The sequence below is a fragment of the Planctomycetota bacterium genome, assembly GCA_039819165.1.
Taxonomy (GTDB): Bacteria; Planctomycetota; Phycisphaerae; order Phycisphaerales; family UBA1924; genus JAHCJI01.
Genome location: JBCBSM010000001.1, coordinates 807,402 through 921,981 on the forward strand (window position 1 = coordinate 807,402; position 114,580 = coordinate 921,981).

A 114,580-nucleotide genomic window follows, 5' to 3' on the forward strand; every position below is an offset into this window, starting at 1 on the left:
GTGCTCGGGGACGGGGTGGGCCTCCACCATGTCGGCCACGCGATCGATCTCGTCGGCCGTCAGCACGGCGTCGAGGTGGACGTGCGCCTTCTCTCCGGCCCGCCGCACGATCTCGGCCTCCTCGTCCAGGCTCGGGTAGGCGATGTGGATCTGGAACATGAACCGGTCGAGCTGGGCCTCGGGCAGCGGGTAGGTGCCCTCCTGCTCGATGGGATTCTGCGTCGCGAGCACGAAGAAGGGCTTGGGCAGGTCGTGCAGCACGCCGCCGATGGTCACGTGCCGCTCCTGCATCGCCTCCAGGAGCGCCGCCTGCGTCTTGGGGGGCGTGCGGTTGATCTCGTCGGCCAGGACAACGTTCGCGAACACCGGCCCCTTGACGAAGCGCAGCTCGCGGTGGCCCGTCGTGCGGTTCTCCTCGATGACCTCGGTGCCGGTGATGTCGCTGGGCATCAGGTCGGGCGTGAACTGGATGCGGCTGAACTCCAGGTTCAGCGTCCGCGCGATGGTCGAGATCAGCAGCGTCTTGGCCAGCCCCGGCACACCGACCACCAGCGCGTGCCCCCGGCTGAACACCGCCAGCAGCATCTGGTCGACCACCTCGTCCTGACCCACGATGACCTTGTGGATCTCGGCCTTGAGGCGGTCGTAGGCGTCGCGGGCGAAGGCGGTGTCGGCGTCGCTGGCTGGCATATCGCGGCCCTCCGTGGGCCCGATCATACCGGCGGGGCCGCGCCGATGGCCGCACTCCGATGGCCGATGAGGTGCTTGGGCAAACGGCCGGTTTCCCGTATCATGCCACCGAGGCTCCAGGCACGCGCCACCCGAGCGGCCACGCAAGAGAGAAAGAGGGACATCCATGCCCACGCGTTCCGCACGCGCCGCCGCTCTGGCCGCCGCCATCCTCCCGGTGCTCGCCAGCGCCGCCCTCGCGCAGCCGTCGTGCCCGGCCGACCTCGATGGCGACGGCGAGCTGACCGCCCTGGACTTCCTCGCCTTCCAGACGCTCTTCGACGCCGAAGACCCCGCCGCCGACTTCGACGGAGACGGCCGCTTGCTCATCCTCGACTTCCTGGCCTACCTCAACGCCTTCAACGCGGGCTGTCCGGGCGAGCCGATCGCCACCCAGCTCGCCGGCGTCGCGCTGGATGCCTATCCCCACTTCCAGTACGTCCGCGCCTTCAATGCGGGCGACGTCGTTCGCGTGTCGATCGATCCCGATCGATTCCCGGCGATCCGCGGAGTCACCGCGGACATCTACCTCGTCGCCGCGAGGTCGGCCGACGAATGGGCGAGCGATCCAACGCTGGCCGACGTGCGGCCGAGCGGGCCGCAGGAACATGCGTTCCTTGCGGCCTCGGTGGAGGACGCCGCGGTTGCGCTCGCCGCATCCGAGCTGCTCGCCGCGGGCACGGGGCTGGCGATCTCCGGCGGCTACGACGTCGTGATCGACGCCGATCGCGACGGCCTGCTCGGCGCGGGCGACTTCATCGACGGCCTCGGCAGCGACGATCAACCCCCCGAACGAGGCTTCAGCGTCTACACCGACCTGACCCAGCCCGGCCCGCTCACCCCGACCACGGTGGACACCTCGACCATCCGCGGCGACCTGCGGCTGACCTACCCCGCCGAGATCGCGTCGGCCGGCCCGCTGCCGCTGGTGGTGATCGCCCACGGCGGCGGCCACGACTTCCGCTGGTATGACTACCTCCAGGACCACCTGTCGAGCTGGGGCTGGATCACCGTCAGCACGCGGAACTTCAGCGCGGGCACCGGCCTGAGCATGCTGCTGCAGACCGAGACCGTCATCGAGACGCAGGCGACCCTCGCCGGCGGCGTGCTCGACGGCTTCCTCGACGACTCGCGCATCGCCTGGATCGGCCACAGCGCCGGCGGCCGGGAGGCCGTCATCGGCGCCGAGCGGCTGCACACCGGCGACTTCGTGCCCCGCAGCTACGGCACGGGAGACATCGTGCTGCTGAGCGCCATCGCCGCCAACAGCGTCGGCGACTTCGCCCGCATCGACGGCGATCCCGGCCCCATCACCTTCCACATGATGTGGGGCGCCGCCGACGGCGACATCACCGGCCGGCCCGCCGAGCAGACCGTGCCCTTCCGCCACTACGACCGCGCGCGGGGCGTCAAGCACTCCACCTACATCCACGGCGCCGACCACAACGACTTCAATTGCTGCGGATTCGACGACTTCGCCGGCCCGCCCGCCACCGAGATCGGCCGCGCCGAGAGCCAGCGGATCGCCCAAGCGATCTACCTCGCGCTGCTCAAGCACCACGCCGAGGGCGACGCCGACGCGATCGACTATCTCACCCGCCCCTGGGAGCAGTTCCGCCCGGCATCGGTCAGCCCCGGCACCACGGTCGTGCACATGCACCGGTCCGATCCCGTCGCCGCCGCCAGCGGGATCATCGACGACTTCCAGCGCAACCCATCCACAACGACCAGCAGCTCGGGCGGAGCCGTCTCGATCGGCGTGGACAACCTCGTCGAGACCAAGCTCAGCGACACCGATGGCTCCTTCACCTGGTCGCCCACTAGTCCGGCCAACGGCATGACCTACGCCTTTACGCAATTCGACCGATCGCGGGGCGCCATCTTCGACTTCGACGGCGCCGGCTTCCTCGAGTTCGCGATCACGCCGGACCTCGCCGACGCCACCGGCTACGACCACCTCAGCTTCCGGGCGTGCCAGGGCACGCGGCACCCACTCACCACGGCCGACCTGGGAGACGTTGACCTGACCGTGTCGATCATCGACGGCGACCGCCGCAGCGGCTCGATCCGGATCAGCGCCTACGGCGGCGGCATCGAGGAGCCCTACCAGCGCACCGGTGCCGGCGACGGCACGGGCTGGCAGAACGAGTTCGAGACCGTCCGCATCCGCCTCACCGACTTCCTGGCCGGTGGCACCCAGGTCGATCTCTCCAATCTGGCCGTGGTTCGATTCGACTTCGGCCCGGACTCGGGCGCCGCCCGCGGACGGCTCGGTCTGGACGACATCGAGTTCGTCGCCGACCGCTGAGCACGGCGCGGCATCTGGCCGGCCACCTTCCCCCGCCTATGACCACACCGCGGATCTCGTCATCCGCAGTCGTAGCTGTCTCGGATAGAAGGGGAGTTCGAGCATGAAGTGCATACTCGTCGTGGTCCTGCTGCAGATGGTCATGCTCCTGCCCGCATGCGGATCCCCCAGAGCGATGGGCGACGCATCCCAGCACCCCATGGCCGCCGCCCGGATGGACCACGCGTGCCTGGTGACCCGGGACGACGAGCGGCTCATCGCCTGGTACCGCGACGTGCTGGGATTCGTCGTCGAGGTGCACTGGGAAGCCCCCGACGTCGTCCCCGGCGCCCGCCTGTCCTACCTCGTGCATCCCTCGGGATTCCGCCTCGAGATCGTCGGCGATCCGAACGCGGCGCCGCAGGCCCCGGCGCAGACCGTGCCGGCGGACTTCGCCGCCGCCGGCTACCGGCACCTCTGCTTCGCCGTGGACGACGTGGACGCCGCCCGCCGCGAGATGATCGCGCGTGGCGCCATCGCGATGGGCGAGCCCTTCGACTACCCGCTGCTCAGCCGGCGGCTGGCCTTCCTGCAGGACCCCGATGGCAACGTCATCGAGATCGTCCAGCCCATGGCGGGCGCGGGCGTCCTTCCGGGCCACCTGCTCCAAGCGGCGCACGGCATCGAGGGCCACGTCACCGTCATCACCACGATGCAGTCCCGCGCCGGCACCGAGCGCGATCTCGAGCACCGGCTGGCAGCCATCGATCGGGCGGGCGCCGTCCGCTGGCAGGCACTCCGCAACCCGGAGGTCGCCGGTCGCTACGCGATCGTCCAGACATGGGAAAACACCGACGCCCTCGAACGCCACGCCTCGAGCAACCAGGGGCAATTCGAGACGATCACGGACCTGCTGCACGGTCCGCCGCTTGCGCAGCTGCTCAGATCCAGCGAGCAGCCGGATGCTCCGCGGCGAGCGCTGCCCGACCAGCAAGAAACGCCGCTGCTCGATGCACTCCGGACGCGTGTCCGCGCCGCCGCGAGCCTGGACGAGCCGTTCGTGCTCGTCGTGCGGCTCCCAATGACCGTCGACGGCGATGCCACGACCGATGCGGCGGCATGGGCCCACTCGATCGCCCGTGCGACCCGCGCCGAGCCGCGGAACGGCGACTACGCGTTCTTCCGAGAGGCCGACGACCATCGCGCCTGGGTGCTGCTCGAGCGATGGCCCGAGTTCGCCGCCATGGAGGAGCACGTCACCCTGCCGCACTTCGGCGACCTGATGCGGCTGCTCGCCGCGTACGGCGGCGACCGTCGCCGCGCCGAACTGTACGTGCCGCTTGTCGCTCCGTAGGAACGCCGAGCATCACCATGCGGCCTATCCGCGGCCGCCCTTCATCGCGCTCACGCCGCGTGTAGTTCACCCCCAAACGGACCGCCGGGCCTGGATCCTGCCCGATCCAAGGCCCGGCGTAGGGGAGGTCACGGCGACGCGGAGCCCGGCGGGTCAGGCGCCGGGGCGTCCGCGGCCGCGTGAGTTCGGTATCCTGCTTCTTCCGATCCGGAGGGCCGGAGTTGCACGGCGAGTGCAAAAATTCCGCCCTGGATCGCTCGCAGGACCCGCTAGCGGCCACCGCCCGAACGGCCGCGGGCGCGATCACGCTCCAGCGACTGCTCCAGGCGATGCATCAGCCTCTCGACCATGGCCTCCATGCGGTCCTCGAAGCGCTCGATGGCGTCCTCGAAGCGATCCTCGAAGTCCTCCAGGCGATCCTCGAGGGCCTCGAGGCGGTCCTCCATCGACTCGGAGTCGAAGCCCTGCCACTCCTGGGGCGGCAGCCGGAAGGTGAAGCCCTGGCCCGGCTGGTGCTCGGCCCAGAAGCGGGCGCCATCGCCCTCGAGCTCGCGGAGCCGCGCCAGCGCGTCGTTCTGCATGCCGCGGAGTTCCTCGGCGTCGAAGGTGAACGCCTGCTGCTGGTTCTTCCGCAGCGCCTCGATGGCCCGCCGCATCGCGTGCTGGGCGTGCTCGTGGGCCTCGTGGGCCTCGTGGGCGGCCTCGCCCTGCAGCCGCGCGATCATCTCGGCGGCCTGCTTCAGCGCGGCTTCGGCCTGCTCGGCGTGATCCATGGCCCGGCCTTGGCCCTGGCCCTGCGCGCCCCGCCACGGGTTGGCGTCCTGCGCACGCGGCGCCGCCGGGGGTGCGGGCGGACGCGCGCCGACGCCCCCGCCGGCGGTCGGAGCACGGCCCAGCGCGGTCGCGTCGAAGGCCTCCAGCTTCACGTCAAAGGTCTTGGCCTGCCCCTTGCGGATGACCTTGACCTTGACCTTCTTGCCCGGTTCGGCCTTCCGGAGCACCACGCGGATGTCGTCGGCCGAGCGCGGCTCGGCGTGGTCGCCGAAGCCCACGATGATGTCCTTGGCTTTCAGCCCGGCCTTGGCGGCGGGCAGCCCGTCGATCACCCGCTCCAGCAGCACGGCCCTGTCGCCGTCCAGCCCCAGGTGCTCCAGCAGCACGTTGTCGGGCTCGCCCATCACGACGCCAAACATCACGCGGGGCTGGTCAGTGGCGTCCTGGACCTGCGCGACGCCGACGCGGACGGCCGGCGCGGGCCGTGCAAGCTGCACGATCTCCAGCTCGGGAGCCACGCCACCCAGCAGCGTCACGGGGGCCGAGGGCGCCCGCGGCACGCGGAAGGTCACCGCGCGGCCGGTGTCGTCGAGAACCACGATGGTGTCGCCCTTCCGCTCGATGCGGCTGGCGTCGACCTTCTTGCCGTTGATCTCCGCCGTCAGCTTGCCGTTGCGCTCCCGCACGGTCACGGCGTGGCCGTCCTGCGAGCGGGTCATCACGATCTCGCGGACCGACTGGGTCGGGGCGGTCTCGGCGACCACCTCGTAGCGGTCCGCGGTCGGGGCGGCGTCCTGCGGGGTGAGCGCGATCGCCGCCGCCGGCAGACCGGCGATGGCGGCAAGAGTGAGAGCGGTGCGCGAGAATGCCCTGGTACGAAAACGAGTCATGGATCGGTCCTCCTGCGGTCAGAATCCGATTGGCCGGTGCATCCCAAAGCGAATGCGTGGATGCGGGCCGGTGCATGATGGACACGCGGCGCGGGCAGCTCGTCGCGCACGTGGAATGCGGACGCATCGCCCGCCCGTTGGCTACTGGAACGCTCCCGGCAGACGGCCGAGAAGCGGTATCGCGATGTGGCACCCCCGCGCCACATCGCCTACATCGGCCCCGACGTCGGCCGGCTGAGCCGCATGGGCACCGGCCGCGGCGTGTTGGTGTCGTCGGGCTTCACCTGATACAGGTCGGCCTCGTCGATCACAGTCCGCTCGACGAATCGCCTGAGGTAGACCAGTTCGACGCGGCCATCGGGCAGCCGGCGGGCCTGCAGCAGCATCCGCTCGGGCAGTTCGCTGGACTCGCCGGCGCTCGCCAGCATGAACGGCTCGCCGGGCGAGACCATGCCGGGGCGGGACCCGCCCGCGTCGCCGGCCATCTCGCGACGCAACTCGGCGGCCGCCTGCGCCCGGCGCTGCTCGAGTCCCTCCCGCACCAGCGTCGTCGGCACCTGCTCGAGGGGACCGACGAAGTAGTCCGTTTCGTCGAAGGACGGCGCTCGGGCGATGTCGATCGACTCCTCACCAACCAGCTGCCCCGCTGACGCTTGCTGGCCAACCCAATCCGCGGGAGCCTGCGGCGGAGCGACCGGCGGCGGATCGGCCGGCGGTGGATCGGCCGCGACCATCGTGCCCTCGCGATCGGGCGCACCGCCCAGGCCGAAGGCCTGCGGCAGCATCCACGCGGCGACGACCGCCGCCGCCGCCCAGCCGACCCAGCCCGCCGCACGAACGACCGCGACCGGCCGCAGCCGGCCCGCGGGCAGCTGGTCGAGGGGCACCTCCACGCCGTCGGCCACCGAGATGGCATCGCCGACGATACGGGCGAGTTCCGCCTGGGCGTGCTGCGCCTCGAACAGCTCCCGCCACAGAGATGGATCGTCCTCGGCCATCGCACGCAGCAGGGCCCAGTCCTGGGCGCTCGCCGCGTCATCGACGACCCGTGTGATGAGCAGGTCGCGATCGGGCGGGCTGGGGCTATCGCTTCGGGGCTCCGTGTTGCTCATGGGTCCATTCCTCGCCAGCGATCGGCTGGTGTGCCGATCCGCTCGGCTTCGCGCTCGCGGGCGCTCGCGATCCGTTCCCGCAGCATGCGGCGGCCGCGTGCGATCCGCGTCTCGATCGTCGTCTCCGGCAGGCCCGTCAGCTCGCTGATGGCCTTGTAGTTCATGCCCCGCACGCAGCGGAGCACCAGGGGCTCGCGGTAGCCCTCGGGCAGATCGGCGATCAGGCCCAGCAGCCACCGCGCTTCGTCGCTCCGCTCGGGCGCCGCGGGCGTCTCGTCGGGCGCTTGCTCGCCCGCGAAACGGCCCGGGTCGCTCGCCGCCTGCGCGTCCAGCGCTCTGCGGCGGCGGGTCTTCTTGCGTCCGGCGGCGCGGGCGGCGTTGATGGCGACCGTTCGCAGCCAGGGCCGAAGCGCCGCGGACGTGCGCAGCTCGCCAACGCTGCGCACAAAGGTCGCGGCGATGTCCTGCAACATGTCGTCGAGCTCGCCATCTCGTGGCATGTGGGCGAGCACGATGGCGGCGACCCACCGGCGGTGCGATTGCCACAGACGCTGTATGGACTCGCCGTCCCCGGCCATGGCCCGCTCGACGAGCCGCGGATCGACCTGCCGGCGAGCGGCGGCCGCGGATGCTTCGGCTGGACTCACGATCGCCTCCGGTTGCAACCCACTCGGACTCCATCCCGCAACGGGCTCCGCACTTGGCCCGGATGCGCCCTGCGGGTTCCCCCGGCGTGCGGACCCAAGAAATTGCGGACGGCGGGCATGCCCTCCGCTATCGTCGCGTTCCGATATCGGGTTCGCGCCTTGCACCGATCCCGGCCGGATGCGGGGGATGCCGGGGAGGCCGACGCGCAGGACGGCGTATGTTGGGTTCTCGTTCGCATGACTCCTCGCCCCGCGACGCCTCCATGCCGCTGGGCGACCACCTCGACGACCTCCGCCGCCGGCTGATCCTCGCGGGCCTCGGCCTGCTGCCCATCGTCGTGCTCGCCTTCGTCTTCGGGACGTGGCTGATCGACACGATGTTCCAGCCGCTGTACGCGGCGCAGAAGGCCCGCGGCTATCCGCCCGGCGCCCAGGCCACCGGGCCGCTGGAGAGCTTCGGCACCTACCTGCGGGTGGCCTTCGCGGTCGCCATCGTGCTCGGGCTGCCCTGGCTGCTCTACCAGGCCTGGAAGTTCGTCGCCCCGGGGCTCTACGCCGCCGAGCGGCGCTTCGTGTACGTCCTGGCGCCGCTCAGCGTGCTGCTGACCATCCTCTCGGTGCTCTTCCTCTACTTCGTGATGCTGCCGGTGGTGCTGGCGTTCTTCCTGGGCTTCGGTAAGGCGCTGGGCGAGCTGGACCCCGGCGAGGCCAGCCCTCCCGCTGGGATCGCCTATCCGAGCGTGCCGGTGCTCGATGGCGATCCGCCGTCGCCCGAGCTCGGCAGCATGTGGGCCAACACGAGGCTCCAGCAGCTCCGCATCGCCGTACCGGCGCGCACGGCGGTCGTGGACGAGTCGTCGGAGTCCGCAGCCTTGGCGGCCCCCGCGGTGCGCGTGCTCGGCGTGCCGCTGGGCGAAACGGCGGGCCTGAGCCAGCAGTACCGCATGACCGAGTACGTGCGGTTGATGTTCCAGCTCGCGATGGCGCTGTCGGTCGGCTTCCAGACACCCGTGGTCGTGCTGCTGCTGGGGTGGGCGGGCCTGATCGTGCCCGAAGAGATGGGTCGCTATCGCCGCTACGCCGTGCTCGCAGCGGTCGTCGTGGGCGCGGTGCTGACGCCGGCCGACCCGGTGTCGATGGTCGTGCTCGCGGCGCCGCTGTACCTGCTCTACGAGTTCGGCCTGCTGCTGTGCCGGGTGCTGCCGGCCGAGCGCGTCGCCGGGGCGCGCCGCGAGGGCGACGTTGACGACGAGGGCGCCTGACGTGCTCGGGAGGCTCTTCCGCGGCCGGACCGAGCCAGGCCGGGGCGCCGTGCCGCAGCCCGCGAGCCCGGACGCCGCCACCGACGCCGACGCGGACGCCATGGCCCGCGCCCTCGAGCTCGCCCGGGAGGCGGCGGACGCCGGTGAAGTGCCCGTCGGCGCCGTGGTGTACGAGACCGCGACCGGTCGGACCATCGCCGAGGATCGCAACCGCCGCGAGCACTCGAGCGATCCCTGCGGCCATGCGGAGTTGCTCGCCGTGCGGGCGGCCGCATCGGCGCTGGGCGACTGGCGGCTCACCGGATGCACGGTGGTGGTCACGCTGGAGCCGTGCCCGATGTGCGCCGGGATGCTCGTGCAGGCGCGCGCGGCCCGGGTGGTCTTCGGGGCCTTCGACCCCAAGGCCGGCGCCGCGGGCAGCCTGATGAACCTGCTGGCCGACGACCGGTTGAACCACCGGCCCGAAGTCGTCGGCGGCGTGCAAGCGGACGCGTGCGGTGCGCTGCTCCGCGACTTCTTCCGCGCGCGACGACGCGGCTAGTCCGGAGCCTCGTCGACGCCGAGCTGCGACTCGAGGTGGTCCAGTTCCGCGGAGAGCGCGCGGTCGGTCGCCCGCAGCGAGGTGATCTTGTTGGCGCCGTGCATGATGGTCGTGTGGTCGCGGCCGCCGAGGTAGCCACCGATCTCCTCGAGCGAGTGGCGGGTGTGCCGCCGGGCGAGGTACATGAGCACCTGCCGCGGACGGGCGATCGAGCGGGTCTTCTTCTTGCTCTGTAGGTCGCTGAGCTTGACGGCGTAGTAGTCGACGATGAGGTCGATCACCCGCTGCATCGTCGCCGCGACGTGTGGCTTGGTCTCCGCCGGCGGCTCGATGGTGGCACGGGCCAGGTCGAGATCGATCGGCCGTTCATCGACCTTGGCGCGGACCTGCAGATTGACGATCGCGCCCTCGAGTTCGCGGATGTTGGAGTCGATGGCCGCCGCGATGTGCTCGGCCACGCCCTGGCCCAGATCCACGCCGCGGAGCCGGGCCTTGGTCTGGACGATGGCGATCCGCGTTTCGTAGTCGGGCTGCTCGACGCCGGTGACCAGCCCCCACTTGAACCGGCTGACGAGCCGCTCCTCGAGATCGGGGATGTCCTCGGGAGGTGCGTCGGAGCTGAGCACGATCTGCTTGTTGCTCTGGTAGAGCACGTTGAAGGTGTGGAAGAATTCCTCCTGGGTGCGATCCCGCTTGGCGAGGAAGTGGACGTCGTCGATCACGAGCATGTCGATGTCGCGGAACTCGTGGCGAAACTCGGACATGCGTCCCGCTTGCACGGCCTCCATGAACTCGCTGGTGAATTCCTCGCACGAGACGTACTCGACCACCCAGTCGGGATTCTGGTCGGCGATGCTGAGGTAGATCGCCTGGAGCAGGTGGGTCTTGCCCAGCCCAACGCCGCCGTGGATGAACAGCGGGTTGTACCGCCGTCCGGGCTCCTCGGCCACGGCGGACGCCGCCGCGTGCGCCAGCCGGTTGCCCGGTCCCATGACGAAGTTGCGGAATGTGTTGTCGGGGTTGATGGCCAGGCGGAGCGCCCCGCGGGCCCGCCTCTCGGCGGTGCGCTGGCCCATGCCGCCGCCGATCACAACGGCCCGGTCGGAGCCGTTCTGGTCCGCGGCGCTGCCGGCCGCCGCGTCGCCGGCGTGGGGTGCGGACTGGGCGTCGTCCTCGCCCGGCGCAACGAAGCGGATGTTGAGCAGGTGCCCCGACACGATGCGAAGGGCGTCGGCAAATACGCCCCGATACTCGGCGTGCAGGTGGTCCCGCTCGACGCCGCTCTGGGTGCGGACCAGAAGCACGCCGTTGCGGATCTCCAGCGGATGCAGCGCGTCGAAGCGGGCCCGGCTCTCGGCGGGGTTGTTGGCCCGGAGGTAGTTGAGCGTCTCGCTCCAGAGCGCCGCGGCCTCTCCGCCGCTCCCGTGTTGCTCCGCCCGCCGCGCCGGTTGTGCCATCTGGTTCTGCCCCGCACCCAACCCACGAACGCCAACCCCGCAGCGGGTCGGTTCATGCCGCCTCCGCGACGTGGCGCAGCAATACCCACAGCACGGACCATGGGGCGGTCCAGGCTGTCGCGCGCCTGCGCGGAGCGTCTCGTCGGCGGCTTGGAATCTGACCCGGCTCACAAGGTAACGCGACGCTCGCCGAGAGTCAACACGGCTCTTTCCGCATCGCGGGCGACGGCCCCCCAAGGGGCGTGGAAACGCCTATGCGCTGCCGCTTGCGACCGCCTCGGCGGACCGGGCCTCGGCTTCCTGCCGTTCGTAGGCCTGGCGGTTGTGGCGGTGGTCCATCAGCACGCGGATGCGGGCGGCCTGTTCGTCGCCCAGACGCTCCTGCAGCACGCGGCGGGCGTCGTTGACGTGCGTCCGGCGGGAGATGTGGCCGACCACGAACGTCTCGCAGGCCAGCAGCGGCATCCACTCGGCTAGGTCGTCCACGTGCATGTGCATGCCGATGCGGGACCGCTTGCGGTGGCCGGGCTCGAAGAACGTGCACTCGCTGATGACGACGCGCGCGCTGCGGATGTCCTCGCGCAGCAGGTGGGAGCCGGGCAAGGTATCCCCGGTATAGGCGATCAGCGGCACCTCGAAGCTGCGGGTGATTTCCTGGCCTCGCTTCTTGAGTTCGACGAGCTTCTCCTGCGGCAGCCCGACGTATTCGTCGCGGAGCTTGGTGCGTTTCTCGGCGATCACGAAGCCCACCGACGGGGCGGTGTGCTCGGTGTGGAACGCCCGGATGACGTGATTGGGCTTGATCTGCCAGGCCTGGTCGGCCTCGAGCGGCACGATCTCGTAGGGCGTCCGCTGCCGCTCGAGCGCGACGTAGCCCTCGAGCATGGACCGCAGGTCGTGCTCGATGCGGGCGTCGCAGACGACGGTGCCCGTGCCCATGCCCTGGAACTGTCGCTGCGACAGGTAATACGCCAGCCCGCCGATGTGGTCCATGTGGCCGTGGCTGAGCGCGCAGATCGGGCTGGCGAGCATCGCCCGCGGGCATGCACCCATGTCGAAGCACACGTCCAATTCGGGGATCTGGATGGCGGTGGCCTCCCCCGCGATCGAGACGCCCTGGATGCGGAAGGGCGGCGCGTAGATAAAGCCCAGCGAGGGATCACGCGGCGGCGGCTTGGGGATCATGGTGGCTCCGGCCCCGGACGGGGAGGAAGGCGGTGCGACGGCCGCTAGGCCGGCGAACGCGTGCAACGGGCCATCCGATCGTCCGCGGGGCTGGCCCGTATCGCCCCCGCATTCGCCAACGATAGGACGCGTTCGCCGGCCGGCTCCGGGCGTACGCTGGTGCCATGAGCAAGGACGCGGCACCGCCGCCGCAGGAAGATCCAGGGCTGGGTGCCGCCGGGGCCGTGGACGCGGATGCCGCGGCGAAGGCCAGCAAGGCCGCCGACCGGCTGTTCACCCTCGGGCTGTCCCTGTACCTGGGAGTCATCGGGCTGGGGCTGCTGCTGCGGTCGCTCCCCGAAGCGCTGGCCGGCTGGCTTGTCGACAATCTGTACGCCAGCGAGCAGCGGCTGCTGCCCGTCGCCATCGCGGCGCTCGGGGCGATCCTGCTCGCGTTCGGCATCACGCTCTCGATCGGGCACACGCGGCTCATGGCGGGCGTTCGGCTGCTCCGCGAACTCGGCCCCGCTGGCGTGCTCGGGCTGCTCTGGACCGCCATGCCGCCGGTCTCCGGCACGCTGCTGGTGGTCTACATCGGGGACATCTCGGCCTTCCTCGAGCGGCAGGGACCCGCGGGCCTGGTGCTCTACGTCGTGATCTTCATCCTGAGCGCCGGGCTGGGCTGCCTGCCCACGTACGCGCAGGCCATCCTCGGCGGCTGGGCCTTTGGCACCACCGTGGGTTTCCTGGCGGCTTGGGTCGGCTTCCTGGGCGGGTCGCTGATCGGCTTCCACGTCGCCCGCACGGTGTCCAAGCAGCGAGTGCAGCGGGTCATCGCGAGGAACGCCAAGGCGCAGGCCATCCGCGATGCGCTCATCGGCCACGGGCTTGCGAGGACGACGCTGATCGTTGCGCTGCTGCGGCTGCCGCCCAACTCGCCCTTTGCGCTCACGAACCTGGCGATGGCATCCTCGGGCGTGCGGGCGTTGCCCTTTGCTGTGGGTACCGCGATGGGCATGGCGCCGCGGACGTTCATCGCGGTGCTGCTCGCCGCCGAGGCCGCCAAGCGGGGCGACGACATCGGCGAGGTGCTGGGCCGCGACCCGATCATGGTCGTTGCGGGGCTGGGCGTCGCCTTCGTCGCGCTGGGCATCATTGGCATGATCGCCAAGCGGGCGCTGGCGCGGGTGACCGCGGCGAGCGAAGCGCCCGCTGCGGGTCCCGCCTAGCGCGATCGATCCGAGTTCATCCGGGATTGCACGACACGACCGCTCACTCGGGCGGATCGCCCCGTGGAGCCAGGAGCCCCGCCACGGCTCCGAGCGCCGTCGTGCCCATGGCGGTCACGACCTGGCTGGGCTCGGTGCCGTTCTCGGCGAGGCCCGCGAACAGCAGGGCGATGATCACCACCGCCAAGAGGCCTATTACGACGAGCCGGTAGAACACCTTGTCGTTCGAGTAGGCCGGCGCCGTGATCGCGCGGAGAGCCGACTCCGGATCGTTCTGGATCCTGCGAACGAGATCGGGGTTGCGTGCGAGTTCATCGGCGAGCGCCGACGTGCTCCGGAATCGCTTGCTCATCATCCACCCTCCCGGCACCGGGAGGGCGCCGCGTGGTCATTGCGACTTGATCGGACCCGTCACGCGTACTCGGGTGGGGACGCCGTTGATCTCGGGCGGGATGCGATCCCGGGCTCGCGGATCGCCCAGGAGGACGACGATCGTGGCCGCCCCCCCGCTCTCTTCGATCATGCATCCCTCGACGCCGTCGATCGCGAGCAACCGATCGCCGTGCTCGGCGAGCACGGCGTCGGCGTGCGTTGCGCCACCCGTGGCATCATCGCGCTCGGGGTCGTACGAGACTGCACCGGACTCCATGGCCGCTCCTTCGCGGCCGGAATGCGCTGCGCCGCCCGCTGCTTCAAGTATATAGCTGCACGCCCAGGCCACTCAGCACCCGCCGGATCTTGTTGCCGAACGTGATGCCGCCTCCTCCGGCGAAGAGCAGCCCAACGGGGTTGCGACGGCGGTCCCAGTTCCAGATCAGCGAGCCCGAATCACCGCCCTGGCTGAACGGCTTGCGGCCGATGCCCCGGACGGCCATCTGGTCGGTGAACACCGCGACTCGACCGCCCCCGAAGTTCACGCGGATGGTGGCGTTGGTGCTCAGCACGCGTCCGCAGGTCAGCTGCGTGGTGCGGCCCGTCTTTCCGACCACCCGGCCAACGCGTGGATCCGCCGGTCGCGACGACACGCGGAAGAACCTGCGGCGGCCCTTGTACACGTAGATCAGCTCTCGCCGCACCAGCCGGGGGCTGGTCCATCCCAGTGCACAGTCGACGTAGTTCTTCTTCCCGGAAAAATCGATGGTGACCCACTTGTGGAGACGAGCGATGCAATCCCGTGGATTGCGGCCGCCGTCGTAGGGTCCGGGCTGCAGGATGGGATCGCCCACGCGGGCGTTGTTGCTGTTGGCCAGCACGTGGTTGTTGCTCAGGATGTAGAGACGGCGGCGATCCCGCACGAGGCAGCCCAGGGTGCCCGCGCTGATGCGGACGTGCCCGACCGAGACGCCACCGGGCGCCGGGCGTATCCGGAACCGATGCGCCTCGGCATCGATCTCGCCGGTCTTGATGGGCACGATCGGAAAGCCGTCGTCCGACGCGGCTTGCACGTCCATGGCGTCGTGCAGCGTGCGCCGGATGGACTCTTCGTCGGCGTCCTCGACCGTGAAGACGCCCAGCGCACCCTCGCCCGGTGGCACGATCTCGTCCTCGAGCGGCATGGGCAGCGCCGCGGCGCCCACGACGTTGCCCGGCCCTTCGATGTCGTCGAGGGTTTGCACGCCGGCGGACGCCGACCGCTGCAAGCTTGCGGTGATGCTCTCCATCGCTCGGCGGACGGGCTCGCTGCCCGCCTCGGCTTCGGCGGACGCCTCGTCGTCGGCGTCGGAGTCGGCACCGAAGTCTTCGGGGTCGCCGCCGAGATCGGGCTCCTCGAATCCGTCTCCGCCGTCCTCTCCCGGCAGATCCTCGGGCAGTTCGAATGCGCCCCCGTCTTCTGGTATGTCCGTCATGGCCGTGGTTCTCCCTTCTTCGTCCTGCGCGTCGCGAGCGTCGCGGCGCAGCGAGAACCTAACGGACGACGAGCCATTCGATCAATCCCCTAATCTGGTGGATGCCGGCAGAATCTCGATGGGTCGATGCCGCCGGGGCTGCATCCCGTGCAGCTGCGTCCGCAGCGGGCGCCCACGGCCCCTACCCGCCGGCCCGGTGCACGCCCGTGGCTCGGATCGTCAGCACATCTTGGGACGGCCGGGCCCCGACCGTGCCGGTGACGATCACCTCCTGGAGGGGCTCGAGCCCGGCCGCGATCACGTCGTCGCCGACCGGAGCGCCGCTCGCATCGACGATCTGCACCGTGGCGGCGTGCCGCATGAGTTCCTCGGGGGGGTTGCAGCAGTAGTCCCACGGCGTGGGGCAGTGGTCGTCGTCGCCGACGCACGGATTCTCGAGCGAAGCATCGATGATCTGGAACACCGGGCTTTCGGGGCTGAGGGCCTCTACCCGGCCGCCGATGATGCCCCGCACGGTGATGGTGTCTCCCTCCGTGGCCTCCGCCTTGGCCGAGATCACCGACCTTGCGTCGCCTGGCGCTGTCGCGAGCATCCACGGGACATCGGTGGAGCGCGTCGCCGAGCTCGATTCGGTAGTCGATTCGCTGCATCCGACCAGGAACAAGAACGGGATGGCGCACAACGTGATTCTCTGCATGATCATGGCAACTCCTCTCGCGATTCAGCTTGCTCTGAGGGCCTCGGCGATCGGCAGACGCAGGCATCGAATGGCCGGTGGGATCGCACCGACAAACCCGAGGACCAGTCCGCCACCGACGCCCGCCAGCAGCACGGGTGGATCTAGCACAAGGGCGAACGCGCCCATCGAGAAACGAACGGCGATGCCGTCGAGCAGGGCGAGCCCGATGGCGACGGCCAGCAGTGCGCCGCACGCCGACGCGAAGATCGATTCTTCGACCAGGCTGACGACGATCGCTCCGCGCGTGTAGCCGAGCGCCTGCAGCATGCCGACCTCCCGCACCCGCGACGCGAACGCGGCGTACATGGTGTTGAGCCCGCCGAAGATGCCACCCAGGGCGATTAGCGCGGCGGTCACGAGCACCATGATCCGGATCGGCGCATAGAACGAAGCGATCGACGCGTAGTACGCGGCCTCACGGATCGCCGTGATCTCGAGGTCGAGCCTGCTCTTGGCAAAGAGATCGACGTCCGCAAAGCCCGCGTCATCGAGCGTGACGACGACGCACGAGATCGTGCTCTCGCGCCGCGTGGCGATCTGCAGGTCCGTCAGCGGGACCCAGATCTCGGCGTCCATCACCGTGTGCGGCGCCGAAAACTGTCCGACGATGGTCCACGGGCGGTCGTCGAACCACAGCGCTTGGCCGATGGCGACCCGCTCGGCGGGCACGCCCAGGCGGGTGGCGGCGAGCGAGCCCACCATCAACTCGTCCGCACCAGAGCGGGGCATGCGACCCGCCGTGATCTCCACTTCGGGGTGCACAAGCAACGCGACCGGCCGGACGCCACGCAGCACGGCGGGGAGGTCGGCTTCGTCCTCCGCCTCCAGCCGGAGTGGCAGGGCCGCGTGGATCTCGGACGACGCATAAACGACGCCCGCTCGCTGCTTGAGCCCACGGATGCTGGCCGCGGCGATGCCCTCGACGGCCGCATCGATCTGCGAGCGCTCCACGCCCTCCTCGGACCCGGTGCCGAGGATCATGACGTTGGCGTGCAGCGGCTCGCGCTGGGTGAGCGTGTGCTGCATTCCACGCACGAAGCCACCGGAGGCCAGCACCAGCAGGACGACCAGCGTGGACCCGACCAGCGACGCGATCAGTCGCACCCGACCCCGACCGAGGTTGCGGAACGCGTAATGGAAGGGCAGCCGACTCATGGCGCACATCATGCTGTCCGTAGGCAGGCCGCGATCTGCCTCGAAGAAGCCTGCCACGCCGGCACGAGCCCGGCCAGAACGGCGAGGGCCGCGCACACCAGCAGTCCGACCAGCAGGAGCGAGGCGTCGGCCGAGATGGGGATCGAGACGCCCTCGACCGAGAGCGCGAGGCTGCCATAGCTCGCGGCCCCGACCGCCACAAGGGCACCGAGAGATCCCCCGATGACGGCGAGCACCAGGCCCTCCAGCACGATGAGCGCGGCGAGCAGCCGGCCGGAGTATCCCAGGGTCTGGAGCACCGCGTGCTCGCTCACGCGGCTCTGCACGCCCAGCACGACGGAGTTGGCAACCAGCGCCAGCACCGCCGCCAGGCACCCAAGTCCCAGCCAGCGGGCGAAACCGACCAGCTCGATGATGTCGTCGGCGACGCGACCGATGAAGGCCTTCTCCGTGAACGTGGCCGTGGGTTCTTGCGCGACGGCGAATTCGGCGTCGATGGCGGCCGCAATGTCCTCCAGCATCGAGGGATCCTCGACCCTGACGTTGAACTGGGTGACGATGCCGAGCTCGTCGCGGCCCGCGAGTTGCACGAACTCGATCGCCGTGTACGCGACGTTCTGGTCCTGTGGACTATCCGAGCGGATGATCCCCGCGACGTAGGCGGTGATGCCCGCCGCATCGAAGGTCATGCCCGGCGAGAGCCCCCTGCGGGTGGCCAGGGTCTCGCCGAGGAGCGCCGCGTCCGTGCGCCGGGACCAGTCCTCGTACGAGCCGGCGACGAGCTCGATGTCGCGATTGGATCTGGCGAGGAACTGATCCTTGGGAACGCCGCGGAAGGTCACGACGTCCAGGCTCGTCCGGCAATTCGAGACGACAACCTTGACCGGGATCGCGGACTCCACGCCCTCGATGCGTTCGATGCGCGCGCGGTAGTCCTGCGGCAGCAGGCTAGTCGCCGGGCAGTAGCGGTCCTCCCGGTAGACGATGAGGGTGGTGTCCTTGGCCGTCTGCTGGGTCGCGATGGCGACGCCGCGATTCATGGCTTGCACGGCGGTGAAGAGGAACATCGCGATGCCGATGCCCAACACCGTGAGCAGCGACCGCACACGGTGCCGCCAGATCTGCTTGAGGACGTACGGCGAGCACTTCAGGAGCGTCATGCGAGCACCTCCTCCCGTGGTTCGGCGGCGGGCACGAGCCGCCCCTTGTCCAGGTGCAGCGTGCGCTTCGCGTAGGTCGTGGTGTTCGGATCATGCGTCACCATGATGACGGTGGCGTCCAGCCGCTCGTTCAGTTCTTGGAGGAGGCGCATCACCGACTCGGCGCTCCGCTTGTCGAGATCGCCGGTCGGCTCGTCCGCCACCAGGATGTCCGGCTCGGCCACGATCGCGCGCGCCACGGCCACCCGCTGCTCCTGGCCTCCCGAGAGCTGCCGCGGAAAGTGGTTGCGTCGCTCGGCGATGCCGACGCGCTCCAGGGCGGTCATGACGCGCTCGTGGCGTTCTCGCCTCGACAGACCGTGCAGCAACAGTGGGAGTTCCACGTTCTCGTACGCGGTGAGCACGGGCACAAGGTTGTACAGCTGGAATATGTACCCGACGTGCTCCGCTCTCCACGCGGCGAGCCTGCGTCGTGCCAGCTTCGAGATATCCGAGCCATCGACGACGAGCGAGCCGCTCGTCGGTGAGTCGATCCCGGCGATGAGATTGAGCAGCGTGGTCTTGCCGCTGCCGCTCGGACCCATGAGCGCGAGGAAGTCGCCCCGCGGGACGTCGAGGTCCAGATCCTCCAGCGGCCGGATGACCTCCCCGCCCCGCCGGTACTCGCGTGTCAGGTTTCGGCATTCGATGAGGCTCATTGGTCGCCCCCCTTGCCGATTCGAACGGATTGACCCGGGCGATAGCCCTGCTCCGGGTGCGCGAGCAGATCGCCCGCACGCAGCGGGCCGCTCACGAGGATCCAGCCGTCCTCCCGGCTATGGGTCTGGACGGCAACCGGTTGCAGACGCCCGCGTGAACCCCGGCGGTCGGCAACGAGCCACACGCGACCATCCTGCATGGACGACTCTGGGATGAGCACGGCCGCCGACGGATCGGAGGGATTGCCGCCGGCGTCCTCACCGGACGGCAGGAACTTCACGCGGGCGAGCATCTCGGGCCGCAGCAGCGGAGACGGCTCGAGCACGCGAACCTTGACCTGCAGCGTGTTCTTCTGCAGGTCCGCCTCGTGCGTCACGCGGAGCACCGAGCCGTGGAAGACCGTGCCGGGCAGGACATCCACGACGATCTCGCACGCCTGGCCCGGATGCACCTGCGACGCGTCGGCGAGCGGCACATCCACGCGTACCTGCAGCTTGGCTGGGTCGTACACGTGCACCAGGTGGGCTGAGTGGGCATCATCCATGCCCCGGATCGCCTTGTCCCCGGGCGCTTTCAGCCGACGGAGGACGACGCCATCCATCGGCGAGCGGATGACCATGCGATCCAACGCGAGCCGGGCGTCGTCCCGCTCGGCGCGACGCCGAACGACGTGCGCCTCGGCGCGCGCCAGGATGGCCGTCGCGGCGTCGAGCGCACGACGCTCGTCGATCCTCAGCTCGAAGTCTCGCTCCGCCGCCCTGAGTTCGGCCTGGAGCCTCTCGACGCCGGCTCCCAGCACGGGCTCGCTTGCGCGGAGGGCGGCGACCTCGGCCCGCTGCGCGGCGACGCGTTGCTCCGCGACCACGAGCTCGAGCTCCACCGTCGCGCCGCGTTGCCGGGCCGACCGCGCCCGCTTGGCCTCCTCCTCGAGGCGGACCAGCGTGGCCTCCGCCGACTCGATGAGCGTCGGCAGCCGGGCGAGCTCCGCACGCCGCTGGGCGAGCTCCGCACGCGCGACCGCTACGGCCTTCTCTCGTGCGACGGGCTGGTCCCACGCCTCCTGGGCGGCCCGAAGATCGGCCAACGCCACGGCGCGGTCCGCCTCGGCGGCGGCGAGCGCCGCCGCCGAAGAGGCGAGATCCAAGCGTGCCTCGTCATCCACAAGGGTGGCCACGAGCTGGCCGGCCCGCACGGGCTCGCCCTCGAGCACGTCGATGGTCTCGACGATCCCATCGGCGAGCGTGGTGACGGCGGTGTAGTACGGCTCGGCTTCCACCCACCCGGGCGCCTGCACCATTCGGGTCGAGGGGGTCGCCGCGGATTCCGACTCGGCCTGCGGCTCGGACTCATCCGGCACGCTGAACACGACCTGCGCGACCTGCACGGTGCGCGTCGGTCGGACGATGGGCCACGCCGACCAGCCAAGCACGGCGAGCGTTGCGAGCACGACGGCGATGGGAATCACCGTGGACGGCCACGACCGCCGCAGCGTTGCGTCGCGCGGGCTCGCCGCGCGTGCGTGTGCTTCCTGCATGTGATGGGCTCCAAGTTCTGGCGAACCACCGCGCACGGCCTGCGCGCACCTTCGGCGTTGGCGTGTGGTCAGAACTTGGGCGGATGGGCTGGGTCGTCCGCGAACGCATCACGAGGGGCTTCGGTGAGCACCATCGCAACCGGCGCGGAGGCATCGCTCCAGAGGAGGCTTCGTGGCTGCTGCGGAATGGCCGGCGTGGCTCCGCCGATCTTGCAGCACGACCGCGGGCATTCGCAGTCGCCATCCCTGGGGCACGGGAGCCGGGGCTTGTCCTCGGTCTCGTCGCATTGGGCCGGAGCAGGTGCTGCACAACACGAATTCGACGCGGCCTCGGTTGCAACCTCGGCCGCGTCGTGTGCATGCCCGCTGCAGCACCCCGAAGCGAAGATGCTTGCGAGTGCGGTCGTCGGCTGGCAGACGAGTGCCAGGACAAGGAAGATGGAGAGCACGCCCGGCATCCAACGGAATCCTATCGGCACGATCGAGTGCGGGTCGAGTGATCCGGAAAGCCTGTCGTGAAAGCACTCTCAATAGCAGCCGACCCGCCCACCGCATCCGCCACGAGCAGGGGATGCCCGCTCCGGCCCGACCTCTCGGATCCGGATCGTCCGCGCAACGCGTTGGGTTTGTGGGTTACGCCGCCGGAGCGCTTCTACCGCCGTTCGGCCAAGTGGGCGATACAGGACTTGAACCTGTGACCTCCTCGATGTCAACGAGGCGCGCTAGCCAACTGCGCCAATCGCCCAGGATGTCGCCGCCACGGCCGTGCGTCGCGGGCCGGGAGTATATCGGTCCCATCGCCCGGCGTCGCCGCTGGACGCAACTCGCGGGCGCCCGGCCCGTACACTCTTCGAGTGATCGGCTCGGGAGCCCCACCCTGGCAGCCGACGCACGGACGCCCTTGCGGGAGCCGAACATGCACAGGACGTATCGCATCAGCCTTGCGGCCTTGGTGGCCACGATCGCGGGTACACCGGCGCTCGCCCAGCAACAGCCGGCCGCACCCCGGCCGCCGTCGCTGCCCGCCGTGGAGGACCCCGCGGGGATGCCCGAGGCGGTCGACTACGAGCAGGCCGTGCGCGAGATGAACCGCCGCCGCCGCGGGCTGGAATTCGAGCTCCGCAAGCTGAAGCGGACCTACTTCCGCAACCCGCGGGCCCAGGAGCTCCGCGAAGCCGGCATCCGCAAGCTGCGGGAGTACACGGACCCGGCGATCTTCGAGAGCATGCTCGAGATCTTCGGCCGCTCGGGCGACGACGTGCGTCGCGCCATCGTCGAGCACCTCGCGCAGCTCGGCACCGACGAGGCGCTGGCCATGGTCGCGTGGACGGCCGTCTTCGACAAGGACGAGAGGCTCCGGGTCATGGCAGCCGAAACCCTCGACGACGTGCTGAGCGGCAGGGACGTGCCGCGGAGCGTGCAATCGGTCGTCGCCGAGGGGCTCCGCCGATCGGACAACACGCCCGCGTCGGCGGCCGCAGGACTGGCGGCGACGCTCCGCATCGCGGACGCCATTCCGGCCATGATCGCTTCGCAAATCGCCGGCCGACGCAACGACAGCGACGGCAACGGCGCCCTGGCGTACATCCTCGTCGGCCAGCAGCAGGCGTTCGTCAGCGATCTGACGCCCGTCGTCAGCGACAGCGCCGTGGCGTTCGACCCGGAGTTGAGCGTGGTCACCGAGGGCGTCATCCTGCGGGTCATCGACGCCGCCGTCGTGCAGTACCGCGTGGAGATCCACGACGCGCTCGTCCGCCTGACGAGCGATCTCTACGGCGAGGATACCTCGCGGCTGGGCTGGGACCAGGACGCATGGCGGCAGTGGTACGCCACCGACTTCGTGCCACACATGCAGGAGCAGCTCGCGAAAGCGGACGGCGCGGGCGACGCCGGACCGGGCTGATCGCGACGCGGCATTAGCCCTCGGCGATCGCCGAGGCCATCGCGTGCGTATCGGTGTGGCTGATCGAGAGCGTCCACCGCTTGGCGTCCAGGCGGCGCGCGTGCTCCGCGGCCAGATTGTGCAGCGCGACGCCCGGCCGTCCGGCCGCGTCCCGGGTGACCTCGACGTCCGTCCAGGCGATGCCGCCCGACCAGCCCGTGCCGAGCGCCTTGAGGACGGCCTCTTTGGCGGCGAAGCGTGCGGCGAGATGCTCGAGGCGGCGGGCGCGATCGGCCGCGTAGCGCCGCTCGTTCTCGGTGAACACACGCTCGAGGAATCGGTCGCCGAAGCGATCGATCGAGCGATGGATGCGGGCGACCTCGACGAGATCGACACCGTGGCCGACGATCATCCGGCGGGGGCCTTCTTGTCGGGCTTCTTCTCGGCGCTTGGCTTCGCCTTCTTCGCGGCGTCGGGCTTCTTCGAGGTGCCGGTGTTGTCACCGGATTTGTCGCCGGCGTTCTTGTCGCCCGTGGACTCGGGGCTGTCCGCCTTGGCCGCCTTCTTGTAGCTATCGCTGCGGTAGTCGGTCTCGTAGAAGCCCGAGCCCTTGAAGAGCACCGCCGCACCCGTGCCGATGAGGCGCTCGAGCTTCCGCTTGCCGCACTCGGGGCAGGTCTTCTTGGGCGCGTCCTTCATGGACTGGAACAGCTCGAACTCGTGCTCGCAGGCGTTGCAGCGGTAGTCGTAGGTGGGCATGTCACTCGTCCTCCGCCGGCGCGACGCCGACCTTGGCCGGCCGCAGCACCCGCTCGCCCATCGCGTAGCCCGCCTGCAGCACGAGCGCGATGCGTCCGGCTGCCACGCCCTCTGCGGGCTGCTTCATGACCGCCTCGTGCAGGTGCGGATCGAACTCGTCGCCCACGGTGGGCGCGATGGGCTGCACGCCGTGGCGGGCCATCGCCTTGCTGGCCTCGCTGCGGATGGTCTCGACGGCCTGAATCATCTGCCGGGCCGTGATCTTCTCGGGATCCTGCGCGAGCGCCATGTCCAGGCTGTCGAGTGCGCCGAGCATCGCCTCGCAGACGTCCCGCACGCCGCGGGCGCGGGCCTCGGCCTCGTTCGTCGACGCCCGCCGCTGGAAGTTCTGGAACTCCGCGAGCGTCCGCTTCCAGCGATCGTCCATGTCGGCCAGGCGATTCGACAGATCGGCGAAGAACAACCTGGCGGATTCGGCGACGAGATCGCCGTCCTCGGTCCGCTCGATGTCCCCGAACGACGCCGGCGCGGCCGCTCCCCGCTCCTCGTGGGCGGCATCGTCGATCGTCTCGTGCTCGCTGTCGGCCATCGCGTGCGTCCTTTTGGCGTCGTCCCGGTGCACCGCTGGTGCGCCACGGGTGCAAGATCAGAACAGGTCGCGGATCTTCTTGAGGAAGCCCTGGCTCTCGGGCAGGACGTCGTGGTCCTCGGTCTCGGCGAACTCGCGGAGCAGGCGCTCCTGGTCGTCGCTGAGCTTCTTGGGGATCTCGATCTGGGCGAGCAGCACCAGGTCGCCCCGGCGGCCGCTCCGCAGGTTGGGCAGCCCCTTGCCGTGCATGCGGAAGATCGCGCCGTGCTGCGTGCCGCGGGGCACGGTCGTGGTCGCCTTCTCGCCGAGCGTGGGCACGTCGATCTCCGTGCCCAGCGCCGCCTGCGTGAAGCTGAGGGGCATCTCCATCACGAGGTGGTCGCCGTCGCGCTGGAAGAACTCGTGCTCGGCGATCCGCGCGACGACGTGCAGGTCGCCCCGCACGCCCGCGCCGTTCGCGGACAGCTCCGCCGGCGGCGGCTCGCCCTCGCCCTGCACGCGGACGGCCTGCCCGTCGTGGATGCCCGGCGGGATGCGGACGCTCAGCGACCGCTTGCGGGGCACGCGACCCTTGCCCTTGCAGGCCTCGCAGTGCTCCTTGATGATGGTGCCCCTGCCCCGGCAGCTCGGGCAGGCGGTGACCATGCGGAACATGCCGCCGAGACCCTGCTGCTGCACCTTGCCCTGGCCCTCGCAGGTCGGGCAGGTCGCCGGCTCGGTGCCGGGCTTGGCGCCGCTGCCGGTGCAGGTGTCGCAGACGTCCAGCCGCGTGAACTCGACATCCCGCTCCACGCCCGTGAGCACGTCCTTGAGGCTCATCTCGACCTCGGTCTCGAGGTCGTAGCCCCGCGCGACGCGCTGGCGGCCCCGCTGCTGGCCGAACCCGCCGAATCCGCCGCCGCCGAAGATGTCGCTGAACATCGAGAAGATGTCGTCGACGTGCATGCGGCTGAAATCATGAGCCGCGCCGCCCTCGCCGCGGAGGCCCTCGTGGCCGTACTGGTCGTAGCGGGCCTTCTTGCCCTCGTCGCCCAGGACCTCGTAGGCCTCGGCCGCCTCCTTGAACCTCGCCTCGGCCTCGGCGTCGTCGGGGTTGCGATCCGGGTGGTACTTGAGCGCAAGGCGGCGGTACGCCCGCTTGATGTCGTCCCCGGACGCATCACGCTCGAGGCCGAGGATCTCGTAGTAGTCGCGGGTGGTGGGCATGCGACCTTTCTGTTGATCGACCTAGTGCGACAGAGCTGGCGCCACGCCTTATGCCACCGCCCCCGCCGCCGGCTCGGTCTCGTCCTTGAGCTCGGTCACCAGCACGTCGGTGGTGAGCATCAGGCCCGCGACGCTCGCGGCGTTGACCAGCGCGGTGCGGGCGACCAGCGCCGGGTCGATGATGCCGGCCTTGATGAGGTCGACGTAATCGCCCGTGGCGGCGTTGAAGCCCTCGTTGGCCTCGCCCTCGCGGACGTTCTCGACGACGAGATCGCCATCGAAGCCCGCGTTCTCGGCGATCTGGCGGACGCACGACTCGACGGCGCTGTGCACGATGTCGAAGCCGATCTGCTCGTCGCCCTTGGCCTTCTTGCGGCCGGCGGCGATCGCCTCCTGGGTCCGCAGCAGCGACACGCCTCCGCCGGCGACGTAGCCCTCCTTGGCCGCGGCGCGGGTGGCGTGCAGCGCATCGTCGACGAGGTCCTTGCGCTGCTTCATCTCGACCTCGCTGGCCGCGCCGACGTGGATGATGCACACGCCGCCGGTGAGCTTGGCGTGCCGCTCCATCAGCTTCTCGCGGTCGTAGTCGCTGGTCGAGGCGTCGTGCTGGGCCTTGATCTGCTCGGCCCGGGCGGTGATGTCCTTCTTCTTGCCCGCGCCCTCGATAACCGTGGTGTCGTCCTTGGTGATGACGATCTTCTTGGCCTTGCCCAGCTCGTTCAGTTCGATGGACTCGAGGCTTCGGCCGAGATCCTCGCTGAAGTACGTCCCGCCGGTGAGGATGCCGATGTCCTGGAGCATCGCCTTGCGGCGGTCGCCGAAGCCCGGCGCCTTGACGGCGGCGATCTTGAGCGAACCGCGCAGGCGGTTGACCACCAGCGTCGCGAGGGCCTCGTTCTCGACGTCCTCGGCGATCAGCAGCAGCGGCTTGCCGGCCGACACGGCCTTGTTGAGCAGCGGCAGCAGATCGGTCAGGTTGGCGATCTTCTTCTCGTGCAGCAGGATGAGGCAGTCGTCCAGCACGCACTCGGCGGTCTTGGGATCGGTCATGAAGTACGGCGAGAGGTAGCCCTTGTCGAACTGCATGCCCTCGACGAACTCCAGCTCGGTCTCGGCGCCGCGGCCCTCCTCGACCTCGACGACGCCCTCGGCGCCGACCTTCGAGATCGCATCGGCGATGAGCTGGCCGACCTCGGCGTCGTGGTTGGCCGACACCGTGGCAATCTTGCGGTAGTCGTCCTTGCCCTTGCACGGGGTCGCCGCGGCATCGATCGCGTCGGCGGCGGCCTCGGCGGCCTTGTTGATGCCCCGCTGGATCTGCACGGCGTTCGCGCCGGCGGCCACGTGCTTCAGGCCCGCGGTGAAGATGGCCTGGGCCAGCACCGTCGCCGTGGTCGTGCCGTCGCCGGCCTTGTCGGCGGTCTTCTTGGCAACCTGGTGCACCATCTTGGCGCCCATGGACTCGAAGGGATCGGGCAGCTCGACCTCGCGGGCGACCGACACGCCGTCCTTGGTGACCTTCGGGCCGCCGAAGCTCTTCTGGATCACCACGTTGCGGCCCGCGGGGCCCATGGTGCACTTGACGGCGTCGGCCAGCCGGTCCACGCCCTGCTTCATCTCGAGCAGCGCGGAGTCGTCGAACATGATCTGCTTGGTGCTCATTGGTCGTCCTTCGGGCCCGGCGTGGCGACTAGCCACTCGCCACTGGCCATTAGCGTTCTGTCAACTTCGCTTCGATGCTCCGCAGCAAGCCCGAGACAACTCTGCCGACTTGCTGCACGTCCGACATCAAATCCTCAAAGTCCACAGCTGCAACGAATCCAAGTTCACTAGAAATGAGCAGCTGCGTCTGCAATTCGTACGCCGATCCTCGGGCCACCCGGATGAACCTCGCGTAGTCGCGGGTCTGTCCTCTGCCCCAGCCTTCGGCGATGTTGCTCGGGACCGCAACGGCGCTCCTCCGCATCTGGCTCACGAGGCCGAACCGTTCATCGCTCGGGAAGGCCGCCGTCGCCCGGTACACCCTGGTGGTGAGCGACACGGAGAGCTTCCAGGCCTGAAGATCCTCGAACGACCGGATCTCGCTCATCCCGCCCCCAGCGGCTCGTGGCCAATCGCCAGTGGCCAGTGGCTTCATCAGCCCTCCACCACCCCCAGCAACTCACTCTCCCGCAAAATCAGATGCGCATCGCCCTTCACCTCGACCTCGGTGCCGGCGTACTTGCCGTAGACGACGGTGTCGCCCTTCTTGACGGTCGGCTTGGCCCGCTCGCCGTTGTCCAGCCGCCGGCCCGGGCCGACGGCCAGCACCTTGCCGGTCATGGGCTTCTCCTTGGCGGTCTCGGGCAGGAAGATGCCCGACTCGGTCATCGCCTCCTTCTCCACGGGGCGGACGACGATCCGATCATCGAGGGGTTTGACGTTCATGGCTGCTGCTCCTGCAGGTCTTGGTGCGTACTCAGATGCGATCGAGGGATGGGCGATTCGAGGCGGGACTAGAAGCCCATGCCACCCATCCCACCCATGCCCGGCATGCCGCCGCCCATGCCTCCCATTCCGCCCATACCACCCATGCCGTCCATGTCCGGGCCGCCCGCGGGGGCGTCGTCGGTGTCGGGCACCTCGGTGATCAGGCAGTCGGCGGCGAGCAGCACGCCCGCGACGCTCGCGGCGTTCTGCAGGGCCGAGCGATCGACCTTGGCGGGCGTGATCACGCCCGCGTCGATCAGGTCCTCGTAGGTGTCGGTCAGCGCGTTGTAGCCGAAGCCGCTCTCGGGCTCGTCCTCGATGTGCTCGCCGATCTTGGCGACCACGACGCTGCCCTTGACGCCGGCGTTGTCGGCGATGGTGCGGGCGGGCACGCCCAGCGCCTCGTGGACGACCTGCATGCCCGCGGCGAAGTCGTACTTCGCGTGGCCGATCTCGTCGGCCGACACGTCGTGGGCCTTGCCGAAGACGGCCTTCCATTCCTTAAGATTCTCGATCGAGGCGCGGGCGTGGATGAAGCTGGTGCCGCCGCCGGGCACGATGCCCTCGGCCACCGCGGCGCGGGTGGCGTGCAGCGCGTCCTCGACGCGGGCCTTTTTCTCCTTGAGCTCGGCCTCGGACGCCGCACCGACCTTGACCTGCGCCACGCCGCCGGCGAGCTTCGCCAGCCGCTCCTGGAGCTTCTCGCGGTCGTAGTCGCTGGTGGAGGTCTCGATCTCGCGGCGGATCTGCTCGATGCGGCCCTGGATGTCGCTGGTCTTGCCCGCGCCCTCGACGATGGTCGTGTTCTCGCCGTCGATCTCGATCTTCTTGGCCAGGCCCAGGTGGCCCAGGTCGACGTCCTCGAGGTCGATGCCCAGGTCCTTCATGATGGCCGTCGCGCCGGTGAGGGTCGCGATGTCGCCCAGCATGGCCTTGCGGCGGTCGCCGTAGCCCGGCGCCTTGACGGCCGCGACCTGCAGCGTGCCGCGGAGCTTGTTGATGACCAGGGTGGCGAGCGCCTCGCCGGTGATGTCCTCGGCGATGATGACCAGCGGCTTCTTGGCGGCCATCACCTTCTCGAGCAGCGGAACGAGCTTCTGGACGTTCTCGATCTTGTCCTCGTGCACGAGGATGAGGGCCTTGTCGAGCTCGACCTTCATCGCGTCGGGGTCGGTCACGAAGTTGGGCGACAGGTAGCCGCGGTCGAACTGCATGCCCTCGACGACGACGACCTCGGTCTCCAGGCCGCGGCCCTCCTCGACGGTGATGACGCCGTCCTTGCCGACCTTGTCGAAGGCGTCGGCCATGATCTTGCCGATCTCGCGGTCGTTGTTGGCGCTGATGGTGGCGACGTTCTGGATGTCGGCCTTGCCCTGGATGGGCGTCGCCAGCCCGTCGATCGACTCGGTGGCCGCCTCGACCGCCCGACGCATGCCGCGGACCAGCGAGTTGGCGTCCACGCCGGCAGCGACGAACTTCAGGCCCTGGCGGAAGAGCGCCTCGGCCAGCACGGTCGCGGTCGTCGTGCCGTCGCCGGCGTCATCGCTGGTCTTGCTGGCGGCCTCCTTGACCAGGCGGGCGCCCATGTCCTCGGCGGGGTCGCGGAGCTCGATCTCCTCGGCCACCGACACGCCGTCCTTGGTCACGGTCGGGCCGCCCCAGGACTTGTCGAGCACGGCGTTGCGGCCCTTGGGGCCCAGCGTGCTCTTCACGGCCCGGGCGAGCTTCTCCACCCCGGCGAGCAGGGCGTGGCGGGCGTCGACATCGAAGGTCAGCTCTTTGACGGCCATGGGCAGCGATCTCCGTTTGGTTCTGCGTCACGCGGCAGCACGCCGCCGCACGCGGCGAGCACGCTTGGCGAGGCCCAGTACAACCGGCGCGCCAGTCCGCGAAGCGATATGGGATCGCCTACGCCGGACCGCGTGACTGCCCGAGCCCCGCCACGCCCCGCACGAACCGCCAAACTGGCATCCCGGTGAGCGACCTCGGACCTCGGCGGGCGTCGCGGTGAACGCTCGTGCGGGTGGCCGACGCCTATCCTCGGCCCATGCTCGCCGGACCCACGACTCTGGGCACGACCGACCCCGCGGCCTTCTTGCCGCTGATCGTCATCATCATGGCGGTCGTCGGCTTCAGCGTGATGAACATCGTGCTGACGCGGATCCTCGGGCCGAGCCGGCAGGGCGAGACCAAGGGTGCGACCTACGAGAGCGGCATGGAGGCGGTCGGCACCGCCCGCAAGCGGTTCAACGTCCGCTTCTACCTGATCGCGATGGTCTTCCTGGTTTTTGATGTTGAGATCGTGTTCCTGTATCCATGGGCCACGACCTTCGCGAATCTCGGGCTCGACGCGGACGAGCGGCTGCTGTGGCTCGGCCGCATCCTCTTCTTCCTGCTGACCACCGTGGTCGCCTACCTGTACGGTCTCCGCAAGGGCGTCTTCCAGTTCGATTAGCAGCGGCTTCGGCCAGCCGGCTTATCGGCGACAGGGTTCCCCGTGCCACGGGCGAACCCGGGGCATTGCCTTGAGCCCCCGATCCCTCCAACCGATACAGCGCCGCGACGAGCCCCCGCCGCGGGGCTCGACGGGTTCGATCGCGGGTGCGCGGGGGGGCAAAAAGCCATGGACTGGAGGCCGATGCAGTCCAGAGAACGGGCGTTGGCTCCCTTCGGCCTGGCGACCGTCGGGCTGCTGATGCTGGTGACGGCGGCCCACGGCTGGCTCGTCGTCCGCGCAGGATCGACCACGGGCCTGCCGGTGATCGTCGAGTTCGGCCTTCTGGTGGCCCTTTCCGCCACCGCCAGCGCCCTCGCGTACCGGTGGCTGCGGAAGCGGCTTCTGGCGATGGCGGCGCTCCGCGAGGCCGTCCTCGCCTCGGTCGAACGGAAGGCGGCACCCGAAGAACTCCGGATCGGCCAGCGCTTCGGCGCCGAGGCCGCCGCCTGGAACGCGCTGCTCGAGCGGCTCGAGGCCCCCGCCGCGGAGCCCGCTTCCGCGTCGCCCGGCGTCCCCATCCCATCCAGTGGTGACGCAAGCCTCACGGGCGCCGTGTGCGCCGCGCTGTGGCAGGGCGTGCTGGTGGTCGACGCCGAGCTGCGGGTCTGCTTCGCGAACGAGGCGGCCGCCATGCTGCTCAACGCGGATCCCTCGAAGCTCGCCGGTGCGGACATCGCCGACCACCTCGAGCTCGATGGGCTGCTGGGCACGTCGGAAGGCGGGCGTCGCGAGCTGCGCCGCTCGAGCGTTGAAGTAGACCGCAGTCTAGGCGACACGCGGGCGTGCCTGCGGGTGTCGGTCCGGGCGTGCGAACTGCCGGGCCACAGCGTGCTGGTCGTCGAGGACGTCACGCAGCTGAACGCCGCCGAGGACGCCCGCGCCAACTTCGTCGCGCACGCCACGCACGAGCTGCGGACCCCGCTGACCAACATGCGGCTGTACGCCGAGACCGCGATCAGCGACGAATGCGACGAGGCGATGCTGGGCACCTGCCTCAACGTGATCAACCAGGAGGTTCGCCGGCTCGAGCGGGTCGTCTCCGACATGCTCTCGGTCAGCGAGATGGAGGCTGGCGCGCTCTCGATCCAGGAGGGCGAGGCCCGCAGCGACCAGCTGTTCGAGGAGCTCCGCGGCGAATTCGTCCCCCAGGCAACGGCCAAGAGCGTGGACCTGCGGTTCAAGCTGCCGCCGAAGCTGCCGGTGATCCGCGGCGACCGCGACAAGCTGCTGCAGGCCTGCCACAACGTGCTGGGCAACGCCATCAAGTACACGCCCGAGGGCGGCGAGGTGGACGTCGTCGTCGACAGCGGCGTCGACGGCATGACCATCGAGGTGCGCGACACCGGCGCGGGCATCTCGGCCCAGGACCGCGACCGCATCTTCGAGCGCTTCTATCGCGCCGACGACGCTCGCAGCTCGGGCACGCAAGGCACGGGGCTGGGCCTGACGCTGGCCAAGGAGATCATGCTCTGCCACGAGGGATCAATCAGCGTCGATTCGGAGGTCGGCAAGGGCAGCGTGTTCACCCTCTCCATCCCATCGGGCCGGCTCGTCGCCTAAGGGGGTCGCCGCGATGCGCATCGACGAGCAGGTTCGTGGAGCCGTCACCTTCCTGAGGCCCGACGGCGCGATCGCCCAGGCCGACTCCATCGAGTTCCGCCGGCAGCTGCTGGATCTGGCCCGCCGCTCGATGGGCCGCTGCGTCGTCGATGCGTCGGCCGTCCCCTTCATGGATAGCAAGGCGCTCGAGGCGCTGCTGGACGCCACCGACGACCTCGCCCGAGCCGGGCGGGTGCTCAAGCTCTGTGGCCTGAACGAGACGGTGCGGACCTGCCTGGACCTCACGGGCATCGCCCCGAAGTTCGACATCTACGACGACGGCGTGTCGGCCGCCAGGAGCTTCCTGTGAGCGACGCCGAACGCCCCGACCAGCCCAGCGCCGGCGATCCGCCGGCGCCTCCCGCGCCGCCCCCCGCGCGGGCGCCGGAGGGCCCGATCCGCATCGGCGATCTGCTGCTCGAGGCGGGCGCCATCACCGAGGACCAGCTCGGCGCGGCGCTGCACCGCCAGCGAACCGAGGACCGGCTGCTCGGCGAGATCCTGGTCGAGGACGGCATCATCCCGTCGTCGCAGCTCGTGCACGCGCTGGGCAAGCACCTGGGCATCCGCAGCTGCGTGCTCCGCCACGGCCTGGTGGATCCCGAGCTGCTCAAGCTGGTGCCCGCGGAGGAATCGCAGCGGCTCGCCGTCATCCCCATGTTCCGGGTACGCGACGAGCTGACGGTCGCGATGGCCGAGCCGCAGTCGCTGCCGACCATCGACCGCCTCAAGGAGCTGACGGACTGTCGCATCCGCCCGGTGCTGGCGCTGCGGCCCAACATCGAGGAGTACCTCGAGAAGTACGCCCAGAACCAGGCCGACCTCAACGCGTTCCTGTCGCAGCTCGAGGAGACCGACGTCGAAGTCTTCGACCGCGAGCAGGTCGACGAGGAGAGCTCCGAGGACGACCTGTCGCGGCTGGTCGCGGGCAGCCCGATCGTCAACCTCGTCAACATGTCGCTGCTAACGGCGATCCGGGATCGGGCCAGCGACATCCACATCGAGCCCAGCCACCGGGGCACCCGCATCCGCTACCGCATCGACGGCACGCTCCGCGACCTGATGCGGCCGCCCCAGGGCATGCACTCGGCCATCACGTCCCGCGTCAAGGTGCTGGCCAAGCTGGACATCGCCGAGAAGCGGATGCCCCAGGAGGGCCGCATCCGCATCATGGCGGAGGGACGCGAGGTGTCGCTCCGCGTGTCGTCGATGCCGACGCTGCTGGGCGAGAAGCTGGTGATCCGCATCCTGGATCGCGAGAACCTCAACGCGAGCCTGGCGGACCTGGGCATCCGGCCCGAGCTGATGTCCACGATCGCCCGCATCCTGCGGAAGCCGTACGGCCTCGTGCTCGTCACCGGCCCGACGGGCAGCGGCAAGTCGACGACGCTGTACTCGGCCCTCGAGCTGCTCAGCAGCCCCGAGCGGAACATCGTGACGGTCGAGGATCCGGTGGAGTACCAGCTCGACCTGATCAACCAGATCCAGGTGCAGGAGTCGATCGGGCTGACGTTCGGCCGCGCGCTGCGGAGCATCCTTCGCCAGGATCCGGACGTCATCATGGTCGGCGAGATCCGCGACCAGGACACGGCTCGGGTGGCGGTGCAGGCGGCGATCACCGGGCACATGGTGCTCGCAACGCTGCACACCAACGACGCGCCGGGCGCCATCGAGCGGCTGATGGACATGTCGGTCGAGCCCTACTTGCTGTCGGGCGCGATCAACGGCGTCGTCGCGCAGCGGCTGGCCCGCACGATCTGCCCCAATTGCTCGACCAGGTACTACCCCGACGATGGCGTGCTCGAGGAGGCCGGGCTCGCCGGCGAGCAGCGAACGCCGTTCCGCCGCGGGCTCGGCTGCGTGCAGTGCCACGACACCGGCTTCCAGGGCCGCACCGGCGTATACGAGGTGATGGAGGTCACGCCGGCAACCCGCCGGCTCGTGCACGCGGGCGCCTCGTCGGTGGAGCTGCGGGACGCATTCCGGCGGGGCGGCGGCAAGACGCTCCGCGAGGAGGCGGTACTCGTCGCCAAGAATGGCACCACGAGCCTCGAGGAAGCCCTCCGCGTCACGCGGGCCGACGACAACGACGAACAGGGCGACGGCCTGCGGGAGGCCGCATGAAGTTCATCTACACCGGCTTCGACGCAAACGGCAAGTCCCGCCGCGGCGTGATGGAGGCCGCCACCGAGCAGGCCGCCCGCGAGAAGCTCCGCGCCGATGGCGTGCTCGTGCTGGAGCTCGGCGAGGCCGATCGCGTGGACGACGAGCGCGTCCGCGGGCCCAAGGGCAAGCTAGGCGAGATCACCCAGTGCCTGCGGCACCTCTCGGTGCTGCTGGCATCGGGCACGCAGCTGTCCGAGGCCGTGGACAGCCTTGCGTCGCAGGCCCGCAACCCCAAGTTCGCGGCCGTGCTCGAGGACATCCGCGACCACATCGAATCGGGCAGCGCACTGTCCGAGGCGATGGCCAAGCACCCCGGCTACTTCGATCGCGTGTGCCGCGCGATGATCTCCGCCGGCGAGGACAGCGGCCGGATGAGCGAACTGCTCGACCGCGTCGCCCGCATGCTGCAGCAGCAGCTCCGCGTGCAGCGGACGCTCGTCGCCTCGATGATTTATCCCGTGCTGCTGATCGGCATCGGGCTGGTCGTCGTCGTCTCGATGCTGGTGTTCGTCTTCCCGCGGTTCGAGGAGCTGTTCGACTCGCTCGATACGCCCATCCCGCCGAGCACGCAGCTGTTCATGACCATCAGCTACGTCCTGCGGAACTACTGGTGGGCCGTGGTGCCCTCGGTGCTCGGCGTGGGCGCGCTGGGGTGGCTCGCGACGCGGCGGCCCTCGACCGGACGCCTCATCGGCGGCGCCATGCTGCGAACGCCCAAGATCGGCCCGCTGCTGCAGGCGTTCGCTAACGCCCGGGTCGCGCGGATGTTCGCCCTCCTGCTGGACAGCCACCTGCCGCTGCTTGACGTGCTCGAGCTGTCGTCGCGGTCGATGCGGAGCCCCGAGTACGTCGACCTGCTGCGGTCGGCCCGGGACGCCGCCGAATCGGGCCAGCCCATCAGCTCGGTCTTCGATGGCAGCGACCTGGTGCACCCCCTCGTGCGCGAGGGCGTGCGGACGGGCGAGCGCACGGGCTCGATCGGGCGGATGATGAACAATGTGGCCGAGTTTCTTGAGGAGGAGAACGACGCGGCCCTCAAGACGCTGACGAGCATCATCGAACCGCTGCTGCTGGTGACGCTCGGGCTGATCGTCGGCACGATCGCCATCAGCATGTTCCTGCCGCTCTTCGATCTCACGGCCACCGCGGGGGCGCCATGACGAACCTGGGGAACCTCATCTCCGCGGCACGACGGCGGCCCCGGATCGGCGTCGAGATCCTGCCGTCCGAGATCCGCATCGCCGAGGTCGTCGGCGTCGCCGGCGACTGGAGGCTCGCGTGCTCGGGCGTCATGGGCCGCCTCGACGCCGGCGACGTGCTTGACGAGACCGATGCCCGGCGGCTGGAGTCGCTGCTGTTCCGCCGCGGCGCTCGGGGCACCGAGGTGGTCGTGTCCGCTCCGGCCGAATCGCTCGTGCATGCGACGATGAACATGCCGCCCGCGTCGTCGGACGCGCCCTTCGCGAAGCTGGCTCGCGCCGAGTTGGAGCGCCTCCGCAAGCTCGAGCAGACGCCCTTCGAGTTCTCCGCCTGGAGCCTGCCGGCCACCGGCTCTCGGCACGAGATGATGGTCATCGGCTGCAAGACCGAGCCCGCCGACGCCCTCGCGGGCGTGCTGGAGCTGGCGGGCCTGCGGGTGGCCGGCATGGACGATCCGACGCGGGCCATGGCCCGCGCGGTGCACGGCGAAGCGGCCGGCGGCGATGCGTTCCGAGTGATCGTCTGCGTCGAGGCGGACGCCTGCGTGCTGGCGGTGCATCGCGGAGGCGTGCAGACCTACGCCCGGGCGCTGCCCGAGCTGCGGCTGCGGGACCACGGCCGATCGCTGTCCGTGCTGGGCACGGCAATCGCCGAAGAGGTGCGCGCCTGCGTGGGCTTCGAGAGGCATCGCTGCCGCTCGTCGGCGGACTTCGTGACGGTGCTGTGTGGCGTCGGCGGCACGCTGCCGACGCTGCGTGCGGTGGTAGGCGAAGCCCTCGCCATCGACGTGCGGCCGTTCGCGGCGCCGGACGGCGGCGAGGTGGACGCGCGCTTCGCCGGCGCGATCGGCCTCGCCCTGCTGGAGGACGCGGCATGACCCCGACGAATCTGCTGCCTCGCCATCGCGTGGCCGCACTGCGAGTGCGACGCTGGCTGGAGCACTGGTGCGTGACGACCGGCCTCGTCGCGGGCGCCGGCTTCCTAATCGTGGTCGGCCTCCGCAGCGCGGCGCCGCCGGTGGGCAGCCTGTCGGCCGACCTCGCGGTCCAGGCCGAGGCGGACCGCTCCATGCTGGCCACGCTACACAACGAGATCAACGCGCTGACCACCCGCGAGCGGGCCCAGCGGCGGGCGTCGGTCATGCCGGCCTGGGACGCGGTGCTCCTGGTCATCGCCCACAGCACGGGCGATGGCGTGGTGCTCCGCAGCATCACCGTCAAGGAGCGCGCTCCGAGCGGCCCCCCGCAGTGGCGGGTCGTCATCGATGGATTCGCCGGCAGCACGCCGCTGGCGCAGGGCATGTCGCAGCGGCTCGACTCGTTGCGGCTGTTCTCGAACACCGTGCTGGTGTACTCGCGGGTGGCGCCCCCCGGGAGCCCCGCGAGCACGAGCTTCCAGATCGAGTGCACGGTCCAGCCCGGGAGCGCCAAGCCATGAAGCCCGCCTCGCTCCAGAGCCTGGCAAGCCGCCTGACACCGGCGCACGTGCACGCGCTCGGCTCGGGCGTACTGGTGGTGCTTGCCGGACTCGTGTACCTGCTGGGCGTTGGTCCCATGCAGCACGCCCGCGAGGCGGCGCGTGCCCAGGAGGTCATCGCGGCCGCGGAGCGAGCGGCCGCCGTCCAGCGCGCCGAGGAAATGGACGCACTCCGCACGCGGATCGCTGAACTGCGGCGGACGCTGCGGCTGGACGCGCAGCAGCCCGCGGCGATCGCGGCGGGCTCGATCTTCCAGCGGCTCTCGGATGGCGCCGAAGACTGCGGCCTCGTCGTGCGCGGCGTCGACACGATGGACCGCCGGGAGGAGGACGGGCTGCTCCGCACGCGGATGCTGCTGCAGGGGGCCGGGCGGCTGGAGGGGCTCATCGAGCTGATCGGCTTGCTCGAGGACGATTTTCCGGACGTGGCGGTCGACCACGTGACCGTCTCCCGGGGTACGAGCGCCGAGCAGCCCCAGGTGTTCCAGCTCGGCCTGTCGCGCTATTCCGCGCCTTCGGCAGGGCCCGAAGCCGGGCGGGGCGGGTCGGCTCCAGGGTCCGCGCCGCCGGCTCGATGAACGCTGCATGAAGCTAAACAAGGAGCGTCGCGTCTACGTCGCGCTGCTGGGCTGCGCCGGGTTGGTCCTGGGCGTCGATCAACTGCTCAGCGCTGGGCCGCAATCGGCCCAGGCCGGCGCACCGGTGCCCATGCACGACGCGACCACCGGGGACGCAGGCGCAGGGGCGGCTGCCCGACCGCTCGACGAACGCAAGGCGATGGCCGGCTGGAACGAGGCGGCCCGGGCACTGATGGCCCAGAAGAACGAGTCGGGGGGCGTGCCCGATCCATTCGCGATGCCCGATGCAGGGGCTGGCGAGGCCGTGGCGTCCGCGGGAGGCTCGTTCGCGTCCCGCCACACGCTCAGCGCCGTGCTGGCCGCGGGGCCCGATAGCGTGGCGATCATCGACGGCAGGCCCGTGCGCATCGGCGAAAAGATTGACGGCATGACGCTGGTGGAGGTCGAGCGGCGGGCGGCGGTCTTCGAGAGCGGCGCTCGGCGGATCCGCGTCGAGCTACCGGACCAGGCCACGGCTCCCGGTCGCCGGGGCGTCTCGGTTGGCGCTCCGCGGCGCTAGCCGCACAGCCGGCACAGACCGCCCGAGCGACGCGATGAAGGCCCCGCAACGGGGATGGGTGGCTGGATACGGGCAACGAGAACGCCGATGCCATCCTCGGCGAGCCAGGATGGCCCGCCGGGATCCGAGGTGGAGGTGACGGACATGCTTGGGGTGCTGCGTCAACGCCGGTGTGGCTTTAGCTTGATCGAGCTGGTGATCGTGATCGCGATCCTCGGCATCCTGGCCGCCGTCGCGGTCCCCCGTATGAGCCGAGGCGCCGCGGGCGCGGCCTCGTCGCGGCTCAAGTCGGACCTCGCGACGCTCCGCGGGGCGCTGGAGCTCTACTACGCCGAGCACCAGAACAACTACCCGGCACTGGCCGACTTCACCAACGCCATGGTCGTGCAGTTCTCGGATGCCGAGGGCAACCTGAGCGCGACCAAGACCGGCGAGTTCATTTACGGTCCCTACCTCAAGGAGATCCCGACGATCCAGATCGGCACCGAGAAGGGCAGCAACGGCGTCGGCGCCGCGCCCGGTGCGGGCATCGCCTGGATCTACGACGACACGACCGGCAACATCTCCGCGAACACCGGTGCGCTCACCGACGACGCCGGCGTGCTGTACACCTCGTACTAGCGTCGCGACGCTCGGAGGGCTCGATGCTCCGGCGTGCCTTTAGCCTCACCGAACTCGTGATCGTGCTGGTGGTCATCTCGGTGGCCGCCGGCCTTGCACTTCCGGCCTACTCCTCCGCGACGGGCCGCTACCGGGCGCACGGCGGCGCCCAGCAGCTCGTCGCGGATCTCGACCGCGCAGCCGCGCACGCCCGTACCACCGCCACCCAGGTCGACGTCGCGTTCCTGTCCGCCCCCGACCGCGTCGAGTTCAGCGGCCTGCCCGACCGGCTCGATGCCGCCGTCGACCACGTGCTGCAGCTGGAGGGAGATCCGTTCTCGGTCCGGCTCGTGACGGCCGACTTCGGCGGCTCGGCGGCCTTTACGTTGAACGAGCTGGGCGTGCCCTCCTCGGGCGGCACCATCGAGCTCGACGGCGGCGGCCGCAAGTGGATCCTCGACGTCGACCCCACCACCGGCGAGGCGAGCATCCGATGATCGGCCGTGCGCACCATCGCGGCCTGACGCTGATCGAAGTGACGATCTCGCTGGGGATCACCTCGACGGTGATGATCGGCGCGATCGCCGCCATCGGCATCGGCGGCCAGGCCTTTCGCGCCGCCGCCGACCAGAGCCAGATGAGCGCGGGCGCCGACGGCCTGGCGCGGATGACCGCCGACCTGCGGCTGGCCCGTGAATTCCTGGAGAGCAATCCGAATTCGGTGACGTTCACGGTGCCCGATCGCACGGGCGACGGCATCGAGGACCGGCTGCGGTACGCCTGGTCGGGCACGCCGGGCGACCCGCTGACGCTCTCGATGAACGACGCGACGCCGGTCGCGATCGTCGACGCGGTGGACGGCCTGGGGATCAACTACGTCGACATCCGGGTGGCCGGCACGGATCGGTACCAGGCAATCCCCGTGGTCATCGAGGAGTTGCTCTTCGAACGCACGGACGCCAGCGGATCGGGCGGCGTGGATCGCATTCGCGCCGACGAGTGGGTCGGCGCCGTCGTGGAGCCCGATCTGCCCGCAGACGCGGTGGCCTGCGAGATCACGCGGCTGGTGTTCGAGATCGAGCAACGCGGGGCCCCGGATCAGGAGATGGTGTTCCAGGTGCGTCCGGTCGACGGCGGCGGGCTGCCCGAGACGACCGTGCTGGCCGAGGTCCGGCTATCCGAGTCAGAATTTGCCGTGGGCGACCCCGAGCCGTACGAGGTCGTGCTGCCCACGCCCGTGCGGATCGCCGCGGGCGACCACGTGGCGATCGTCATGGGCATGTACGGCGGCGGGGCGGCGGGCGCACTGGCCATCGACACGTCGTCGCCCGAGTTCCTCGCCGACGGCTGGCTGGTGACGGGCGACGAGACGAGCTTCACGATCAATGGCTCGCAGGACCTGGTGCTGGAGGTCTACGGGGTGATCGAACGATGAGCACGCGGCGAGGCACGCAAACCAGCCGGCGAAGCGGCTTCTCGATGGTCGAGGCAACGCTCGCGGTGATCCTCGTGGGCACCTCCATCGTGGCGGCCGTGGGCGTGGCTGGTGCGTCGGCAAGGGCAAATGGCAGCGCGACCAATCGCCGGCAGGCCGAGGCCCTGGCGGGCATGCTGATGAACGAGGTGCTGCAGCAGTCGGCCGCGACCGACGGCGCGACGAGCTCGATGGCCTCGCGGCTGGACAACTACGACCACGTGCTGGACTACGACGGGTTCAGCGAATCGCCGCCGCGGACGCCCGCGGGCGTCGCCTGCGCGCCGGCGGGGTGGTCCTGGGAGGTCGCGGTGGCCAGCCTGGCGAGCGACGCCGTGGCGGCCACCACCGTCGGCGGGCTGTACGAGGTCACCGTCACGGTCATCGCGCCCGACGGCACGCAAGCGATCCGAGAGGCCCTACGCGGGGACACGGACGCGGTGATGCCGCCCCCCGTGGCGAACACCGAGTTCCTGGCCCGCGTCGACGTCACGATGACGCTCTCGGACGGCACCGACCTGTTCGGCACCGCGGCCGTCGAGAGCCGGCGGCCGCCCGGCGGGCCGACGCGGACGGAGGCGCTGCGATGAGCCGAGCCCGCCACGAGAGGGGCGCGGCCTATCTGCTGGCGTTGATGGTCGCCTCGATCACGTCGGCCGCGGGGCTGGCGGCGCTGTCGATCGCCACCACCAAGGCCCGCACCTCGATCCTCGAGGACGACTTCTCGCGGGCGCAGCTCAACGCGCGGTCGGGCTCCGAGCACGCCATGCGGACGCTGGCGGCATCGATCGCGGACGGCACGGGCTGGCGGGCGAACCTCAGCGGACTGGTGCACTGGCAGGACGTGGATCGCGGCCAGTTCGCGTGGCGGTTCACCGAGTTCGACGGCAGCACCCTGCTCGACAACGGCGACGGCCCCGTTCGGCTGGCAGTCCGCGGCGTTCACAGCGAAGCCCGCTACCGCGTGGAGGCGACCTTCGTGCCCTCGGGTGACCCGCTGGACGTGCTCGAGGTCGGGCTGTACTGCGGCAACGACCTGTACTTTGGTGCTGGCGCGACGATCACGAGCGACGTGGCCATCGCCACGGGCGCGAACGCCGATGCGCCGCTCGGCAGTACCATCAACGCCGACGTCGAGGCGGTCGGCACGATCAACGGCTCGACCTACTCGGGCACGACGACGGCCGGGGCGTCCGCGCGGCGGCTGCCCGACCCGTCGCTGGTCACCTACTACAACACAAGGGGCACGGTGATCCCGCTGGCGAGCCTGCCCAACGTGCTCGGCACGCGGTACCTGCAGGACGTACTACTCAGCGACGCGTCGAATCCGTACGGCACGCCCAACGAGGAGGGCATCTACATCGTTGATTGCGCCGGCGCCAACATCGTGGTGACGCGGTGCCGCATCGTGGGGACGCTGGTGCTGATCAACCCCGGCCTCTTCAGCACCATCGGGGCCGGCGTGCTGATCCAGGGCGACAAGCCGTACATGCCGGCGCTCGTGGTGGACGGCAGCATCACGTTCGCGGGCACCACGGCGGGCCCGGACGAGGCCGCCTCGGGCATCAACTTCAATCCGGAGCACACGCCCTACCTGGGCGACGGCGACGACGACCAGGTCGACGCGTATCCCTCGGGGCTCCGCGGGCTGGTGTATGTCGACGGAGACATGACCTTCGCGTTCCCGCGGATGGACTTCGTGGGCACCGTCATCGCGACGGGCCGCAGCAGCGCGCTCGCCGGAGCGACGATCACCATCCAGCACGATCCGCAGATCCCGACTTTGCCGCCGGTGGGCGCGTTCGTGGACGAGGGCGCGGTGGCGCTCGACCCCGAGAGCTGGATCTGGACCTGGTAGCGGGCGGAGCGTTGGGAAACGTCAGGCGGCCTTGCGCTCGGCGATGCCGGGCGTCTCCTCGCTGTGCCGCAGCAGTTCGTCGAACTCGGTAAAGTCCAGGTCGAGGAAGGCGCGGGCCATCCGGGGATCGAAGTGCGAGCCCGAGCACCGCTGGATCTCGGCGATGACCTCTTCGCGGGGCAGGGCCTTGCGGTAGGCGCGATCGGAGCTGAGCGCATCGAAGACGTCCGGGACGGCCAGCAGCCGGCCGAAGAGCGAGATCTCCTCGCCCGCCGCGCCGGTGGGGTAGCCCTTGCCGTTCCACTTCTCGTGGTGGTGCAGCACGCCGGGCAGCACGTCCTCGAGGGAGGGGATGCCGCGGAGGATGTCGTAGCCGATGCGGGGGTGCTTCTTGATGAGGTCGAACTCGCCCTCGGTCAGCCGCCCCTTCTTGGTGAGCACGGCCTCGGGCACGCCGATCTTGCCGATGTCGTGCAGCAGTCCGGCCAGGTGGACGCGCTCGCAGGTGTGCTCGTCGTGCCCGAGCGCGCGGGCAAGCTCGCGGGCGCCCCAGGCGACGCGCTCGGAGTGGCCCTTGGTGTAGGCGTCCTTGGCGTCGATGGCCGCGGTGAGCGAGCCGACGACGCCCATGAACATCTGCACCTGCTGCTCGTAGCGGCGGAGGTTGTCGTGGAAGACGCCCATCAGATCGGCCACGGCATCGAGGATCTGGATGTCGACGCTATCGATGACCGGACGGCGGCCGCCCTTCTCGCCGCAGATGATCAGCGCGACGGTGCGGCCCTCGTGGGTGATGGGCTCGACGAGGATCTCGCCGTTGGCGATGGCGCCGAGCTCCTCGTCGCCCGGATCGATCACCCGCGTCCACGCGTCTGCGGGGTGGCTGGTCGCATAGGCCTCGCAGGCGGTGCGGAGGGCTCGCTCGCTAAACGGCGGGCTGCCCATGACCGCCGTGGTGCCCGAGATGCTGACGGCGGCGCCGCGGCCCTCGAGCACGACCAGCGCGAGCCAGCCGTACCTCATCGTGCGGCGGACTTCCTGGGCCACCGTCTGCAGCACGGCGTGCGGGTCGGCGACGTGGTTCATGAAGCGGCCGACGTACAGCAGCAGGCTGATGTGCTCGTAGGACTCCGAGAGCTGCTCGCTGAAGGTGTTCACTAGGTCGTCGCGGCCCGAGACCAGCTCGATCTCGCGGGAGAGCGCCCAGTCGCCGTACTGCGCGAGCCTATCGATCTCGCCGGGCGTGTGGACGGCTACACGCCGCACGGCCGACCGGAGGCCCTGGGCGGATGTGCCGGCCGCGGAGGCCATGGCATCGAGCTCGGGATGATCCAGCAGTTCTTCGGTGAACGCGACGGCCAGCTCATAGTCCCGCCTGGACGTGGGATCGCTGCCGCGGCTGAACCCCACCACCTCCACGCCGGGCATGATGGTCCGAGCGCCGTGGTCGATCCGCGTCGATCGGCAGAGCGCATCGAGCTTCTCTCGCCATTCGGGTTGCTCGAAGAGGGCCGCGAGTTCGGGCGGGCAGGGCGAGGAGGAATCGACGCCGTGCACCGGGGACCACCGGAGGATGATCGGTGCGTTGGTCGCGTCGAAGGGCTCGCTCATGCCGCATCCCCCCGGGCCGAGCGGAAGTTCTCCAGGTAGTCGCCGACGATCTGGAGAAGCTCGGTCGGGCTGAAGGGCTTGCGGAGGATGTGCTCCACGCCCGTGTTTTCGAGTTCCGAGCGGCTGATGCGGTGCTCCAGGGCCGTCAGCAGGATCACCGGGATGCGTGCGGTCTCGGGGCTCTCGGCCAGCGTGCGGACGAGGCGGATGCCGTCGATGTAGGGCATCTGGTAATCGCTGATGATGAGCGCCGGGTGGTGCTGCTGCGCGAGCGCCAGCGCGGTGCGCCCGTCCGCGGCGGTCAGGATCTGGACGTCCTGCTCCTTGAGCTTCCACTCCAGCATGAAGCGGATGTGGTGCTCGTCGTCGGCGACCAGCACGATCGGCCGGGATGGATCAAGGGGTGTGTCCACGGGTGTGCCTTCGGGGCTCTATCGGCCTTTCGGGGACGGCGGTGGACTCCGGATGCCGTGGATGGCGCGTGGTTCGGGGAAACGATGGGACCGGCCGGGGTACCCGGCGGTGGTCGCGGCTTATCGGTGCTGCGGCCACCGGAACGCGGCTCGGCAAGCCCGGAAGCCGCGTATCGTCTTATCGGCCGCGGGGGAAGCCCCCGCGGAGGCCGGTGCGGTGGCCGAGCGGCTGAAGGCGTTGGTCTTGAAAACCAATGAACCCAATTGGGTTCCGTGGGTTCGAATCCCACCCGCACCGCTTGTGATCGAGATCGGCGAGGCACCGGGCGGCCAGTCGTGGCCCGGCGAAGGCCAATCGGGGCCCGACCCGGTTTTGGGCACGATTCCCGTGATCTCCGGCTGGCGGACGGAGATGCCCGGAGAGTTCTTCGGGTACCATCTCGTTATCGTGGGCCCTGCCAGATTCCATGTGCGCCGCTTCCGTTGCGTGGGCCGGACCGGACCGTCGTCCCATCGCCGGGGCGTCACGCTGGTCGAGTCGCTGCTCGTGCTGGCCGTGCTCGGGCTGCTGCTGGGCATCCTGCTGCCGGTGCTCTCTGGATCACTCCAGGCGGCTCACTCGTTTGCCTGCCAGATGTCGCTTCGGAACACGGCGTTCGATCTCCAGATGTTCCTCGACCCGCGGCTCGTGGACGGGCTGGAGCACGATCCCTGCGATCGCCGGGGACACGTGGGCCTGGAGACGTTCCAGGAATCCCAGTACGGCATCGACGAGTTCTGGGCGTACGGCGGCGATCGATCGAGGGCGACGCTGACCAACGCCGCGGACGTACCGCTCCGCTGCGCATCGGTCCGCGGAGATCTGGAGTTGCGGCGTGACGCCCCGTGCAGCGCCGGCGGCGTCGCGAGCTGGCAGACGGTCTCGTACGGCTTCAACAGCCGGCTGCATCGAGTCGACGGGCCGGGAGGCCGATCCGTGCAGGCCTGCCTGGCCGAGCACGTGCTCGAGACCGCGGGCGACGTGCCGCTGGCGTGGGATGTCGACGGCGTGGAGGCCACGCGGCGGGGCGTGACCCCCGTGTTTTCCGCGCCTCCGATGGGCGGCGACGGGCAGTACGACGACGGCCACGCGTGGATGCCGGCCGTGCGGCACGGCGGCAAGGTAAACGTCGCGTTCATCGGCGGCCACGTGCTGTCGTCGGCCGATCCCCTCGCCGAGGCCTCGTGGCGATGGGCGTTCCAGCTCGATCCCTAGCCCGCGCTGCCGATCGGGAGCGTGGCAGCGCTGCCTGGCGGCTACGGACGCAGTCGCTGCGGCTGCGTTTCGCGCTGCTCATGAGCGCCATCTGTCTGGCCGTCGGGCTCAACGTCGCGACGACCGCGTGGGGCTTGTTCTTCCTGGAGCGGCAGTACGCCGAGCCCATGCGGGCGACCGAGACCGCTCTATCGCTTCTGAGCGCTACGAAGCGGGCGGTCGGCGAGCAGCACAACCTGCTGGGCGAGGGCCATAGCGAGGCCGCCATCGGTCCCCGTGCGGCGACGGCGGGCCGCGACGACGAGCAGCGTGCGGTGCAAATCCGGGGACTCAGCACGGCCTCCGGAGCGACGGCCGCCAGGCTCACGGCCGCCACCAACCTTGATTCGGTCCTCGGCCGCGGTGTGCCGCGATATGTTGCGCAGCGGCTGGACATGGCGGCCCGAGAGGTGGATGCTGCGCTCGAGGGTGACCTCGCGGCTCGGGGTCGGGCGCTGGCGATGCTGTTCGAGATCCACGAGCGGATCGAGGAGACCGAGGCACGGATCGTCGAGAACGCCGATCGAGCGTCGGTTCATGCCGGCCGGATGCGCAACCGCGTGCTGGTGTCGGTCGGGGTCACCCTGGCGATCACGATGCTTGCCGGCGTGCTGGCGGTGCAGCTGGTGCGACGGTGGATCCTGCGGCCGATCGAGCGTCTCCGCCTCGCCACGGAGCGGTTCGCGGCGGGCGACCTCGACTACCGCGTTTCGATACCGGGTCGGGACGAGGTTGCCAAGCTTGGCGAGGAGTTCAACGCCATGGCGTCCACGATCCTCGCCATGCAGTCCGAGCGGCTCGATCGCGAGCGGTTGGCGGCCTTCGGGGCGGTGACCAGACGAATCGTCCACAACATCAAGAGCCCGCTGGGCGGCATCCGCATGCTGTCCGAGCTGGCGCAGCAGGACGCCGCCACCAACGCGTCGCGGGAGCACCTCGCCCGCATCGCCGGCACGGTCGACCGCCTGGATTCGTGGCTGCGGCGGCTGCTCGACGTGACGAGGCCGGCGGACATCCAGCCCGTGGAACTGCCCGCCGGGCGATGGCTGGAGGGCGCGGTGGAAGCCCTGCGGCCGACGGCGGAGGGCGGCGACATCGAGCTGCGGGTGGACGCCTCGGCCGGCCCAGAGGATGCCGAGTTCGACCCTGCGCACCTTGAGCAGGCGGTCGTCGCGCTCGTCTCGAACGCCATCGAGGCCACGCCGGCGGGCGGCACCGTTCGCGTGACGGCGTGGAGCGATGGTAATGGACGCTGGGGCGTGGACGTCGCCGACGGCGGGCCCGGCGTGTCCGAAAACGCGGCCGCGGAGCTGTTCGAGCCGTACTTCACCACAAAGCCCGGTGGTTCGGGCATAGGCCTTGCTATGGCCCGGAAGGTGGCGCGGGACCACGGCGGCGACGCCTGGCTCCGCGACGCCGGAGAGGGCCGAGGGGCGGTCTTTGCGATCGAGTTGCCGTGCGTGGCGGCGGCGTCGCCGGCCACGAGTAGCCCGGCGGAGGCCTGACATGGCCGCAATCCTGCTCGTCGAGGACGATGTCGACCTGCGGTACTCGGTGCGCGCCACGCTGGAGCGCGAGGGGCACGCCGTGGCCGAGGCCGGCGACGTGCCCGAGGCGCTGCGGCTGTACGCCGACGGCGAGTACTCCCTGGTGCTGACCGACCTGCGGCTGCCCACCGATTCGGGGCTGGCGCTCATCCGCGCGGTGCGGGACGAAGACGCCGACGTCCGCATACTGGTCATGACCTCGGACGACAGCGTGCACACGGCCATCGAGGCGATGAAGCTGGGAGCCGACGAGTACCTGCTCAAGCCGTTGCGGGTGGCCGAGCTGACGCTGACGGTCGATCGGGCGCTGCGGCACCGCCGGCGGGACGCGCAGCTGCGTCTACACCGGCGGCTATCGCACGCCGACGACCACGACGAGCCCATCGGCGAGAGCGCCGCGTGGGCCGGAGTGCTGGCGCTCGCGCGCCGCCTGGCCGAGATGCCCCTGCCCGCCCCCGGCAAGGCCCGGCGGCTCGGGGGCAACGCGCAGCCAACCGTGCTGATCACCGGTGAGACCGGCGTGGGCAAGGGCGTGGTGGCCCGTGAGATCCACGCGGCCGCCAGCGACCAAGAGGCGCCGTTCGTGCACGTCAACTGCGCCGCCCTGCCGCCGGCCCTGATCGAGGCCGAGCTGTTCGGCCACGAGCGGGGTGCCTTCACCGATGCGAAGGAGGCGCGCGAGGGGCTCTTCGAGATGGCCGAGGGCGGCACGATCTTCCTCGACGAGATCGGCGAGCTGCCGCTGGACCTGCAGAGCAAGATGCTACTGGTGCTCGAGGAAGGCGTGGTGCGCCGAGTCGGGGGCACGCGGACGCGGAGCGTGTGCGCTCGGGTGGTGGCGGCGACCAACATCGATCTGCCCGCCCGCGTGCGCGAGGGCGACTTCCGCAGCGACCTCTTCTACAGGCTCAACACCTTCACCATCACCATTCCGCCGCTCCGCGAGCGCGAGGACGACGCCGTAGGGATCGCCCGCGTCGCGCTGCAGCGCTTCGCTCGGCAGTTTGGCCGCGAAGGCATGCGGCTGGGCGAGGACGCCGAGCGGGCCATCCGCGGGCACCGCTGGCCCGGCAACGTCCGCGAGCTTACCAACGTCATCCAGCACGCAGCGATGCTGTGCGATCAGCCCCTCGTCCGGGCCTCGGATCTCGCGATCACCCGCATCGGCAGCGATGAGCGTGGCTCGGATGGGCTGCGGTTCGACTTCGATGGCGGCCCGCACACCGCCGAGGACGTCGAGAGGGCGCTCGTCGAGCAGGCACTCCAGCACACGGGCGGCAACGTTACGGCGGCGGCGCGGCTCATCGGCATGCAGCGCAGCAGCCTCCGCAATCGCATCGATCGATACGGCCTGCACGAACTCGTCAAGGAGCTAACGGCATCATGAGGCGACGGCTTGCCGCTATCGCGGGGCTCGTAACCGCGGCGTGCGCGACGGACACGCTCGCGCAGCACCAGACGGTGTTCCCGGATGTCGCCGGCGACGCGGTCGCTCGGCCCACCGACCGCGGAGGCCGCGGCACGATCCACCCCGACTCGGCGTTGCCCGACCTGCTGCGCGTCACGGCGTCGGGATGGCAGCCCGCGAGGCCCGCGTTCGATCCCTACGAGGGCGTCGTGGTTCGGGGCGACGAGGCCAGCATCTTCCGCATCCAGGCGATCTTCGACGGCCTCGTGAACCCCCCAGGCACGCTGGGATTCGCGGGCCAGCCGTTCGACCCGTTCCGCTTCGGCCCTAGCCCGGTGCTCGGGTACATCGAGTTCAGTGTCGATGGTCGCAAGGACACGGGGGGCCACCTCGGATCCTCGGCGGAACAGCGGACGCTCGCGAATGCCGCCCGCTTCGGCGGACGGCCCGAGGGTTCGATCGGCGCGCGAGCCGCGACGAGCGCGCGCGACTACGACCGAGACATCTTCTCGGGTCCCCAGTTCGAGCGCAGCGGCACGGACTTCGCGCTGTCTCTGTGCGGCTGCGAGGCCGTCGTGCTCGTGCGCGAGGTCGGCGACGGCGATGGCGCGTTCGAGGCCGGCGAGTCGATGCTCGTTCGCAGTCGCTTTTTTGCCCGAGCCGAGGGCTACATCCGTCCGAGCGGCATGCGGGGCGGTTCGGTGCCGGGCGCCTACGACCCCGTGGTCAATCTGCTCTTCGTGCACGACATGGCACGGGATGAGACCGCGGTGACCTTCGTCGGTCCTTTGACGATGCTCGGCGCCGGCTTGCTCGCCGGCGCCGAGCCGGAGCCCATCGACCTGCGGGCGAACAACCAATGGTCGATCGAGGAGGGCGTGGTCGATCTGGTCGATTCGGCACCCTTCGCCGAGGGGGAGTCGCACGTCCTCATCGAAGACTGGGACGGCCGCGATCCAGAGGATTCGCTCGACCCGACCGACTGGGAGGCCATGGCGATCGTGGGCACGAGCTACGCCGAGCCCGGCGTCGACGGCCTGTTCGTCTGGAGCGACGTTGGCTTCGAGACGCGCCGCGGCGATCTGGACGGCGACGCCCTCGCCGGCCCGCTCGATCGGGCGATGCTCCGATCCTGGGTCTACGCCGTCGATGGCGGCGTGATCGACGAAGACGGCACCAAGAACGGCCGCGTGGTCCTGGCGGACGCGCCGTTCGACTTCTCGCTGTTCGATCTCGATGCCTCGGGGATCGTCGAGCACGAGGATCTTGCGGCCTACGGATCGCGTGCGGACCTCGACGGCGATGGCCGCCTGACCATCTTCGATTTCCTGGTCTTCCAGAACCTCTTTACCGCCGGAAGCCCCGTCGCGGACTTCGACCTTGATGAACAGCTGGACCTGTTCGACTTCCTCGCATTCCAGAACGCCTTCGACGGCGGCTGAGTGCATCGCTGCTGCCGCGCTGCCCCAGCTGGCTCCGAATGGCCGACCACCGGCCATCGCGGGCCCCGCGGGCCGACGCATGGCTCATCGGACTGGCCCCTGGATGCTCGTGCGTGCGTGGACCGCTTGGCACGAGTCTTGTAAAGCACCACGCAGTCGCCGGCGTCCGGAGGAGGACGCCACGACCCAGAGCGGCATGCGTGTGCCGACGACACCCAAGGCCGTCCCTCCCCACGGACGAGCATGACCAGGAGACTCGAAGATGCAGCGAACCACTTTCATCCTTGCGGCGACTGGTGCGGCGGCGATCGCCAACGCGCAGATCGGCTTTGCGCCCCGCGCGGACTTCTCGACGCCCAACCGTCCGTCCGGCATCGCGGCGGCCGACTTCACGGGCGACGGCGTGCCGGACCTGGCGGTGATCGCCGATGATCGCGATCGGGTTATCGTGCTCGCCGGCGACGGCGCCGGGGGCTTCGTCGCCGGCCCGGTCACCTTCCTGGGCTCGGGCACCGGTGCGGACGCCGTGATCCACCACGACATCGACGGCGATGGCAACCAGGATCTGGTGATCGTCTTCGACGGGCCGAACACCGCACAGGCTTGGCTCAACGATGGCGCGGGCGGTTTCGCCCCCGGGGCCAGCGCATCCACCGGCATCGAGCCGGTCTGGATCACGAAGGGCAACCTCAACGGCAACCGGGATGCCGACTTCGTGGTGGTGAACCGCGACTCGAACTCGGTCTCGATCATCCTGGATCTGGGCGTGGCGACGGCCGCGTCGCAGCTGGCGGTGGGTCTTGAGCCGCGGACGGCGGACATCGCGGACTTCGACGGCGATGGCAACGCGGATCTCGTGGTCACCAGCCACGACGATCGCACGATCCGGATCCTGGGCGGGAATGGTGCCGGCGGGTTCACGCCGGGCCAGGTGATCACCACGCCGGCCCAGCGGCCCGAGGGCGTGGTCGCGGCCGATTTCGACGGCGACCGCGACATGGACCTAGCCGCCACGGTCGACAACGCCGTGCGGCTGTACATCAACACCGGCGGCGTGTTCGCCGGCGGCGCCCTGCTGCCCGTCGGATCCGTGGACCCGTCGGCGATCTACATCGGCGATTTCGCGGCGGGCGGCCCCGGGCCGGATCTGCTGACGATCAACGACGATGGCGGCTCGATCTCGGTGTTCGAGAACTTCGGGAGCGGCGCCTTCGGCACGGCTCAGGTGTTCTCGACGGGCATCTCGCCGCAGTTCGCGGCCGTCGGCGACTTCGATCGCAGCGGCACCGACGACATCGCGGTCACGAACAGGGACAGCAATACCACCAGCGTGTTCCTCAACCGCGACACGGCCCTGCCGTGCCCGGCCGACTTCGACGGCGACGGGGAGGTCAACCTCTTCGATTTCCTGGCCTTCCAGATCGCCTTCGACCTGGGCCGCCCGGCCGCGGACATCGATGGCGATGGGATGCTGACGGTGTTCGACTTCCTCGCCTTCCAGAACCTCTTCGTGCTCGGCTGCCCGTAGCGGCGCCCGACGCGGCGCCGAGATCCGTTCGGACTCCGTCCGCATGCTCGATGGCGTGCGGACGGTGCTTGCGTGCGCTGGTGGGCGGTGCGTAGTGATACGGCGGCCCGGAAACACCCTTATACCGATCCGGGTGCTCCGCAGACCCGTGTGGGCACCAGCCGCCACCACGACGAGGAGATCGAGCCATGTTCCACGAGCCCTGGCGTGCCGCCGCCGCGATCGCGTTCGCAGCCTGTGCGGCCGTCGCCCACGCGCAATCGGATTCCACCTGCCGCGTCGACCTGGACGGCGACGGCGAGGTGACGCTGTTCGATTTCATCGAGTTCCAGAACCTGTTCGACGCGATGGACCCGATCGCCGACTTCGACGGCGATGGCCGGTTCACGGTGTTCGACTTCCTGGAGTTCCAGAACGAATTCAACCAGGGCTGCCCGGAGGACCCGATCGCGACGCAGCTGGCCGGCATCCCGCTGGGCGAATACCCGTGGTTTGAGTACACCCGCGCGTTCAACGCGGGCCAGACCGTGCAGCTGGCGATCGATCCCGATCGGTTCCCGTCGATCTTCGGCGAGACCGGCGACATCTACATCGTGGCGGCCAAGAGCGAGGCGGAGTGGGCGGGCGATCCGAGCCTCGTCGACGTGCGCGCGGGCGGCCCGCAGGAACACACCTTCGATGCGCTGGGGATCTCGTCGGCCGCGGTGCTGCTGGACGGCAGCGCCGCCCTGCCCGCCGGCGATGGCCTGGCGATCGGACGGGGCTACGACGTCGTCGTCGACGTTGACCGCGACGGCGTGCTGGGCGATGGCGACTTCATCGACGGGCTGGGCCTGGTCCGGCCGGACGAGAACGGCTTCTCCGTGTTCGTCGATCTGACGACGCCGGGTCCGCTGACGCCGACGATGATCGACACAAGCGTGTCGGCCGGCGTCATCCGGCTGAACTATCCAGCAGAGATCGCCACCGAGGGCCCCCTGCCGCTCTGCGTGATCATCCACGGCGGTGGCCACGATTACCGCTGGTACGACTACCTGCAGGACCACCTCTCGAGCTGGGGCTGGGTGAGCATCAGCGGACGCAACGACTTTAGCGGCACGGGCAACAGCCCGCTGCGGTACACCGACGCCATCATCGCGCAGCAGGGCACCGTCGCCGGCGGCGTGCTGGACGGGCTGATCGACACGTCGCGGATCTTCTGGATCGGCCACAGCCTGGGCGGCCGCGAGATCTGCATCGGCGCCGAGCGGCTGCACCGCGGTCTGTTCACGCCGGCGAACTACACGCAGGACGACATCGTGATGCTCAGCTCGATCGCGGCCAACAGCATCGGTGACTTCGGCAGCCTGGACGCCGATCCCGGGCCGCTGCCCTTCCACATGATCTGGGGCTCGGCCGACGGCGACCGCAGCGGGGCGCCCGACGTCCAGGCCGTCCCCTTCCGCCACTACGACCGCGCGACGAGCACAAAGCTATCCACGTACATCCACGGGGCCGACCACAACGACTTCAACTGCTGCGGCTTCAACAACTTCACGGGCCCGCCCGCGACGGAGATCGGCCGCGACGAGGCCCAGCGGATCGCCAAGGCCATCTGGATCGCGCTCGCCAAGATCTATGGCGAGGGCGAGACCGACGCCATCGACTACCTCACGCGGCAGTGGGAGAGCTTCCGGCCGCTGACGGTCAGCTCGGGCACCACCGTCGTCCACATGTATCGACCCGATCCGGACGCCGACGGCAGCGTCGTGATCGACGACTTCCAGACCAATCCCAGCACCGCAACCAGCAGCTCGGGTGGCACGGTTTCGCTCACGGTCTCGAATGCCGAGGAGTTGCGGCTGATGGATGGCGGCGGCGGCTTCACGTGGCAGCCGACGGATCCGGCCAACGGCATGACCTACGCGTGGCTGACGCGGGACTTCTCGCGTGGGCTGGTGTTCGACTACATGAACACCGGGCGCTCCATCGAGTTCGAGGTGCCCGCGGTGCTCCGCGACGTGTCCGCCCTCGACCACCTCTCGTTCCGCGCATGCCAGGGCACGCGGCACCCCAACACCACGGCCGAGCTCGAGGACCTGACCTTCACGGTCTCGCTCATCGACGGCTCGGGAGCGTCCAGCGCGATCCACATCGGCGCGTACGGCGGGGGCATCGAGGAGGTCTACCAGCGGAGCGGCAGCGGCACGGGCACCGGTTGGCAGAACGAGTTCGAGACCATCCGCATCCGGCTCACCGACTTCCTCGCGGAGGGTGCGGGCGTGGACCTGTCCGACGTGGCGGCCGTCCGCTTCGATTTCGGCCCGAGCTTCGGGTCGGATCTCGGGCGGCTGGGCCTCGACGAGGTGGAGTTCACCGTGGATCCGTAGAGCGAGGGAGCCAGTTCGAGCACGCCACGAGGGCGGGAATTGATCCCGCCCTCGTTTTGTTGCATCGTGTTCGTGCTCGGCACGCCCGCTTATCCGGCGGGGCAGCCCGTGTCGAATGCATTCTGATAGCACAGGAAGTCGAAGAGGTCGAGCGAGCCGCTGCGGTCGCAGTCGGCCGCCAGGTCACCCGCATCGAAGGCGTTCTGGAATGCGAGGAAATCGAACAGGTCGACCTCGTCGTCACCGGCGAACTCGGCGTAGCAGCTCTCGCGGATGCGGCCCTCGCCGCCCTCGGGGTAGTCGGCGGCGGTGATGAGGCCGGCCAGGCGGTTCTCGATCTGGTCGGCCAGGCTCTGCTGGTAGGTCACGCCGACGCTGGTGAACGGAGCGCCCCGGAACGGATATTGGTCGCCACCGCGGGCCAGGAAGTCGACGATCGCGATCGTCACGGACGGCGCGCCGCGGAGCACCACGCCATCCTCGATGAGGACCGTGCCGTCGTCCAGGGCGGCCTCGCGGACGCGCGCACCCGGCGTGAGCACCATGCCGAAGTCGTCCAGCTCCTGGGCTTGCTCGCGGAAATCGAACTCGAACGTGAAGCCGCCGACCTGGGCGAACCGGCCGCTGCTGAAGCCCTGGCGGCTCACCGCGTTCTCGAGGATCTGCTTGAACTGCACGGGCGGCACGTCGGGAACGACCGTGATGAAGTTGGTGAAGGGCAGGATGTCGAAGGTGTCCAGCTCGCTGATATCGCCCGGGCCGATGATGCTGTCGTTGCGGATGCCGCCGCCGTTGGCAAGGGCGACGTCCGGCTCGGCGACGCCGAAGACCGGTGCCAGGTCGATCGCGGTGGCCAGGAAGCTGTCAGCGATCAGGTTGCCGAGATTGGTCTCCATGTTGCGGACGCTGCTGCGGCGGCCATCGAGTTCTACCTCGGTGAAACCAATGATGTTAGCGGCCAGGGCGGCCACCGCGTCGGCCACCGGGTCGACGACGTCGGCCTGGATGGTCGGGTCGGGGTCGACCGCGTCGGGATCCACGCCCGAGACGCGCACCGGGCCGGACTCGTCGAGGATCTCGACCAGGTTCCCGTCTGCATCGAAGCCGAGAATGAGCCGGCCGACGTACTTGTACGCGCCGCTGGTGGTCACCACGGGCACGGTGTTGCCGTCGGCATCGGTGCGGGTCAGCGGGTAGCCACTCTCACCGAGCACGGTGTCGGGCGTATCGCCCGGGAGCAGCAGGTCGCCGGGGTTGGCCAGCAGCTCGTCGCCGCCGCCACCAATGACCGCGTCGATGCCGCTCAGTTCAGCGATGAGGTCCAGCTCCGTCTCGAGGCCCTGCAGGTGGCTGCTGAGCAGGATGATGTCCACGCCCGCGGCCTGGAGGTTGTCGACCTCATCCTGAACGGCCGGCAGGACGGCGTTGATGACCACGTCGCGGGGGCTGGAGATGCTGCGGAGGCTCTCGGTGGTCGCGCCGATGACGCCGATCCGCTTGGTGCCGGCGGTGCTGGTCGGCACGTCGATGATCGTGCTGGCGGCGATGCGGCCGCCATCGACGAGGGCCTGCAAGCCGGGCTCGCCGCTGAAGTCGAGGTTGGCCGAGAGGAACGGCGCAGGGTTCACCGAGAAGCCGGCGATGAAGTCCTCGAGGATGTCGGGTCCGAAGTCGAACTCGTGGTTGCCGATGACGAAGGCGTCGTAGTCGATCAGGTCGAGCGCGATGGTGTCGAAGAAGGGCACGCCCTTGTCGAGGCTGGCGTTGAACTCCGGGCCGGCCAGGAAGTTGTCGCCGCTAGTGATGAGCACCGAACCGGTCTCGGCGCCCGCCGGGAAGGCCAGCGCCTCGGCCCGCAGATTGGCGACCACGGTGGCGAATCGGGCCACGCCGCCGAAGTCCCCGAGGCCGCTGCCCGCATCGATGAGCTGGCTCTCGGCGTCATTGTTGTGCAGCACGTGCAGGTAGAAGTCGGCGGTCTGGGCGGTGGCGGTGCCGGCGAAGCCGGCCATGGTCAGCAGTATCAGCGGATGGCGCATCGTGCGGTCGCTCCCTTGCGTGCGCGTTCGCGGCCCCGACGGCCTACGTGCCGGTCGGATCTCTCGGCAGCCGCGAACGACGATCGCACGGTAAAGGCGACCCGTCCGGCACTCGCTAGGACGGCCGGAAGAGTGCGCGAAGATGTGGCTAAGCCGGCGCCGGCGATCAGCAGCCGGCGTCGAACGCGTTCTGGAACGCGAGGAAGTCGAACAGCGTGAGGCTGCCGTCGCCATCGAAGTCGGCGGCGAGGTCGCCCGCGTCGAACAGGTTCTGGAAGCCCAGGAAGTCGAAGAGCGTCAGCAGGCAATCGCCGTCGATGTCGGGACGGCAGAAGTCCAGCGTGAAGGCGTGCAATGCGCCGACGCCGGGATCGCCGGCGATGGGCGTGCCGGCATCGTCGGCGGGCGCTCCGACGAAGAGCCGAAGGCCGGTGGGTCCTTCGTACAACGAGGCCGACGAGCCGAAGCGGGCGAACGGGACCGGATCCGTCGGGCGGATGATCGCGGTCTGGATCGGGGCGGCCGGATCGGTGATGTCGAAGGTGTAGGCCGTGCCCGCCAGGCTGGTCTCGCCCGAGAGCGCGCCGGCGAGCAGCACCTCGGCCGTAAGCGAGACCGAAACACCGAAGTCGCCGGGCGTAAACGTGTCGGTCGCGGTCACGCGGGCGAGCTGGACGGGCGCGCTGCGATTGCTCACGTCGAAGAGGTAGACCGAGCCGTCGCTGCCGTCCGGGTTCGCCCCGGTCGCGGCGATGGCGGCCAGAGCAACATCGCCCTCGATGAGCAGGTCGACGGCGGCGCCGAAGTTGTCTCCCATCGCCCCGTCGTCGGGCAGGATCTTGGCGATCTCCTCGCCCGTCTCGATGTTGAAGAGGTAGGCCGAGCCCGAACTGGACCCGACGTCGTCGTTGAGCGGCGCGCCGATCAGCGCATAGGCGACCTCGCCCGCGGTCACGCCCCCGCCGTCGATGGCCACCGAGCTGCCGAAGCGATCGACGGCCGCAGCGTCGGAGGCGGTCAGCTTGAATCGCTCGACGGCGTCGGTGCCGACGACCTCGAAGACGTACACGGCTCCGGTAGCGCTCGACTTGTCTGGCGCCGCCACGACGGCGCGGTCGAAGTCGACGTCCAGGGCGTTGCCGAAGAGATCCAGCCCGCGGCCGTCGCTGGCGGTGAGCTTGTCGAGCTGCGTGCCGGTGGATCGCAGGAAGAGGTAGGCCGCGCCGGCCGCGGGGCCGAGTTCGCCGTCGAAGGGCGCCCCAACGAGTGCCAAGGCGTTGTCGGCGGCGACCTCGCTCCCGAATTGCTGGTTCGCGATGGCATCGTCCGGCAACAGCTCGAAGAGCAGCTGGGGAACGGCGGTGTTCAGCGTGTACAGGTACGCCCGACCCGCGCCGCCCCCGGCCTCGTCGCCCGCATCCGGTGCCCCCACGATGCCGAAGCCCGCGGCCGCCGCGTCGAACGAGGACCCGAAGTTGTCGCCGTCGAGCCCGGTGGTGGGCGAGACCTTGGCGTCCTCGCTGCCGCACTGGGTCTGGGCGTGCGAGGCGGCGGCGGCCACCAGGATGGCGGCGATCGACGATGCGGGCGTGCGCAGGCTGCGGCTCATTGGTTCTCTCTCCCTTCGATGCGTGAAGGCGGGGTTGTACGCGGCCAGCCCGGGCGGGACAACCCGGGCGGCGTGCCGTGCGTCTGCGTGCGCGTCGCTAGATCGCCCCCATTGCCCGCTTCGCCAGCCGGGCGGCCGATTGATCGCGGGTGACCGCATCATCCGACATATGCTGCGGTGCAGGGACGCACGATGCCGACCGCAGGGCCGCACCATGGAGGAAGGCTTGGCCGCGAAGAAGACCACGAGCACGTCGCGGGCGACCGCCGAGACCATGGCGGGCCGGCAGCGGGAGATCTCGGTCAGCGAGTTCTTCGCCAAGAACCGCCACCTGCTGGGCTTCGACAATCCCCGCAAGGCGTTGCTGACCACGGTCAAGGAGGCCGTGGACAACGCGCTGGACGCCTGCGAGGAGGCCGGCATCCTGCCCGACATCGAGGTCCGGATCGAGGAGTTGTCCGCCCCACCCTCGGCGAGCAAGCCCGGGCGATACGCCGTCACGATCACCGACAACGGCCCGGGCATCGTGCGGAAGCAGGTGGAGAACATCTTCGGCAAGCTGCTGTACGGCAGCAAGTTCCACCGCATGAAGATGAGCCGGGGCCAGCAGGGCATCGGCATCTCGGCGGCCGGCATGTATGGCCTGATGACCACGGGCAAGCCCATGGCCATCACCACCAGGCCCAAGAAGACCAGGCCGGCCCACCACCTCGAGCTGGCGATGGACACCACCAAGAACAAGCCCGAGGTGACCATCGACGTCGAGACCGACGACTTCCCGGCCACCTCCAGCGGCACGGGCACGTCGGTGCGGATCGAGCTGGAGGCCCGCTACCAGCGGGGCAAGGCCAGCGTCGAGGCCTACCTCGAGCAGACGGCCATCGCCAACCCGCACGCGCGGATCACCTTCGTGCCCCCGGACAAGGCGAGCGACGGGCCCGCGCTGGATGCCGAGGACTCCGAACTCGAGCGCACGACGGAGCTGGCCGACCGCATCATCTATCCTCGCACCGTCGAGGAACTGCCGCCCGAGACCGAGGAGATCAAGCCGCACCCCTACGGCGTGGAGCTGGGCAACTTCCTCAGGATGCTCAAGGCGACCAAGGAGAAGCAACTCGCGGGCTTCTTCAAGCACGAATTCTGCCGGGTGCCGCCCGCGATCGTCAAGGAGGTCTCGAGCAAGGCCGGCACCAAGAAGAAGACCGTCACGGGCCAGACGTGGATCAAGAACGTCGACCACGATTCGGCCGAGCGGCTGTACCGGGCGCTCCAGGACGCCAAGCTCCGCAGCCCCCCCACCGACTGCCTCGCGCCCATCGGCGTGCGACAGATGCTGTCGGGGCTGCTCAAGGGCGTGAAGGCCGAGTTCTACGCGGCGAGCACACGAGACCCGGCGGTCTACCGCGGCAATCCGTTCCAGATCGAGGCGGCGATCGCCTTCGGCGGCGACCTGCCGGGCGACGAACCCGCCCGCGTGATCCGCTTCGCCAACCGCGTGCCGCTGCTCTACCAGCAGAGCGCGTGCTGCTCGTTCAAGGCGGTCGTCGAGGCCAGCTGGAAGAACTACGGGCTGAGCCAGCCCCGCGGCGCCCTGCCCGTCGGCCCGATCGTGATCATGATCCACATGGCCAGCGTGTGGGTGCCGTTCACGTCGGAGTCGAAGGAAGCGATCGCCGACTACGACGAGATCCGCAAGGAGATGAAGCTGGCGCTCCAGGAGTGCGGCCGCAAGCTCGGTACGTACCTCCGCCGCCGCCAGAAGATGCGCCGCGAGAGCCAGCGTCGCGACATCTTCGGCCGCTACATCGCCGAGATCGCGCGCTCGACGGCGGCCCTGACGGGCGAGGATGAGGCGAAGCTCCTGGAAGCCCTCCAACGCCAGGCCCAGAAGCGGACGGCGATCGCCGACGCCGAGCTCGACGAGGACGGCAACTTCGTCAGGAAAGAGCGCAAGGAGCCGGGGCTGGACGACGGCGTGCTGATCGTGGACAACGGCGTCGCGGCCGAGCCCGCGAGCAAAGAGCACGCGGATAACGGGCACGCCAATGGCACGATCGAGGGGAAGGAAGGCCAGCCCGGCCTCTTCGTGAACGAGGGGAGCGAGCCCGTGCGCCATACCAAGAAGACCGTTCGTCGCAACACGGTGGCAAAGAAGTAGGCCATGGCCAAGAAGAAGACTACTCGAAAAAAGACCACCAAGAAGGTCCGCAAGGACGCCGCCTCCACCCCCGCGCCCGCGAGGCCCAAGTCCGAGGCGGCCGCCGCTCGGGACGAGAAGACGCAGAAGGCCCTCAAGGGGCTGGCCGGCGGCATCGCGAAGTCGGCGCTCGCGGGCCGGGAGCCGACCTTCGACGTGCCGACGCGATCGGCGTCCAACACCCGCTGGAACAAGTCGCGCGGCATCCTGCAGATGGGCAGCGCCGCCAGCACGCGGCAGATCTTCAACCTGGGCCAGGCCCGCAAGTTCATGCAGAGCCTTCGGCACGCCCACGGCATCAGCCGCCTCATCGACCAGAACAAGACGACCAGCCTCCGCGGCATGTTCTACACCGGGCTGGGCGACGTGCACGACGCCGCCGGCTCGAAGACCCGCGAGAAGACCTTCGACGACCAGACCGAGAGCGATGCGATCCTCGAGGATCTGGAGGTCACGCTGGGTGCGCTCCGAGAAGAGCTGCACATCTTCGCCAAGAAGCGCGGCGCCATGGTCGGCAACATCACGCTCAACGACAGTGGCGACACCATCGACTGCCGCAAGATGGGCAGCGGCGGCTATGCCATCCCGAGCATCTGCGAGCCCGACCGGCTGCGCTTCGAGAAGTGCGAAGCGGACTTCGTGCTGCACGTCGAGAAGGACACCGTCTGGCAGCGCTTCAACGAGGACCGCTTCTGGGATACGCACAACTGCATCCTGACCGAGGGCAGCGGCCAGCCGCCGCGGGGTGTGCGGCGGCTGCTACACCGGCTGAACAAGGAACTCGGGCTGCCGATCATCTGCCTGCTCGATTGCGACCCGTGGGGGCACTACATCTACAGCGTCATCAAGCAGGGCTCGATCAGCCTCGCCTTCGAGAGCGAGCGGCTGGCGATCCCCGACGCCAAGTTCCTGGGCATCCGCTCGGACGATTTCGAGCGCTGCAACCTGAGTGATAGCGTGCAGATCAGCCTGAACGACCGCGACATCACGCGGGCCAAGCAGATCGCCGAGTACCCGTGGTTCAAGGGTCACCGCGGCTGGCAGAAGGAGATCGCGAGGCTGCTCAAGAACGGCTTCAAGCTCGAGGTCGAGGCCCTGATCAACATCGACATCAGCTACGTCACCGAGACCTATGTGCCGGAGCGGTTGGCGGCGGAGGATTGGCTGAGCTGAGTCCGGGAGCATCCATGGCCATTGAGTACGAGCCACAGACCAAGGCCGATCTTATCGAGGCCCTGCGCGCCTACGTCCTGGACAACCTCGACCGCGACATGGGCGATCTGCAGGCCGGGACGCTCTTCGAGTTTGTCGATGGCCTGGTGGGCGCTGCGGCGTACAACCGGGGCGTCGCCGACGCACAGGCGTGGTTGACGACACGGATCTTGGACATGCCCGCCGACCTGCACGAGAGCGTCGACTACGGCTCCTGAATGGCCCGATCCCCGCGATGGCCTGCGCCTACGAACCCACCATGCCCCATGCCACGCACCGCGTCGCCGTCGTCCAGCATGCCCCAGCCGCCTTCGATCGCGACGCTACGCTGGCTATCGTCGCCGACCGCACGGCCGAAGCCGCCGCTAAGGAGGCCGAACTGGTTCTCTTTCCCGAGGCGTTCGTCCCGGCGTACCCACGGGGCCTCGGGTTCGGCATGGTCGTCGGCAGCCGCACGGACGCAGGCAGGGAACTCTGGCGGCTCTACAGCGAGCAGGCCGTCGAGGTGCCTTCGCCCGCAAGCGAGCGGCTCGGGGCGATCGCCCGCGAGCACGCGGTCCACCTCGCCATCGGCGTGGTCGAACTCGATGCCGTCACGCGCGGCACCCTGTACTGCACGCTGCTGGTCTTCGGCCCCGACGGAAGACTGCTCCACCACCACCGCAAGCTCAAGCCCACGGCGGCCGAGCGGCTGGTGTGGGGCGAGGGCGATGGCTCGAGCCTGCATTCGATCGACACCGACCTCGGCCGCGTCGGCGGGCTGATCTGCTGGGAGAACTACATGCCCCGCGCCAGGGCGGCGATCTACGAGTCGGGCTGCGAGGTGTACCTCGCGCCGACGGCGGACCACCGCGAGGCCTGGCAGCACACGATGCGGCACGTCGCGCTCGAGGGCCGGTGCTTCGTGCTGGGGTGCAACCAGGTCATGGATGCGTCCGTGTATCCGCCGCACGTGCGGGCGCTGGAGCCCGACCTCGACGAAGCCCGCGCCGTCAGCCGCGGCGGTAGCGTGATCGTGGCGCCGACGGGCGAGGTGCTGGCAGGGCCGCTCTGGGATGAGCCCGGCATGCTTGTCGCCGACCTCGACATGGATCTGCTGCGGCAGACGCGGCTCGACTTCGACGTCGCGGGGCATTACGCGCGGGCGGACGTGTTCCGCTAGTCCCGCCAGTCGAGGACGATCTTGCCGAACTGCTCGCCCGCCTCGAGGCGTTCATACGCCGCGCGGCCGTCCGCCGCCGGAAAGACCTTGTCGACGACGGCGGCCAGCTTGCCCGCTCGAAAGAGCGCGGCAACCTCGCGGAACTCGGCGGGCGTGCCCATGGTCGAACCCAGCACGCGGAGCTGGTTCCAGAAGATGCGGGCCAGGTCGGTCGTGGCGTCGGGACCCGTGGTGCAGCCCGGCGTGACGTAGGCCCCGCCGCGGGCGAGGCTCTTGATGCAGCTCAGGTGCGTGGCCTTGCCGCTGCTGTCGACGGCCATGTCGACGCCGCGCTTGCTGGTCCACGCGCGGACGTCGCGGGACCAGTCCTCGCCCGTGTCCGGCACGGCGTGCTCCGCCCCCATCGCCAGCGCTCTGTCGAGCTTCCACTGGTGGCGGCTCGTCACGCACACCCGGCAGCCGTGGTGCAGCGCGATCTGGAGGGCGCTCGTGGCGACGCCGCCGCCGATGCCGGTGATCAGCACGCTCTGGCCGCTGCTAAGTTGGCCCTTGGTGACCATCATGGACCACGCCGTCAGCGCCGTCAGGCCGAAGGCGGCGGCCCCGATGGGATCGATGTCGCTCGACGCGTCGGGACCCAGGTCCGCCAGGTGCGTCGCGGGGGCGTGGAAGAACTGGCGGTGCATGCCGTTGTGGTGCTCGCCGATGAGCTCGTAGTCGGCGGCGAGCGTCGAGGCGGGCGGATCGCCCGGCCGTTCACGGGGCGGCACCTCGACGGCGGCGTTGACGATTACGCGGCGGCCGACCCAGGCGGGATCAACGCCGTCGCCGACCTCCTCGACGACGGCGCACGCATCGCACCCACTGACCCGCGGCCACGACAGATCCACGCCCGGGATGCCCCGGCCCACCCACAGGTCCATGTGGTTGAGTGCGCTGCACAGCGTGCGGAGCTTGGCGTGGCCGGGCGGCGTGGGCCCGAGATCGGGCCAGTCGGCCTGGAAGTCGATGCCGGGCGCGACGGCCTCGCCCCGGCCGGCTTGCTTGGTGCAGACGAGTGCGTGCATGGGCGACGATATGCCAACGAAAAAGCCGCCTCCCGGCGGCTCGTACGTCGTTTGCCATGCGCGCTACTTCTGGACCGTCTTCAGCCCCTCGACGTGCTTCATGCCGCGGCGGCGGTCGCGGAGGCGGCGCTTCTTGCCCACGCGGTCCCGCAGGAAGTAGAGCTTGGCGCGGCGGGCGTCGGCGCGGCGGACGACCTCGAACTTGGCGATCAGCGGGCTGTTGAGCGGCCACGTCCGCTCGATGCCGATATCGTCCACGACGCGTCGGACGGTGATGCTCTCGTTGATGCCGCGGCCCCGCCTAGCGATCAGCACGCCGGTGTAGACCTGGATGCGCTCCCGCTCGCCCTCGACGATCCGCTGGTGCACCTGGATGGTGTCGCCGACGTCGAAGCGCGGAACCTCGTCCTTGATGTGGGACGAGGCGACCGACTCGAGGATGGCCTGCCGGCTCTTCGGGTTGTTCAGCGACATGGAACGCTCCCTGGGATGCGTGGCTCGCGAGCCGAGATGGTAGGCTCAGGGCCCCTCGGGCTCCAGCAGATCGGGCCGACGCTCGCGGGTGCGGGCGAGGCGTTGCTCCAGCCGCCAGCGGGCGACGGCGGCGTGATCCCCGCTCAGCAGCACTTCGGGGACGGCGAGCCCCTCCCACTCCCGGGGCCGGGTGTAGTGCGGGCAGTCGAGCAGGCGGGCGCCCTCGGGCACGCCGACCTCCCGCGCGAGCCGGGGGGCGATGGGCTCGCCGTTCGGATCGCGGGCCGGCGGCGGGCCGAAGCTGTCCTCGCCCGCGGAATCCTCGTGGCCCAGCACGCCGGGGATCTGGCGTATGACGGCGTCCATGAGCACGATCGCCGCGAGTTCGCCGCTGCTGAGCACGTAGTCGCCGAGGCTGATCTCCTCCGCACCGAGCCGCTCGACCACTCGCTCGTCGATGCCCTCGTAGTGGCCGCAGATGAGCAGCAGCCGGGGCAGTGTCGAGAGCCGCTCGACGTCAGCTTGTGCCAGCGGGCGGCCCTGGGGAGTGAGCAGCACTCGATGCGCGGGGCGGTCATCCGAGCCCTCGGCAGCGCGCACGGCGTCCCACACCGGCTGGCACGCCATGACCATGCCGGGGCCACCGCCGAAGGGCCGGTCGTCGGTCTTGGCGTGCTTGTTGTCGGCGTGGGCGCGGATGTCGTGGGCGTGCCACTCGACGAGGCCGGCGGTCCGGGCCCGGGCCGGGATGCTCACACCGAGGGCCGCCGGCGGATCGGCCGCGAACATCTCGGGGAACGTGGTCAGGACGTCGAGGCGCACTGGGCGTGTCCGTCGTGCGCGGGCGCGATCAGCCCTCGGCCTTCTCATCGCCCCCGGCATCGCCCGCCTCGGCGGGCTCGGAGTCGCTCGAGGCCTCGGCGGCTTCCTTGGCGGCGGCCTCCTCGTCGGCCTTCTTCTTGGCGCCGACCGCGGCCTCCACGGCCTTGCGGGCGTCGGAGAGGGCGCTCTCGGCCTTCGCCTTGGCCGCGTCGGCATCGGCGGGCTTGGCCTCCGCGACGGCCGCCTGGGCCTCCTTCACGGCCTCATTGATGGTGGTGCCAAAGCCGGCGATGTCGGCCTCGACGTCCGCCCCGCCCTCGATCGAGCCGGGCAGCTCGGCGAAGGCCGACTGCGAGTCCTCGGCCACCTTCAGGCCCACCTTGCAGCCCACGCGGTTGCGGTCGGCCTCCCGCTTGGCCTCCCACTTCTCCTTGAGCTTGGGGGTGAGCAGCTCGTTGCGGCCCAGGATGTCCATCATCGTGTCGCTGGGCTGGGCGCCGACGCTCAGCCAGTACTTGATCCGCTCGGCCTTCAGCTCGAGCTGCTTGCCGGGATCCTTCTCGATGGGGTTGTACCAGCCGAGATTCTCGAGCACCTTGCCGTCGCGCTTGACGCGCTTCTCAGCGGCGGCGATGCGATAGAAGGGACGGTGCGTGCGCCCGAGGCGCTGCATGCGGATCCGGACCACTGGACGCTCCTTCGGCTTGGGGCCGAGATGGGATGTAACGCACCCGCTGGTCGGGGGCTGCTTCCGGCATGGGCCGGGCCCGCGGGTGAGCAGAGATGATAGCCAGCCCGATCGTACGCCGGGCTAGAGCGCCATCTCGTCGCTCAGGTACAGGAGGCACTTCACCCACTGCAGGACCAGGACAGCAACGCCGAGGAGCAGCGCTGGGCCGCCGACGTACCTGGCGACGCAGGAGGCCCGCGAGTGCCGGCTGGCAACCACGGCGATCAGGAACGCCAGCGGGAGCAGCGTGATAGCCGCCTTACCGACGATCAGCCCGGGCCAGCCCGTGTAGTCGATCAAGAACGCTCCGATCGCCATGGACTCGTCGAGCGGGCCGAAGACGATGAGGTCGATGGTGAGACCAAGATCAAGCGTGCTAACCAGGAGCCAGACCAGGAGGACTGCGCCACAAGCCGGCCAGTGCGTGGCGATGTTGAACAGCGCAATCAGGCCCGCGATGCACGCGGCAACCGTCCAGAAGACGACCGGCACGGGAATGGGCTGCGTTGACGAGACGGCGGCCGTGACGAGTGCGATGCCGAGCATCGCCGCCAGGATAACGCCCAGGTGTGCGGACGACGGGTCCACAACCCGCGGATTGGAGAGCACCGCGGCGGTCATTGCGTGCGCTCGCGGATGGCAGCTGAAAGGTGCTCGAGGAACAACCGATTCGGTAGCGGTCGCTTCAACTCCCGGAGGTACAGCAAGAACAAGGCAACGATGGCAACGACGGAGTCGCCCATAAACCAGTGCAACACGAGATGCACCAGGAGATCATGGCCGCTGTGCCCCAAACCCGCGAGTTCGGTCACCAGTAGCGACGCCACCCCGAGACCCGCTCCGAGCGCGGTCGCAACGAACACTACGGCAATGCGTGTGCACAGCGCGACTTCGAACGTGCTGCCCGCCCGCTCCCAGCGTGCAAATAGGAACCACGCGGCAATCCATTGCACGGCGTTCGCGACCACGTAGGTTAGCATCGCCGCTCCGTCTCGTGCCGCCAGGCCGGCACCCAGCCCGACCGCCACGCCCATGCATAGTGCCAGCCCCGGACCACGGCGGGCGAGCGGGAGCAACATTGCGGGGTAGAACAGGGCCATCATGAAGTCGCTCGGCGCGGTATGCCGGACGAGCGCCTCGAACACGGCCAGGCCCAGACCAATTGCTCCCAGCAGCACGAAGACGAACACGGGCGCAACGTCAAACAGGCATACGCCGGCTGCCGACAGTCCCCCATCCCGGTACGCCTGCCGCACTAGTTCCGAGGATTCGTCCAGGTCTTCCCTGGCGCGCCGCAGTGTGCTGCGAACACGACGCCCCGAGACCGCTGCCGCGGCACGCGCCGGACCGTCTGCGAGACTCGCAGCATCCGCATGGTGTTCCGCATCCGCCTCGAGCGGGCGACGGCACGCTTGGCATCCACCCGCCGCGGCGCGCATGGTCTCCGCCGTGATCCGCACCGGGGCGTCACGCCCGCGATCGCCGCGACGAGGCTCGACGCCCGCCCACGATCGGGGCGCCGCGGCGCGGGCCGGACCGGCACCGTGCTGCGTTAGCGTGTCCACCGACCTCTCCATTACAGATCCTCCCGTGATCCAAGGGTCCACCGCACCACGCGACGCACGAGGCCGCCCGCCCCCTCCGACATGCTCGGCTAGCGCGGCGCGGGCCGGGCGCGGCCTATCGAACGTTCGCATCCTCGACGACACCATTCGGCGTCGACTCAGCCACTACCCGCTCGACCCCGGCATGAACCATCTGCCCAATCCGTCGTCCGTCGTCCGTCAGCCGGTAGCGTCGGCGCCCCTGCTTGTCGACACCGACGATCTCGATGACTCGCAAGCGCACGCCACGCTTGATCGCCGCGTATGTCCGGCCGCAGTAATACCAGTGCACGAGCCGCAGCCACCACTCCCGATCCACCTGACGGCTTCGCTGGGCCCAGATCTCCGGCGCCGACCAAACTCGGTTTGGGTAGAGAATCCGCGTGACGTGCCACAGCGCGTGCGAACCGTGTGGCTCGGCGCCCCTCGTCGATCTCATGACCCACCCCTGCCTCGGCGAGCTGCGGCAGCACCCCCGCCATCGGGCCGAACGCCCGCCTCGCTGGACGCGCGGGTGTGTGCGGTGTTCTCTTCACGGCGCACTCTCGCTGCGATATAGCATACTGGAACAGGCGCTCGCTAAAACGAAGCTACTGCTAAGCATGCGCTAAGAGCGATGCGTCTCGGACGGTACTAGTGCGCATTGCGGTGCACGAACCCGCGCACCGGCGTCAGCAGCAGGATCCACAGGTCGAAGAAGAACGACCAGTTGCGGACGTAGTAGAGGTCGTAGCGGAGACGGCGGCGCAGGCTGGTATCGCCGCGGAGGCCGTTGATCTGCGCCCAGCCGGTCATGCCCGCCTTCACGTGCTGGCGGAGCATGTAGCCCCGCCAATCCTCGCGGAAGCGCTCGATCAGCTCGGGCCGCTCGGGCCGGGGACCGACGAGGCTCATCTCGCCCTTGAGCACGTTGAGAAGCTGGGGCAGTTCGTCGAGGCTCGTCCGCCTGAGCCAGCGGCCGATGGGTGTGATCCGAGGGTCGTCCCGCTGCGTCCAGCCCGGCTGGCTCACGCCCGCGACGCCGCCCGCGCCGGCCTCGTGCAGCAGCTCGGCCTCCTCGCCGGCGTGCCGCATCGTGCGGAACTTGTACATCCAGAAGATCTCGCCGCCCAGGCCGACGCGCTTCTGGCGGAAGATCACCGGGCCCGGGCCGCTAAGGCGAACCAGCAGGGCGCACGCCGCCATGATCGGCAGCGCTCCGAGCACGCAGGCACCCGAGCCCGCGACGTCGAGCACCCGCTTGCACGCGCCGCCGAAGCCGCAGGTCGGCGATTCGCGATAGCTGAGCACCGGCATGCCGTCGAGCTCGTGCGCCATCATCGAGTGCGGCACGTGCCGCGGGTTGACGTCGGGCACGATGCGGACGTCGACCGGGAAGCGCTCGAGCAGCCGGAGGATGCGGCTGGTCTGCGCCGCCTCCCTCGTGGGCAGCGCCAGGTACACCGCGTCCACCTTGCAGCGGTCCAGCGTGTGCTCGAGGTCCCGCAGCCCGCCGAGCACGGGCACGCCCTCGCACTCGGCCAGGCGGTTCTCGTGGCGGTGGCTGACGAAGTAGGCCACCCGCAGCCCCGTCCAGCTATTGCGGCTGAGCGTCTGGAAGGCGATGCGACCCGTGCGGCCCACGCCGATGATCGCCACGTGCCGCAGGTTGCGGCCCCGGCTGCGGAGCCATCGCAGCGCCAGGCGGAAGCCGACGCGGTGCGTGACCATGAAGGCGGCGAGGAAGACCGCAAAGAGCGCGATCTGCACGCGGCCGGCATCGAGTTCGGTGTCGAGGACCACGAGCGGCGTCATCTCGGCCGTGCCGCCGATCAGCTCGTCGTTGCCCACGCCCCAGAGCACGACGACCATGGCCATAACGGCGATGGCCGTGGCCTTCATCAGCTGCGCGATCTCGCCCGCCAGCGAGCGATCCCGGCGGGGCCGGTAGAGCTTGAATGCCAGGAAGGTCGCCAGGCACACGGGCACGGCAAAGAGCAGCAGCGGCTGCTTGAAGTAGCTCTCCCAGCTCGCGGGCCAGAAGTCCCAGTGCCCCGTGGGCCGGCTGGGCCAAAAATCCAGGAATCCGCCCGGGCGGTAGTGCGTCGTGGGCACGACCAGAAGCTTCCGCACGACCCACGCCGCCAGCGCCGCCAGCGCGACGACCGCGGCGTCGGCCAGCGCCAGCGAGGCGATCAGGATCTGGTGCTTCTGCTTGACCACGCTCGCTCTCTCCGTAACTCCTTCACCGCACCGATGTGTGTATCGGCGCTCGGGCAGCTCGCGGCTTGACGAAGGCCGTCCGCCCCCGCACGCCGGCTACTCGGAGCGCGCCCCCCACTCCGGGGCGGTCCTCGGCGACGGGCCCAGCCCCGACAGCGTCACGAGGAGCTGCCGGGTGGCCTCGTCGATGGCCTCGGGGGGCGGCGGCACGATCTGCACCTCGGCGAACAGATCGCCGCGGCCTCCCTTGGCGTCGCTCAGGCCGCGTTCGCGGAGCCTCAGGCGACGCCCGCTGCGCGTGCCGGGCGGCACGGTCAGCATCACGCTGCCCTCGAGCGTAGGCACCTCGATTTCGCACCCGAGCGCCGCCTCGGCGTAGTCCAGCGGCAGCGCGATCACCAGGTCCAGGTAGCCCTCGCGGCGGTACAGCGGGTGCTTGCCGACGCGAACCGTGAGTAGGAGGTCCTGCTCGCCGCGACGCCCGCCAACGCGGAGCTTGGCGCCGTCCGCAATGCCCTTCGGGATCGTGACCTCGATGGCGCGGCCGCGGGACCCCACGCGGACGGTCTCGGTGCCGCCCCGGGCCATCTTTTGGAACGAGATGTCCAGCTCGGCCTCGGCAGGCCTGGGCCGCGACGCACGCTCGGCGCGGCGGTTCCTGCTTCGAGGGCTGCCCTGCTTCGGGTCGCCGCCGAAGAACGCATCGAACATGGAGCCGAGGTCGTCGAGGTCGAAGTCGCCGCCGGCGTTCGTGCCGCCGGCGTTGGTCCACGAGTACCGCGGGCCCGGGCCGCCCGCAGCGCCGCTGAATGCGGCGCGGCCGTGGCGGTCGTAGGCGGCCCGCTTCTCGGCGTTGCCCAAGACCTCGTAGGCCTGCTGCACCTCGGCGAAGCGCTCGGTCGAGCCCTCGTCCTTGGTGGCATCGGGGTGCAGCTTGCGGGCCAGCCGCCGGTACGCCGTGCGGATCTCGTCCTGCGTCGCGGTTCGCGAGACGCCCAGCACGTCGTAGTAGTCCCGGTCGGCCATGACTCGGTCGTGCGCGCGGCTGGTTAGCCGCCGCCTCCCCCGCCCTCGCCGCCTGCGTTGCCCGCATCGCCGGTCTCGCCCGCCGGCTCGTCATCGCCGTACTCGATCTGCTTGGCGTGGATCGAGTAGATGATCGTGGAGCCCGCAGGAATCGGCCCGACCGGGCGATCGCCGTAGCCCAGAGCCGGCGGGATGATGATCTTGCGACGGACATCCGGGAAGGTCGGCTGCGTGCCGCGGGTGAAGCCCGGGATCGCCCGGCCCGGGTAGAGGTACCGCAGCGCGACGCCCCGCTGGTAGGAGCTATCGAACAGCGTGCCGTTGGTGAGCCAGCCCTCGTAGTCCAGGAAGATGACGTCGCCCTCGCCGGCGGCCTCGGCACCCTCCTCGCCGGCGTTGACGGTGATCGTGATCAGGCCGTCTTCGTCCCGCTGCACCTCGCCCTGCGGCTGCGCCCGGGTCCACGTGAGCCGACCGGCGCCGGGCAGGTCGGCCTTGGGCGAACCATCGATCCCGAAGAAGGTGTCCTCCGAGATGATGCGGTCGTTGCGGATCGACAGGGCCGTGGTCATCTCGACCGCGTCGTACTCCCGCGTCGGGTAGGCGTAGGGCGTGCGGCCATCGAAGCCCGCCTGCGCCGGGTTCAGCTCGATGTCCATCGTCGCCAGCAGTTCGCTCGGCTCGACGACGCCGATGGGGAAGGCATCCGGCGCCAGCCAGAGGTTGGCCAGCACGTCGGCGCGCTCCGCGTTGCGGAACTCGTAGGTCCGCAGGCGGAGCTGGTCGCCGAAGCGGTATACGCGGAAGAAGGCCTGCCGCACGGGAGACCACGGCGTCGACTCGCGGGCGCTCTCAACGTAGAGCACGCGGCCCAGCAGGTCGGACTCCATGGGCACGATGTTCAGTCGGAGCCGGTCGGCGTCCTCGCCCTGGCCGATGGCCTCGCTGGTCCGCCAGCTGCCCTCGAGCATCGCTACCAGCCGCGACTGCTCGGCGTCGTAGGTCTGGCCCGCGAAGATCGACGCGGGCACCGCCGGCTCGGGCGCCGTCGCGGGGCCGACCTCCGGGCCGTCCTGGGCGACGGCGGCACTCGCGGCCACGAGCGAGAGTGCGAGTCCGCGGGCGGCGGACCGGAGCGTGCGGGTCGTTGCGGGCATCTCGGCTCTCCCTGGAGGTGGTTCGATTCGACGGGGCGCTCGCGGGCGGGCCCATGGGTCCGCCCGTCCGTACGAATAATAGATCCAATTCGTCGCGGGATGGGCCCGCGGACCGTCAGGCCAGCTCGGGGAACATCTTCTGGACGACGCCGACCAGGTCCTTGACGTGGCTGACCGATTCGGCGAAGAGCTTGGCCTCGTCGCCCTCGAAATCGAAGTCGACGATCTTCTCGACGCCGCCCCGGCCCAGCAGCGCGGGCACGCCCACGAAGTAGCCCTTCGCCACGCCGCCGAACTCACCGTCGCAGTAGGCGGCGCTGGGGATGATCCGCTTCTTGTCCTTGACGATGGCCTCGACCATCTGGATGGTGCCGCTCGCCGGCGCGTAGTAGGCGCTCGTGCCCATGAGCTTGACGATCTCGCCGCCGCCGACCTTGGCGCGGTCGACGCAGGCGGTGATCTTCGCCTCGCTGAGCAGGGCCGTGATCGGGATGCCGTGCACGCTCGTGAGCCGGGGCAGGGGCACCATGTCGTCGCCGTGGCCGCCCAGCAGCAGCGCCTGCACGTCCTCGACCGAGCAGCCGATCTCCATCGCCAGGAAGGTGCGGAAGCGGGCGACGTCGAGTGCCCCGGCCTGGCCCACGATGCGGCTGGTCGGAAAGCCCGTCGCCTTCCACGCGGTGTACACCATTGCGTCCAGCGGATTGGACACCAGCACCACGATCGACTCGGGCGCGTGCTGCTTGATGTTCTCGCTGACGCTCTTGACGATCTTGACGTTGGTCTCGATCAGATCGTCTCGGCTCATGCCCGGCTTGCGGGGCAGGCCGGCGGTCACCACCACCACGTCGCTGCCGGCGATGTCGGCATAGTCGGACGTGCCGACAACGCTGCTGTCGAACCGCTCGATGGGCCCGCAGCAGGCCAGGTCGAGCATCTTGCCCTTGGCGACGCCCTCCTTGTCGGGGATATCCAAGACCACGATGTCGCCCAGCTCCTTGGCGGCGGCGAAGTGGGCGCAGGTGGCGCCGACGTTGCCGGCTCCGATGATCGAGATCTTGGCTCGTCCTGTGGTCATGGGGGCCTCCGTTCGGCTGCTGCGCGGGCTCTCGAGGAAGGCCCAGCGTAGTCGCCGGAGCATCCCGCCGCAACGATCGCGGCGTGCCCGCCGCGGCCTCAGCCCGCGTGCCGCTCCTGCCAGGGCCCGGTGATCGCCAGCGTCAAGCCGGCGTGCTGGATGTTGACGAACATCGTGGTGCCGTCGGGGCTGAAGCAGGCACCGGCCATCTCGGAGTCGTTCCAGGCGTTGCGGGCGAACTTGTAGATGCGGCCCTCGGGCGTGACGCCCACGAGGAACTGCTCGCCCGAGCCATCCTCGCAGACGATCAGGTCGCCGAACGGAGCCACCGTCAGGTTGTCGGCGTTGTCGATCATGCCCTGGTCGTTGGGCTCGATGAAGAGCTCGAGCGTGCCCCCGTCGCCGCCGGACGGCGTGTACCGCCAGATCTGGCCCTTGTTGTTCCGGCCGCCGCTGGTGCACGCGAAGTACGCGCTGGCGCGCGAGTCGCCGGTCATGCTGCCCCACCACATGCCCTCGCCGCGGGCGAAGCGGGCGGCGCCCCGGGCGAAGCCGCGGCGTCTCAGGTCATCCGCGGGGGCCTCGATGTCGTCCATGTTGAGCCACTCGACTTCGAGTCGCTCGCCGATGCGCACCCGCTGATCCTCCCAGTTGCGGGTGTCCAGGCTGCGTCGGCCCCGGACAACGAGCGCCTGGAGCCGCCCGCCCTTGTGGAGCATGCCGCGCTCGTCCGGGATATAACGATACAGCAGGCCGTCGTGGCGATCCTCCGTCTGGTACACGATCCCCGTGCCGGGATCGACGCACACCGCTTCGTGGTTGAACCGACCCATGGCCGTGAGTGGGCGGGGCTCTGCCAGAGATGGCTCGGCCGTCACCGGCACCTCGAAGTTGTACCCGTGGTCCCGCTCGAACATGCGGTCCGCCGCGTCGGGGTTGCTGGCCCGCTCGACGGTTTCTTCGCATGTCACCCAGGTGCCCCAGGGCGTGACGCCTCCCGCGCAATTCCGCATCGTGCCCGTCAGGCTGAGCCACTGCTTCTCGAGCTGTTGCGTGCGGGTATCGAACACGAGCGTGGTCGTGCCGCCGAAGCAATGGAACTCCTCGAAGGACCGGTCATAGAACCGGTCGATCGGGACGCGATCCGCTCGCTGCTGGCGGCGGCCAAAGGGGCTGCCATCGGACATATTCTGGTCGAGTTCGTGGTTGCAGACGATGATCGTCTTGCCATCCGGCCCCTCGAACGTGCCCATCGCATCCGGCTTCCCGGGCACGAGCAGGCCGTCGCTCATCGTGTCTCCGATCTTGGCGATGACCCGATAGCTGAACCCCTCGGGCAGATCGAGGATGCGGCTCGGATCTGGCTTGAGCGGCCCGAAGCCGAATGCGATGGCTTCGGTGGCCGGCGTCGCGAACGCCGAACGCTCGAACAACCGGTGCAGCCCGCCGAAACCCAGGGTCACCGCGGCTGCGCTCTGGAGGAAGGCGCGACGAGTCGTGCCCCCGCCGCAATCAAGGGTGGTGCTCTTGGTGCTCATGCCCGAATCGTATCGAGAATCCACCCGCAGTGCTTCGATCATCGGCGGCTTAGCGCGAGCTTCATGAAGCCCGGTCGTGCCGCAGGAATAACTCGAGCATTCGCGCACTTACCGGCGGGCGTGCACTAGGAGGATCTCCGATGTCCGGCCGCCTCAAGCTGCTATTAGCCGCTCTCGCCATCATCCTGGCGGCCAACATCGGCGTCTACACGCACGCGCCGGGCACGCGCGCCTATCCAGGTGGCGTCGCCAGCGCTCACTGGCAGGAGGGCGAGCCCTTCCGCCGGGTGCAGCGCGAGGGCTCGGTCGACCTGCGGGCCGAGTACGACCTGGACAACCTGGCCATCCCCGAGGAGGAGATCCACACGCTGCTGCCGCGGGACGCCATCCCCGCCCTGACCGATCCGCCGACGGATCGCGCCGACGCGTCGGGCTGGCTGCGGCCCGAGTCGCGGATCATCGTCGCCGAGGTCACCGCGGAGAACGGCGTCGCCCGCTACGGCGTGCCGCTGCAGGTCCTGGATCGCCATGAGATCGTCAACACGACGCTAAGCGGCGCGCCGATCGCGATCACCTACTGCCCGCTGTGCGACTCGGCGACGGTCTTCTCTCGCACCGTCGAGCACGATGGCGGCGAGCGGGCCGAGGGTGAACCGCCCCGCACGACGGTCCTGGAGTTCGGCGTCTCGGGCGCGCTGTACAACTCCAACGTCCTGATGTACGACACGCTTTACAAGGGCCTGTGGAGCCAGCTGGCAATGACCGCCGTCAGTGGACCGATGGCGGGCGCCGAGCTCGACATGCTGCCGGTCCGCATCCTGCCCTACGAACGGGTGCTCGCGCAGCATCCCGGGATGCCCATCGTGAACCAGGACACCGGCCACGAGCGGGACTACACGCTGCCCGCCTACCAGGGCTACTTCTCGAGCGACCGGCTCCTGGTGCCCGTGCGCCAGTACGACGACGCGTTGGCCCGCAAGACGCTGGGCGCGGGCATCGTCGCGGGCGACGAGGCTTGGTTCGTCGCCGAGGCGGCCATCCCCGCGGAGGGCTACACGCTCGAGACGCCGATGGGCGCCGTCGCCATCCAACGCAGCGAAGCCGGGATCGATTTTGCGAATGCGCCCGAGGGCGTCAAGACCGCGCAGGCCTTCTTCTACTCCTGGACGGCCTTCTTCCCCGACACCGTCGTCATCGGCGAGTAGCGAGGCTGCGACGGGCGCCCGCCCGCCCCCCGCGAGCGGCGTGCAACAGGCCGGCCCACCGCCGCGTAGCGTTCGGGGGGGCCACGCTCTTCTCCAATCCTCCAGGAGGCATGGATGCACGCACGACCCCCGCTTGCGTCGGCAGTCGCGCTCTCGATCACCGCAGCCCTGGCTTGCCCGATGCCCGCCGCGGGACAGCCACGGCTGATCGAGCTGCCGCCCGACTTCGGTGGCCTCGGGTCCCGCGCGCACGCCATCAGCGCGGACGGCTCGACCCAGGTCGGCCGCAGCGACGATCCGGGCCAGAACGTCGTGCGATGGATGGGCGGCGGCGAGCCCGACCTGCTGGGCACCACCATCCTCGGCTACGCCCAGGACGTGAGCGGCGACGGCTCGGTCATCGTCGGCTACGACTACGGCGCCTTCCGCTACACGGACGCCGAGGGCCTCGTGATCCTCGACGAGCTGCCCATCCCCGGCGTCTCGCTCCAGGTCGCCAACGGCGTGAGCGCCGACGGCTCGACCATCGTGGGCTACGCGCAGACCGCTCGCCTCCGCCGCCCGTTCGTGTGGACGGCCTCGACGGGCGTCCGGGCCCTGCCGCTGGCGGGCGACGCCGACCTGGTGGAGGCCCATGCGGTGAGCGGCGACGGCGCGATCATCGCGGGCGAGAGCGGCGGCCAGGCGGCGATCTGGGACGCCGATCGGGCCATCACCGTGCTCGGCGTACCCGCGGGCGCCGCCAGCAGCCACGCCCGCGCCGTCAGCGACGACGGCTTGGTCGTCGCCGGCTTCATCCGCACGGGCATCGATCGCGGCGCGTTCCGCTGGACGGCCGCCTCCGGATTCGAGCCGCTCCCCCTGCCCGCCGGCGCGGTCGGGGCCGAGGCGGTCGGCATCAGCGGCGACGGCCGGACGATCGTTGGGTCCGTCGACGCCGCCAGCGGCCCGGACGCCGCGGCGCTGTGGTCGCCCGGCCTAGGCGTCGTGGACCTGAACGCGTACCTGCTCGACGCGGGCCTCGACCTGATCGGCTGGCGGCTGACCCGCGCGACCGATGCGTCGTTCGACGGCACCGCGATCGTCGGCGTCGGACTCCTGGACGGCCAGCAGCGCGGCTTCCTGGTCACGGGCCTGCCCGCGACCTGCCGGGCCGACCTGGACGACGACGGGCGGCTCACGCTCTTCGACTTCCTGGCCTTCCAGACGCTCTTCGATGCGGGCGACCCGGCCGCCGACTTCGACGACGACGGCCGCCTGACCTTCTTCGACTTCCTGGCCTTCCAGACGGCCTTCGATGCGGGGTGCGAGTAGCGACAGCAAGCCAGCAGGCGCCGTGCCAGCGGGCGGCAAACCCCCCGCCGGCGAGCCCGTATCGTCGGGCGTGACCCCGTCCGCACACACCCGGCGGCCGCTCGGACGCGCCCTGCTCGTTCGCGGGTGCGCGGTGCTGCTTGCGAGCGTGCTGCTGACGATCGCGTCGGCGTGGGCGCTGCAGTGGCACCACTTTCGAGCAGCCGCCGTCAATGAACGCTGGATTCCAGATTTTTCGGGACTCTACCTATTGGGTGCACACACGTATGACCATCTAGGTAACGGCGTGTTCCGAGCACGCAAAGTTGGTACCGATCCGCCTCCCGGATTGGAAGCCCACGAACGGTACGTCCTTTCGACCATGCCCTGGCTCATATACGAGCGTGGCAGCAGGAGCTATGTCAGGCGAAGCGAGTGGGACCAGTCCAACACGAGTTGGGCCAACATCTACCCTCACCTCCCGTCATCCCACTACGGCCGCAATGCGCTTCTGTATATCCAGCTTGGCCCCGCGAGCGAACGCTGGACGATCGATCGTCTCCTGACACCGCGACGCGCCCTAGAGCGAAGGGAGCACGATGCACGCTGGGAGCGGCCGGAACGCTACCTGACGTGGCGGTCTGGCTGGATTACCGCGTCGTCCTTTCGCGTGCACAGCGATGAATCGCACCACGCGCTCGACTGGCCCGTCGAACGCTGGTCCGCCCAGCGCGCCGGATAGCCCATGCACGCCATGATGGTCGAGATGTACGCCATCGGGCCGAGGCCACCGATCCGGCGGATCGAGGATCTGCCGCTGGTGAGCCTTGAGCATGGGCTCCGGGGCGGGCTCATCCTGCACCACGCGCCGCAGCACCCGGTGCTGCATCCGCTGGGGTGGTACAGCATCCCGCTCGTGCCGGTCTGGCCGGGCTTCGCCGCCAACACGCTGTGCTTCGCCGGCGTGATCGCGACGCTCTGGGCCACGCCCTGGATCATCCGGCGTGGCCTGCGGCGGCGTGGGCGGTGCCACGGCTGCGGCTACGACGCCCGCGATCTGCCGGCCTGCCCCGAGTGCGGCCGACCCAGCAACGAAGAACGCCCGCGGGTGCGGGCGTTGCAACGAATCGCTGATGAAACGAACGGGCCCCGAGCAGATTCGAGTCGGATGCCGCGTATGCGTCCCCTCAGGCCCGCCAGATTCACTCCGGCGCGGCCGTACGAGAGCGAGTGAGCGGCCGGAGGGCCGCTACGGAGCGCTCACGAGGATGCCTCTAGGCGAGGCCGCTGGAGATGCCCAGCGGGATGCCAAGTGTGCCGAAGGATCCGCCGAAGAAGCCATCGGTGCGACCCTGGTAGGCCACGACGCCCGACGACGCCTTGACGGTGAAGCCGTAGAACACGCCGGTGCCACCCCCGGATGCGGCCTCGGCCAGCCGCGTGGGGCTGATGAAGGCCCGCAGGTCGAACTCGGAGACGGTGGCGGCGGTCGCGACACGGCGGAAGGTCTCGGTGCTGCCGTCGGTGAACTGCAGCGTGATCTCGACAAGCGCGTCCTGCGTGCCGGGGTTGTAGAGGCGGAGGTACTCGTCGACCTGGCCCGCGGCGATGGGCGCGAAGCCCTCGCTGAACGCCCAGAAGGTCTGGGCCTGCGTCGCCGCGCCGCTCGCCAGCCGCTCGCCGAGACCGCGGGTCGACGACGAGACGGTGACCGGCGCCGAGCTCTCGTAGAAGACGGCGTACGGCTTGCCCTCGGGGAACAGCGGCAGCTCGGCAACCTCGACGGAGGCCGAGCTCGCACCCGAGAGCACGACGCTCTCGCGGATGGCCGACCCGTCGTCGAAGACGAAGCGGAGCTCGACCGTCGCCTGCGTCGACGAACCGTTGACGATGAAGATCGTCTCGCTGTCGCTGCTGAGGCCGAACTGGCCCTCGGCGATGGCGCCTTCGGTAGCGCCGAGTCCGGGCACGCCCAGCTCCGCGGCGCCGCCGCTGTTGTCGAAGCTGCTGGCCGCCGCCACGACCTCGTCGCCCGCGACGATGCTGACGCCGTAGTTGCCCGGCGCCAGGCCCTGCAGCACGCCGCTGGCCAGCTCGGCGTTGAGGTTCCACCCGCCGCGGCGGAGGCCCTCGAGCGTGAAGACGATCTCCGTCGCCGGCCCGCCGTTCTCGGGGAACAGGAAGGTGCTGACCTTGGTGGTCTCGCTGCTGGTGTTCTGGAAGGTGATGAAGTCGTTGGAGCCCTGGCCGATCGAGACGTTCGCGAAGCTCCACAGCTCGCTGGCGGTGGCGGTGAACGCCTCGCCGGTGGAGAAGCCGAAGTCGAAGTGGCTGATCGTCGCCGCCACCGGCACCGACGAGCGGACCTCCAGGGCGTAGGGCGTGCTCTTGCGGACGCCGTCGGCCAGGCCGGTCTCGGGGTTGAAGACGTTTGTGGCGTTGCCCATCTCGAACAGCTCGGGCGTGGTGATGGTCAGCGCATCGGGGCTGCGGGTGTTCGCCGCCACGACGCCGTCGAAGAGGACCTGGTCCCGCACGCCGGTCTCGTAGCGGGCCACCACGATGACCCGTGCGTCGGTATCCGTCGGGTTGACGATGGGCACGAAGGTGCTCGAGCGGTCGTTGGCGAAGCCCTCGGGATAGAACAGCCGGTAGGCCAGGTCGGCGATGCCGTCGGCATCGGCGGCGACGTCGGCCGGATCCAGCGTCAGCAGCCCGCTGCGCTGGTCGGTGGCGTCGGCCCGCGTGTTGTTCGCGGTGGCGTACAGGCCATTGGCGCCGGTGATGGGCTCGGCTCCGGCATCCGACAGGAACACGAAGTACCGCAGCGACACACTCTCGCCGTCGGCCAGCTGGCCCAGGTCGTAGACGAGCGCCATGGTCAGGTCGCTCGACACGCCGTCGGGATCGGCCACCGACCGCGACAGCACCGTGGCCGGATCGCGGATCTCGCCCGAGATCGTCGAGAAGAGCGCCGACGCCCGCGTGTCGGTCGCGTCCGCGCCGATCGCGATGCTCCTGCCGTTGGCGCCCGTCGCCACGGCGAGCGGCAGCCCATCGACGACGTCGTTGGTCGTGAATAGGCTGCCCGTGCCGCCGAAGTCCTGATCGGGGTTGAAGCCCTCGGCCCACAGCACGTTGCCCAGGGCCCGGCCCGCGACGTTCTGCAGCGAGACGTCGATCGCCAGGAAGCTGCCGTCCTGGGCGTAGCTGATCGTGCGGGAGACGTCGAAGCCGTCGACCACGCCGCTGACGACCACGCGGTTGTTGGCCGGCGTGGACTGGCTCGTCACATTGAAGGGCACGTCCCGCGAGGGACCCGCCCCATCGTTGATGAACGAAGACCCGCCGCTGCTGAGGCCGAAGAAGGCCGTCCGTGTCGGCTCGCCGCCCACGAGCGGCAGGAACTCGATGCCGCCGAGCGATAGGCCCAGGGCATCGAGGCCGAAGACGCCGGTGCCGGTGATGCCCGCGTCGAGGCGGCTGCCGCTGAGGCTCACGCTGGGGTCGCTGACGCCGCTCGCCAGCTCGAGCGACAGCGTGTACGCGCCGACGGTCTCGCCGTCGACGCCGGAGGCGACGGCCGTCGGGTCGTACGCGCCCGGGTCGGCCGCGCGGGCCGAGTCCGACACGCCGATGATGTAGCTGCCGCCGTCGACGAAGACGAACCCGTTGATGGCCGCGTCACGCTCGCCGCCGGGGTTGCTGGCCTGCAGCTCGTTGCCGTCGGCGTCGAACAGCCGCAGCGCCAGGTCGACGACGCCGCCCGAGGTCGCCTCGATGTTGAGCGTGGAGCCCGCGGCCGCCTCGAAGCTGAACAGGTCCACGTCCCGCACGCCGAAGCCGCCGTCGCCGATGAACGCATTCAGCGTCACGGTGGCCGACGCCGGATCGACCACGCGGGCGGTCGTCAGCGTGTCGTTGAGCTCGAAGGGGCCGAAGATGTCGTTCTGGAGGGTGAGGTCCAGCTCCCACTCCAGCAGGCTGCCCGCGTCGTTGCCCTTGGTATCGCGGATCACGATCCGCCACAGCCCGTTGGCCGCGGTGTCGTTGAAGACCGTGAGCGAATCCTGCGGCGCCCAGAGGCCGCTGAACGGGGCGTCGGCGGGCGTGGCGGCCACGATGCTCCGCGTCGCCTCGCTGTCGAAGATGGTGTTCGTGAAGTTGTCGGCGCTGCCGCCGATGCCGTTGGCCAGCGTCACGATCTGGCCCTGCGGCCCGATCAGGCTGATGTCCAGGTCGCTCACGAAGTCGTGCGCGATGTCGATGCGGACGTTCAGGTCGCTGATGACCCGCGAATCGTCGATGAAGATCGACTCGATGAGGGTGCCCTGATCGGGGATCGGCCGTCCCGGAATCGGGAACGCCGCGGTCTCGACCAGCGTGGCATCGCCCACGAGGGCGACGTCGATGGTCAGGTTGTAGCTGCCCAGCGACTGGCTGCTGCCGCTGCCGGCCACCAGCGGCCGGTAGGACTCGTTGCCGAAGCCGCTGACGCCCACGTAGTACACGCCCGCGCTGGGCAGGAAGAAGTCGATGAACGGGTCGTTGCCGAAGAACTGGTCGTTCATCGCCAGCTCGTTGCCGTTGCCGTCGAACAGCCGCAGCACGCCGTCGAGCGTCGACGGCGTCGGCAGCGTCTCGGCGAAGACCCGCGCGGTCACGAGGCCGCCACGGGGCATGTCGATGCGGTAGAGGTCGACGTCGAGGCCGGCCTGCAGGCCGTCGCCGATGGTGCGACCGGAGAACTGCACGCTGCCGTCGCCGCCGCCGGGGACGATCACGGGCGTGGCCGACTGGATGCGGTCGTTGGGCTCACCCGGGCCGGGGGCGACCACGATATCGAAGAAGTAGGTCTCGTTCTCGCCGCTGACGGCATCGCCGTTGAGGAAGTTGCCCTCGAGGTCGGTGAAGCCCGAGGCGATCAGATCCAGCCGATAGCTGTCCAGCGTGCCCAGGGCGATCGACGGGGTGATGGTCAGCACCGTGCCGGTAGCGTCGAGCGTGGCGCCCGCCAGGGGAATAACGACCTCGTCGCCGTCGCCGAAGGTGCCGTCGCCGCCCGACCGCTGCAGCGTGATCGACGAGAGCACGCCCGGGCCCAGGGGCGCGAGCCGCTCGTTGAAGGCGACCTCGAGCTGGTTGACCGGCGCGCCGGTGAGCACGCCCGGGCTGATCTGCGTGACCAGCGGGCCGTCGGTCAGGATGAACTCGAGCGCCCGGAAGGCGTTGACCCGGCCGTCCGCGACGACGAGATCCTGCAGCGCGGGGATGGGATCGCTCGAGGCGATCAGCGCGTCCTTGACCTGCGACGGCGTGAGGTCGGGCCGCACGGCCTTCATCAGGCCCACGATGCCCGCCACGATCGGGCCGGAGAACGAGGTTCCATCGATGAACGTGTACGTGTTGTTGACCGCCGTGGTCAGGATGCGCTCGCCCGGGGCCGCGACGTCGACGGTGGTCTCGCCAAAATTCGAGAAGCCCGCGAGCTCGTCGCGGTTGTCGGTCGCGGCCACGGAGATGATGCCCGGCAGGTCGTAGGCCGCCGGGAAGTTGGTGAACGCGTCGTCGTTGTCGTTCGAATCGTTGCCTGCCGACGCAACGAAGGTGCCGCCCGCGGCGATGAAGTCCTCGATCGCGGCCCGCTCGAAGTCGAAGTCCTCGAACTCGGCGAAGAAGCCCGGGGCGAAGGCGCCGTAGCTGTTGTTGGATGCGGCGATGGGCACGCCCGCCTGCAGCAGCCCGGTGAGGTAGGTGTGCGCCGCGATGATCGCGCCGCCGACGAGCGCGCCCTCCTGGTTGGCGATCTTGACCGGCAGGATCGAGACGTCCCAGTTGACGCCCGCGATGCCGATGCCGTTGTTGCCCACCGCGCCGATGGTGCCGGCAACGGCCGTGCCGTGGCCACCGCCGATGGCGTCGTCGTCGGGGTTGTTGTCGCCGCCGAAGATGCCGGTGCCGCCCTCGCCAAAGGTCGCGGTGCCGAAATCCCAGCCGTTGATGTCGTCGACGAGGCCGTTGCCGTCGTCATCGATGCCGTTGCCGGGGATCTCGCTGGGGTTCACCCAGATGTTGTCGGCCAGGTCTTCGTGGTCGATCTCGACGCCGGTGTCGACCACCGCGATAACCACGCCGCTCGAGCCCGTCGTGATCTCCCATGCCCGCTCTGCGTCGATGTCGGCGCCCGGCGTGCCGGCCAGTAGCCCGGGGATGATCTGCCCGGTGTTCTCCAGCCAGTACTCGTCGACGTAGCCCGGGTCGTTGGGCACCAAGTTGGGCGCCCGCGCCACGTTGGGCTCGATGTTGACCAGGTCGTCGTTGATGCCCCGCGCCCAGTCGATCGCCCGCTCGTTGAGCGGGTCGGGCGTCGTGAACTCGATGAAGCGATCGCCGCGGCGTATGTAGCCATCGATGGCGATGCCCAGGTCGGCGATCACGCCGCTGAACTCGGCCAGCAGCGTCTTGTTGGTCACGCCCCGCTCGAAGGTCATGATCCACGAGTCCTCAACGCGGACGACCTGGCCGTCCCGCCAGTCCACGACCTCCAGGCCCGAGGGCAGCTCCACCGCACCCGACAGCATGACCCGAGACTCGAGCGTCTCGACGATCGCCGGGGAACTCGTGCGGCCCGATTGGCGGAACAGGTCACGGATCCGGCGACGCGTGGTGGTGGATGCCGACATCTCGATTCTCCAAGAGCGTTGCGGGGCGGGCAGGTGATCGGTGCGCTCTGCGGTCGTCCGCCAGGCGGCGGACGCGGCGGGCGAGCCTGGGCGCCGGGCATGCTCATGCCGGCGTGCACAGGCACGATCCCGTCGGGGGGCTCCGACGGTCTCTCTCGTGCGGGCCTACGGCTCGCGGCACCGCAACGTTCCGTGCGGCGGCGCAAGTGTAGCCGCTCGGGCTCGCGTCAAGGGCCAGCGGAAGACCTCGTATGCACCAGCGACAGCAGCATTTCGGCATTGGCTGCGCTCGCGCCCCGGTGCTCCTCGACGCACCGCCGCGCCGCCACCCCCATCGCCTTCCGCGCGTCGTCGTCGGCCAGGAGCGCTCCTACCGCCGCCCGAACGCCATTGGCTTCTACCACCCGCAGCCCGCCCGATGCCTCGAGCTGCTGCACCACCCGGGCGAAATTGGCGTGCGCCGGGCCGATCAGCACGGGCTTGCCGAGCGCCGCCGGCTCCATCGGGTCCGAACCCTGGAGCGATCCGCCGCGGTCGCCGAAGCTCCGCCCCATGACCACCACGTCCGCCAGCTCGTAGGCGAAGCCGAGTTCGCCGAGCGAATCCAGCACGAAGCGACTCGCGCCCTGGCCGGGCGTCCTCGCCGATCGGCGGACGCTTCGCGGCAGGCTCGCCGCCACCTCGTCGAAGCGTTCGGGCCGCCGCGGGGCCACCAGAAGCAGGCCATCGCAGGCCAGGTGCAGCAGGTGCTCCTCGCCCGGCGCCGTGCTGCCGGCGACGACCAGCAGCCGGGAGCGATCGATGCCCAGCTCCGCCGCCAGCGCCTCGGCTTTGGCGGAGAGCCCTCCGGGAGCCGGGTCCCGCGCCGAATCCCACTTCAGCGAGCCGGCCACCCGCACGCGGTCCTCGGGCACGCCCAGGGCCACGAAGCGGCGGGCGAAGCCCTCGTCCTGGGCGCCCACGGCCGACAGCGCCGCGAACGACCGCCGCAGCAGCGGCCGGATCTTCATGTAGCCGCGGAACGAACGCTCGCTGATCCGCCCATTGACGATCGCGATGGGCACGCCCCGCCGTCGGCACGCCGACACGAAGTTGGGCCACAGCTCCAGCTCCGTGAGCGCCACCACGTCGGGCTCGACGGCGTCGAGGAAACGCCGCACCGCGAATGTCGCGTCGAGCGGGTACCGCACGACGCGGCAGGTCTCTCCGTACAGGTCCCGCGCCCGCGCGAGCCCGGTGTCGGTCGTCGCCGACACCACGACGCGGGCGTGCGGCGTCAGCAGCGGCACGAGCGCCCGCAGCGCCCCGGCTTCTCCCACCGAGACCGCATGCACCAGGACCACCGGGCGGTTGTCGGCGGCCCATCCGGGCGGAGGCAGGCCGATCCGGCCGAAGCGTTCGGCCCAGCCGCCGCGGGCCTTGCGGAGCCATCTGGGCGCGGTGATCGCGGCCACGAGCACGTAGATCAGATTTGTCAGGATGCCGAGCACCGCGGACGATAGGGTTAGCCTCTACCACGACCAGCGGCCTTGAGCGTGGCCGCCGGCGGGACGGACAAGAGACCAGGAGATCGAGCATGCCGTTTTCGCGTCGAACCCTCGCTTCCGTTGTGGCCCTCGCGGCCGTCGCCGCCGCGCTGCCGGCGTGCACGACCGTCAGCCGCGGCATCGGCAACCTCACGGCCAACAAGTACGCCAAGCCCCGCAGCGGCACCGAGTGGGTCATCGCCCCGCCGCAGCTCGACCCGCCGGCGTCCGATGCCAGGACGATCTACATCTCGCACCGCAACCTCAGCGACCTCCAGGACCTGGAGATCAAGCCCATCGTTGTCGCCGCCGCCCAGTCGGAGGGCTGGCAGGTCGTCAGCGATCCCGAGGCCGCGACCTTCCGCCTGCGGGGCCAGACGCGGTTCTTCGGCGAGGTCGAACCCGGCTCGGGCGGTGTCGCGCAGGCCAGGGCGCTGGGCGTCGTGACCGGCGCCGCGGTCGGCATCGGCACGGGCATCGGCGTGGCCGAGGCGACCGACAGCGGCCTCGCCGGCGCTGCCGCCGGTGGCGCCGCGGGCGGCCTGGTCGGCTTGGGCATCGCCAACGCCTCCACCCCCCGCGAGTGGGCCCTCATCGTGGATTGGGTGCTCGAGGAGCGGATGAGCGAGCCCACCGAGTTCGACGTCTACACCGACTCGTCGGCCACCGCCGCCAGCGGCATGGCGACCTCCACCACCCGCAGCAGCACCGGTGGCGGCGAGCGTGCTCGATCGGGCAGCTACGCCACCAACACCCGCACCAGCAACTACTTTCCCCACGGCGTGCGGCTGAGCGCCTGGGCCAACCAGATGAACATGCGCGAGAACGAGGCCGCCCCCAAGATCAGGGAGCGGGTCGAGCGGGTCGTCGCCAACATGTTGCCCCAATAGGGCACCGCTCCCAAGAGCACAAGGGGCGGGACCTAGACCCGCAGGCCGGCCCGCCACGCCTCCTCGTCCCGCTCGTCCTCGGCCGATCGCGGCAGCACTAGGCCGTCCCAGGCCAGCCGGATGGTGCCCGGCAGCTGCCGCTCGGTCGGCTCGTGCCGCACCTCGTGGTTCATGTGGATGAACCACGTCCGCTCGGCCTCGATCCGCTGTGCCGCCGACACCGCCTCGTCGATCGAGAAGTGCGTGGGGTGCTTGCGGTGCCGCAGTGCGCCCAGCACGAGGGTCTTAAGGCCCCTCAGCAGCGGCCACGCGTCGGGCGGGACGGCCGACACGTCGGTGCAGTAGGCCAGCGGCAGCAGGTCCCCCGCGCCCTTCCGCGAGGCCACCGTGCCCGACGCCGCATCCACGCGGAAGCCCAGCACGGGCAGCTTGCCGTGCAGCAGCGGGATGGGCGTGATCCGCAGCCCGAACAGCTCGAGGGGCACGCACGCCTCGATCCGGTGCGGGATGACCGACGCCACGAAGCTGGGCTGCACGTTCTTGTGGGCTTCGAAGACGTGCGCGTACACCCGCCGCAGGAAGGCCATCGTCTGGTCGCTGGCGTAGATGTCCACCGGCCCGTGCATCAGCTGGTTGAACCGTCGGATCTCGTCGAGCCCCCACGTGTGGTCCACGTGGTTGTGCGTGAACAGCAGCGCATCGAGGCGGTCGAGCTCCGCCCGCAACGCTTGCTGCCTGAGGTCTGGCCCCGCGTCGAACAGGAGCGTCCGTTCATCGCCGCGGTCGTCCTCGAACCGCAGCGCCGCCGAGCACCGCAGCCGCCGATCGCGGGGATCCTCCGACGTGCACGTCAGGCAGGTGCAGCCGATGACGGGCACGCCCGACGACACGCCCGTGCCCAGGAACTCGAAGGACATCCGCCGCACCAGCCAGCCTACGCCGATCCGCCCACGGGCGGTACCATCGGCCATGGCGCTGAGGCTGCACAACACGCTCACGCGGCGCATCGAGCCGTTCCGGGCCACCGATCCGGCACGAGTGACCTTCTACAGCTGCGGCCCCACCGTCTACGACGACGCCCACATCGGCAACTTTCGCAGCTTCCTGATCGCCGACCTGCTGCGACGCTGGCTCGAGAGCCCGCTGTGCGTCATCCAGGACGCCGACGGCAACGAGCACGATCCAGGGCGTGATGGCCCCCGCACCGTTCGCCACGTCATGAACATCACCGACGTCGGCCACATGACCGAGGACGACCAGGCCGACGGCGGCGGCGAGGACAAGATGCAGCTCGCCGGCCAGCGGCTGCTGGAGGCCAAGAAGGCCGGCACGCTGCCCGAGGGCACGAACGTTGACCCCCGCGATCCCTACGCCATCGCCGGCTTCTATCGCGACCGATTCCTTGAGGACGCCCGCCGGCTCGGGCTGAAGGTCGCCACCGAGGCCGAAGCCAACCCCGAGCTCATGCCCGTTGCCACCGACTACGTGGCCAACCCCGGCCGGCCCATGGACATGGTCCGCGTCATCCAGCGGCTGATAGACAACGACCGCGCCTACGTCGTCGGCGAACCCGGCGGCCGCGCGGTCTACTTCCACGTACCCGCCTTCGAGGGCTACGGCCGGCTCAGCGGGAACACGCTGGAGGCCCTCCGCAGCGGCGCAGGCGGCCGCATCGACGAGGGCAACCAGGCCGCCAAGAAGCACGCCGCCGACTTCCTGCTCTGGAAGGAGGACGCCGGCCACATCATGCAGTGGGATTCGCCCTGGGGCCGGGGCTACCCGGGCTGGCACGTCGAGTGCTCGGCCATGGCCTTCGCCACGCTCGCTACCGCCAGCGGCAGCTCGACGATTCCGGACGCCGAGCCCATCATCGACCTGCACTCGGGCGGCGAGGACAACATCTTCCCCCACCACGAGTGCGAGATCGCCCAGAGCTGCTGCGCCTTCAACGCCGACCCCTCCGGCGCCTCCTTCGCCCGCCACTGGTTCCACCCCCGCTTCCTGCTGGTCGAAGGCCAGAAGATGAGCAAGAGCAAGGGCAACTTCTACACCGCCCGCGACCTGTTCAGCAGGGGCATCGAGCCCGCGGCGCTGCGCTTGGCGCTCATCCGCACGCACTACCGCTCCAACGCCGACTTCACCGAGCAGCTGCTCAAGGACAGCCAGCGGATGATCGAGCGATGGCGGCGCTTCGCGGACGCTCGGGCGAACGGTCCCGAGCACCCAGCCGCAACAGGCGCAAGGCTCGCCTTCGCCGAGGCCATGCACGACGACCTGAACATCGCGTCCGCCATCGCCGCCGTAAACACCATGCTGGGTGCCATAGACGAGCCCACCAGTCACGATGCGTCTGCGCTGCAAGAGCTCGATGCGTCGCTCGGCGTGCTCGCCCTCGAGAAGCCGCAGTCCGAGTCGACCTCCATCGGCCTCTTCGCGCCGGGTGTCGAGCCGGACCCCGCGGTCCTCCAGAAGCTCGAGGACCGCAAGTTCGCCCGCGCACGCAAGGACTACGCCGCGTCGGACGCCATCCGCGACGAGCTGGCCGCCATGGGCTACGCGATCAAGGACGTCGCCGGTGGGAAGGTCGAGGTCAGCCGCGCCTAGGCCGTACCGCGGCGCCTACGGCCCGACGCTCGCCAGCCGCTCGGACGCCTCGAACCACCGCTGCCAATCGCCGCGCGACATCGGCAGGTCCGCGTCGTCCCACACCTCGGCGGGGAAGGACGCGTATAGCCGCTGCGCCCTCTCGTTGGCCGCCTGGGCGAGGGCGTACTCGCCCTGGGCGAGCCTCGCGTTGACGATCTGGATGAGCGGCACCAGCGCCGACGGATCCCGTGCGTAGCGAGCGTGCGCCGCGGCGTAGTTCCGCACGGCGGTCTCGTAGTCGCCCAGATCGAACGGGCAGGCCCCCAGATAGAAGTACGCGTTGCGGAGGTACTCGGCCTCGACCGCCGTCGGGCCGCGGAGGGTCTCCAGCCCGTCCCGCGCGGCCGTGTAGTGCTCCATGGCCGTCAGCAGCCGGTCGCGGCGGACCTGCTGCAGCTGCCGCCGCTCGCTGCCGGGCATCGCCTCGGTGAGCGTCCCGCGGATGCGGTCGGCCTCGCGCCGGTAGGCGTCGGCGAGCAGGAATCGCACGCGGTGCTCCATCCGCTCGCCGCCGTAACGAACGAGCGACTCGGAGAGCTTCTCGATGGCGGCCACCTGCTCGCCGCGGCGATAATGGGCCCGCCCCATCTCCAGCAACGCCGTGCGGTACTCCAGGCTCTCGGGCTCCACGAGTGCGCCCGACAGCACGCGATCGAGCAGCCGCATCGCCTCGTCGTCGTTGTCCTGGGCGGCGTCGGCCAGCAGGCACTGCGCCAGCGGCACGTACGAGCGGATCGCGAAGGGCCCGACGTCCTTGCCCGTCGCGGTGTTCGACGAATCGTCGATCAGACCGCGGTACACCTCGCCCGCCTTTTGGTAGTTCCGCCTGGCCTGGTGGATGCGTCCGAGCCGGAACCGCGCTTCGGCGCGGAGCGGGCTCTCGCTGATGGCCGTGACGAAGGTCGTGAGCTTGCGCTGGGCCAGGTCCAGGTCGCCCGCGCGATCGAAGCACAACGCCGACAGCCACGTCGACCGCTCGAAGCGCTGCTCATCGAGCGTCACCAGGTCGGCGTGCAGCGCGTAGTAGCCGCCCGCGGACCGCAGGTGCCGCCGGACCGTGTCCCGCGTCGGCACATCGAGCGAGGCCGACTCCCGCAGGCTCGGTGCGTCCGCACCACCGCCCATCTCGCCATCGGCGACCGCGAGGTGCGCATCCGCCAACGCCCGGACCAGCTCGGGCGACCGCTCGTCGCCGCGGAGCCGCTCGGCCAGCTGTACGTACCGCAGCGCCGTCTTGGGCTGGTCGAACTGGGCCTGCACGCGGTACTGCGCCAGCAGCGCGTCCTCGAGCACGGCCCGCGAGACGCCGCTCTCCTCGGGGTCGGTGCGATCCAGCTCGTCGATGGCCCGCTCGAAGAGCTGCAGCGCCAGATCGTGCTCGCCCTCGGATGCCCGGACCTCGGCCAGGCCGAGCCGCGCCCCCTGCGCGGCCGACGCCCACGCCATGTCCCGCAGCACCGCCTGGTAGCGCTCCCGCGCCTGATCGACGCGGCCGTCGAGTTCATCCAGCCGGCCCAGCAGCACCAGCGCGCGGGCCCGCTCGGGGGTCTGCTTGGCCGCCAGCGAATCGGCGGTCTCCAGCGCCGTGCGGGCGGCGTCGAGGTCCTCGAGCTCGAGGTGCGAGGCGCCCAGTTGCAGGGATAGGGCCGCGCGCTTGGCCGGCGAGGCGGCCGCCCATCGTGGATAGGTCCGCAGCAGCCGATCGACGACGCCGCCGTGATCCCCCGTGGCCGCCAGCAGCCGCACCCGCTGCAGTTCGGCCCACGCGCGGTCGTCGACGTTGAGCGTGGGATCCGAAACGAATCGCGCGATCAGCTCGAGCACCCGCTCGCGGCCGCCCTCGCTGCGGAGGCCCGCCCGCGAGACGGCCCGCCGGTATAGCTCATGGCGGCGGAGCTTCTCATCCACCGGCATCGCGTCCGCCCGGGCCAGCGCCAGGTCGATCATGTCGAGCGCGAGGTACGCGTCGGCGAGGTAGAACGCGTCACCCGGCGACAGCCGGCCGCCGTTCCGCTCCGCCGCCCGATACTGCGCCACGATGTTGCGGTCGTTCTCTTCTTCGCGGCCGCCGAATTCCGCCTGCCCGAGGGCCAACGCCCGGGCCCGCAGCGTATGGAACCGCTGCAGGTGAACGGGCTCGAACGAGTCCCGGCCGACCATCGGCGCGAGCCGCCCGTTGAGCACGTCCAGGGCCTCGACGAATCGCCGGGCATCGATGCGTCGCTCGACGCCGTCGAGCAAGGAGTCGTAATTGGGCGTCGGCCGATGCAGGAGCATCGTCGACAGGCCCAGCGCCAGCACGACCATGGCCCCGCCCAGCGCAGGAATCTGCCAGATCTCGCGCCACGGCGCAGCCGCTGCGCCCTGGTCGGACGCCGATGCGCTCTCGGGCTGTGGTGTGCCTTGCTCCGCCGACACGCACGCCTCCGGCGGGGCGGACCGCAATCCCCGCGCCAGGCGATCCCGGCGGCCCCGCTAGGACTCTTCGTCGGCCGATTCGTCGGCGTCGTTTGCCGGTTCGGGAAGCTGGACCACGGCGGTGCCCGTCAGCGTGTCGCCGCGGTGCCTGAAGGCGCGTCCGAGAACCCCCGCGAGCGCCACCGGCGGCAGCAGCCACTTCACCGCGTTGCGGGCCATCGACGGCAGCAACCCCGGAGCCCGCGGACCGTCGACGGGCCGATCGGGCGTACCCCCACGCACGACCGCCATGCCGAAGAGCAGCTTGCCGGGCGAGCGGCCGAACGCCGCCTCGAGCGCCGAACCCGCCCCCCAGCCAACGAACAAGGTCATGAGCACGGGCGCAAAGTCGATGGCGTCGACGCCCACGCGGATCGCCAGCCAGCCCTCGGGCAGCGAGGCCGCCAGCCACCCGCCAACGACGTAGGCCAGCGCCAGGTCGATCGACGCCGACATGATCCGCGGGAAGGGCGGCACGAGCGTGCATCCGGCCGGCAATTGCAGCGGCGCCGCCTCGGCCGACGTACGCACGATGAACAGGAGCGCCGCCGCGGAGATCGCGATCAGCAGCACGAACATCAGGCGTAGGTCGCTCGGCGAGATCGGCCCATCGAAGACCGCCGGCCCAACGTAGAGCACCCGGCCCGTGTCGAGCGAGAACTCGCGGATCTCCAGCCGCGTCGCCGCTCGCCCCCGCGACGCGTCGGCCTCCTCCGATTCGAGGACGACCACGCCCCGCCGTGCGACGCCCAGCAGCGCCACGCCGCCCGCGGGCACCGGCGACAGCAGGCGGGCCTCCTGCGGCGAGGCCTCCACCGCGTGCCGCCCGCCCGGATGATCGACCACTGCGACCCACCGGTCTCCTACCGAGGCCGGCCCGGCGACGACCTCGCCCCGCCCCAGCGGCAGCTTGCCGGCCAGTTCGCCGTATCCGACGGCCGACGACGCCCAATCAAGAGCGACCCGTTCGGGCTCGGCCGGCGTCGACGCCCCGGAATCACCACCCAGAACGCGGGCGTCGGGGTCGGCCAGCGTGAACTCGCGGCGCGGACGCTCGACCTCGGGGAGCACCGCCTCCCACGACCACAACGCATCGGGGCCCGGCAGCACGACGCCCGCGCGGTCGCCGGCCACTACGCCAACCGCGATGCCCGCATCGGGCACATCCGGCGGCGGCCGCGGCCCGTCGGCGAACACCCACCGCCCGTCGTCGACCCATGCGAACTCCAGTTCGCCCGTGGTCCGCTCGAGCAGCACCATCGGGCCGTCGTCCCGCGCCGCCGCCGCCAGCAGCAGCGATCGCGTCTCGAGGAAGGGCCCGGCGTCGGGGCGGCTCGAAGCGGTGTGCCACGTGCCCTCGATCGCGCCGGGCAGCGCCGCGACCGTCAGGCTCGAGTAGCCCGTGTTGCCCCGCGGGAAGATCATCCAGACCCGCGGGCCGGCGGCGGCCATCGCCACCGGCGGCTGCGCCAGCGGCAGCACGGGCCGTGCCGAGCCGTCCGGGGCCGCCCCCCGCCCGACCCGCGGCGGCAGGTGCCACAACGCCCAGCCGTCCGCGGCGGGCGACCGGGCCACCACCCACGCATGCTCCGGGCCGTCGTCGGCCCCGGCATCGACCCACGCCCCCGCGGCCACCTGCGCCGCCGCAGCCGACGCGTAGAGCAATGCCACGACCAACGCCACGTGGGCGACGACGCACGCCCGCATCACGGCGCACGCTCCCCGCGTTCGGGCCTCGACCGCGACCGCTGCTCCAGCTCACGGTCCACGTCACGGAACGCCTTGATGCCGTGCCGCGCGAGCGCATCCTGCAGCTGGAACGCCCGATCGTCGGGCCGCCGGCGGTCGGCCCTGGGCGCACTGATCGTGAGCCGCGCCCGCGCATCGAGGGCCGGCACGTCGATCAGCATCCGCCGCGGCACCCGCACCTTTGTCGGCAGCCCCGACACCCGATCGTCGAACTCCTGGTAGATCGGGAGGTCGGCCGTCAGCACCGGCGGCTCGTCGGCCGCACGCCGCAGCACCACCCGCTGCACCTCGAGCGATTCGGGATCCAGCCAGTACTCGCAGGCACCCCACCGCGCTTCGGCCGCCACGATAAGCCGCTCACCGCCGGGCGACCATCGCATCTCGGCGGCCTCGTCATCCCGCTCGGGCATGGGCGCGAAGCCGAACAGCAGGATCAGGTCGAGCGGGTGCACCGGCAGGTAGAAGTCCCCCAGGCGATCGGGGTCGGCCTTCTCGTGCGTGCCGATGGCCGCAACGGGCGGATCTTCGGCGAGATCGAACCACCAGTACCGCTGCTCGTTGGAGCCCAGCACCGCGCCGTCCACGCCGAGCTTCTGGAGCGTGAGCGAGATCTTGTCGGGCGCCACCATGTGCACGTACCCGTCGAGCTGCTCGGTCTCTTCCTCGCCCTGCTCGCCGATGTACCACACCCGCGTCGTCGCGCCCGCGAAGAAACGCTCGAGCCGCTCGGACCGCACGTTGATGCGAGCGGCTACGGCGTCGTAGTCCGGCAGCGGCCTCTCGACCGCCGCGACCGGCTCGGGCTGGGGAGGGGGCTCGGGGGCCGACGCGCAGCCGGCCGCGAGTAATGCGGCGATGGTCATCGTCGCCAGCTTCGCGAGGGTCTCGATGCTCACGCGGGCCCGTCCTCCGTCGCCTCGCCATCAGGCTCCGCAGCATCGCCTCCGAGCAGCACCGCAGTCACCCGCTCGATAGCGGCTTCGAGCTGGTCGTCGTCGAAACCGGGATCCGCGATCCGCGTCGAGCCGTCGTCCGCGAAGCCCCCCGTAGGCGTCAGCCGCCGCACCCGCAGGCCCTCCGGCGCGTGGCCCTCGACCCGCAGCCGCCGCCGGCGGATCAGCATCAGCGCGACCACGTACCGCAGCTCGATCGCCGACCGCTCCTCGGCGTCGCCGATCTGGTCGAACAGCGCGACGAGTTCCTCGTCGTCGATGATGCGGGCGGGCGCATCGTCCGACGCTTCGGGCATCGTCCCCCGCCACGTCGCCACGACCGATCCGTCGGGCCGCCAGCCCGACACCCAGGCCGCCTCGGCGACATCGAGCCGCCGCCAGGCGTCCGCGTCGTCGGCCACGATGGCCGAGGCCACCCGCGCGCCCGGCGCCAGAGACGCGCCCGTCGCCGCGCACGTGCCCGAGGGCCGTCCAACCGAGAATCGCGTGCCCGCCGCCATCGTGCAGTTTACGCCCGCGCTCGCGCCGCCCTAGCGGCAGCTCGCCTCGAACAGCCGATGCGGCGTGCCGTGCTCGGCCACGGGGAAGGTCGCCTGCATGCCGCACCGCGGGCATCGGACGCGGTACGACCGGCCGTCGGCGTCCCGGTACGCCCGGACGTAGGACGAGGCGCACAGGAACCGAACGCCGATCCACGGCCGGACCTCTCCCCGAGTCCCAACCGACCCGCCGCCATCCCCTGCTCGCTCGGTCATCCCAGGTCCATCGGTCCGCGGCCGCCGCGGCGTGCAGCCCGGGCGAAAGTCCGCGTGATAGGGATCTGCTCGCACGGGGCTCGCCGGCCCGGACTACCGCCGAATAATGGCTGTTGCCGATACCGGAGTCTGCCTTGCCCCGACCGCTGGTCATCCTGCCCGATCCGCCCGCCCCGCCGACGGCCATCGGGCTCATCGCCGGGGCGGGTCGCCTGCCGATCATCGTCGCCGAGGGCCTCCGCGAGATCGGCCACCGCGTGCACGGCATCGGCCTCGCCCACATGTACGAGCCCGACCTGCCGAAGCTCTGCGAGAGCTTCCACGAGGTTGGCCTCTTCCGCGTCGGTGGATGGGGCCGGGCGCTCGCCAAACGCGACGTGCGGCACGCGATCATGGTCGGCAAGGTCGACAAGGCCCGCCTGATGCACGACCCCCTGCGGATGCTCAAGCACGTGCCCGATACGCGGACGCTCATCGCGTGGCACCGCAAGCTCCGCCACGACCGCCGGTCCCACGCCGTCCTCAGCGCGATCGCCGAGGAGCTGGAGCGCAGCGGCGTCCAACTCCTCGACTCCACGACCTCCATCCCCCGGGAGCTGGCCGATGCCGGCGTGATGACCACGCGGCAGCCCACGCCCGCGCAACAGGCCGACGTCGAGTTCGTCTGGCCGCAGCTCGTGGATCTGCTGCGGCTGGACATCGGCCAGGCCGTCGCCGTCCGCGAGCGGGACATCATCGCCGTCGAGGCCGTCGAGGGCACCGACCACATGATCGAGCGGGCCGGCCGCCTCTGCAGGGCCAAGGGCTGGACGCTGTGCAAGGGTGCCCGCTGCGGCCACGACCGCCGCAGCGACGTGCCCACCATCGGGGTGACCACCATCGAGCGGATGCACGAGGCCGGCGCGGGCTGCCTCGCACTGGCCGCGGGCGACGTCATCATGATCGACAAGGACGAGGTGATCGCCGAGGCCGACCGCCGCGGCGTGGCGATCATCGGCGTCCCCGTCGGCGCCGCGTGATCCCCCCACCGGCCCGGCCCGAGACCGACCCCCGGGCCATAGGCGTCCCGCGGATCGTCTCCCGGGGCTTCCACAAGCTGCAGCACGCGCTGCACGAGTTCGAGATCGATCCCGCCGGAATGACCTGCGTCGACCTAGGAGCCAGCGTCGGCGGCTTCACCCAGTGCCTGCTCGCCTTCGGGGCCGCGCACGTCACCGCACTCGATACCGCCCGTGGCGTCCTCGACTACCTCGTCCGCCGCGACGAGCATGTCACCGTCCTCGAACGCACCAACGCCCTGCACGCCGAGGCCACCACCGCGGCCGGCCTCGTTGTCGTGGATCTCGGCTGGACCCCCCAGCGACTGGCGTTGCCCGCCGCCCGGCGATGGCTCGCGCCCGGCGGCCGCATCGTCAGCCTCATCAAGCCCCATTACGAGGCCAAGGCCGAACACGTGCTCGGCGACGACGACGCGCACCAGATCACACAGCGGACCCTCGATGAGGTGGGCGGCCTCGGGTTCGAGATGCTCGGGCTGGCACGCTCACCCATCGCCGGATCACGCCGAAGGGGATCGTCGGCCGGCAAGGGCGGCGGCAACGCGGAGTGGCTTGCGCTCTTCGGCGACGATCCGCGGGCTCAGCCCGGCGCCGCCGACGCCCAGCCCGACTCCTGATCCGCCGGATGCACCGCGGTCCATGTCGCGGCGAGCAATTCGTCCAGCCCCCGCCCCGAAGCCCCGCTGATTACGAACACGCCATCGTCGCCCGCCTCGCCGAGGGCCGCACGGAATTCGCCAAGCCGGGCCTCAAGGTCGGCTTCCTCGCCAAGCAGGTCGGCCTTGTTGAGCGCGATCAGTTCGGGCTTCTCGAGCAGCGCCGGGGCGTACTCGCCCAGTTCGCCGCGGATCCGGCGGTAGTTCTCCGCCGGGTTCGACTCGTCGGGAGGCAGCAGGTCGATCAGGTGCACGAGCACCCGCGTGCGCTCGACGTGCCGCAGGAATTCGTGACCGAGGCCCGCCCCCTGCGCGGCGCCCTCGATGAGCCCCGGGATGTCGGCAAAGACCAGCCGCCGGGTCATGTCGAGCTCGGCGATGCCTAGCTGGGGCGATAGCGTCGTGAACGGATAGCTGCCGACCTTGGGCGTGGCCCGCGTGAGCGCTCGCAGCAGCGTGCTCTTGCCGGCGTTGGGCAGGCCTACGAGGCCGACCTCGGCGATCAGCTTCAGCTCCAGGTCGAGCCGCCGCGTCTGCCCGGGCTCGCCCGAGGTCGCGTGGCGGGGCGTTTGGTTGGTGGCGGTCTTGAATCGCTCGTTGCCCAGTCCGCCGCGGCCGCCCCGCACGACGACCTCGCGGTCGCCGGGCTGCAGGTCGAACAGCAACTCCCCCGAATCAGCGTCATAGATGAGCGTCCCCGGCGGCAGCAGCAGCTCGATGTCGTCGGCACCCGCGCCGTGCCGCTGGCTGCCCGTGCCCGGCAGGCCGTTCTTGGCCCGCCAGTCGTGCTTGCCGCGGTAGTCGATCAGCGTGCCGGTGTTCTCGTCGGCCACGAGCACGACGCTGCCGCCATCCCCGCCGTCGCCGCCGTCCGGGCCGCCCTTGGGCAGCCCCCGGGCGCGGCGGAACGACACGCAGCCGTCCCCGCCCTTGCCGGCGTACACCGTGATGGTTGCTCGATCGGCGAACACGCGGCCATTGTATGGAGCCGCCGCGGATCGTTCGGAGATTCGCTCGGCGCTACGCCGCCAGGGCGTAGGTCTGGCCCAGCGCCCGCCGCAGCCGCTCCTGGTCGCCCACGCGACAGAACATGTTGAACACCGCCGCCATGCGGCAGGGCCCGAATTCGTCCTCGTCGCCGGTCCACACGATGGTGCCCAGCGCGAAGATTGCCCGGCCCGGCCCGACGTCCGCGCCCGGGCAGCACCGCCGCGACCGGCCGAAGGCCATCGGGCCGGGCAGCTCGATGCGGATCCCGACCCGCGTGGCCGGCTCGAAGGCTCGATCCAGCTCGAAGCAGATGCCGCCCTCGCTCACGTCGTACGCGTGGCCATCGAAGTCGAAGGTCTCGCGGTCCAGCGTGCGGATGGCGATCGGGCTGTACATCGGCGGCACGTCGTACCGCACGAACCGGCGGCGCTCGCGGAACGGGATCGGGTCTGACATCGGCGTATTCCCTTGCTGAGCGGCCCACCTCGCGCTCGCCGCCGCTACGCCTATCGGTCCCGCCGCGGGGCCGCTTGAGCCCCGGCGGCCGTCCCGGACCGAATACCGTCGCCGGTGCCCGAGCCCACCTCCGCGAGGCCCTGGACCGACGCCTTCACGCTGCTCTGCGAGCGGTGCGGCTACGTGCTCGACGGCATCGGCGACCAGGCCGCCTGCCCCGAGTGCGGTACGCCGATCGCCCGCAGCCTGCCCGCGGCCCGGATCGGCACCGCGTGGCAGCGAGCGCCGTCCGCCGGCGCCCTGCTGCGCACCTGGTCGAGTGCGCTCCGGCGGCCGCACCGCACGCTGGACGCCATGGCCTTTGATCGACCACCACGATCCACGCGTCGGCTCCGCCGAGCCACGCTTGCCGTCGCCGGCCTGCTCACCGCGCCGACCATCGGCACGCTCGCGCTCCTCATCCTCGAGCGTCCCAGGCGCTCGCCGACCGGCGGCATGTACCAGTGGTCGCCCGGCTCGGTGATCGGAGCGATGATGCTCGCGCTCGTGCTGGCGATTCCCGCGTGGCTCGCGTGCGGCGGCGTGTACGCCGCCCTCACGCACGTCGAGGCCCGGGGACTGGTGCTCTTCGGGCGGCAGCGGCACGCCCGCGTCGACCGAATCATCGCCGACACGATCGTCGCACACGGTGCCGCGGGCTGGGTCGTCGCCGCGGCCGGCCTTGCGTTGTGCCTGCCATTCCTGTGGACGATGCAGCTCGACGTGAGCCTTGCGCAGCCCGCACCGTTCATGAGTCTGGCATGGCGCGTGCTTGCGTACGTCGGCGTCGGCGTCGCGCTCGCGGGCTTCCTGCTGTTCGAGGTCTTCGCCTGGCTCGGCCTGCGGCGGTGCAAGTTCGCCAATCGGAGCCGCCCGGGTTCGGCGGCCGACGAGCAGAAGCGGGCCGGTTAGCCCCGCGCGATGAGCTGGATGTCGATCTTGTCCAGCCCCACGCCAAGCCGCCGCTCGATCTCGGCGATCAGTTCCGGGTCGCTCGCGCGATCGATCAGCCGGGCGCTCAGATCATCGGGCACGTCCATCAGCCGGCCGTCCGACGTCAGCAGGTGCACGTGCTCGCTGGTCGTGGCGTCGAACCGCGTCGGCCCGCCGGCGGTCGGGGCGAGCTTGCGGCACAACCCGCACTTCGAGAGCGATTCGAGCGTGTTGTACACGGTCGCCAGCGAGATGCCGGCGTCCGTGTCGCGGACCGCCAAGAACAATTCATCCGCCGTGGGGTGGCTCGTGCTGGCGGCGAGCGCGCCGTAGACCACCTGCCGCTGCTTGGTGCAGCGCAGCCCGTGCCGCGCGAAGAGGGTCTTCAGATCGTTGCCGTGCGTTGCATCCGACATGCTCAGAATACTAGCGACGCGCGCGACGCGGAGTTACGGCGGCGGGCCATCCAGGTCGTCGTAGCCTGTGCTGCCATCGAGGGAGGCCGCCTGGCTCCAGCCGTCCGCGGGCTCTGGTGGCGCTTGCACCACCATCTTGAGGTGCTCGATGCCGGCCTCCATGAAGCGGGGTCCCTCGCCCGCCCAGCCCAGCTTCTCGTAGAAGCCGATCGCCGTTTCCTGGGCGTGGCAGTACAGCGTCTCGAGCCCCAGCTCACCGAAGGCCCGGGCCTCGATCGCCACGACCAGCCGCCGGCCCAGCCCCTCGCCCTGCCGTTGCGGGTCGACGGCCATCTGCATGAGCTTGCCGGTGCGGGCTTCCTCGTCGATGAGCAGCAACGCGCACCCGATGGCCCTCGGGCCCGACGGATGCTCGAACACCGCCACGTAGTGCTCGAAGCGGTCCTCCACCCCCGGATACTCGCGTTCGAAGCGCGCCAGGTCGTAACCGATGGGCCCCAGCAGCACCGCCTCGCGGAGCGCAACCTCCGTGCGGTACACGGGGTCGTCGGTCGCGATTCGGCGGATCTCGATCACGCCGCAGGATAGCCGGACCGCCTCGCTACCATCCGCCGTGTTCGAGATCGCCGTCACACGGACCTTCCGCGCAACCCACGCCGTCCGCATCGGCGGCGCGATGGAGGAGCCGCACGCGCACGATTGGCGAGTGCACGCAACCATCGCCGGCGGCGCCCTCGACGACGACGACCTGCTGTGCGACTTCCACGCCGTCGAGGCCTCGCTCGACGCGATGCTCGACCGCTGGCGGGACGCCGACCTCAACCACCAGCCGCCCTTCGCCGGCGGCCCGCTGCCCACGGCCGAGCGCGTCGCCGAGGCCATCGCCGCGGGCTTGGCCCTCGCCCTCCGCGGCGTGCTGCCCGAGGGCGCCCACGTCCGCCGGGTCGCGGTGACCGAGGCGCCGGGCTGCGAGGCGGCCGTCACGCCCGGAGAAGCGGCCCAGCGATGACCGACGCAACCGCCCGCAACGCCACCAGCAGCACGCCCGCCGGCGCCGCCACCGGGAGCGTGGCGCCGTCCGACGCAGAGGCCTTCTTCAATCGCGACCTGTCCTGGCTCGCGTTCAACCAGCGGGTGCTGGAGCTGGCCGAGGATCCCCGCACCCCGCTGCTGGAGCGCGTCAAGTTCCTCGTCATCTTCGCGAGCAATCTCGACGAGTTCATCATGAAGCGCGTCGGCCTGATCCGCCGTCAGGTGGACGCGGGCATCGAGCATCCGTCCCGCGACGGGCTGGCGCCCCGCGAGCAGCTCACTCGGGTGCGCGAGCGCGTCGAGGCGCTGCAGGAACGCCAGGCCGCCTGCTGGGCGGACGCCCTCGTGCCCGCGCTCGCGCTCGAGGGCATCCGCGTGGACGAATACGCCGCGCTCGAGCCGGTGCAGCGGGAGGGGCTGGACAACTGGTTCCACCGCCAGGTCTTCCCGCTGCTGACGCCGCTGGCCATCGATCCCGGCCACCGCTTCCCGTTCATCTCCAACCTCTCCGAGAGCCTGGGCGTGCTGCTCGGGGAGCGCGCCGACGGCCCCGTCCGGCGGGGCGAGCGGTTTGCCCGCCTGAAGATCCCAGACGGCATCCCCCGGATGGTCCGCGTCGACGATCCGACGGCCGGCAGCGGCGTCGTGCCTGAAAGCGGCCTCACGCTGGTCCCCCTCGACCAGGTCATCCGCGCCAACCTCGACAGCCTCTTCCCGGGCGTGGACGTGCTCGCCACGACGGCGTTCCGCGTCACGCGGTCGGCCAGCGTGGAGACCGACGAGGACGCCCACGATCTCCTCGAGAGCGTGCAGGACGAGCTCCGAAAGCGCCGCTTCGCCCGCCCCGTCCGCATGGAGATCGCCGAGCAGCCCCACGAGGAGCTGGTCACCTTCTTTGCGTCCTCGCTGGGCCTGAACACCGAAGACGTGTACGTCCGCAAGGGCCCGCTGGAGTACGACGACCTGATGTCGATCGTCTCCATTGACCGCCCGGACCTCAAGGACCCACCCTGGACGCCCCGCACGCCGCCGCGGCTGATCGCCCGCCGCACGGACATCTTCCGGGCGGTGCAGGAGGGCGACATCCTCGCCCACCACCCCTACGACAGCTTCGACGAATCGGTCCGCGCCTTCGTGTCGCAGGCCTCGCGGGACCCCGACGTCCTGGCCATCAAGCAGACGATCTACCGCACCAGCCGGGACTCGCCCTTCGTCCGCTCGCTCATCCGCGCCGCCGAGGCCGGCAAGCAGGTCGCCTGCATGGTCGAGCTGCGGGCTCGCTTCGACGAGCACCGCAACGTCTCGTTCGCGCGGACGCTCGAACGCGCGGGGGTGCACGTTGCCTACGGCGTGGTCGGCCTGAAGACCCACTGCAAGTGCTCGCTGGTCATCCGCCGCGAGGATGCGGGGCTGCGGGCCTACGCCCACGTCGGCACGGGCAACTACCACCCCGCCACCGCGCAGCTCTACACCGACCTCTCGCTGCTGACCTGCGACCCGAGGATCACCGGCGAGGTCGTAGAGCTCTTCAATGCCATGACGGGCGTCTCGGTCAAGAGCGACTATTCCCAGTTGCTGGTCGCCCCGACCACCATGCGGCCGCGCTTCGAGGACCTCATCGACGCCGAGATCGAGCACGCCCGCGCGGGCCGGCCGGCCCGGATCTTCGCGAAGATCAATTCGCTGGAGGATCCCGACATCACCCGCCTGCTGTACGCCGCCTCGCGGGCCGGCGTCCGCGTCGACCTGGTCGTCCGCGGCTTCTGTTGCCTGAGGCCGGGCGTCCCGGGCCTGAGCGACAACATCCGCGTGGTCTCGGTCGTGGGTCGCTTCCTGGAGCACTCCCGCATCTTCCACTTCGCCGGCGGCTCGGACGATCCCCTCGCCGGCCACTGGTTCATGGGCTCGGCCGACTGGATGTACCGCAACCTCAACAACCGGCTCGAGGCGGTGTGCCCCATCTACGACCCCGACGCGCGACGCCAGCTGGTCGAGATCATGCAGGCCAACCTCCGCGACGGCCGCTTCGCGTGGGACCTCGCCCACGACGGGGGCTACCGCCGGCACGACGACGCCGACCGCCCGGGCACCTTCGCGACGCTGATGCAGGCGGCCCTCGACGCCGAGGACGAGGCCCGCCGCCGCCTCACAGAGCCCCAGGACTAGGCCGGTGCGCATCCGCGATCGCGGGATCGGCGCCGGCGAGCCGCCCTACGTCATCGCCGAGCTGGGCGTCAACCACGATGGCTCCGAGGCGACGCTGCACGCGCTCATCAACGCGGCCGCCAATGCCGGCGCCGACGCGGTCAAGCTGCAGCTCTTCCGGGCGGACGACCTGCTCGCCGCGGCCGCACCCCTCGCCGGCTACCAGCGGCGGTCGGGCGAGGACGACGCCGCCTCGATGCTCCGGCGGCTGGAACTCTCGCTCGACGCCGCCCGCGGCGCGATCGACGCCGCGCACGCCGCCGGCCTGCACGCCATCGCCACGGTGTTCGACCTGCCGCTGGTCGCGTCCGCCGCCGCCCTGCCGCTCGACGCGTTCAAGACCGCGTCGCCCGACATCGTGCACCGTCCGCTACTCGATGCCCTCGCCGCCACCGGCCGGCCGCTCATCGCGAGCACCGGGGCGGCCACCCGCGAAGAGGTCGCCCGCGCGATTGGCTGGCTGCGGCCCGCCCGGCAACGGCTCGCCGTACTCCAGTGCGTCAGCGCCTATCCGACGCCGTCCGAGCACGCCGCCGTTGCCGCGCTCCACGATCTTGCGACACTGCACGACGGCCCCGTCGGCTACAGCGACCACACCGCCGATGCCGACACCGGCGCCCTCGCGGTGGCCCTCGGCGCGCACGTGCTCGAGAAGCACCTGACGCTGGACAGGACCGCCCCCGGCCCCGACCACGCGGCATCGATCGAGCCAGCGGAGATGGCCGAGTACGTCCGGCTGGCGCACGCGGCATCCAAGGGAGATTGGACGCACGATCCCGGCGATCCGCGGCTTGGCTCGGGCCGCAAGGCCGTGCTGGACATCGAGGCCGACGTCCGCCGCGTCGCCCGCCGCTCGATCGTCGCCGCCCGGAGCCTCGACGTCGGCGTCGTACTGCGCGCCGGCGACCTCGCCTTCAAGCGGCCCGGCGGGGGTCTCGAACCCTGGCAGGATGGCGACCTGCTGGGCCGTGCTCTAGCCGTTGACGTCGCCGCGGACCAGCCGCTGTCGCTCGGCCACCTGCTGTAGCGAGGTCCCCACGGCCAATCCCGTGAGCACCATCCACATCGCCGCGGTCTGGGCGTTGACGTGCACGGGGTCGAAGACGCCGGCGACGAACAACCCCAGCAACGCCCACGCGGTCCCGCTCGCGTACGGGTCCGCCGAGCCGCGTGCACGCCACCCCGCCACGCCGACGGCCACCAGCACCACGACGAACAGCGCTGCGCCGACGATCCCCGTGGCGCCCAGCGGCTGCAGATAGGTCGTGTGCGGATGCGCCCCAACGTGCCGCTCGGCCGGATCCACGCCCCGCGCGCGCAGGTTCGCCTCGCACCACGCCCGGTAGCCGCCCTCGCCCGTGCCCGCGAGTGGGTGCTCTGCGAAGGCCTCCAGCGACCACCACATCATGAGCAGCCGCGCGCCCGTGAACGACGAGTAGTCGCCGTCGCGGACGATGGCCGCGAGCTCGGAGTACGCCTCCTGCGCCCGCGGTGCCGCGACGGGGGCAAGACCCGCAACCACTAGCACCCCGGCGACGGCCCCGACGAACAGTCCCCGGCGGGGCGCCGCGCCGCCGCGGAGCGACAGGACCACCTTCGCACCCGCCGCGAGCACCACAACGGCAGCCGCGGCCAGCCACGCCCCCCGGGTTCCCGTCGCGACGATCGCCGCCAGGCTGGCGACCACGCCCGCGAGTGCGACCGACCGCAGCCTCCCCCGCGCACGCAGCGCCGCGCCCGCGTGCAGCCCCAGAGCCGCGCACAGCAGCGTGCCGCCGACGACCGGATCCCACCAGCCCGAGTTGCGGCTGGGCAGCCGGTTCCACTCGGGCAGCCACCCGATCCCCGCCCTCGAAAGCCCGTGCGAGACCTGGCTGAGGTTCCCCAGCGCAAAGCCCGCCGCGACCGCGAGCGCCAGCCGCCCCGCCGCCGGCGCCACCGGCACCAGCAGCGGCACCGACCACGCAAACCGCATCGCGCCGATCTGGTCGAGGCCCTGGCCCGCGTCGGTCGACCACGCCAGCGACAGCGCCCGGAAGCCGCACCACGCCGCGATCGCCAGCATCACCGGGTGCGCGAAGCCGACCAGCACCGCACGCCACACCCAGGGCAGCCGCGCGATCGTCGCCACGCCCAGCGCCGCCCCGCCGAACTCCACGACGGAGGTCGGCCCGCACGCCAGCACCATCCAGATCGCCGCCGTCGCGACGTGGGCGTGCCGGAGCCAGCGCGGACCCGCCTGGGCCCGGGCGAGGGCGTGCTCGATCTGTTCGGGTCCGAAGAAGCCGCCCGCCCACCAGCGCCGCTGCATGCCCAGCCGCCTCCACGCCACTGTTGGTGCATCCCGGGCGAATCGAACCCCCCGCGGAATCGTCACGGGCGGGTCACGATTCGTGCCTCCGCAACGAACCCGCCGATCCTCCGTACACTATCCAAGCGGGCGGGCGATCGGTCCGACACATCGGACGCGACCCGCAGCCGGGAGGGCTCCATGCAGAGCGTGCATCGCGTCGTACGCAGGGCCTCGCGGAGGCTGTTTGCCTCGCTCCTGCTGCACCGGCTGGCGGTGACGACGCTGCTGGCGATCATCGTGCTGCTGCTCGTCCGCATCTCGCTGTGGCTCGTCTCGGTGCCGCTGGATCCCGCGGCGGCCGTGGCGATCGCGGCCGCGTTGGCCGTCGCCGGCGCCCTCGTCTGGGCGATGCTCACCCGGCCCCGCGGCGTGGCGGTGGCCCGCCGCGTCGACGACGCCGCGCAGCTCCGCGAGTCGCTCAGCACCGCCTGGACCATCGAGCGGCTCGACGATCCCTGGTCCGCCGCCGTCCGCGCCGACGCCGACCGCCGCGCCGCCGGCCTGGATGTGCGTGCGGCCCTGCCGCTGCGGCTGTCCAGGCTCTGGCAGGCGCCGCCCATCGCGGCCATCGCCGTCGTCATCATCTGGGCGCTGCTGCCGACCCGCGGGCCCGACCTGCTGGGCTGGCTGGAGCGCTCCCAGGAGATCGCGCAGGCCGAGGCCGAACTCGAAGAGGCCCGCACCGCCGTCGAGGTCGCCGAGAACATCGCCCAGCAGGTCGCCGAGCGGACGGGCCAGCAGCCCACCGAGCCCCTCGAGTTGGGCGACCCGCAGCTGGGCAACCCCGAGGGCCTCCGCCTGGCGGCGCTCGAGCGGCTGACCGCCTCCGAGCAGGCGCTCCGCGAAGAGGTGGAGAACGGCGAGGCCGCCCGCCGCCTCGAAGCGGTCAAGCAGGAGCTCTCGCGGCTCAAGCAGCCCGGCCCCGGCCCCGCGACCGAGTTCGCCCGCGAGCTGGCACGCGGCGACTTCAAGGCCGCCCGTGAGCAGCTTGAGGAGCTCCAGAAGAAGGTCGAATCGGGCGAGCTGGACGCCCAGTCCAAGCAGCAGCTCTCCCAGCAGCTCCAGGGCATGCAGAAGCAGCTCGAACAGATCGCCCAGCAGAAGTCGGGCCTGGAGCAGGCGCTGCAGCAGGCCGGCATGTCGGCCGAACAAGCCCAGCGTGCCGCCGCCGACCCAAGCCAGCTACAGCAGGCCATCGAGCAGCTCCAGAATCTGTCGCCCCAGCAGCAGCAGCAACTGCTGCAGCAGGCCCAGCAGATGGCCCAGGCGGCGCAGTCGGCCCAGAACATGTCGCAGGCCATGGGCCAGATGGCCCAGCAGATGAGCCAGGGCCAGCAGGGCGGCCAGCAGCAGCAGGGCGGCCAGTCGCCCCAGGGCAACATGGCCGGCATGCTCAGCGATCTCGAGATGATGCAGAACGAGTGGCAGCAGAGCGCCCAACTGCTCAGCCAGGCCCAGGGCCAGATCGCCGCGATGGGCCAGGGCGGCCAGGGCGGCGGCATGCAGGGCATGGGCGGCGGCGACCCCATGTGGGGCCCCACCTCGGCCTGGCGGGAGGGCGAGAGCTCCCGCACCGGCCCGGGTTCGGGCGGGCCGGGCCGGGGCTCGGGCGCTAGCCCCGACGCCGAGGCGGCCGACTACCAGCGCACACGCGAGCGCACCCAGACTCGCCTCGGCCAGGGCCCCATCGTCGGCCAGCGGCTCGTCTACGGCGACCAGATCATCGGCGAGACCCGCGCCCAGTTCTCGGCCGCCGTCGAGGCCGCCGCCTCCGGCGTCGCCGAGGCCGTCGAGGAAAACGTCGTCCCCATCGAGTACCAGGAGTCGCTGCAGGCCTACTTCGGCCGGCTCCAGCGGCAGGCCGAGGTCGTCGAGGGCCAGGCCCCGCCCGTGTCACCCGAGCCCACACCGGCCGTGCCAAGCGAGGGGGGCGGCAGCTGATCCGCGCCGCCGGCATCCTCCTCGCGTGCATCCCTGCCGCCTGCGTCACGCTCGCGATGCTCGCCGCCGGCGGCTGCGAGCGCGCCGAGCCTGGCGAGCGCGTCGTGCTCTACAGCTCGGCCGACGGCTATCTGCTCCGCGAGGTCGTCGCCGACTTCGAGGACGCTACCGGCATCCGCGTCGACGTCGTCGGCGATACCGAGGCGACCAAGACCACCGGCCTCGTCGAGCGGCTGCTGGCCGAACGCGAGGCGCCCCGCGCCGACGTCTGGTGGTCGAGCGAGCCCTACCAGACCGTCCGGCTCGCCGACGCCGGCGTGCTCGCCCCCTATACGAGCGCACCCAACGAGGCCGAGCTCGATCCGTGGCCGGCGGGCCTTCGTGACGCCGAGGGCCGCTGGTACGGCTTCGCCTCGCGGGCCCGCGTGATCGCGTATGCCAGCGATCGCCTCGACGCCGCCGACGTGCCCCGCCGCATCGCCGACCTCACCGCCGACGCCTGGCGCGGCCGCGTGGGCATGGCCCGCCCGGAGTTCGGCACGACCCGCGGGCACGTCGCAGCGATCCTCGCCGCCGATCGCCCGGAGGTGCTCGAGCGGTGGCTCGCGTCCATGCGGGCCAACGGGATGCGGATCTACGACGGCAACGCCACCGTCGTCGCCGCCATCGCCCGCGGCGAGATCGACGTCGGCCTCACCGATACCGACGACGTCTACGCCGCCCAGCGGAACGGCTGGCGCGTCGACTTCGTGTTCGAGGCGGCCGACGATCCGCTCACCGATCCGCTGCCGCCCACCAGCCGCGGCCCGCTGCTGATGCCCAACACCGTGGGCCTCGTCGCCGGCGGCCCCAACCCGGATGCCGCCGGCCGGCTGATCGACTACCTGCTGAGCGAGCGGGCGTCGCGGGTCATCGCCGCCAGCGACTCGCGGAACTTCCCCGTGCGGCCCGAGTTGCGGGCCGAGCTCGGCCTCGAATTGCCCGCCGAGGCGTGGACGATCGACCCCGCGATCGTTGCCCGCGCCATGCCCGAGGCCATGGAGGTGTGCGACCGGGCCCTGGCCCCGTAGCCTCCGCGGGCCCGCACGGCCCGGGAAGGACCACGCCCATGAAGCTCGCACTCGCAATCGCCGCCGTGCTTGCACCGGTTCTGGCTGTGGCGACGCCGGCATCGGCACAGGACGCCAACCCGGCACCGACGGCGCAGGATCTCGTCGACGGCAACCGCGTCATGGCGGCGCTGCGGGCGCTCCCCGAGGCCCGCGCCGGACGCAGCACGCCCGAGGACGTCGCCGGCCTACTCGAGACCGAGGAGTACGTCCTCACGCAGCTCCGCGGCATGGGCTACGACCCGATCACCGAGGACGTCGCCCGCCCCGAACGCATCGCCCGGACGACGCCGCCCGACGCGCCCACGCCCCGCAACATCTACGTCGACCTCGAGGGCAGCGGCGACCTCGCGAAGAACACCATCATCCTGCTCGCACACATCGACGCCGTCAGCGGATCGCCCGGCGCCGACGACAACGGCACCGGCACCGCCGCCCTGCTCGAACTCGCCCGCGTGCTCAAGGACCAGCCCCGGCGCCGATCCATCCGCCTGCTCTTCACGACCCTCGAGGAAGCCGGCCTCATCGGCGCACGGCACCATGTCCGGCGGACCATCACCCCCGCGATCGCAGAGGGCGACATCATCGTCGACGGGGCGCTCTCGCTCGAGATGCTCGGCTACTTCAGCGACGAGCCGGGCAGCCAGCAGTCGCCCATTCCCGCCATCGAGGGCGTCTACGAGCCGCCCGACCGCGGCGACTTCCTCGCGCTCGTCGGCCTGCGGCAGCACCGCGACTTCACCGACGTCCTGGCCAACGCCATGCGGCGGGCCGAGCCCGAAGCCAAGATCCTCCAGGCCGACTTCTTCGGCTTCGCCGCCCCCGACATCATGCGGTCGGATCACGCCGAATTCTGGCGGCTGGGCCTGCCCGCCGCCATGTTCACCGACACCGCGAACTTCCGCAACCCGCACTACCACCAGGCCAGCGACACCATCGAGACCATCGACCGCGCACGCTACATCCGCGCCGTGCGACAGGTCGCCGGCGCGGTCCAGGAACTCTCGATGCTGAAGGACTGGCCCAAGGCCCCGCCGCTGGCCGTCCCCGGTGCGGATCCGGACCCACGTCGCTAGCGCGACCTTCTCGTCCGTTGGCTACTCGATGACCTTGGGATCGGCAAGCATGGCGTCGATCGTGGCCTCGATACGCTCAGAAGTCTCGTAGCGGCCACCCGCGATCGCCTCGCGAACCCGTGCGACGACCTCCGGGCGGAAGCCGTCGCTCGAACGATCCGCGCGGGCCTGCGGCGACAATTCCACGCGGTCCGGCGTGCGTCGCGACGCGTCTGCCGTCCGGCCTGGCTGGTCCCCGGACGATGCCGGCCCCCGCTTGACCGGCCTCGGCTGCAAGTCGCCCGCGCTACCACCCGTCGTGATCTGCCCGATGTCCGTCATGTGCCACACTCTCCGAAGCCCGTGTCTACCTGGTTTCGCAAATCCTGCGTTCGCACCTCGCGCCGCCTCCGGCCGCACGCACACCTCTGCACGACCACACGAATAGCGATGCCGGAGCCACGCTCCGGCCGCATCGTGCGGCTCTTTCGTCATCCATTACGGAGTGGGAACTCGGCCTTCGGCGTCGCTCCACCACCCCGTCCCTGGGGCACGATTAGTATCGACGGGGCATGCCCTCGGGCTCCAAAGATCGAAAGCCGCTCGAACGGCTCGCGAGGCTCGAATTCGGGCGATGGAGATCGAATACCGGCCGCGAAAACCGCCTCCGCAGCGACGGATCCGGCGATCGCGACATTTCGGAGACGCCGCGTGAAAAAGATTGGGCTTTGTTCGGAAACCCGCTCGACGCCCGGGCTTGCCTCGTGCAGGATCGCGCGGATCGCCCTGCTGCTTTCCGCCGCGGCGCTGGCCTCCTGCGCGGCCGATCCCCAGCCGACCCGGCCCATCGGCTCCTTCGCCGATCTCACCGACGCGCCCGAGACCGCCCGCGACCAGGACGCATGGACCGTGGCGATGGCCGCATTCCGCGGCCCCCGCGCGCAGGAATTGGCGCAGGCCACGCTCGCGCGCGCCACCGCCGAGGGAGGCCTCCGCGGCGCGCGGCTCGAGCCCCGCAACGAGGCCATCCTGCTCGCCTTCGGCCGCTTCGCCGGCCCCGACGACCGCGAGGCCCAGGCGGCGCTCGAGCGCGTCCGCGGCGCGCAGATCGGAGGGGTCCGCCCCTTCGCCGCCGCGGTGCTCGCGCCGCCCGAGCCACCCACCGGCTCCGTGGCCGAGTACGACCTCACCAACGTCGCGAGCTACTACGGGCCGGGATTCGATTACACGCTGCAGATCGGCGCCTACGGCCGCAACGACGGCCGCCCGCCGTCACCCTCCGACCGCCGCAGCGCACGCGAGGCCGCCGAAGAGGCCGTCGCGATCCTGCGGTCCGAGGGCGAGTTGGCGTTCTACTACCACGGCCCCAACTTCAGCCACGTCACCGTCGGGCTCTTCAACGCCGACGAGTTCGACGCCCAGAACGGCGTCTTCCCGCCGGCCTTCCTCGACCTACAGCGAAAGTTCCCGGTCGATCGCATCAACGGCCAGGAGCGCCGCGTCCGCCGGCCGGGCCAGCGGGAGGCCCGCGCGGTGCAGACCTTCCTGATCGCCATCCCCGCGAGCTAGCCGTCGAAGGAACCGACGCCCTGGATCCACATGGGCTCGAGCTCGAAGCACCGCCACGGTCCATCGCCGTCGCGCTCCCAGTGCAGCCTCCAGATGGAGCCATGGGCCAGCGAGCCGCGGATCTCGACCCGCACACGCAGCTGCGTGCGGGCCACGCCGGGCCCGTCGAGGCTGGCCTGCAGGTTGTACACCGACCAGTCCTCGATGGGGTACTGCCGCTCGAGTCTCGCATCGACTGCGCTCAGCATGTCCTCGCGTCCCGAGACCCTCTGCAGCACGCGGGCGATCGCGCCGCTGACCTCGAGCGACACGTCCTCGGCCAGCAGGCCGCGGAGCCGGTCGGTGTCGGCGTCGGCCGCCGCGCCGATTAGCTCCCGCGTGCGCTCGCGGAGTAGCTCTCGCTCGGTCTGCACGAGGGAGCCCGCCGCCAGCACGCCGCCCGCGAGCGCGACGGGCGCCAGTGCCCACAGCGATCGCGCGCCCAGCCGGCCCGTGCGGTTCTGCACCAGGAGCACGCCGATGGCCACGAGCAGCAGCGCGATCGCCGGCAGCAGCGGCTGCTCGAGCACGAAGCGGGACAGCAGCGGGCCCGAGGGCAGCGGATCGAAGCTCGGCGGCGCAATCACGTCGTTCATGGCACTTCCCTCGCCGCGATGACCCCTCGGAGCACCACGCTCCCGCGGGGCTACAGGCTATTCTGCCGCCTATCCGATGCTGTTCCTCGTGCGGAAGGCCCCCACGCGCACCGCACGACACCCAACGGAGCCGCCACCCGTGCCCGACCCCGGCATCCTCGAACGCAACCTCGCCGCCCTGCGGGCGACCTCTCCCGATGCGGCACGGGCCGTCGCAGATGCAGCGCCCCATCCCGGAATCTCCTTCGCGCCGACGGACGACGGCGTGCCGACCGCCACCCTCGCCGCCGGCGGCACCGAGCACCTGCTCGCGTCGTCCCGTCGCCCGCGGCGAGAGGCCGAACGCCTCGCCGAGTCCGTCGACCCCCGCAACGCCGCCACGGTCGCGGTCCTCGGCTTCGGCCTGGGCTACCACGTCCGCGCGATCGCCGACCGCATCGGATCGGCCGGTCTGGTCCTGTGCTTCGAGCCCGACGTTCCGCTGCTCCGGGCCGTGCTCGAGCGGGTCGACTGCAGCGACTGGCTGGGCGGCGGCGACCTCATCCTGGTGCACGACGCCGGCGACGCGAGCGCCATCTCCCGCCGGCTGCACGGCCTGGAGGGCGCCCTGGCGCTCGGCGTGCAGATCATCGCGCACCCGCCCAGCGTGCAGCGACTGGGCGATTCGGCGGCGCAGTTCTCCCGCCGCTTCACCGAGATCATCAACGCCGCCAAGACGTCGATCGTCACGACGCTCATGCAGTCCGAGCAGTCGATGGCCAACGCGCTGCGCAACGCCCGCGCCTACGCGAGCCAGCCGGGCGTCGAGGACCTCCGCGGCGCGCTCGCCGGCACGCCCGCGATCGTCGTGAGCGCCGGCCCGAGCCTGGCCGAGAGCATCGATGCGCTCGCCAAGCCGGAGGTCCGCGAGCGGGCGTGCATCATCGCCGCCCAGACCGTGCTGCACCCGCTGCTCGAGGCCGGCGTCCGCCCCCACTTCGTCACCGCGCTGGACTACCACGAGATCAGCCGCCGCTTCTACGAGCAGCTCACGCCCGACGACGTCGAGGGCGTCACGCTCGTCGCCGAGCCCAAGGCCAACCCCGCGATCATCAATGCGTGGCCCGGCGCCGTGCGGCTTGCGGCCGATGGCGTGCTCGAGCGGCTGCTGAACGCCCACGGCGTCGATCTCGGCGGGCACCACGCCGAGCTGCCCGCGGGCGCCACGGTCGCGCACCTGTCGTACTACCTCGCCCGGTTCCTGGGCTGCGATCCGGTGATCCTCGTGGGCCAGGACCTCGCGTACACCGACGGGCTGTACTACGGCGCCGGCGCCGCCATCCATCGCGTGTGGGCCGCAGAGCTGGGCGACTTCCGCACGCTCGAGATGATGGAACTCGAGCGGATCCTGCGGGCGCGGCACATGCTCCGCCAGACCACCGACCGCGAGGGCCGCACGCTGTACACCGACGAGCAACTCCAGAACTACCTCGTGCAGTTCGAGCGGGACTTCGCCACCGACGCCGCCCGCGGTCTGTCGGTCATCGATGCGGGCCGCGGCGCCGCCAAGGCCCACGCAGAGCCGATGAATCTGAATGTAGCGCTGGCGCAGCATCCCGCCGTCGGCGTACACCTGCCGCCGACGCCGGCGGACAGCGGCGCCAACGACGAGGCCGTCGACCGCCGGCTGCGGGAGATCGCCGAGCAGGCCCGGCAGGTCGGCCGCCTCTCGCTCGAGACGTTGGCCCTGATGAAGCAACTCGATCCGCACGGCGATGCGGCCAACGCCCGCCGGCTCGTCGGCGAGATCCATGCCATCCGCGACCGCGTGGAGAAGCTCCATCCCGCGTACTGGATGGCGCAGTACCTCAACCAGACCGGCGGCCTCAGGCGGGCCCGCGCCGATCGCGCCATCGCCCTCGAGATGGACGGCGCCGATCCCCGCGAGGTGCAGGCCCGGCGGGCCGAGCGCGACGCCGACAACCTGCAGTGGCTCGCCGATACCGCCGACCGCCTCGCCCGCATGCTCGAGGACGCCGCGAGCGGCGACGCGCCCCTGCCGCTCCGCGTGCATGCCCGGCCGCCGGCGGAGGCCCGGCTGCCCGCCGTCGTCTGGTTCGATCCGCGCCGCGGCGGGCTGTTCCACGAGCGGGACCTGCTCCGCCCCATCGCCGGCGACGATTCGATCGCCGACGTCACGCTGCGGTCGCTCGCCCGCTGCGACCGGGTGTCGGACATCGTGCTCGTCGCGACCGACGTCGACGCCGCTCGACGCGTGGCCGCCCGCACCGGCAACGCCGCTCGCATGCACGTCCGCTCCGCGCCCGACGGGCTGGACACACGTCGGCGCTGGATCGCCGCCGCTCGCGCGTTCTCGCCCGCGAGCTTCCGCGGTGGGCTCGCCTCGCTCACGCCCCACGACGAGTGCTTCGATGCCGCCACCACGGCGGCGATCATCCGCGAGTTCGGCGCACCCGGCGCACTCGTGCTCGCCGCGGACTGGGCGCTCGTCGATCCCGCGCTGACCGACGCCGTCGCCGAGCGGATGCTCGAGGACCCCGACGCCCGCCACGTCGCCTTCGCGCAGGTCCCCGCCGGTCTGGCGGCCTGCGCACTCGCGCTGCCCGCGTGCGACGAGCTGGCGATGTCCCCCCCGCATTTGCCCGGCGCGACCATCGGCGGACTACTGGCCTACCTGCCGCACGCGGCCCGGACCGATCCCATAGCCCGGCCAATCTGCGTCACGACTTCGCCGCCGCTCCGCGATCTCGGCCGACGGCTCATCCCAGACAGCCCCGATCGCGCCGCCACGCTGGCCGAGGCCCTCCACGTGGCCGCCGCGGGCAATCTCGACCCGCACGAACTGCCCGACATGCTCGGCGATGCGCTGCAGCGGCCCGCGCAGCTGCGGGCCATCCTGGGCGAGGACGCCGACGAGGGCCAGATCGACCGCGTGGTGGCCTTCGCCCGCGGCGCACCGGACGCGGCGATCACCCTCGACTGCCGCTACGGGGGCTATGCCGAATGGGTCGACGGCTTCGTGCACCGCCTGGTGGACGCCGGCGCCGCGTCGGTGCACGTCCGCACGCTCATGGCGGGCGGACCCTCGGAGGCCGATCGGCTGGCCCGCAGCGCCGCCGGCGTCATCAGCGTCGACATCCAGGATCCCGCGTTTCCGCCGCCGTTCGACGAGCTGCGCATGGAACGCGAGGACCGCCCGCGCTGGATCGTGCCCCGCCTCCGCCGCACCGCCGCCACGCTCGAGCAGCTGCCCGAGCGCTACGCGGCGCTGCTCGCCCGCTACGGCGCGGCCGTCGTCGATCCTCCGGCGCCCGACGAGTTCGAGCGGCTCCGTCCGCTGCCGCTGCCCCGCTCGGCCCGCAGGCGTCTCAACCTCGAGATCCGGCAGACCAAGGCCAAGTCCGTGCCGGCGGCGCTGGCCTAGCCGGTGGCCGATCCCGCGCATCCCGACCCGTCAAAGGACACCCCCGCGATCGCGATCATCCTCGCCCGCGCGGGCAGCAAGGGCGTGCCCGGCAAGAACCGGCGACCGATCGCGGGCCGCCCGTGCGTAGCCTGGACGATCGACGCGGCGCACGCCAGCGAGGCCGTCGGCCGCGTGGGCGTATCCACCGACGACGACGAGGTCGCGGCCACCGCGCTAGAGATGAACGCCGAGCACTGGCCCCGCACGCCCGCGCTCGCCACCCACGATGCCCGCATCGACGCCGCCGCCGCGGACGCCCTCGACCGCGCCGCCGAGCGCAAGCCAGTGGATCCCCACGCCCTCGTCGTGCTCCTCTACGCCAACGTGCCCGTCCGGCCGCCGGGCCTGATCGACCGCGCCGTCGCGGTGCTGCGGACGACGGGATGCGATAGCGTGCAGAGCTACGCACGCGTGGGCAAGCACCACCCCTGGTGGACCGCCACGCTCGGCGACGGCGGCGTCGTCCGGCCCTGGCACGGCGAGCAACTCTTCAACGGCGTCTACCGCCGCCAGGACCTGCCACCCGCCTGCGTGCCCGACGGCGGCGTGATCGTCCTCCGCCAGTCGGCGCTGTGTGCCGGCGCTGCGCAGGCAGACCGCCCGCACGCCTTCCTCGGCTCGGACCACCGCGGCGTCCAGACCGAGCACGGCGACGTCGTCGACATCGACACCGAGGCCGACCTCGCCGTCGCCGAACACCTGCTGCACACCCGTGCGGCGGCGACCTGACGCCTAGGACTCGCCATGGATCGCGTGCTCTGGATCTTCTCGCTGCCCAGGAGCGGCTCGTCGGTGACCGCCTACGCCGCCGCGCACGCGCTCGGGTGCCCGGTTGCCGACGAGCCCCTCGGCCCCTGGGACCGCACGGGCGAGCCGTACCACTACCCCGCCGAGCAGGCCGACCTGGTGAAGGCCCATCTGGCGGATCGCTGCATGCTGGAGGAGGTCCAGACCATCACGCTCGCCCAACGCGTGCTCGAGCAGATCGCCGGCCAGAGCAGCACGCTCGTTGTCAAGCACCCCCACCTGCGTCCGCCGCCGGCCAACTTCCAAGCGGCGTTCCCGACGCACCGGGCGGTGTATCTGGCGCGCAATCCCCTCACGCGGCTCAATAGCCTGTACGCCCGCGGATGGACCGACGCCCTCCGGCCCAACTACGAGCTGGACCACTACAAGCAATTCGCCGAGTACTGGGGCGACAGCCCGGGACACCTCACCTTCGAGCTGCTGCGCAAGAAGCCGCGGCGGTTCTTCCGGGAGCTCTTCGCGGCCTGGGGCATCACCGACGGCCGGCGGCTCGCCGCCCGCGCCGCCGATTACGCGGCCAACCACTACCACGCCTCATCGCTCGTACAGGAAGAACGCGCGCCCGCCGCCGCGCCCTCGGAGCGTGAACGCTCGCTGCCCGAAGAGGCCGTGCGGATGTACCTGGCCGATCCCGAGATCCGGCGCTTGATGAAGGCCAACAAGTGGACGCGGCGGGCGAACG

Annotated in this window: 102 protein-coding genes and 2 tRNA genes (2 of these 104 only partly in view); 50 read left to right on the forward strand and 54 right to left on the reverse strand. The window is 70.6% G+C overall.

Features of this window, described 5'->3' with window-relative positions; genetic code table 11:
* A protein-coding gene (locus AAFX79_03580; protein ID MEO1007620.1) for an AAA family ATPase crosses the window boundary here: on the reverse strand, positions 1-690 show its 5' portion. The gene continues 360 nt to the left of window position 1, outside the view; the window shows 690 of its 1,050 coding nt (coding positions 1-690); the start codon lies at positions 688-690; its stop codon lies off the left edge, out of view.
* Between the two features lie 166 nt (positions 691-856).
* Here AAFX79_03580 and AAFX79_03585 point away from each other — a divergent pair, with 166 nt between their 5' ends.
* Together AAFX79_03585 and AAFX79_03590 are read left to right on the forward strand one after the other, a co-directional pair.
* A complete protein-coding gene (locus AAFX79_03585) occupies positions 857-3,037 on the forward strand; it encodes a GC-type dockerin domain-anchored protein (GenBank protein ID MEO1007621.1) in 2,181 nt (726 codons plus the stop codon).
* Between the two features lie 103 nt (positions 3,038-3,140).
* Positions 3,141-4,370 (forward strand): VOC family protein, encoded by a 1,230-nt coding sequence (locus AAFX79_03590; protein MEO1007622.1) that lies wholly within the window; start codon positions 3,141-3,143, stop codon positions 4,368-4,370.
* Positions 4,371-4,639: 269 nt separating this feature from the next.
* On the opposite strand, the gene AAFX79_03595 is transcribed toward AAFX79_03590, so the two are convergent.
* The 3 genes from AAFX79_03595 to AAFX79_03605 all read right to left on the reverse strand — a co-directional run bounded on the left by AAFX79_03595 (position 4,640) and on the right by AAFX79_03605 (position 7,793).
* The gene (locus AAFX79_03595; GenBank protein ID MEO1007623.1) at positions 4,640-6,034 is read right to left on the reverse strand and encodes a PDZ domain-containing protein; all 1,395 of its coding nucleotides are present in this window, start codon (positions 6,032-6,034) and stop codon (positions 4,640-4,642) included.
* Between the two features lie 209 nt (positions 6,035-6,243).
* Positions 6,244-7,146, reverse strand: coding sequence for a hypothetical protein (locus AAFX79_03600; protein MEO1007624.1), 903 nt, complete (start codon positions 7,144-7,146; stop codon positions 6,244-6,246).
* The gene (locus tag AAFX79_03605) at positions 7,143-7,793 is read right to left on the reverse strand and encodes a sigma-70 family RNA polymerase sigma factor (GenBank protein ID MEO1007625.1); all 651 of its coding nucleotides are present in this window, start codon (positions 7,791-7,793) and stop codon (positions 7,143-7,145) included. Before AAFX79_03605 ends, AAFX79_03600 begins: the two co-directional genes overlap by 4 nt.
* Positions 7,794-8,056: 263 nt before the next feature.
* Between AAFX79_03605 and AAFX79_03610 the strand changes: the two genes are divergently transcribed.
* Positions 8,057-9,055, forward strand: coding sequence for a twin-arginine translocase subunit TatC (locus AAFX79_03610; protein MEO1007626.1), 999 nt, complete (start codon positions 8,057-8,059; stop codon positions 9,053-9,055).
* Positions 9,056-9,155: 100 nt separating this feature from the next.
* Positions 9,156-9,596 (forward strand): tRNA adenosine(34) deaminase TadA, encoded by a 441-nt coding sequence (tadA, locus tag AAFX79_03615; protein MEO1007627.1) that lies wholly within the window; start codon positions 9,156-9,158, stop codon positions 9,594-9,596.
* Here the strand turns inward: tadA and dnaA are convergent.
* Positions 9,593-11,053, reverse strand: a complete 1,461-nt coding sequence (dnaA, locus tag AAFX79_03620; protein MEO1007628.1) for a chromosomal replication initiator protein DnaA — start codon at positions 11,051-11,053, stop codon at positions 9,593-9,595. The genes tadA and dnaA overlap by 4 nt on opposite strands.
* 252 nt (positions 11,054-11,305) lie before the next feature.
* Entirely contained in the window at positions 11,306-12,238 is a 933-nt protein-coding gene (locus AAFX79_03625) for an MBL fold metallo-hydrolase (GenBank protein ID MEO1007629.1), read from the reverse strand.
* A 164-nt stretch (positions 12,239-12,402) separates the two neighbouring features.
* On the opposite strand from AAFX79_03625, the gene AAFX79_03630 reads away from it, so the two are divergent.
* Positions 12,403-13,446, forward strand: coding sequence for a VTT domain-containing protein (locus AAFX79_03630; GenBank protein MEO1007630.1), 1,044 nt, complete (start codon positions 12,403-12,405; stop codon positions 13,444-13,446).
* 43 nt (positions 13,447-13,489) lie between these two features.
* Here AAFX79_03630 and AAFX79_03635 read toward each other — a convergent pair whose 3' ends face one another.
* The 9 genes from AAFX79_03635 to AAFX79_03675 all read right to left on the reverse strand — a co-directional run bounded on the left by AAFX79_03635 (position 13,490) and on the right by AAFX79_03675 (position 21,325).
* On the reverse strand, positions 13,490-13,798 hold the full coding sequence (locus tag AAFX79_03635) for a hypothetical protein (GenBank protein MEO1007631.1): 309 nt from the start codon (positions 13,796-13,798) through the stop codon (positions 13,490-13,492).
* 36 nt (positions 13,799-13,834) lie between these two features.
* Positions 13,835-14,095: a hypothetical protein gene (locus AAFX79_03640; protein ID MEO1007632.1), complete on the reverse strand. Its 261-nt coding sequence runs from the start codon at positions 14,093-14,095 to the stop codon at positions 13,835-13,837.
* A 43-nt stretch (positions 14,096-14,138) separates the two neighbouring features.
* A complete protein-coding gene (locus tag AAFX79_03645; GenBank protein ID MEO1007633.1) occupies positions 14,139-15,293 on the reverse strand; it encodes a hypothetical protein in 1,155 nt (384 codons plus the stop codon).
* Between the two features lie 181 nt (positions 15,294-15,474).
* Complete coding sequence (locus AAFX79_03650; protein ID MEO1007634.1) at positions 15,475-15,996, reverse strand: hypothetical protein; 522 nt, start codon at positions 15,994-15,996, stop codon at positions 15,475-15,477.
* Positions 15,997-16,014: 18 nt separating this feature from the next.
* Positions 16,015-17,187, reverse strand: a complete 1,173-nt coding sequence (locus AAFX79_03655; GenBank protein ID MEO1007635.1) for an FtsX-like permease family protein — start codon at positions 17,185-17,187, stop codon at positions 16,015-16,017.
* Positions 17,188-17,195: 8 nt separating this feature from the next.
* The gene (locus AAFX79_03660; protein ID MEO1007636.1) at positions 17,196-18,347 is read right to left on the reverse strand and encodes an ABC transporter permease; all 1,152 of its coding nucleotides are present in this window, start codon (positions 18,345-18,347) and stop codon (positions 17,196-17,198) included.
* Positions 18,344-19,045 (reverse strand): ABC transporter ATP-binding protein, encoded by a 702-nt coding sequence (locus tag AAFX79_03665; GenBank protein MEO1007637.1) that lies wholly within the window; start codon positions 19,043-19,045, stop codon positions 18,344-18,346. The genes AAFX79_03660 and AAFX79_03665 overlap by 4 nt, the downstream gene beginning before the upstream one ends.
* On the reverse strand, positions 19,042-20,580 hold the full coding sequence (locus tag AAFX79_03670) for an efflux RND transporter periplasmic adaptor subunit (protein MEO1007638.1): 1,539 nt from the start codon (positions 20,578-20,580) through the stop codon (positions 19,042-19,044). Before AAFX79_03670 ends, AAFX79_03665 begins: the two co-directional genes overlap by 4 nt.
* A gap of 671 nt (positions 20,581-21,251) precedes the next feature.
* A tRNA-Val gene (locus tag AAFX79_03675) sits at positions 21,252-21,325 on the reverse strand.
* A 171-nt stretch (positions 21,326-21,496) separates the two neighbouring features.
* Here AAFX79_03675 and AAFX79_03680 point away from each other — a divergent pair.
* A complete protein-coding gene (locus AAFX79_03680) occupies positions 21,497-22,483 on the forward strand; it encodes a hypothetical protein (GenBank protein MEO1007639.1) in 987 nt (328 codons plus the stop codon).
* Positions 22,484-22,496: 13 nt separating this feature from the next.
* Here the strand turns inward: AAFX79_03680 and acpS are convergent, their stop codons facing one another.
* The 8 genes from acpS to groL (AAFX79_03720) form a co-directional block, all read right to left on the reverse strand.
* On the reverse strand, positions 22,497-22,874 hold the full coding sequence (acpS, locus tag AAFX79_03685) for a holo-ACP synthase (GenBank protein MEO1007640.1): 378 nt from the start codon (positions 22,872-22,874) through the stop codon (positions 22,497-22,499).
* Positions 22,871-23,221, reverse strand: a complete 351-nt coding sequence (locus AAFX79_03690) for a zinc ribbon domain-containing protein (protein ID MEO1007641.1) — start codon at positions 23,219-23,221, stop codon at positions 22,871-22,873. Before AAFX79_03690 ends, acpS begins: the two co-directional genes overlap by 4 nt.
* A 1-nt stretch (position 23,222) precedes the next feature.
* The gene (locus AAFX79_03695; protein ID MEO1007642.1) at positions 23,223-23,810 is read right to left on the reverse strand and encodes a nucleotide exchange factor GrpE; all 588 of its coding nucleotides are present in this window, start codon (positions 23,808-23,810) and stop codon (positions 23,223-23,225) included.
* 57 nt (positions 23,811-23,867) lie between these two features.
* A complete protein-coding gene (dnaJ, locus tag AAFX79_03700) occupies positions 23,868-25,016 on the reverse strand; it encodes a molecular chaperone DnaJ (protein MEO1007643.1) in 1,149 nt (382 codons plus the stop codon).
* Positions 25,017-25,064: 48 nt separating this feature from the next.
* Positions 25,065-26,678, reverse strand: a complete 1,614-nt coding sequence (gene groL, locus AAFX79_03705) for a chaperonin GroEL (protein MEO1007644.1) — start codon at positions 26,676-26,678, stop codon at positions 25,065-25,067.
* 49 nt (positions 26,679-26,727) lie between these two features.
* Entirely contained in the window at positions 26,728-27,153 is a 426-nt protein-coding gene (locus AAFX79_03710; protein ID MEO1007645.1) for a four helix bundle protein, read from the reverse strand.
* Complete coding sequence (gene groES / locus AAFX79_03715; GenBank protein ID MEO1007646.1) at positions 27,153-27,443, reverse strand: co-chaperone GroES; 291 nt, start codon at positions 27,441-27,443, stop codon at positions 27,153-27,155. Before groES ends, AAFX79_03710 begins: the two co-directional genes overlap by 1 nt.
* Before the next feature lie 68 nt (positions 27,444-27,511).
* Positions 27,512-29,275, reverse strand: a complete 1,764-nt coding sequence (gene groL / locus AAFX79_03720) for a chaperonin GroEL (GenBank protein ID MEO1007647.1) — start codon at positions 29,273-29,275, stop codon at positions 27,512-27,514.
* Positions 29,276-29,532: 257 nt separating this feature from the next.
* Between groL (AAFX79_03720) and AAFX79_03725 the strand changes: the two genes are divergently transcribed.
* The 14 genes from AAFX79_03725 (at position 29,533) to AAFX79_03790 (ending at position 41,492) form a co-directional block, all read left to right on the forward strand.
* A complete protein-coding gene (locus AAFX79_03725; GenBank protein MEO1007648.1) occupies positions 29,533-29,940 on the forward strand; it encodes an NADH-quinone oxidoreductase subunit A in 408 nt (135 codons plus the stop codon).
* A 183-nt stretch (positions 29,941-30,123) separates the two neighbouring features.
* On the forward strand, positions 30,124-31,542 hold the full coding sequence (locus tag AAFX79_03730) for an ATP-binding protein (GenBank protein MEO1007649.1): 1,419 nt from the start codon (positions 30,124-30,126) through the stop codon (positions 31,540-31,542).
* Between the two features lie 13 nt (positions 31,543-31,555).
* Entirely contained in the window at positions 31,556-31,891 is a 336-nt protein-coding gene (locus AAFX79_03735; protein MEO1007650.1) for an STAS domain-containing protein, read from the forward strand.
* Positions 31,888-33,705 (forward strand): ATPase, T2SS/T4P/T4SS family, encoded by a 1,818-nt coding sequence (locus AAFX79_03740; GenBank protein ID MEO1007651.1) that lies wholly within the window; start codon positions 31,888-31,890, stop codon positions 33,703-33,705. Before AAFX79_03735 ends, AAFX79_03740 begins: the two co-directional genes overlap by 4 nt.
* Positions 33,702-34,907, forward strand: a complete 1,206-nt coding sequence (locus tag AAFX79_03745; GenBank protein MEO1007652.1) for a type II secretion system F family protein — start codon at positions 33,702-33,704, stop codon at positions 34,905-34,907. Before AAFX79_03740 ends, AAFX79_03745 begins: the two co-directional genes overlap by 4 nt.
* The gene (locus tag AAFX79_03750; GenBank protein MEO1007653.1) at positions 34,904-35,824 is read left to right on the forward strand and encodes a hypothetical protein; all 921 of its coding nucleotides are present in this window, start codon (positions 34,904-34,906) and stop codon (positions 35,822-35,824) included. The genes AAFX79_03745 and AAFX79_03750 overlap by 4 nt, the downstream gene beginning before the upstream one ends.
* Complete coding sequence (locus tag AAFX79_03755; GenBank protein MEO1007654.1) at positions 35,821-36,384, forward strand: hypothetical protein; 564 nt, start codon at positions 35,821-35,823, stop codon at positions 36,382-36,384. Before AAFX79_03750 ends, AAFX79_03755 begins: the two co-directional genes overlap by 4 nt.
* Positions 36,381-37,001, forward strand: a complete 621-nt coding sequence (locus AAFX79_03760; protein ID MEO1007655.1) for a GspMb/PilO family protein — start codon at positions 36,381-36,383, stop codon at positions 36,999-37,001. Before AAFX79_03755 ends, AAFX79_03760 begins: the two co-directional genes overlap by 4 nt.
* Before the next feature lie 7 nt (positions 37,002-37,008).
* Positions 37,009-37,560, forward strand: coding sequence for a hypothetical protein (locus AAFX79_03765; GenBank protein MEO1007656.1), 552 nt, complete (start codon positions 37,009-37,011; stop codon positions 37,558-37,560).
* A gap of 87 nt (positions 37,561-37,647) precedes the next feature.
* Positions 37,648-38,181: a type II secretion system protein gene (locus AAFX79_03770; protein MEO1007657.1), complete on the forward strand. Its 534-nt coding sequence runs from the start codon at positions 37,648-37,650 to the stop codon at positions 38,179-38,181.
* Positions 38,182-38,204: 23 nt separating this feature from the next.
* Positions 38,205-38,657, forward strand: a complete 453-nt coding sequence (locus AAFX79_03775) for a GspH/FimT family pseudopilin (GenBank protein ID MEO1007658.1) — start codon at positions 38,205-38,207, stop codon at positions 38,655-38,657.
* Positions 38,654-39,595, forward strand: a complete 942-nt coding sequence (locus tag AAFX79_03780) for a hypothetical protein (GenBank protein ID MEO1007659.1) — start codon at positions 38,654-38,656, stop codon at positions 39,593-39,595. Before AAFX79_03775 ends, AAFX79_03780 begins: the two co-directional genes overlap by 4 nt.
* Entirely contained in the window at positions 39,592-40,224 is a 633-nt protein-coding gene (locus AAFX79_03785) for a hypothetical protein (protein ID MEO1007660.1), read from the forward strand. The genes AAFX79_03780 and AAFX79_03785 overlap by 4 nt, the downstream gene beginning before the upstream one ends.
* Entirely contained in the window at positions 40,221-41,492 is a 1,272-nt protein-coding gene (locus AAFX79_03790) for a hypothetical protein (protein ID MEO1007661.1), read from the forward strand. The genes AAFX79_03785 and AAFX79_03790 overlap by 4 nt, the downstream gene beginning before the upstream one ends.
* A gap of 21 nt (positions 41,493-41,513) precedes the next feature.
* On the opposite strand, the gene AAFX79_03795 is transcribed toward AAFX79_03790, so the two are convergent.
* Complete coding sequence (locus AAFX79_03795) at positions 41,514-43,103, reverse strand: HD domain-containing phosphohydrolase (GenBank protein ID MEO1007662.1); 1,590 nt, start codon at positions 43,101-43,103, stop codon at positions 41,514-41,516.
* The gene (locus tag AAFX79_03800) at positions 43,100-43,516 is read right to left on the reverse strand and encodes a response regulator (protein ID MEO1007663.1); all 417 of its coding nucleotides are present in this window, start codon (positions 43,514-43,516) and stop codon (positions 43,100-43,102) included. Before AAFX79_03800 ends, AAFX79_03795 begins: the two co-directional genes overlap by 4 nt.
* 211 nt (positions 43,517-43,727) lie before the next feature.
* On the opposite strand from AAFX79_03800, the gene AAFX79_03805 reads away from it, so the two are divergent.
* The 7 genes from AAFX79_03805 to AAFX79_03835 all read left to right on the forward strand — a co-directional run bounded on the left by AAFX79_03805 (position 43,728) and on the right by AAFX79_03835 (position 53,104).
* Positions 43,728-43,814, forward strand: a tRNA-Ser gene (locus tag AAFX79_03805).
* A 150-nt stretch (positions 43,815-43,964) separates the two neighbouring features.
* Positions 43,965-44,771, forward strand: a complete 807-nt coding sequence (locus tag AAFX79_03810; protein MEO1007664.1) for a prepilin-type N-terminal cleavage/methylation domain-containing protein — start codon at positions 43,965-43,967, stop codon at positions 44,769-44,771.
* 80 nt (positions 44,772-44,851) lie between these two features.
* Complete coding sequence (locus AAFX79_03815; GenBank protein ID MEO1007665.1) at positions 44,852-46,315, forward strand: HAMP domain-containing sensor histidine kinase; 1,464 nt, start codon at positions 44,852-44,854, stop codon at positions 46,313-46,315.
* A 1-nt stretch (position 46,316) separates the two neighbouring features.
* Positions 46,317-47,744, forward strand: a complete 1,428-nt coding sequence (locus AAFX79_03820) for a sigma-54 dependent transcriptional regulator (GenBank protein MEO1007666.1) — start codon at positions 46,317-46,319, stop codon at positions 47,742-47,744.
* A complete protein-coding gene (locus tag AAFX79_03825; protein MEO1007667.1) occupies positions 47,741-49,207 on the forward strand; it encodes a GC-type dockerin domain-anchored protein in 1,467 nt (488 codons plus the stop codon). The genes AAFX79_03820 and AAFX79_03825 overlap by 4 nt, the downstream gene beginning before the upstream one ends.
* Positions 49,208-49,469: 262 nt before the next feature.
* Positions 49,470-50,735, forward strand: coding sequence for an FG-GAP-like repeat-containing protein (locus AAFX79_03830; protein MEO1007668.1), 1,266 nt, complete (start codon positions 49,470-49,472; stop codon positions 50,733-50,735).
* Between the two features lie 188 nt (positions 50,736-50,923).
* The gene (locus tag AAFX79_03835; GenBank protein ID MEO1007669.1) at positions 50,924-53,104 is read left to right on the forward strand and encodes a GC-type dockerin domain-anchored protein; all 2,181 of its coding nucleotides are present in this window, start codon (positions 50,924-50,926) and stop codon (positions 53,102-53,104) included.
* Positions 53,105-53,193: 89 nt separating this feature from the next.
* Here the strand turns inward: AAFX79_03835 and AAFX79_03840 are convergent, their stop codons facing one another.
* The gene (locus AAFX79_03840) at positions 53,194-55,143 is read right to left on the reverse strand and encodes a 5'-nucleotidase C-terminal domain-containing protein (GenBank protein ID MEO1007670.1); all 1,950 of its coding nucleotides are present in this window, start codon (positions 55,141-55,143) and stop codon (positions 53,194-53,196) included.
* A 166-nt stretch (positions 55,144-55,309) separates the two neighbouring features.
* Entirely contained in the window at positions 55,310-56,752 is a 1,443-nt protein-coding gene (locus tag AAFX79_03845) for an FG-GAP repeat protein (protein ID MEO1007671.1), read from the reverse strand.
* 226 nt (positions 56,753-56,978) lie between these two features.
* Here AAFX79_03845 and AAFX79_03850 point away from each other — a divergent pair, with 226 nt between their 5' ends.
* The 4 genes from AAFX79_03850 to AAFX79_03865 are packed head-to-tail and all read left to right on the forward strand — an operon-like array spanning position 56,979 to position 61,323.
* Positions 56,979-58,910 carry a DNA topoisomerase VI subunit B gene (locus AAFX79_03850; protein ID MEO1007672.1) on the forward strand — a complete coding sequence of 644 codons (1,932 nt, stop codon included), beginning with the start codon at positions 56,979-56,981 and terminating at the stop codon, positions 58,908-58,910.
* Between the two features lie 3 nt (positions 58,911-58,913).
* Complete coding sequence (locus AAFX79_03855; GenBank protein ID MEO1007673.1) at positions 58,914-60,122, forward strand: DNA topoisomerase IV subunit A; 1,209 nt, start codon at positions 58,914-58,916, stop codon at positions 60,120-60,122.
* A gap of 14 nt (positions 60,123-60,136) precedes the next feature.
* A complete protein-coding gene (locus AAFX79_03860; protein ID MEO1007674.1) occupies positions 60,137-60,379 on the forward strand; it encodes a DUF2164 domain-containing protein in 243 nt (80 codons plus the stop codon).
* A gap of 41 nt (positions 60,380-60,420) precedes the next feature.
* Positions 60,421-61,323, forward strand: coding sequence for a carbon-nitrogen hydrolase family protein (locus AAFX79_03865; protein MEO1007675.1), 903 nt, complete (start codon positions 60,421-60,423; stop codon positions 61,321-61,323).
* Here AAFX79_03865 and AAFX79_03870 read toward each other — a convergent pair.
* From AAFX79_03870 to AAFX79_03925, 12 genes are all read right to left on the reverse strand, one after another.
* On the reverse strand, positions 61,320-62,390 hold the full coding sequence (locus AAFX79_03870; protein MEO1007676.1) for a zinc-binding dehydrogenase: 1,071 nt from the start codon (positions 62,388-62,390) through the stop codon (positions 61,320-61,322). The genes AAFX79_03865 and AAFX79_03870 overlap by 4 nt on opposite strands.
* A 63-nt stretch (positions 62,391-62,453) precedes the next feature.
* Positions 62,454-62,864: a 50S ribosomal protein L19 gene (gene rplS, locus AAFX79_03875; protein ID MEO1007677.1), complete on the reverse strand. Its 411-nt coding sequence runs from the start codon at positions 62,862-62,864 to the stop codon at positions 62,454-62,456.
* Positions 62,865-62,909: 45 nt separating this feature from the next.
* Positions 62,910-63,686 (reverse strand): tRNA (guanine(37)-N(1))-methyltransferase, encoded by a 777-nt coding sequence (locus tag AAFX79_03880; GenBank protein MEO1007678.1) that lies wholly within the window; start codon positions 63,684-63,686, stop codon positions 62,910-62,912.
* Positions 63,687-63,714: 28 nt separating this feature from the next.
* Positions 63,715-64,374 (reverse strand): 30S ribosomal protein S16, encoded by a 660-nt coding sequence (gene rpsP / locus AAFX79_03885; protein MEO1007679.1) that lies wholly within the window; start codon positions 64,372-64,374, stop codon positions 63,715-63,717.
* A gap of 123 nt (positions 64,375-64,497) precedes the next feature.
* Positions 64,498-65,037, reverse strand: a complete 540-nt coding sequence (locus tag AAFX79_03890) for a hypothetical protein (protein MEO1007680.1) — start codon at positions 65,035-65,037, stop codon at positions 64,498-64,500.
* Positions 65,034-65,606, reverse strand: a complete 573-nt coding sequence (locus AAFX79_03895) for a hypothetical protein (GenBank protein MEO1007681.1) — start codon at positions 65,604-65,606, stop codon at positions 65,034-65,036. Before AAFX79_03895 ends, AAFX79_03890 begins: the two co-directional genes overlap by 4 nt.
* Positions 65,607-66,096: 490 nt before the next feature.
* Positions 66,097-66,339 (reverse strand): hypothetical protein, encoded by a 243-nt coding sequence (locus tag AAFX79_03900; GenBank protein MEO1007682.1) that lies wholly within the window; start codon positions 66,337-66,339, stop codon positions 66,097-66,099.
* A gap of 314 nt (positions 66,340-66,653) precedes the next feature.
* Positions 66,654-68,222: an undecaprenyl-phosphate glucose phosphotransferase gene (locus AAFX79_03905; GenBank protein ID MEO1007683.1), complete on the reverse strand. Its 1,569-nt coding sequence runs from the start codon at positions 68,220-68,222 to the stop codon at positions 66,654-66,656.
* 96 nt (positions 68,223-68,318) lie between these two features.
* Positions 68,319-69,248 carry a DnaJ C-terminal domain-containing protein gene (locus tag AAFX79_03910; GenBank protein MEO1007684.1) on the reverse strand — a complete coding sequence of 310 codons (930 nt, stop codon included), beginning with the start codon at positions 69,246-69,248 and terminating at the stop codon, positions 68,319-68,321.
* 23 nt (positions 69,249-69,271) lie between these two features.
* Positions 69,272-70,405 carry a CpcT/CpeT family chromophore lyase gene (locus tag AAFX79_03915; GenBank protein MEO1007685.1) on the reverse strand — a complete coding sequence of 378 codons (1,134 nt, stop codon included), beginning with the start codon at positions 70,403-70,405 and terminating at the stop codon, positions 69,272-69,274.
* A 115-nt stretch (positions 70,406-70,520) separates the two neighbouring features.
* Positions 70,521-71,483 carry a malate dehydrogenase gene (gene mdh / locus AAFX79_03920; protein ID MEO1007686.1) on the reverse strand — a complete coding sequence of 321 codons (963 nt, stop codon included), beginning with the start codon at positions 71,481-71,483 and terminating at the stop codon, positions 70,521-70,523.
* A gap of 98 nt (positions 71,484-71,581) precedes the next feature.
* Positions 71,582-73,021: an alkaline phosphatase PhoX gene (locus AAFX79_03925; GenBank protein ID MEO1007687.1), complete on the reverse strand. Its 1,440-nt coding sequence runs from the start codon at positions 73,019-73,021 to the stop codon at positions 71,582-71,584.
* Positions 73,022-73,161: 140 nt separating this feature from the next.
* Here AAFX79_03925 and AAFX79_03930 point away from each other — a divergent pair, with 140 nt between their 5' ends.
* From AAFX79_03930 to AAFX79_03945, 4 genes are all read left to right on the forward strand, one after another.
* Entirely contained in the window at positions 73,162-74,226 is a 1,065-nt protein-coding gene (locus tag AAFX79_03930; GenBank protein ID MEO1007688.1) for a DUF3179 domain-containing (seleno)protein, read from the forward strand.
* 114 nt (positions 74,227-74,340) lie between these two features.
* A complete protein-coding gene (locus AAFX79_03935) occupies positions 74,341-75,540 on the forward strand; it encodes a GC-type dockerin domain-anchored protein (GenBank protein ID MEO1007689.1) in 1,200 nt (399 codons plus the stop codon).
* Positions 75,541-75,610: 70 nt separating this feature from the next.
* Positions 75,611-76,261, forward strand: coding sequence for a hypothetical protein (locus AAFX79_03940; GenBank protein MEO1007690.1), 651 nt, complete (start codon positions 75,611-75,613; stop codon positions 76,259-76,261).
* A gap of 3 nt (positions 76,262-76,264) precedes the next feature.
* The gene (locus AAFX79_03945; protein ID MEO1007691.1) at positions 76,265-76,753 is read left to right on the forward strand and encodes a hypothetical protein; all 489 of its coding nucleotides are present in this window, start codon (positions 76,265-76,267) and stop codon (positions 76,751-76,753) included.
* Positions 76,754-76,793: 40 nt separating this feature from the next.
* On the opposite strand, the gene AAFX79_03950 is transcribed toward AAFX79_03945, so the two are convergent.
* Both AAFX79_03950 and AAFX79_03955 read right to left on the reverse strand, forming a co-directional pair.
* Complete coding sequence (locus AAFX79_03950) at positions 76,794-82,202, reverse strand: S8 family serine peptidase (GenBank protein MEO1007692.1); 5,409 nt, start codon at positions 82,200-82,202, stop codon at positions 76,794-76,796.
* Positions 82,203-82,429: 227 nt separating this feature from the next.
* Complete coding sequence (locus AAFX79_03955) at positions 82,430-83,692, reverse strand: glycosyltransferase N-terminal domain-containing protein (GenBank protein ID MEO1007693.1); 1,263 nt, start codon at positions 83,690-83,692, stop codon at positions 82,430-82,432.
* A gap of 86 nt (positions 83,693-83,778) precedes the next feature.
* Here AAFX79_03955 and traT point away from each other — a divergent pair, with 86 nt between their 5' ends.
* Positions 83,779-84,618: a complement resistance protein TraT gene (gene traT / locus AAFX79_03960; protein MEO1007694.1), complete on the forward strand. Its 840-nt coding sequence runs from the start codon at positions 83,779-83,781 to the stop codon at positions 84,616-84,618.
* Positions 84,619-84,650: 32 nt separating this feature from the next.
* On the opposite strand, the gene AAFX79_03965 is transcribed toward traT, so the two are convergent.
* Complete coding sequence (locus AAFX79_03965; GenBank protein MEO1007695.1) at positions 84,651-85,589, reverse strand: MBL fold metallo-hydrolase; 939 nt, start codon at positions 85,587-85,589, stop codon at positions 84,651-84,653.
* Here AAFX79_03965 and AAFX79_03970 point away from each other — a divergent pair.
* A complete protein-coding gene (locus tag AAFX79_03970; protein MEO1007696.1) occupies positions 85,588-87,222 on the forward strand; it encodes a cysteine--tRNA ligase in 1,635 nt (544 codons plus the stop codon). The genes AAFX79_03965 and AAFX79_03970 overlap by 2 nt on opposite strands.
* Positions 87,223-87,237: 15 nt before the next feature.
* Here the strand turns inward: AAFX79_03970 and AAFX79_03975 are convergent, their stop codons facing one another.
* The 5 genes from AAFX79_03975 to AAFX79_03995 are packed head-to-tail and all read right to left on the reverse strand — an operon-like array spanning position 87,238 to position 93,178.
* Complete coding sequence (locus tag AAFX79_03975) at positions 87,238-89,682, reverse strand: tetratricopeptide repeat protein (GenBank protein ID MEO1007697.1); 2,445 nt, start codon at positions 89,680-89,682, stop codon at positions 87,238-87,240.
* Between the two features lie 57 nt (positions 89,683-89,739).
* A complete protein-coding gene (locus AAFX79_03980) occupies positions 89,740-91,431 on the reverse strand; it encodes a hypothetical protein (GenBank protein ID MEO1007698.1) in 1,692 nt (563 codons plus the stop codon).
* Positions 91,428-92,366 (reverse strand): hypothetical protein, encoded by a 939-nt coding sequence (locus AAFX79_03985; GenBank protein MEO1007699.1) that lies wholly within the window; start codon positions 92,364-92,366, stop codon positions 91,428-91,430. The genes AAFX79_03980 and AAFX79_03985 overlap by 4 nt, the downstream gene beginning before the upstream one ends.
* Entirely contained in the window at positions 92,363-92,923 is a 561-nt protein-coding gene (locus tag AAFX79_03990; GenBank protein ID MEO1007700.1) for a hypothetical protein, read from the reverse strand. The genes AAFX79_03985 and AAFX79_03990 overlap by 4 nt, the downstream gene beginning before the upstream one ends.
* Before the next feature lie 30 nt (positions 92,924-92,953).
* The gene (locus AAFX79_03995; protein MEO1007701.1) at positions 92,954-93,178 is read right to left on the reverse strand and encodes a hypothetical protein; all 225 of its coding nucleotides are present in this window, start codon (positions 93,176-93,178) and stop codon (positions 92,954-92,956) included.
* 134 nt (positions 93,179-93,312) lie between these two features.
* Between AAFX79_03995 and lpxI the strand changes: the two genes are divergently transcribed.
* Positions 93,313-94,197, forward strand: a complete 885-nt coding sequence (lpxI, locus tag AAFX79_04000; GenBank protein MEO1007702.1) for a UDP-2,3-diacylglucosamine diphosphatase LpxI — start codon at positions 93,313-93,315, stop codon at positions 94,195-94,197.
* The gene (locus AAFX79_04005; GenBank protein MEO1007703.1) at positions 94,194-94,853 is read left to right on the forward strand and encodes an SAM-dependent methyltransferase; all 660 of its coding nucleotides are present in this window, start codon (positions 94,194-94,196) and stop codon (positions 94,851-94,853) included. Before lpxI ends, AAFX79_04005 begins: the two co-directional genes overlap by 4 nt.
* On the opposite strand, the gene obgE is transcribed toward AAFX79_04005, so the two are convergent.
* Positions 94,817-95,863: a GTPase ObgE gene (obgE, locus tag AAFX79_04010; protein ID MEO1007704.1), complete on the reverse strand. Its 1,047-nt coding sequence runs from the start codon at positions 95,861-95,863 to the stop codon at positions 94,817-94,819. The genes AAFX79_04005 and obgE overlap by 37 nt on opposite strands.
* Positions 95,864-95,912: 49 nt before the next feature.
* Entirely contained in the window at positions 95,913-96,338 is a 426-nt protein-coding gene (locus tag AAFX79_04015; GenBank protein MEO1007705.1) for a PilZ domain-containing protein, read from the reverse strand.
* Between the two features lie 114 nt (positions 96,339-96,452).
* Here AAFX79_04015 and AAFX79_04020 point away from each other — a divergent pair, with 114 nt between their 5' ends.
* Entirely contained in the window at positions 96,453-97,289 is an 837-nt protein-coding gene (locus tag AAFX79_04020) for a hypothetical protein (protein MEO1007706.1), read from the forward strand.
* On the opposite strand, the gene AAFX79_04025 is transcribed toward AAFX79_04020, so the two are convergent.
* Together AAFX79_04025 and AAFX79_04030 are read right to left on the reverse strand one after the other, a co-directional pair.
* Positions 97,286-97,726, reverse strand: a complete 441-nt coding sequence (locus AAFX79_04025; protein MEO1007707.1) for a transcriptional repressor — start codon at positions 97,724-97,726, stop codon at positions 97,286-97,288. The two genes, AAFX79_04020 and AAFX79_04025, sit on opposite strands and share 4 nt — an antisense overlap.
* A gap of 33 nt (positions 97,727-97,759) precedes the next feature.
* On the reverse strand, positions 97,760-98,302 hold the full coding sequence (locus AAFX79_04030; GenBank protein MEO1007708.1) for a GNAT family N-acetyltransferase: 543 nt from the start codon (positions 98,300-98,302) through the stop codon (positions 97,760-97,762).
* A 37-nt stretch (positions 98,303-98,339) separates the two neighbouring features.
* On the opposite strand from AAFX79_04030, the gene AAFX79_04035 reads away from it, so the two are divergent.
* The 3 genes from AAFX79_04035 to AAFX79_04045 are packed head-to-tail and all read left to right on the forward strand — an operon-like array spanning position 98,340 to position 101,990.
* Positions 98,340-98,735: a 6-carboxytetrahydropterin synthase gene (locus AAFX79_04035; GenBank protein MEO1007709.1), complete on the forward strand. Its 396-nt coding sequence runs from the start codon at positions 98,340-98,342 to the stop codon at positions 98,733-98,735.
* Positions 98,732-100,924, forward strand: a complete 2,193-nt coding sequence (ppk1, locus tag AAFX79_04040; protein MEO1007710.1) for a polyphosphate kinase 1 — start codon at positions 98,732-98,734, stop codon at positions 100,922-100,924. Before AAFX79_04035 ends, ppk1 begins: the two co-directional genes overlap by 4 nt.
* A 4-nt stretch (positions 100,925-100,928) precedes the next feature.
* Entirely contained in the window at positions 100,929-101,990 is a 1,062-nt protein-coding gene (locus tag AAFX79_04045; protein ID MEO1007711.1) for an N-acetylneuraminate synthase family protein, read from the forward strand.
* Here AAFX79_04045 and AAFX79_04050 read toward each other — a convergent pair.
* The gene (locus tag AAFX79_04050) at positions 101,937-103,274 is read right to left on the reverse strand and encodes an O-antigen ligase family protein (GenBank protein MEO1007712.1); all 1,338 of its coding nucleotides are present in this window, start codon (positions 103,272-103,274) and stop codon (positions 101,937-101,939) included. The two genes, AAFX79_04045 and AAFX79_04050, sit on opposite strands and share 54 nt — an antisense overlap.
* 180 nt (positions 103,275-103,454) lie before the next feature.
* Here AAFX79_04050 and AAFX79_04055 point away from each other — a divergent pair, with 180 nt between their 5' ends.
* Genes AAFX79_04055 through AAFX79_04065 form a run of 3 tightly spaced genes read left to right on the forward strand, consistent with a single transcriptional unit; the run spans position 103,455 to position 107,442 of the window.
* Positions 103,455-105,257, forward strand: coding sequence for a hypothetical protein (locus AAFX79_04055; protein ID MEO1007713.1), 1,803 nt, complete (start codon positions 103,455-103,457; stop codon positions 105,255-105,257).
* A gap of 56 nt (positions 105,258-105,313) precedes the next feature.
* Complete coding sequence (locus tag AAFX79_04060) at positions 105,314-106,327, forward strand: extracellular solute-binding protein (protein MEO1007714.1); 1,014 nt, start codon at positions 105,314-105,316, stop codon at positions 106,325-106,327.
* Between the two features lie 38 nt (positions 106,328-106,365).
* On the forward strand, positions 106,366-107,442 hold the full coding sequence (locus tag AAFX79_04065; GenBank protein MEO1007715.1) for a M20/M25/M40 family metallo-hydrolase: 1,077 nt from the start codon (positions 106,366-106,368) through the stop codon (positions 107,440-107,442).
* Positions 107,443-107,463: 21 nt separating this feature from the next.
* Here the strand turns inward: AAFX79_04065 and AAFX79_04070 are convergent, their stop codons facing one another.
* Complete coding sequence (locus AAFX79_04070) at positions 107,464-107,763, reverse strand: hypothetical protein (protein ID MEO1007716.1); 300 nt, start codon at positions 107,761-107,763, stop codon at positions 107,464-107,466.
* A gap of 369 nt (positions 107,764-108,132) precedes the next feature.
* Here AAFX79_04070 and AAFX79_04075 point away from each other — a divergent pair, with 369 nt between their 5' ends.
* Complete coding sequence (locus tag AAFX79_04075) at positions 108,133-108,990, forward strand: hypothetical protein (protein ID MEO1007717.1); 858 nt, start codon at positions 108,133-108,135, stop codon at positions 108,988-108,990.
* On the opposite strand, the gene AAFX79_04080 is transcribed toward AAFX79_04075, so the two are convergent.
* Positions 108,987-109,625: a hypothetical protein gene (locus tag AAFX79_04080; GenBank protein MEO1007718.1), complete on the reverse strand. Its 639-nt coding sequence runs from the start codon at positions 109,623-109,625 to the stop codon at positions 108,987-108,989. The two genes, AAFX79_04075 and AAFX79_04080, sit on opposite strands and share 4 nt — an antisense overlap.
* Before the next feature lie 139 nt (positions 109,626-109,764).
* Between AAFX79_04080 and AAFX79_04085 the strand changes: the two genes are divergently transcribed.
* The 3 genes in view from AAFX79_04085 to AAFX79_04095 are tightly spaced (at most 15 nt apart) and all read left to right on the forward strand, a layout consistent with a single transcriptional unit that may run on beyond the window.
* Positions 109,765-113,049, forward strand: coding sequence for a 6-hydroxymethylpterin diphosphokinase MptE-like protein (locus AAFX79_04085; protein ID MEO1007719.1), 3,285 nt, complete (start codon positions 109,765-109,767; stop codon positions 113,047-113,049).
* Between the two features lie 3 nt (positions 113,050-113,052).
* Positions 113,053-113,820 (forward strand): acylneuraminate cytidylyltransferase family protein, encoded by a 768-nt coding sequence (locus tag AAFX79_04090; GenBank protein ID MEO1007720.1) that lies wholly within the window; start codon positions 113,053-113,055, stop codon positions 113,818-113,820.
* A 15-nt stretch (positions 113,821-113,835) separates the two neighbouring features.
* Positions 113,836-114,580, forward strand: the 5' portion of a protein-coding gene (locus AAFX79_04095) for a hypothetical protein (protein MEO1007721.1). Its footprint extends 32 nt past the window's final position; only the first 745 of its 777 coding nucleotides appear in the window; its start codon is at positions 113,836-113,838; the stop codon falls past the right edge of the window.

What these genes read in the sequence shown, in the direction of transcription:
- AAFX79_03585 (MEO1007621.1), top strand. Translation starts at nt 857, where the DNA reads ATGCCCACGCGTTCCGCACGCGCCGCCGCTCTGGCCGCCGCCATCCTC.
- AAFX79_03590 (MEO1007622.1), top strand. Translation starts at nt 3,141, where the DNA reads ATGAAGTGCATACTCGTCGTGGTCCTGCTGCAGATGGTCATGCTCCTG.
- AAFX79_03595 (MEO1007623.1), bottom strand. Translation starts at nt 6,034, where the DNA reads ATGACTCGTTTTCGTACCAGGGCATTCTCGCGCACCGCTCTCACTCTT.
- AAFX79_03600 (MEO1007624.1), bottom strand. Translation starts at nt 7,146, where the DNA reads ATGAGCAACACGGAGCCCCGAAGCGATAGCCCCAGCCCGCCCGATCGC.
- AAFX79_03610 (MEO1007626.1), top strand. Translation starts at nt 8,057, where the DNA reads ATGCCGCTGGGCGACCACCTCGACGACCTCCGCCGCCGGCTGATCCTC.
- tadA (MEO1007627.1), top strand. Translation starts at nt 9,156, where the DNA reads ATGGCCCGCGCCCTCGAGCTCGCCCGGGAGGCGGCGGACGCCGGTGAA.
- dnaA (MEO1007628.1), bottom strand. Translation starts at nt 11,053, where the DNA reads ATGGCACAACCGGCGCGGCGGGCGGAGCAACACGGGAGCGGCGGAGAG.
- AAFX79_03625 (MEO1007629.1), bottom strand. Translation starts at nt 12,238, where the DNA reads ATGATCCCCAAGCCGCCGCCGCGTGATCCCTCGCTGGGCTTTATCTAC.
- AAFX79_03630 (MEO1007630.1), top strand. Translation starts at nt 12,403, where the DNA reads ATGAGCAAGGACGCGGCACCGCCGCCGCAGGAAGATCCAGGGCTGGGT.
- AAFX79_03635 (MEO1007631.1), bottom strand. Translation starts at nt 13,798, where the DNA reads ATGAGCAAGCGATTCCGGAGCACGTCGGCGCTCGCCGATGAACTCGCA.
- AAFX79_03640 (MEO1007632.1), bottom strand. Translation starts at nt 14,095, where the DNA reads ATGGAGTCCGGTGCAGTCTCGTACGACCCCGAGCGCGATGATGCCACG.
- AAFX79_03645 (MEO1007633.1), bottom strand. Translation starts at nt 15,293, where the DNA reads ATGACGGACATACCAGAAGACGGGGGCGCATTCGAACTGCCCGAGGAT.
- AAFX79_03650 (MEO1007634.1), bottom strand. Translation starts at nt 15,996, where the DNA reads ATGATCATGCAGAGAATCACGTTGTGCGCCATCCCGTTCTTGTTCCTG.
- AAFX79_03655 (MEO1007635.1), bottom strand. Translation starts at nt 17,187, where the DNA reads ATGAGTCGGCTGCCCTTCCATTACGCGTTCCGCAACCTCGGTCGGGGT.
- AAFX79_03660 (MEO1007636.1), bottom strand. Translation starts at nt 18,347, where the DNA reads ATGACGCTCCTGAAGTGCTCGCCGTACGTCCTCAAGCAGATCTGGCGG.
- AAFX79_03665 (MEO1007637.1), bottom strand. Translation starts at nt 19,045, where the DNA reads ATGAGCCTCATCGAATGCCGAAACCTGACACGCGAGTACCGGCGGGGC.
- AAFX79_03670 (MEO1007638.1), bottom strand. Translation starts at nt 20,580, where the DNA reads ATGCAGGAAGCACACGCACGCGCGGCGAGCCCGCGCGACGCAACGCTG.
- AAFX79_03680 (MEO1007639.1), top strand. Translation starts at nt 21,497, where the DNA reads ATGCACAGGACGTATCGCATCAGCCTTGCGGCCTTGGTGGCCACGATC.
- acpS (MEO1007640.1), bottom strand. Translation starts at nt 22,874, where the DNA reads ATGATCGTCGGCCACGGTGTCGATCTCGTCGAGGTCGCCCGCATCCAT.
- AAFX79_03690 (MEO1007641.1), bottom strand. Translation starts at nt 23,221, where the DNA reads ATGCCCACCTACGACTACCGCTGCAACGCCTGCGAGCACGAGTTCGAG.
- AAFX79_03695 (MEO1007642.1), bottom strand. Translation starts at nt 23,810, where the DNA reads ATGGCCGACAGCGAGCACGAGACGATCGACGATGCCGCCCACGAGGAG.
- dnaJ (MEO1007643.1), bottom strand. Translation starts at nt 25,016, where the DNA reads ATGCCCACCACCCGCGACTACTACGAGATCCTCGGCCTCGAGCGTGAT.
- groL (MEO1007644.1), bottom strand. Translation starts at nt 26,678, where the DNA reads ATGAGCACCAAGCAGATCATGTTCGACGACTCCGCGCTGCTCGAGATG.
- AAFX79_03710 (MEO1007645.1), bottom strand. Translation starts at nt 27,153, where the DNA reads ATGAAGCCACTGGCCACTGGCGATTGGCCACGAGCCGCTGGGGGCGGG.
- groES (MEO1007646.1), bottom strand. Translation starts at nt 27,443, where the DNA reads ATGAACGTCAAACCCCTCGATGATCGGATCGTCGTCCGCCCCGTGGAG.
- groL (MEO1007647.1), bottom strand. Translation starts at nt 29,275, where the DNA reads ATGGCCGTCAAAGAGCTGACCTTCGATGTCGACGCCCGCCACGCCCTG.
- AAFX79_03725 (MEO1007648.1), top strand. Translation starts at nt 29,533, where the DNA reads ATGCTCGCCGGACCCACGACTCTGGGCACGACCGACCCCGCGGCCTTC.
- AAFX79_03730 (MEO1007649.1), top strand. Translation starts at nt 30,124, where the DNA reads ATGCAGTCCAGAGAACGGGCGTTGGCTCCCTTCGGCCTGGCGACCGTC.
- AAFX79_03735 (MEO1007650.1), top strand. Translation starts at nt 31,556, where the DNA reads ATGCGCATCGACGAGCAGGTTCGTGGAGCCGTCACCTTCCTGAGGCCC.
- AAFX79_03745 (MEO1007652.1), top strand. Translation starts at nt 33,702, where the DNA reads ATGAAGTTCATCTACACCGGCTTCGACGCAAACGGCAAGTCCCGCCGC.
- AAFX79_03750 (MEO1007653.1), top strand. Translation starts at nt 34,904, where the DNA reads ATGACGAACCTGGGGAACCTCATCTCCGCGGCACGACGGCGGCCCCGG.
- AAFX79_03755 (MEO1007654.1), top strand. Translation starts at nt 35,821, where the DNA reads ATGACCCCGACGAATCTGCTGCCTCGCCATCGCGTGGCCGCACTGCGA.
- AAFX79_03760 (MEO1007655.1), top strand. Translation starts at nt 36,381, where the DNA reads ATGAAGCCCGCCTCGCTCCAGAGCCTGGCAAGCCGCCTGACACCGGCG.
- AAFX79_03765 (MEO1007656.1), top strand. Translation starts at nt 37,009, where the DNA reads ATGAAGCTAAACAAGGAGCGTCGCGTCTACGTCGCGCTGCTGGGCTGC.
- AAFX79_03770 (MEO1007657.1), top strand. Translation starts at nt 37,648, where the DNA reads ATGCCATCCTCGGCGAGCCAGGATGGCCCGCCGGGATCCGAGGTGGAG.
- AAFX79_03775 (MEO1007658.1), top strand. Translation starts at nt 38,205, where the DNA reads ATGCTCCGGCGTGCCTTTAGCCTCACCGAACTCGTGATCGTGCTGGTG.
- AAFX79_03780 (MEO1007659.1), top strand. Translation starts at nt 38,654, where the DNA reads ATGATCGGCCGTGCGCACCATCGCGGCCTGACGCTGATCGAAGTGACG.
- AAFX79_03785 (MEO1007660.1), top strand. Translation starts at nt 39,592, where the DNA reads ATGAGCACGCGGCGAGGCACGCAAACCAGCCGGCGAAGCGGCTTCTCG.
- AAFX79_03790 (MEO1007661.1), top strand. Translation starts at nt 40,221, where the DNA reads ATGAGCCGAGCCCGCCACGAGAGGGGCGCGGCCTATCTGCTGGCGTTG.
- AAFX79_03795 (MEO1007662.1), bottom strand. Translation starts at nt 43,103, where the DNA reads ATGAGCGAGCCCTTCGACGCGACCAACGCACCGATCATCCTCCGGTGG.
- AAFX79_03815 (MEO1007665.1), top strand. Translation starts at nt 44,852, where the DNA reads ATGAGCGCCATCTGTCTGGCCGTCGGGCTCAACGTCGCGACGACCGCG.
- AAFX79_03820 (MEO1007666.1), top strand. Translation starts at nt 46,317, where the DNA reads ATGGCCGCAATCCTGCTCGTCGAGGACGATGTCGACCTGCGGTACTCG.
- AAFX79_03825 (MEO1007667.1), top strand. Translation starts at nt 47,741, where the DNA reads ATGAGGCGACGGCTTGCCGCTATCGCGGGGCTCGTAACCGCGGCGTGC.
- AAFX79_03830 (MEO1007668.1), top strand. Translation starts at nt 49,470, where the DNA reads ATGCAGCGAACCACTTTCATCCTTGCGGCGACTGGTGCGGCGGCGATC.
- AAFX79_03835 (MEO1007669.1), top strand. Translation starts at nt 50,924, where the DNA reads ATGTTCCACGAGCCCTGGCGTGCCGCCGCCGCGATCGCGTTCGCAGCC.
- AAFX79_03840 (MEO1007670.1), bottom strand. Translation starts at nt 55,143, where the DNA reads ATGCGCCATCCGCTGATACTGCTGACCATGGCCGGCTTCGCCGGCACC.
- AAFX79_03845 (MEO1007671.1), bottom strand. Translation starts at nt 56,752, where the DNA reads ATGAGCCGCAGCCTGCGCACGCCCGCATCGTCGATCGCCGCCATCCTG.
- AAFX79_03855 (MEO1007673.1), top strand. Translation starts at nt 58,914, where the DNA reads ATGGCCAAGAAGAAGACTACTCGAAAAAAGACCACCAAGAAGGTCCGC.
- AAFX79_03860 (MEO1007674.1), top strand. Translation starts at nt 60,137, where the DNA reads ATGGCCATTGAGTACGAGCCACAGACCAAGGCCGATCTTATCGAGGCC.
- AAFX79_03865 (MEO1007675.1), top strand. Translation starts at nt 60,421, where the DNA reads ATGCCCCATGCCACGCACCGCGTCGCCGTCGTCCAGCATGCCCCAGCC.
- AAFX79_03870 (MEO1007676.1), bottom strand. Translation starts at nt 62,390, where the DNA reads ATGCACGCACTCGTCTGCACCAAGCAAGCCGGCCGGGGCGAGGCCGTC.
- rplS (MEO1007677.1), bottom strand. Translation starts at nt 62,864, where the DNA reads ATGTCGCTGAACAACCCGAAGAGCCGGCAGGCCATCCTCGAGTCGGTC.
- AAFX79_03890 (MEO1007680.1), bottom strand. Translation starts at nt 65,037, where the DNA reads ATGACCGCCGCGGTGCTCTCCAATCCGCGGGTTGTGGACCCGTCGTCC.
- AAFX79_03910 (MEO1007684.1), bottom strand. Translation starts at nt 69,248, where the DNA reads ATGGCCGACCGGGACTACTACGACGTGCTGGGCGTCTCGCGAACCGCG.
- AAFX79_03915 (MEO1007685.1), bottom strand. Translation starts at nt 70,405, where the DNA reads ATGCCCGCAACGACCCGCACGCTCCGGTCCGCCGCCCGCGGACTCGCA.
- mdh (MEO1007686.1), bottom strand. Translation starts at nt 71,483, where the DNA reads ATGACCACAGGACGAGCCAAGATCTCGATCATCGGAGCCGGCAACGTC.
- AAFX79_03925 (MEO1007687.1), bottom strand. Translation starts at nt 73,021, where the DNA reads ATGAGCACCAAGAGCACCACCCTTGATTGCGGCGGGGGCACGACTCGT.
- AAFX79_03930 (MEO1007688.1), top strand. Translation starts at nt 73,162, where the DNA reads ATGTCCGGCCGCCTCAAGCTGCTATTAGCCGCTCTCGCCATCATCCTG.
- AAFX79_03935 (MEO1007689.1), top strand. Translation starts at nt 74,341, where the DNA reads ATGCACGCACGACCCCCGCTTGCGTCGGCAGTCGCGCTCTCGATCACC.
- AAFX79_03945 (MEO1007691.1), top strand. Translation starts at nt 76,265, where the DNA reads ATGCACGCCATGATGGTCGAGATGTACGCCATCGGGCCGAGGCCACCG.
- AAFX79_03950 (MEO1007692.1), bottom strand. Translation starts at nt 82,202, where the DNA reads ATGTCGGCATCCACCACCACGCGTCGCCGGATCCGTGACCTGTTCCGC.
- traT (MEO1007694.1), top strand. Translation starts at nt 83,779, where the DNA reads ATGCCGTTTTCGCGTCGAACCCTCGCTTCCGTTGTGGCCCTCGCGGCC.
- AAFX79_03970 (MEO1007696.1), top strand. Translation starts at nt 85,588, where the DNA reads ATGGCGCTGAGGCTGCACAACACGCTCACGCGGCGCATCGAGCCGTTC.
- AAFX79_03965 (MEO1007695.1), bottom strand. Translation starts at nt 85,589, where the DNA reads ATGGCCGATGGTACCGCCCGTGGGCGGATCGGCGTAGGCTGGCTGGTG.
- AAFX79_03990 (MEO1007700.1), bottom strand. Translation starts at nt 92,923, where the DNA reads ATGGCGGCGGGCACGCGATTCTCGGTTGGACGGCCCTCGGGCACGTGC.
- AAFX79_03995 (MEO1007701.1), bottom strand. Translation starts at nt 93,178, where the DNA reads ATGACCGAGCGAGCAGGGGATGGCGGCGGGTCGGTTGGGACTCGGGGA.
- AAFX79_04015 (MEO1007705.1), bottom strand. Translation starts at nt 96,338, where the DNA reads ATGTCAGACCCGATCCCGTTCCGCGAGCGCCGCCGGTTCGTGCGGTAC.
- AAFX79_04025 (MEO1007707.1), bottom strand. Translation starts at nt 97,726, where the DNA reads ATGTCGGATGCAACGCACGGCAACGATCTGAAGACCCTCTTCGCGCGG.
- ppk1 (MEO1007710.1), top strand. Translation starts at nt 98,732, where the DNA reads ATGACCGACGCAACCGCCCGCAACGCCACCAGCAGCACGCCCGCCGGC.
- AAFX79_04050 (MEO1007712.1), bottom strand. Translation starts at nt 103,274, where the DNA reads ATGCAGCGGCGCTGGTGGGCGGGCGGCTTCTTCGGACCCGAACAGATC.
- AAFX79_04055 (MEO1007713.1), top strand. Translation starts at nt 103,455, where the DNA reads ATGCAGAGCGTGCATCGCGTCGTACGCAGGGCCTCGCGGAGGCTGTTT.
- AAFX79_04060 (MEO1007714.1), top strand. Translation starts at nt 105,314, where the DNA reads ATGCTCGCCGCCGGCGGCTGCGAGCGCGCCGAGCCTGGCGAGCGCGTC.
- AAFX79_04065 (MEO1007715.1), top strand. Translation starts at nt 106,366, where the DNA reads ATGAAGCTCGCACTCGCAATCGCCGCCGTGCTTGCACCGGTTCTGGCT.
- AAFX79_04070 (MEO1007716.1), bottom strand. Translation starts at nt 107,763, where the DNA reads ATGACGGACATCGGGCAGATCACGACGGGTGGTAGCGCGGGCGACTTG.
- AAFX79_04080 (MEO1007718.1), bottom strand. Translation starts at nt 109,625, where the DNA reads ATGAACGACGTGATTGCGCCGCCGAGCTTCGATCCGCTGCCCTCGGGC.